Genomic DNA, 114022 nt, shown 5'->3' on the forward strand with positions numbered 1-114022 from the left:
TGCATCAACCGGGTGGCACCCGAGACGCTGTAGGAGACGTGGAACTTCCTGCCGATCAACGTGGCCACCCTCGATGCGGTCCACACCTGGTCTTCCACCCAACCGTGAGCGGCCGGCCCCTCCTCCAGATACGTGGCCAGCTTCTCCAGACACCGCGGGGACAGCCGGCACCGGCTCCCGCTCGGACCGCGGGAGGCCAGAGCCTGCACACCACCGTCCCGCCACAACTGATGCCACTGATAAGCCGACTTCACGCTCACCCGAAGCCGACGTGCAACTTCCGATGGCTTGACCATCTGCTCGAACAGTTCAGCCGCCTGCATCCGTACCGTCTCCCGGCGCTGACGCCCCGCAGGAGTCAGCCCGCCCCCATCCGCATATCTCACACACCACGAATACAGCCACCCACCCACGCCCATCAGCGACTTCGCAAGGATTCACCCCAACGAGCTGAAGTCAGTAACGGCGCAAGGCCGGCTCTCCCTCAGCCAAGTCGTGCCGCACGGAGCCTCGTTCGAGGATGCCGTTCGAGGACGAGCTAGGGTGACCGCTATGCGATGGGGGGATCGTCCGGTATGGGTCCGGTGCACCGCCGTGGTGTACGTGGTGGGATTTCTGGAAGGAGCGGGAGCACACGGATACTTTCTCGCGCAGGGCGGCCTGGACGCCTACAGCTACGCGCCGATGCCCGTCCAACTGGTCTTCCACGCGCTCCTGCTGATCGATCCGCTGGTCGCACTGTTGATCATCCGCGCCCGCCCTGGTGCGCCGCTGCTCGGCGCCGTGGTCATGCTCGCGGACCTGGTCGGCAACTGGCGCGTCGCCTGGAACGCGGTCATGACTGATCCCACCGCGTTTCTCCGTCCCGTAGGGCTGTTGCCGATCACGCTCTTCGGCATCTTCGTCCTGATCACGGCGCTTCCGCTCCGCCGGGCGCTGACGCCCGGCAGACACCTCAACGCCTACGTGCCATCTCCGCCCAAGGCAGGGTGAAGGGCAGTACGTGAACCCGGCCGGGCTCCAGGGCCGGTGGCCCCGGTGCAGGCGCGCCCGGCGGCTGGGTGCTGGGCGGGTCGGCGAGGTCAGCTAGTCAGGCCCGCGTCCCGTGCCAGGAGTGCCGCCTGTACCCGGTTCGTGCAGTCCAGTTTGGCCAGGATCCGGCTCACGTAGGTTTTGACCGTTGCCTCGCTCATGTGGAGTCGCTGCCCGGCGTCCGCGTTGGAGCGGCCCTCGCCCAGGAGGGCCAGCACCGCCAACTCGCGTTCGGTCAGTGTCTCCAGTCGGCGGCGCTGCTCGGCGCGGAGCACGGAACGGCCGGACGCCAGCGAGTCCACGACGTGGCGGGTGGCGCCCGGCGACAGGTACGCCTGACCGGCGGCCGCGGCGCGCACCGCGCGGATGAGTTCCGCGGGTGCCGAGTCCTTGAGCAGAAAGCCCGCGCTGCCCTCGGTCAGGGCGTGCAGCACGTTCTGCTGCGCGCCGAAGGTGGTGAGGATCAGTACGCGGGTGTCGGGGACGGTCCGGCGTAGTTCGGTCAGGGCTGTCAGCCCGTCCATGACCGGCATCTGGATGTCGAGCAGTGCCACATCGACCCGCTGGGCGCGGGCCGACTCGATCGCCTCGCGGCCGTTGGCCGCCTCTGCGATCACGTCGATGTCGTCGGCCGAGGTGAGAATCATCCTGATGCCGGCCCGGATGAGCGGCTCGTCATCGGTGATGAGAACCCTGATCACGTCTCTCCTGCGCTGTCCCGAGCGGTCATGTGGACATCATCCCCGAACAAGCCCACCCGCATGAGCCCCCGGTCACCACGAAGCCGGTCTCCGTCAGTTACTGACCTCGAAAGCCCTCTTCTCGATCAGCCTGCCATCCTTGAAGCAGAACCGGAAAACCGGGTCCCGGTACCAGGCACTGCCGGTCTCGACGGACCGCAGGGCGAGGCAGCTCGCCCCCTTCGGCTGAGGCGGCGCGCCCACATCCAGACCGTCGGCCAGGAACGAGTCACCGTGCGGCAACTTCGCACGGACCTCCGCCTCGGGCTGGCCCACCTTCACCGCGTCGTACCGCTTCGGATCGATCATGGCCTTGCCCGACTCCCCTGCCAGGAAGAGCACGGCGATGACCCCCGCGACCATCATCAGCACCAGGACCACTGCCGCGACCCCGCAACCGATCGCTATGCCGCTTCGCTTCTTGTTCCTGCTCATCGCCCTGACCAGCTCCTTCGGCAGACCGCTCCCGTCGATGACCAGGTCACCCTCGCCCGGAGAGTCCGCCGGATTCTGCCGCCGAAAGTCGTGGGTCGGATCGACGAACGTGGTCGTCGCTCCCCCGGCACCGCGGCTCGGGGCACCGCCCTCCGGCGGGGCGTAGGGCAGCACACCGGCCAGTCGGAAGCCGCCGTCCGCCGTCCGGCCGGTGTGCACCATGCCTCCGACGAGTCGGGTCCGCTCCCCGAGCCCGGTCAAGCCCTGGCCGCCGCTCACCACGCTTCGTTCACCGTCCGCGGTCCCCGGGGCAGCGGCGTTGACAACCTCCACCACCAGGGCATCCGGCTCGTAGCGCAGCTCGATGGCGATCGAGGCACCCGGGGCGTGCTTGTGGGCGTTGGTCAGGCCCTCCTGCACGATGCGGTACGCCGCATGATCGGCCGTCGGGGCGAGCGGGCACGGCTCACCGGAGCGCCGCAGCTCCACGGCCGTACCCGCGCTCCGGGACGCCGCCACCAGGCCCTCGATGCCGGCCACCCCGCGCGACGGCGCCAGGGCGTCCTCCTCCCCCATGGCCTGCAGGGCTTGGGAGCCACTGTCCCGCCGGTGGTTCTCGGTGCCGTCCCGGAGCAGTCCCACCACCTCGCGCAGCTCGTGCATCGCGGCCACCGACGCCTCGCGCAGCACACCTACGGCCTCCCGCTGCCGTCCGGTCAGCTCTCGATCCACCTCCAGTGCGCCGGCGTGCACCGAGATGAGCGTGAGCTGATGCCCGAGGCTGTCGTGCATGTCGTGGGCGATGCGCTGACGCTCCCGCATCCTGGCCTGTCCGGCGATCATCGCGCGTTCGCGCAGCAGCTGGGCGTTGTACTCCCGGAGGATGTCCGCCAGCGTTCGGCGCTGCGACCAGTAGCGACTGATCAGGCCGGGTACGACGAGCACGACCAGCAGGAACGGGGCGGCGAAGGCAAACATGAGCAGCGCGGAGGACGTGGTCTGCAGGAGCCACAGGACGAGGGTGAGGACATACGCGGCGGCAAAGGTGGCGGCCGCCCGGCCGACCCCGCCGATCCGCCGCCCGGCCGACCATGCGGCGACCAGAAGCAGCGGGCCCAGGCCGCCGAACTCGGCCGAGCCGATGGCGGCGACCAGAAGCACCGTCGCGGGCAGGACCCGGCGCAGTGGTGACAGCACCGCAGCGGCCAGGGCCATCGCGACGATCCGTACAGTGCCGCCGGTGCCCAGGAACTCGACGGCCGCTGCCAGCAGCCCGAGCACCAGGCTCAGCAGCGATTCGCCCGCGACGCGCCCAGGAGTCCACATCCCGGGGGCGAACAGCGCCCTGCCCGGAGCGGTCACCCGCTGGGGCGCCGTGCGCAACCATGCCGCCAGCGCACGGCGAGCCGATACCACAGGGCCTGTACGTTCCACACGAGTCACGCGGCCACGTTAGGCAGCCACGGCCGGACAGCGCACCCGCCATTGGTCGCGACGGCCCACGACGAAAGTTGACCGGGCGCAGCCGACCGGCACCGCTGCCGCCCCCGTGACCGCACACGCCCGTGGATCGTCCTCGGCCGCACCGAACGACTTTGCCGGGGCCCTGCCGAAAACCCCGACCGACGCTCACCGCAGAGGGCCCGTCAGCAAGCCGACGGACCGTCCTGAAAGATCGCGAATAGCGCTGGCTGGAGAGTGTCCGGATCGCCCTGGACTGTTGGCCTGGATTGGAGGTGTGAAGCTGGCCCCGCGCTACTAGTGTGCCTGCACCGGAATGGACTTGAAGCGCAGAGCGGCGCTCGGCACGCCGACACCCCGCCGAGGCTCCGAGTATTTCTCCTGGAAGTGGGGCCATGACACACTGAGCCGTTTCCAAGCTGGCGTTGCTGACCGCGAGTTGGACAGTCCTGCGCAAGGGTGAAGCTCCTGGTAGACGGGTTCTCGACCAAGATCACCCGTGCCCGCCAGGAGCTTCGTGTGCTTGCCTATCCATCCTCGATCGATCTGTCCAGCCGCACTCTGCGGTTCCTGACGGGGCAACCGGCCGTGAGGAGGCAGGAGATCGGGACGCGGTGGCGACGTCTCTCCGCTGCACGCCAGGCCCTGCTCGCCCTGGCTCATCTGCGGTGCGGTGACACCTATGCCCAGCTCGCCGCCGGGTTCGGCATCGCAATCGCAACCGTCTTCCGCTACATACGGGAAACCGTCGAGGTCCTGTCCGCCCTCGCCCCGTCCCTGGCCGAGGCGATGAGGACGATCCGGGCGAAGGCGTTCGTCATCCTCGACGGCACCCTGCTGCCGATCGACCGCATCGCCGCCGACACCCCGTACTACTCGGGAAAACACAAACGCCACAGAGTGAACGTCCAGGTCCTCACCGATCCGTTCGGCCGTCTGCTGTGGGCCTCGCCCGCACTGCCCGGCTCGACCCACGACCTCACCGCCGCCAGGCGGCACGGGATCACCGAAGCCCTTGCCGACGCAGGACTCAAATGCTGGGCCGACAAGGCGTACCAAGGCGCCGGCGCGCCCGTCCGGGTTCCGTTCCGAGGCCGCCGTCTCAAGCGATGGAAGCGCCACCACAACACCACCCACGCCAAGAACCGCTGCGTCGGTGAGCAGGCCATGGCCACCCTCAAGGACTGGCGTCTCCTTCGGAAGCTTCGCTGCAGCACGAACCGCATCACCGACGTCGTCAAAGCCGTCCTGGTCCTTCACCACGCATCAGCCTGAGGTTGGAAAACGCTCAGAAGAAGGTTTTGTCCCAGCTGTCCGTTCCGATGGCGCGGATGGCGTTCTCGAAGCCGTTGGCGATCCGCTGAATACCGGCGTCGCCGGAGATGAAGATGTCGTCGTTCTCGGCCAGCAGGACAACGTCTTCGGTATCCCAGGCCGTACCGATCAGCACGAGGGACTGGCCGATGCGCTTCGCGTCGATGCGGACGTTCCGCGGGAGGGCGTGGGTGGCTTCCAGGGTCCTCTCCACCGCGGTCGTGAGCTCGACTTCGCGCTGCCGCCACGTCCACGTCACGGTGAGCTCACCGTAGTCGGTGAGGAACTCCCGGAGGCGAGGCGTGACTTCGTACCCCTCTTCGGCGTATCGACGGCAGGCGTCCTCGATGTCCAGCGGACCGGCCTCAAGTCGCGCCTCCCCTGCGACGAGGTCGTGCAGCCGCCGCACCGCCGGACGGTCAGGGGTGTTGTTCATCCTGTCAGGACCTCTCCTCCGAATCCGGGCACCCATGTCTTGCAGTTGTCGCACATCCCGAATTTCTTTCCCTTTGTGTTGATGGTGACCAGGTCGATGTTCTTCGGGTCCGCGCCGTCCTTGATCGCGTTGGTGAACATCCGTGGTTCGGCGCAGACATTCGCCGGGCGCCCATCTTTGTGGTGCGATTCCTGGGGCAGCGCGTCGTTCACGGCCTTCTCGTGCCCGGTGCCCGGGCCGCTCTCCCCGTAGTAGACCTTACCGGTGGTCCGGTCCTTGCCCGCAGAGTAGGCGCCCGGGGGCTTCTCGTCCTCGCCGAGGTCGTCCATGACCTTTTGCTTCCGCTGTTTCGCCAGGTCCATCAGCTCTTTTTTGAGCGGGTTCACCTGGTTCTGGGCCATGAGGCCGAGGGGGTCGCACCAGGTGTGCGGGTTGTGGACGTAGGCGTCGGGGTTGGGCGCGGGACTGAGGCCGAGCGGGTCGGGGCTGGCGTACCGGGCGGTTTGGGGGTCGTAGTAGCGGTTGAGGTTGTAGTGGAGGCCCGTCTCGGGATCGAAGTACTGGCCGGGGAAGCGCAGCGGTGTCTGGGTGGTGTTGCCGGTGGCCCAGGTGGTGTCACCCCAGAGGGTCGTCGTGGCCCGCCAGGCGATGGTGTCGGTGGCCGTGTCGACGAGTTCGGTCGGGGTGCCGACGAGGTCGGTGACGATCGCGAAGAAGCGGCGGTCGATCTGGTCCTGCGGGGTGTCGGCCGTCGCGGGGGCCGTGATGGTCTCGGTCTGGGCGAGCGGATGGAGCCCTCGGTGGTCCCAGCTCATGGTGTAGGGCCCGGGAAGGTACGGGGCGTGTGTGGTCTGCTCGGCGAGCTTTGAACCGTCCCAGGTGAAGTCGGTCCGCTCTTCGACGGTGACGCCGTCCGCGGCCAGGCGGTGCTTGGCGATCCGGCGGCCGAAGGGGTCGTAGAGGTAGCGCCAGCGTGTTCCGTCGGGCGTGGTGACGTGGGTGAGCCGGTCTTCGGCGTCCCAGGCGTAGTGCCAGCTTGCGGGCTTCTTCGAGAGGCGGGTGACCTGGCGCAGGGTGATGCGGCCTGCGGTGTCGTACTCGTAGCGCACGCGGCCGGCGGTGCTGAGCTGGGTGCCGCTGTACGTGCGGGTGCCGACCGCGCCCTGGGTGGCATGGGTGGCGGGCCAGTCCGCGGCGGTGAGGTTGCCGGCCGGGTCGTAGGCGTAGTTCTCGGTCCAGGTGGCGGCATGGACGGCGGTGACGCGTCCGGCGGCGTCGAGATCGAAGGTACGGGCCCCGCCGAGCTGGTCCTCCACGCCGGTGAGGGCGCCGTCGGCCCGGTAGGTGTAGTCGCGGCGTTGCAGCACCGACTGCTCGGTTCTGAGGATCTGGCCGGTGAGGCGGTGCTCGGCGTCCCAGGCACTGGCCAGGGTGAGACGTCCGCCGAGGCTTCGCTCGTTCTCGCGCCCGGCCGCGTCGTAGGCGAAGTCCAGCCTGCCGCCGGGGGTGGTGAGGGAGGTGCGGCGACCGGCCCGGTCGTAGGTCCAGGCGCTGGTGTGACCGCCGGGGGTGGTGCGTCCGGTGCTCCGGCCGAGGGCATCGAGGGTGTGGGTGAGGGTGAGGCCGTTGACGGTCTCGCTGATCAGGTTGCCCAGGACGTCGACCGTGCGGAGCAGGTCCGCGTCCGGGCCGGCGGCCCGAATCAGGTGCCCGGCGCTGTCGTAGGCGTAGCTCGTGATCGCCCCGTCCGAGGTCTTCGCCACGAGCTGACCGAGTACGTCATAGGAGTACTGGATCCGCTGTCCCAGCGGGTTGGTTCGCGAGACGACCTGGCCGGAGGCGTCCAGTTGGTAGCCGACGGTCCGGCCGTTGAAGTCGCTCTCCGATATGAGCTGGCCGGCGGGGTCGTAGGTGTAGTTCCAGGTCTGGCCAAGGGCGTTGGTGACCTCCACGAGCTGCAGATGAGCGTCGTGGCCGAAGGTGAGACGGGTACCGTCCGGGTCGGTGCGGGCAGCGAGGGTCGCGAAGGGGCCGTACTCGAAGGTGCTGGTCTGCCCGAGGCGGTCGATGTGGGTGAGCAGATTGCCCTCGGCGTCGTACGCCCAGGTCTCGACGGTTCCGTCGGGCGCCGCGTACGACGTCAGCTTGCCTTCGGTACTCCAGGTCAGCCGGGTGATCTCGCCCAGTTGGTCGGTGATGGCGACAACCCGGCCGAAGGCGTCGCGCTCGTACCTGCTGGTGGCTCCGGCCCGATCGGTGACCTCGATGGGCAGGCCGGCCGCGTTGCACCGGAGACGCGTGGAGTGGCCGAGGGCGTCGGTCACAAAGGCCAGATGCCCGGACTCGTCGTAGCCGTAGCGGGTGGTGGCCCCGGTGGGGTCGGTGAGCGAGGTGCGGCGGCCCGCCTCGTCGTAGGTCTGCTGCCAGGTCAGGCCGCCGGGACGGGTGATCAGCGTGGGCAGGCTCGCGTCACCGAAGTAGGCGGCCGTGGCCTGCTCGCCGTCCGGGCGCGTGACGGAGATGAGGCTGCCGGTGTCGTCGTAGGCGAACCTGGTGGTACGGCCGAGGGGGTCGGTCTGGGAGAGCAGGTTGTCGTACTCGTCCCGTTCGAAAGAGGTGGTGTTCCCGAGCGGGTCGGTCTGAGCGACGATCTGGGCGTGTTCGTTGACCTGGTACCGGGTGGTGTGGCCGAGCGCGTTGGTCTCGGAGTGGACCTTGAGGCCGGTGTCCGGATCCTGGTCGCCGTACTCGAAGCGGAACCTGAGCGTGCCGTCGGCGCACCCTTCCTCCACGACCCGGTCGGACTCGTCGTAGGTGTAGAGGTAGCGGGTGCCGGTCCGGTCCGTCCAGGAAAGGATCCGGCCCTGGGCGTCGTTGGCGAAGAGCAGCGGGCGCCCGGAGGAGTTGTGGACGGCGGTCAGGTGCCCGTCGGTGTAGCCGTACCGGGTGAGCAGCAGATCGCGGCCGTCCTCGTCCGCTCCGGCCAGATGCAGCGCGCTGATGCGGCCGGCCTCCACGCTGACCAGGATGCGGTAGCCACCGGAGTGCGTCATGCTCAGCGGTGCGCCGTCGGCGGCGTAGTCGAACTCGACGCGGTGGCCTGTCCGGTCACGTATTCCGGTCAGGAGGGCCGTCTCGCCATCGGGTTGGCGGGTGAATTCCCGGACCAGGCCCGTGGTGATGTCGGTCAGGGTGTAGTCGCCCGTCAGGCTGTCGCCCTCCAGGTCCAGACGAGCGCCGGCCGTTGCCTGGGCGGGCTCGTCGGGCGCCGGGTGCGGGTATGCCTGCGCGGTCCGCTCCGCGCTGAGGTAGACGATGCCCTCGTCGTCGAATTCGAGTCGCTCGTCGAAGGTGCAGACCCAGCGCGGACCCATCCATTGCCCGGCCTGGTAACCGGACTCAAACGACCGCCTGAACAGCGGCGGCAGCGCACCGGGCAGCGACACATCGGTCTGGTCGATGAACATCCGCCCGGTCGCCATGTCAACGGGCTCACCACCGGGGCAGACGGACTCCTGCGGCCGGCCGGCCTCGCGTGGGTTGTCCACCTGATCGCGGCCACGGCCGCGGCCGCCGGCCCGCGTACCGCCCCCGCGACGCCCGCCGCCACCCGTGGTGTGCGGGGCGCGCGGCATGTCCCCCTTGTTGCCCTTGAGGAGCTTGTCGAGCTCCCCGGCATGCTTGGCGTCGTTCTCGGCGTGGTTGGTGGCGACCTTCTTCAGCCGGTCGCCCGCCCCGTGGTACAGGTCCTGGACGGCCTTGCTCGCATCCTTGGCAATGGTCTTGCCGACCTTCTCGGCACCGTCCTCCAGTGCCTTGACGATCCGGTTGCTCATTCGAAGCTCACTCCCGCAGCCTTCGACTCGAAGTCGGCGGCGTGCGACGCCACCGTCCGCGCATGGCCGCGCAGCAGCTCGGCGCGTTTGTGCATCTCCTCCGGGTGGATGGAGAAGCTCTCCCCCGCGCCTCCTCCGCCCCCGCCGCCGCCGGAGACGCCCAGTGCGGATTCGGCGGCCTGGAAGACCATGCCGCTCACCGCCTTGCCGACCACCTCCACCAGCGGATTGATGGCCGCCTCGATGACCTGGCCGATGATGTACTGCTCCAACTGGTCCTCAAGGAACTTGATCAGCTTCTTGCCGGCCGCGATCACCAGCGCCTCGGCCGCCTCCGCGATCCCCAACGTGGCCACCGCGGCAGCCTGATCCGCCACGAACGTGATGGCCAGCACGATGAGTTCGCCGATCGCCTCCACCTTCATCGCCACGATCGTGTCCGCCGCGACATCCAACGCGGTGGCCACCGTGTGACAGGCATTGACCAGCTCCGTCATATGCCCGTCCGACAGCTGCCCCCACTTCGCCAGCAACGCCTCGTACGACGCCCCCTGATACACCTCGGCCAGCTGATGGACCGTCGACGTCGAGTCCTTGTGCGTCTCGTCCAGCTTCTGCGCGAAGTCCCGTACGTGGGAGGCGAATTCACGGACCTTGTCCTCGTTGACGCTCGGCCAGTTCACCCCGATGAACTGAAGGAACGTCACCACCTCGTCCGGCAGCTCGATCGCCATGCTGCTCCCCCCTGATCATTGCTGTGACAGCACATCAGGCGTCATTCAAGAATCCGCAACGGAGGCGCAAAAATGAACCCTAGAGGCGGACATGAATACATCTACGGGAATGGTCTTCCGTGCCACCTGGAACTCTTCGCGGACTCACGATGTCGCGTGAACCGGTGGGTTTCTGGTGCCGCGTCAGGCAACGTGCTGTCCGGGGACATGGCGAAAGTCCGGTGCGGGACACCTTGTCCATGACCATGATGTCGATCATGACTGGATACGTCGATGTTCCTGCCCGGCTCGGCGAGAGTGCGCTGTCTGATGGGCGGTTGCTCGGCTGGGCCGAGTGGGGGCCGTTGGACGGGGTGCCGGTTCTGTTGTGTCCGGGTGCGGCTACGAGCCGGTGGCTCGGGTTCGGCGCAGGCGTCGTCGACGCGCGGGGAGTGCGTCTTGTCTCTGTGGATCGTCCGGGGCTTGGTGTCTCGACGCCCGCCCTCGGGCGGACCTTTTCCGACTTCGCCGGGGATCTGCGTCAACTCTGTGCGCTGCGGGGGCTGGGGCGCCCGTTTGTGGTCGGGAACTCGCAAGGTGCGCCGTTCGCCCTCGCCTGTGCCGCGGAGGGGGTCGCCTCGGCACTGGCTGTCGTCTCGGGTGCGGATGAGGTCGCCGCGCCGGAGTTCGCTTCTGTTCTGGATGCGGACCTGCGTGGTCTCGTCGAGCGGACCGCGTGCGATCCGGCCGGCGCCGAGGAGTTTTTCGCGGGCTTCACTGCGGATGCGATGTGGGACATGGTGATGGCCGGGAGCCCGACGTGCGACCTTGCCGTGTACCGGGATCCTGATTTCGCGGCTGGTTACCGCAGGGCCTTGAACGAGGCATTTGCTCAAGGTGCTGCTGGTTACGCCCGCGACACGGTCCTGGCGATGGGGCGGTGGCCATTCGCCCTCGACGAGATCACCGTTCCGGTCGACATCTGGTACGGCGAACGGGACACCGGCCACTCGCCCGATAACGGAACACTGCTCGCTGCCCGTATGCCCGGTGCACAGCGCCATGTCGTGCCGGAGACCGGCGGCGCCCTGCTGTGGACACATGCCGAGTCGATCCTCACGTCGCTCCTTGCGAAGGCCATCACCCACGGGTAGACGCTCGGTTCATGGCCGTGCCGCGGCGGAAGGCGTGCGCGTGCCGGACAATGATCTCCGTCGAGCCGTGCGGGTGCGGCGATGCCGACGAAGGCAAGGAGGTGTGCGGCGAACGCACCGTCAACTTCCTTGCCTGGCAGAGCCCGCAGTACCAGACCCTCCTCTCCCTGTGGGCCCGTTCCAGGCACCCCGGGGCAGTTCGACGCGGACGGTGAGGCCACCGCCAGGGCGGGGGGTGGCGGTGACCTCGCCGTGGTGGGTCAGGGTGATCGCCCGGACCACGGCAAGTCCCAGTCCGGAGCCGTTGCCGCGGCGCTCCGGTCCGCGCCGGAACGGCTCGAAGAGGGCAGGGATCCGGGCTCGCTTCCGCTGCGCATCCTGCACGGTATCGATCTCACCGTCGAGGCCGGCGAACTCCTTGCCGCCGCCGAAGCCCTGCGCGATGTCGGACTCGGGCATCGGCTCCACCACCACCCCGACCAGCTCTCCGGCGGTGAGAAGCAGCGGGTCGCCATCGCCCGCGCCCTTGTCGGCCACCCCGCGCTACTGCTCGCGGACGAACCCACCGGCGCCCTGGACAGCGTCTCCGGCGCGGCCGTCGTCGACCTGCTGCGCACCCTGAACGGCAACGGCACCACGGTCGTCGTCACCACCCACGACCGCGAACTCACTGCCTCTTTCCCGCGACGCATCGGCATCCATGACGGCCGGATCGACTTCGACGAACAAGGCCCGCAGCCCGCAGGAGGCGCCCTGTGACGTCCACCCTGCGCCGGACCCGACTGCGTCCGACGGACCTGCTGCGTCTCGGCATGATCGGACCGCCAGGGCCTCCCCGTGACCGTGCTCGGCGACCAGGCCGCACAACGCCTCGGCGTGACCGCGCCGGGCGAACGCGTCTGGCTGGGAGGGCAGTCGTACGCCGTCGCCGGAGTCCTGGCTCCGAACGACCTCGCGCCCCCGAGCTCGGCACCACCGCCTTGGTCGGCCGGCCCCAGGCCAAGGCCCACCTGGGCGCGGACGGTACCGCTGCCACGATCTACCTCAGGTCCCACCCCGAACGTGTCCCCGACGTCCAGGCCGTCGCCGCGGCCACCGCCGACCCGGCCAGCCCGAGCATGGTCGCCGTCAGCCGTCCCTCCGACCTGCTCACGGCACGTGGCCCGCCTCCATCCCGCTCTACACGGTCGTGGCCGGACCACTGGTGTCCGTACTGGTGGCCGCCCTCGCCGGGATCTACCCGGCACTGCGCGCGGCCAGGGCCTCCCCGACCGACGCCCTGCGCTCGGCCTGACCGATCGGCCGCGATCCCGGCAGTCGACATACACTGCTGCCGTGGGCCGGTGGCCTTCCGGCAGCACTACACGCCGTAACGGACCACCGATGTCGGCACCACCGTGCGACGTGCCGGGCCCGGCGGCTTGTCCGGAGCCTGCTCGATCCGGTCCAGCAGGAGCCGGGCCGCGCGGCGTCCGACCTCGTCCGCGTCGTACGAGACGACGGTGACCGGCACCTTCAGCATGTCGGCCATCTCGAAGTCGTCGAAGCCCGCGAGCGCGGTGTCGGTGTCCAGGCGCAGCACCGCGCGGTAAGCACCCAGCGTGATGCGGTTGTTGGTACAGAACAGTGCCGTCGGCGCGTCCTCGCGGTCCAGCAGCTCCAAGGCCGCCGCCTCCGCGGTGGGGATGTCGTACGGCCCGCGGCGCACCCACTCCTCACGTGGCGTCAGCCCGGCCTCCTCGTGCGCGGCCCAGTAGCCGCGGAAGCGCTCGGCGCCGGTGAAGAGGGCGGGTGGATTGCCCAAGAAGCCCACGCTCCGGTGGCCTTCGGCCAGCAGCTGAGCGGTGGCCGCCTGAGCACCGCCGAAGTCGTCCACGAGAACCGTGTCGGCATCGATCCCGGAGGGCGGCCGGGACGCGAGGACCACGGGTGTGCCGCCGAGCGCGGCGCTGCTGAGATGGCGGTGGGTGGCCCCGGCCGGAACCACGATCATGCCGTCCACCCGGCGGGAGACCAGGTCCTCCACCAATTCACGTTCGCGCTGGACCTGTTCCCCGGTGTTGCCCAGCACCAGCCGAAGCCCGTGCTGCTCGGCAACCTGCTCGGCGCCGAGTGCGAGCCGGGAGTAGAAGGGGTTGGCGAGATTGGTGACGACCAGGCCGATCATGCCGCTGGGACGGCCGAGGCGCAGATTACGGGCCACCTCGTTGCGGCGGTACCCCAGTTCTCGTACGGCGGCGAGCACCCGCTCCCGCGTCGCCGCGCTGACGTGCTCGTCCTTCAGGACCCGCGACACGGTCATGGCGCTGACTCCCGCACGAGCGGCGACATCCCGCATCGTGGGGATGGCGGATCCGGGCGATCCGGGACTGCCGGACGGGGGCACTGCGCTCGCTCTCTCTTCGAAGCCGACGGCCGCGGGTACCTTCCCCAGCGCGCCCGCGGCCTTCATTCTATGCGGCTGTCAACGGCCGCCGGCCGTGGCGGGCTGCGGCCGCGCCGCCCACCACGCGGCACCCAGCAGTGGCGCGTCGCAGGGGTGCTCCGCGGTACGGAACACCATCTTTCCGCCGAGTCCGGTGTGCGGAACGGCGTCCACTCCCGCCCGCAGCGGGCCCTCGATCAGATCCCAGGACGCGGCGATCGAGCCGCCGACGACCAGCGCCGTGGCCTCGAACCGCGCGAGCCACGGCGCCAGTACCGCCCCCAGCGCCCGGAAGGCGTGGTCCAGCACTGCCCACGCGTGCCGGTCCCCGGCACGGGCCAGCTCGGCGATGGCCCGGACATCGGGGACGACGTCCGGATCGTCCAGCGCCGCACGCGCGTACGCGGCACGGATGCCGCGCCGCGACACGGTCTCCTCAAGCGGCCGCCCGCCGTACGACAGCAGATGCACGCTGCCGTCCGGCGGCACCAGCGGCCCGTCGTTGACGGGTTGTCCCTGGTCGAGGAAGGCGGAGCCGACGCCGCTGCCGAGAGTGATGCACACGGAGCGTGCATGGCCGACGGCCGCCCCGGCGACGGCCTCGCCGATGCCGAAGGCGTCCGCGTCGTTGAGGAAGCGCAGCGTGGCCGGCGCCGGGTGCAGCCGCCGCTTCAGCTCGGCGCCCACATCCACGCCGTACAGCGACTCGAACTTGCCGACCCCCTTGAAGAGCCCGATGCCCGCCTCGTAGTCGAAGGGGCCCGGCATCGCCACACCCCAGCATGCTCCCGGAGGGGCTTCGATCCGCGCGGCGGCCGCGGCGATGCCGCCGAGGATCTCCCCGGCCGAGCCCTGCGCGGGCAGCGGCTCGCGCACCGCCTCGCCCATGAGCTCCCGAGCGGCCTGGTCCACCAGCGCCGCGGTCACGTGGGTGCCGCCGACCTCCAGAACGGGGACGGGCGTGTTCAGCATGCGATCACCCCCTGGCGTGCGGCCGCGGCAAGGCGGGCGGTGGCGGAGCGGCGAGCCGCTCCGGACGGGCCCGGCGGGCTGGAGAGTGCGGTTCATAGTGGGTTTTCCTCGTATGTACAGGATCCGTGGCCGTGCCGCTCAGCACATCGCGCGAAACGTGCCGGTGCGCAGGGCGCCCTCGATGTCCTCCAGGCTGCGGCCCCGAGTTTCGGGCACGCAGCGGAATACGAAGAGGAAGGCGAGCGCGTTGATCGCGGCGTACAGCCAGAAGGTGCCGGAGACGCCGAGCGAGCTGGTGAGGGAGAGGGTGGTGAGACTGACGATGAGGTCGACGAACCACACGGCGAAGGTGGACACGCCCACTGCGACCGCCCGGACCTTCAGCGGGAACATCTCCGGTCCCGCCAGCCAGACCACGACCGAGAGGCTGCCGCCGTTGAAGGCGATGTAGCCGAGGACGCCCAGGACCACGATCCAGCGGGAACCGCCCTGCGGGGTCTGGCCGTTCATGAAGACGGCGGCGAGCGCGGCGAGGCAGACCACGGCGCCGGGCAGCAGCACCAGCAGCAGCCGGCGCCGGCCGATCCGGTCCACGAGCCAGATGCCGAGGGCGACCATGAGGAAGTTGACCACGCCGACGCCGACCGTCGTCAGCATCGCGGCCGAGCGCCCGAAGCCGGAGTCTCCGAGGATCGTCGGGGCGTAGTAGATGATCGCGTTGATGCCGGTGACCTGGGAGGCGACGGCGAGGCCGATGCCCGCGATCAGGGCCGGGCGCATCCAGCGGGCGCGCAGGGCACGCAGGCCCCGTTCACCCGCCTCGGCCGCGGTCTCGGCAAGCCGGCCGAGCTCCGCCTCCACGGCCGAGCTGTCGGGGCGTACGCGGGCGAGGACCGCGCGGGCCGCCTCCGGACCGCGGTGGGTGAAGAGCCAGCGCGGGCTCTCCGGCAGAGCGGACATGCCGATCAGCAGGGCGACGGCGGGCAGCAGGCCCAGGCCGAACATCCAGCGCCAGCTCTCGCTCAGCAGATAGCCGGAGAGATACGCGGCGAGGATGCCGAGAGTGATGGCGAGCTGGAAGGTCACCACGAGGCCGCCGCGCCGGGTGGGCGGGGCGAGCTCGGCCACGTACAAGGGCACGGCCTGCGAGGCCAGCCCGACGGCGAGCCCCAGGATCAGGCGGGCGATGCCCAGTGTCCACACCTCGGGGGCGATGGCCGCGAGGACGGCTCCCGTCGAGAAGATGGCGGCGGCCCAGATGACGGCCTGGCGCCGCCCGAGGCGCTCGGCTATGCGGCTGGAGAGGCAGGCACCGAGGATGGCGCCGACGAGGATGGCACTGGTGACGAGCTCCTTGCCGGCGTCGGCCAGCCCGAAGTCGTCGGCGATGGTGGGCAGGGCACCGGAGATGATGCCGGTGTCGTAGCCGAAGAGCAGGCCCCCGAGGGCACTGACGACGGCGATGGTGACGAGGGAGCGGCCGTGGCTGCGGTCGGTCCCGGTGGCGGGCGATGGTGAGGCGGTGGCAGGGGTGCGGCTCATGGCTGCCTCTTCGTGTTTTCTCTGGTCGGCGGCGGGGCGCCTGGAACGTGACGTTGAGTTATCGTTAACACACGCGGATGCGTGTGACTCCTTCCTCGTCTCCGGCCGGATTCGCCCCGGTCTCAGCTGACCAGGGACTTGATCATGTGCACCGGCCGCTCGCCCAGCGGCCGGATCCGGTAGGCGCCGACCGCGGCGGGCACGGTCAGCGTCTCGGCGAAGACCAGCTCATGGGTCCTGCCGTCGGCTGTCTCGATCACCACGCCGTCGCCGGCGGAGATGTTGAGGATGTGGAAGGTGCCCTCGGTGTCGTCCTCGGCGGGCTGCGCGCCGTCGGCCTCCGGGTCGATGACGAAGCGCCGGACTTCGTAGAACATCTCCGGTAGGGCGCCGATGACCTCCTCGCGCCAGCCCGGACCCTCGCGCAGCGTCCGCGGTTCCTGGATGAGGTCACGGACCACGTCCTCGCCCTGGCGGCGGGTGTCGAGGTTGGCGAAACCGTGCTCGTACGGCAGCGGGCGGGAGTTGCCCTGCGCGTCCTTGCGCAGCCAGTCGTAGAAGCGCAGCGAGTACAGGTACGGGGTGGCGCTGATCTCAAGGACGAGGTTGCCCGTTCCGGAGGCGTGCGGGGTGCCCGCCGGGATCATGTAGAGCCGCCCCTCCTCCGAGGGGTGGCTCTGCACGAAGCGCTCGACATCCGCCTCTTCACCGTGCTCGATGGCCGCCACGATCTGCTTGCGCATCAGATCGATGTCGGCGTCCTGCTGCAGACCGAGGTGGACCCGCGGGTCGTCACCGGATGTGGCCGTGACGTAGTAGGTCTCGTGCTGGGTGTACGGCCAGCCGAAGCGGGTGCGCATGTACTCGGCGCGGGGGTGCAGATGCAGGGAGAGGTTGCCGCCCTCGACCGTGTCGAGGTAGTCGTAGCGAATCGGGAAGGACGTGCCGAACTCCTCGTGCACGGCCGCGCCCAGGAACTCCACCGGGTGCAGCACGCACAGCAGCTGGAACGGCAGCTCCACCTCCGCCTCCGGGCCGTCACCGACCAGTACGCCCGCCTCGGGCGCGATCAGCTCGTAGCCGAGGGCGGTGTTGCCCTTCTGCGGTTCGAAACCCAGCTCGCGCGCCGCCCACTGGCCGCCCCAGGGCGTGGAGTTGAAGTACGGGCGGGAGCGCACCGGGCCGTCGGCGAGTGCCGCGAGCGTCGCGCGCATCGTCGCACCGTCGACGGATGCCGGGGACGCGGGGTGCTGCAGGTCGAGCCAGCGGTCGATGCGGAGGGCGATGGCGTCGCGGTGCGCGTCGGTCATCGGCCAGTCCGCGTAGAAAAGGCGCCGCAGGTCACCGGGCTCGCGGTGGCGGCCGAGGTTCACACCGACCGGCAGCTCCCCCGCGGCGATGGCCGACTCCGCGTACCGCTTCGGCAGGTCCGCGTACCACAGCACGTCGTGCCGGACGAGCGCCGCGCCCGGGCCGAACACGACGAGCAGGCCCTCCGCGGGGCGCTCCACCTGCGGTAGCGCGCGGTAGAGGTCGCCGAGGGAGTTCTGCGCGAGCGGCAGGTAGTACGGGTCCGCGTCAGCGCCGGCGCTGTCGCCGGTGCGGTCGAGGACGGTGTCCCAGTCGGCCTCGTCCTCACGGAGATCCAGCAGCCGGGCCGGTACGTCGCGGTCGGCGAGAGCGGCGGCGAGGGAAGCGGTGGCGGCGATCCAGTCCAGGGCGGCCGGGCCGTCTACGGCGAGAACCGCGGGCCCCGCGGGAAGCGTCTGCGCGGCGGCGGCCCAGCCGCTGACCACCGCCCCCTCGACGGCGGCGTATCGGGGGTTGCGTTCGTAGGAACGGGTCACATCGTGCTCCTGAATCGTCTGCGTTGTGTATGTTAACGATAACAACCGGATGGCCTCCCGTTCAAGGGCCATGACCGTGCGACCCCGGGCGTACCGCGGCAGACCGCACACCCGCCCCCGCGGCCCGCACCGGAAAGCCGCCGCTCGTCCGTACCACTCGTCCGCAGAGTCAGGAAGACGCCGCATGGACCGCCTCACGAACACCGCACGCCCCTACGCCTGGGGCTCCGCCACCGCCATCCCGAAGCTGCTCGGCGTCGAGCCCACGGGCGAGCCGCAGGCCGAACTGTGGATGGGCGCGCACCCGGGAGCGCCGTCCCACATCGACCGGGGTGACGGGCTCGTGGCACTCCACCACCTGATCGAGGCCGACCCGGAGGGCGAGCTCGGGCCGGAGGCGGTGCGGGCCTTCGGCCCCCGGCTGCCGTTCCTGCTCAAGATCCTCGCCGCCGAGGCACCGCTTTCCCTTCAGGTGCATCCGGACCTCCCCCAGGCCCGGGCGGGCTTCGCCGACGAGGAGGAGCGGGCCGTCCCGATCGACGCGCCGCACCGCACCTACAAGGACGCCGGCCACAAGCCCGAACTGCTCTGCGCCCTGACCCCCTTCGACGGTCTGTGCGGCTTCCGGCCGATGCCCGAGGCCGCCGCGCTGCTGGCCGGTCTCGCGGTCGACTCGCTCGGGCCGTACGTCGACACCCTGCGCGCCGGACACGCGCCGGACACGCTGCGAGAGGTCTTCACCGGCATCCTGACCGCCTCGCGAGAGACGACGGCGGCGACCGTGAAACAGGCCGCCGCGGCCGCGGAACGCCTCGGCGCCGCCGACGGTCCGTACCGCGGTCCGTACCGGGACGACTACGCCGCCTATGCGTCCATCGCCCGCCACCACCCCGGCGACCCGGGGGTGATCGCCGCGATGCTGCTCAACTTCGTACAGCTGCGGCCCGGCGAGGCGCTGTACCTGGGCGCCGGCGTGCCGCACGCCTACCTCGCGGGGGTGGGCGTCGAGATCATGGCCAACTCCGACAACGTGCTGCGCTGCGGGCTGACCCCCAAGCATGTCGACGTACCGGAACTGCTCCGCATCGTCCGCTTCGAGCCGAGCGTGCCGGAGGTGCTGCGCCCGGAGCCGGTCGACGGAGAGGAGGCGTACGAGACACCGACCGCCGAGTTCCGGCTGTCGCGGTACGCCGTCGCCGACCGAGCGCGGATCGCCGGTCCCGTCGCCCCGCAGATCCTGTTGTGCACGGAAGGCCGGATCGAACTGCACGCCGTTGCGACGGGCCGTCAACTAACCCTGAAGCAGGGGCAGTCGGTATTCGTCCCGGCAGACGCGGTCGGCATCGGGAGCGTCGGCGCGGGGGTGGAGGTCCGCGGATCGGGCGTGCTCTTCCGGGCGACGGTCTCCGTCTGAGCCGTCGCGTGGAACGGCGACGACCGGGCCTCCTGGGACTCGACGTGCCATGACCGTCCGATCCAGGTCGCCTGGCGATACCGGGATCGTCCGCCGGCTGGGGCGGCGGCGTGACCTGCCGGAACGCCATGGGCCGTAGGGGGCTGCCGCCGTCGGGCCGCGACGGCGGCAGCGCTCTCCGCAGATGTTCAGCCCTTGCGGGGGGAGAAGGTGCCGCCGGCATCGCCGTGGGCGGTGCAGTCCGTGTCGCGGTAGCGGTCGACGAAGGTGCCGGTGAGGTAGGTGAACGCGTCGTACGTCTGGTTCATGGGCAGGTCTTCACCCACCCTGAACCGCAGCTGCACGTGGACGGACTCGCGGGGCTTGAGCGTCTTCGGGCCGGGGATGGTGCCGCCGGCGTTTCCTTCGGCCTGGCGCAGCGTCTTCCAGGCATTCTGCGAGGTGTCCCAGTACTGCAGATCGCCGTACGGGCTCAGGTCGCGCTCGCCCTCGTTGTAGATGTAACTGCCCAGCTTGGCGCTGAGTTCGAACGACTTCAGCTCCTTCGCCGAGGCGTTGGTGAGGGTGGCGGTGTAGGTCGTCCACTGCGTGCCGAGAGTGATCGACTTGGGTATGCCGAACGAGCGGCCCACGAAGGTGTTGTTGTGGTACTCCCCGTAGGCGGTGTCGACGTCGTAGCACGTCGGGATTTCCGCGGCAGGCGCTGCCTGGGAGGCGGGCGCGGCGGCCACCGCCACGGGGAGCAGGGCGGCCGTCGCGGCCGAGGCCGACAGGACGCGGCGCAGCTTCATGAAGATCTCTTTCCAGGTTCTTCGGACCCTTGGAGCCTTTGTTTCCGATGTCTTTGAGCAATAAGGCCGCGGATCCTTGGGTTGTCAGGTTCTTGGAGGAATGGTTGGGCCTACGCGGTGATGTCCGTGGCGCCCGGACCGGCCGCGCCCTTCCGGCGGCGCACGCCGATGACCGCGCCCGCGCCGACCACCATCGCGGCTCCGCCGGCGAGTGCGATCGCCGGGAGCGCGGACGAGGAGCCGGTCGCGGCGAGGTGGGCGCCGCCCATCGGGCCGAGGCCACCGGTGGAAGCGGAACCACCCGTACCGGCTCCGGGCGCGGCACTACGGCTGGGCTCGGCCGTGGCACCCGGCTTGCCCGGCTCGGTGGGCTTGGCGGTCGGGGGCTGCGTCGGCTTCGCGCCCGCGGGGAGGATGGTGAAGTCGTACCAGGCTTCCTTGGCCGAACCGCAGGAACCGTCGGAGTTGCGATAGTCGCCGGCGGCGAGCGCGTACCCGGCGCCGGGCTTGGCGTCCTTGACCACGCGGGTGCGCAGTTGGAGCGTGAGGGTGCTGCGCGGACCGACGGCGAAGGAGCCGAACAGGTCGTCGGGCTCCGCATCGTGGAAGGTCTTCCACCGCCCCGTCTTGGCGTCGCGGTACTCGGTCTCCAGCTCCCAGTACGGCCGGTCGACGTCCTCGGCGGAGGACACGCGCAGGAAGGGCTGGACCTTCGCCAGGGGCTTGCCGGTGGTGTTGGTGAGACTCATGGAGAAGGGGGTCCAGGCCCCGCCCGCAGTCAGCTGGGACGGCAGCCCCTGGACGGCCACGTGCAACTGGTCGGACTCGAACGCGCAGGACCGACCCGCACCGTCGGAATCACCGGCGTCCTTGCCTCCCTCGGTGGCACCACCCGCACCGGCGGTCCCCGCAGTGGTCCCTCCGGCGGTCCCCGCGGCTTTCAGCGGCTTGCCCTGGGCGGCACGGGCGGCCCCGTCGCGGTCGTGGGATGCCAAGCCACCGGCAGCGGATTCGCCCGGACGCCGCGGCGCGTCCGGGTTACCCGTTCCACCTCCGCTCGTTGCGGAATCCGCCGCCCGGTCCGCGGGTGTTGCGGCATCGGAGGAGTCGGGGGAAGCCGGTGTGCGGGGACCGGCCTCGGACACCGGATCCGTGGCGAACGCGGCGGCGGGCGCGGCCAGTACGGCGGCAGGCGCTATCACGGCAGCCACTGCGGCGGCCGTCAGGGTGCGGCGAATCCTCATCCAGCAGACCTCTCGGATCCCAAGTACCGCCAGGGCGGCACAGGTTGACGTCTGTCACGTTCAGGCCATGCATGACGCATGGTGTGCGTGAGTGCACATGCAGAAATGCGTACATGTGCACTCCTTCGCCTCATACATGACCACTCACACTGCAAAAAGGTTGCACGCTCAAGTCACTGAAGTGGCGCCTGGGGGTGGGAGGTATCCCGGGATTTCCGTTGGGGCCCGTCTTCGAAGATCAGCGGGCGGTGGATCGCGGTGGGGGCTACGGCGCCGTGAACACACCGTCCATGAGCGGGAGTTGTTCGCCCCACTGATACCGCGACGCGGCATCGCCATCCGATACGAGAAGGCCGCCACCTCCTACGAAGCGGCGGCCACACTCGCAACTCCTGCTCCGGCGTTCGAGGTGGCCGACGTGCGTGGCCTTACCCGGTTCCGCATGCCGCCCTTCGCCCATGAGTGCCGGGTGGTGTCAGTTGTCCGTGCCGTCGCCGGGGACGGTGCCGTCGGGGCTGGTGTGCCAGTTGGTGACGATGGGCTTGTCGACCTTGACGGCGCCGGTGGTGACGCTTACGGGGTTGGGGTCGGAGTTGCCGATGGCCGCGATGAGGAAGTTGAACTCGATGCCGTTGTCGTCCTTGGTGGTCTTGGGGTTGATTCCGGCGTAGACGGTCTTGGAACCGCTGAGTTCGATCGCCGGGCCGACGGACTGCTCGGCGGGCTGGGCTTCGATGCCCTTGGAGCCGAAGGAGATCGAGGGCAGGGCGCCGGGGATGGTGCAGGTGATGCCGGCCTTGGCGTGGGCCGAGAGCAGGATGTAGCCGCCTGCCTGGGACCTGGAACTCGCGCTGAAGGTGAGGTCGTTGGCCCCGCAGGTCTGTCCGTGGCCCTTCTTGCTGCCCGACGGCGCCGATCCGGTGCCCGAGGAGGAGCCTCCCTTCCCCGCCTTGCCGTTGTCGCTGCCGGAGGTGGCCTTGCCGCTGTCGGAGGAGGTGCCCTGGTCGCTGCCGGAGGTGTCCTTGCCGGTGTCGTTCGACGCGGCGTTGGTGGCCTTGCCGGAGGCTGCGGAGGTGCCGGAACCGCTGCCGTCGGCCGGGCCGCAGGCGGTGACGGTCACCGCGAGTGCCGCACCGGCGGCCGCGGTGAGCGCCACGCGTCGGAGTCGGGCGGTGTAGGTGCGCTTCACGGTTGTTCCTCGTTTCGTTCAGGGACACACAAGGGCCAGGCCACAGGCCCGCTGCCCCGTTCATCGGGCGCCTTCATCCTCCCCCACACCGCTACCGGCCTGCTAACGCGTCACTGACGCCCGCTCAGGCCACCGTTAGAGGAGACTTGTTCGACGCCGAAGTCGTGATCCCCATTAGGGAGTTTCTTTCAGGGCATCTGCTCATTGGTGCGGGTGTGTCGTCGGCTGACGCCCAGTGGGTTCGATCGGGCCGTTGTTGCCGGACGGGAGGCCACAGGCCGCCGACCCGGGGCTCGAGAGGGCTCCCGCCGAACTCATCGGCGGGAGCCCTCCGTCGATCGCACCTGGCGCGCGGGGCGTTGTCCTTACGTGCGGCCCCGCTGGCCGGGTGGGCAGGCTATGCGCGGCTCATGCGCGTCACGGATTCCTGCTGGTTCCCTTGGTGAGCTGGTGGAATCCGCGGTCCAGGGCGGCGTCGGGCAGCAACCGTGAGAGCAGGGCGGCGGTCCGGGCGTCATTGCCGACGCAGTAGCGGGTCCGGGGCTGGGCGGAGGTCAGTGCGCGGAAGACGGTGCGAGCGAAGTCCTCCGGCTGGGTGCCGCTGGACTGCGCTCGTTGTTCGTTCATCCGCAGGAACTCCTCGAAAGGCAGTCGGTAGAGTTCGGCGATGTTGTGGGGAGTCTCGTTCAAGATCTTCTCGCCGGCCTCCCGCACCTTGTGCCATATCGGGGTCGCGATCGCGCCCGGCTTCACGACGGAGACCGAGATCCCGAAGGGCCGCAGTTCGCGCCGGAGCGCGTCGCTCATTCCTTCCTTCGCGAACTGCCCGGTCGCATAGGCGCCGAGGTAGGGCATCGCGACGCTGCCCACCCCCGAGGAGATGTTGACGATGCGACCGCGGCTCCGGCGCAGTTGCGGCAGGAATGCCTGGGCGACGGCGACGGCGCCGACGACATTGGTGTCCAGCTGCTGCCGCAGCGATGCGGGCTGCACGCACTCCAGCGGGGCGGAGACGCAGGTACCGGCGTTGTTGACCAGGCCCCACACGCCGTGTTCGGCCACGGACGCGGCGACTTCGGCGGCAGCGGTGCGGATGCTCTCCTCGTCGGTCACGTCGAGGAGGAGGGGCCGCAGCCGCGCGGAGGACGCGTCGGCGCGCAGCTTCTCACCGTCTTCGGTCTTGCGGACGCCGGCGAAGACCTGGAAGCCGCGCCGTTCCAGTTGGAGCGCGCAGTGTCTGCCGAGTCCGGTGGAGGCTCCGGTGATGACGATGGTGCGTCCGGCGGGGCTCAGAGGCTTGGCCTTCTGGTGGAACACGTGACCTTCTTCCGTGGTGGGGGTGTGGATGCCGATCTGCCGGTCAGTGGCCGGTGTCGGGAATGCCGGGAGTGCCCGGGGCGTCGGACGAGATGGCGGAGCGCAGGGCCTGGAGCGATGCGTCGGCGAAGGCGTGGGCACGCGGGGTGGGGACGATGCCGTCGACGTAGCTGAAGTTCCAGGCGAGCTGGCCGTGGGTGGTGACGGCGGTCGCCACGATGGCTCCGGTGACGGAGATGCCGGCGACGAGTTGGGTGTCGGACATGCGCCAGGGGCCCATGCGGTCGGGGAAGTCATGGCGACCGAGGTTGGAGAGAGTGAGGTTGAGCGGGCCCTGTTCGTCCATGTAGCGCATGAACGCCTCGCCGTCGGCCGAGGTCTTGGGCCCTGCCTGGTCCAGGAGGTTGACCAGGGCCAGGTGTTCCTCGCGCTGCCGGCGGTCGGCCAGGTCCTGGCTGATGGCGCGGGCCATGCCCCACAGGGGCGCGCCGGGCTGGTACCGGACGTGGGTGGGCAGGGTCGCCGCGTAGCTGCCGACCTCGTCGTGGGAGACGGCAAGGTCCAGGTCGGAGCGGAAGTCGAGCGGGGAGCCGATGGAGAAGTGGGTCGGCTGTTGCGCGCCCGTCTCCTGGGCGACGGCGGTCACCATGGCGGCGGCCAGGGCCCCGTGCACGGTGGCATCGTGCCGTCGGCAGGCGCGCACCAGGAGCCGCAGTTCCTCGATGGTGAGGGACCTGTGCACCATCCGGGTGCGCCGCAGGGGGAAGGGGACCGGTTGGCTGGGGGTGATGCGCCGTGGCCGGAGTCGGCTGCGCTGCTCTTCGTCCCGCCGCATGAGGGCGGCGAGGGGGCTGTCCCCTGCCTGGCCCCGGAGGTGGCGCGGCAGCAGGTCTTCGGCGGCGGGCAGTGCCCGACGCGACGTGGTCGCCGGTTCCTGTCCGTCGGTGAGCTGCGCGGCGATGTCGGCCCACTCCCTGAGCAGGGACAGTCCCGTCATGCCGTCGGCTATGCAATGCGATGTCGTCAGGAGCAGGTCGTGGACGTCCTCGGCGCGCTCGGCACCCTCCCGCGTGATCGCCACGGCACGCAGCAGCGGACCGGTGCGCCAGTCGATGCCTTCGGCGAGTTCGTGCTCGTCGACCTCGTGTTCCCAACGCGTGTCGGCGTTGGGGGCGGCGGCCGGCACCTGGACGTACCGTAGCGGGATCGGCTGCCCGGCCAGCGGTCGGAACGCGGCGGCCGCTCCCCCGTCGTCACCGCTGATCGCAACGCGCAGCAGGGGGTGTCGGGCCTGGAGGACCTCCAGGGCACGGCGCAGGAGTGGCAGTTGCAGGTGGCCGTGGAGCCGGGTCCGGAAGACGGCGTTGAGCGGTGAGGTCCGGTCGGCGATCCAGTACCAGCGCTCCAGCGGGCTGAGGGCGCGTCGGACGCGGGGTTGGGGGGAGGGGATGCCGGGGAAGGTGAGGGCCTGGGCGTTCTGCCGGGCGAGTTCCTGATGTGGCGTCAGGCGGAAGTAGTCGTCCCGGGCCTGTCGGGTTGCGGGGGTGTCGGCCTGTTCGAGGTCGCTCATCGACCGGGAGGTCTCGACCATGGCGCGGGTGCGGTCGCGGCGGCGTTCTTCGTAGGTGCGCAGGGCGAGCGGCAGGTCGTCGCGGGCTCCCGGCTCGGCCAGGGTGTGTGCGAGGACCACCGCGTCTTCGATGGCCATCGCCGAGCCCTGGCCGAGGGCGGTCAGCATGGGGTGCGCGGCGTCGCCGAGCAGGGTGACGGGGCCCTCTCCCCAGCGTTCCAGGAAGGCGCGGTCGCGGGAGGGCACGGCGAGGATGTCGGCGGCCGGGGTCGCTTCGATGACGGCCCGCACTTCGTCGGCCCAGCCGTCGTATGCCCGGGTGATGTCGTCCTTGGTGCCGTCCCAGGCGTGGGAGCGCTCGGCGGGCATGTTCTTGGTGCCCCACCAGTAGACGCGGCCGTGGCCGATGTCGATGAGGCCGAAGCGCTGGCCGCTGCCCCAGTAGTGGCGTACGCAGCCCGGGGTGAGCCGGGGGTGCTCGAAGGGGACGACGCCGAGCCAGCAGACGTAACCGCTGTCCTGGGAGGTTTCGGATCCGACGAGTTGGGCGCGGACGGCCGAGTGGAATCCATCGGCACCGATGAGGAGGTCGCCGTGTGCGGCACGGCCGTCGGCGAATCGGACGGTGACCCCGGTGTCGTCGGTCTGGAAGCCGGTGGCGACGGCACCGAGGTGGAGGGGGCAGTCCGCGGTCGCTTCGAGCAGGGCTTCCTGGAGGTCCGAGCGGCTCAGGCAGACGCTGGGGGCGCCCACCTGGTCGCAGACCTCCTTGAAGGGCAGGTCCCTGATGGTCCGGCCGCGCTCGTCCAGGACCAGGAAGGACTCCGCGACCTGGCCGCGCTTGTCCAGGCCGAGGTCGATGCCCAGCGTGCCGAGTGCGGTGTGGGCGTTGCTCATGACCGACAGGCCGGAGCCGGCGGCCCGCAGCTCGGTGGCGCGCTCGTACACCGCCACGTCGATGCCGACCTTCCGGAGGGCGGTGGCGCAGGTCAGGCCGCCGATGCCGGCCCCGATGACGAGGGCCTTGAGGGGCTGTTGGTTGGGCATGGTCAGTTCTCCTGGTGGGGCCGGTCGGGTGAGGTGCGGATCAGGTCCGCGACCGTCTTCGCCACGTGCTGGACGTACGGTTCTTCCATGATCGTGAGGTGGTCGCCGGGTACGTCGACGACGTGCAGCGGGCCGTCGGTCATGTCGCGCCAGCCGTTGGTCGCGTCGGTGTGGCGGCTGCCGGCCGCGCCGTGCATCGCGGTGAGGACGTCGGGCAGGGGTTCCAGGGCGCGGATCAGGGTGAGTTCCTGGTCCGTTGCCCGGGGCCGGTAGGCGAACGTCGCCTGCCAGTTCGCCTGGTAGACGCGGAAGAGCCGGCGGATGACGGCCCCGGAGCTGCCGGCCGGCAGCACCCCGATCTCCGTGGCGAGGCGGGCGATGAAGTCGAACTTCTCCTCCAGCGTGGTCAGTTCGCGCGGGATCTCCTCCAGGGGGGAGTCGCCGCCGCGTTCCAGCCAGAGCAGCTCCCAGAAGAACCAGCCCAGCAGTGCGTCGTCGTCGTGGCGGCGGCGTTCGCCCTGGCTGAGCGCCGTGGTGTCCAGGAGCACCAGGTGGTTCACTTCCTCGCCCGCGGCTCGCAGTTGGCGGGCCATCTCGAACGCGACGAAGCCGCCGAAGGACCAACCGCCGAGGGTGTAGGGGCCGTGCGGCTGTATCTTGCGCAGCGCGGTGAGGTAGTTGTCCGCGATCTCCTCGACGGTGTGCAGCGGCGTGGTGCCGGGGTCCGCCCCGGCCGCCTGGAGGGCGTGGAGCGGCTGGTCGTCCGGGAGGTGCCGGGCGAAGCGCAGGTAGCACAGGACGTTGCCGCCCATGGGGTGGACCATGAACAGCGGCGGGCGGGTGCCGTGCGGGCGGATGGGCACCAGGGGGTCGTAGGTGGCGATCGCGTCGCCCGCGCGCAGTCGCGCCGCGAGTCCGGCCACGGTCGGGGTCGCGATGAACTCGGCCAGCGGGATGTTCACCCCGTAGCGCTGCTCGATCTGGACCACCAGGCGCATCGCGGTGAGCGAGGTGCCGCCCAGGTCGAAGAGGCTGTCGTGGACGCCGAGGGCGGGCCGGTGCAGCAGGTCCGCGAGCATCTGCGCCAGGGTGCTTTCGTAGGCGTCGCGCGGCTCGTCCGTGGTGGCGTCGGTGGTGGGGGCCAGCGGGAGGCGGCGCAGGGCGGCGTCGTCCCGTTTCCCACTGGGGGTCAGCGGGAGGTGCGCGGTCCATTGCAGGTGGGAGGGCACCATGTGGTCCGGCAGGGTGGCGCGCAGGTCCCGGCGGATGTCGGTGAGGTCCGCGCCGGTGTCGTCGTCGCCCACGAGGTAGGCCACGAGGAAGCAGTCGCCGTTGTCGTGCCGCCTGGCCACCACCGCGGCGTCGCGCAGGCCCGGGTAGCGGTCGGCGAGGCCGTTGAGGGCCAGTTCGACCTCGGCCGGTTCGACGCGGTGGCCGCGCACCTTGACCTGGGTGTCGGACCGTCCGGCGTAGGCGATCGTCCCGTCCGCCAGCACCAGGCCGAGGTCGCCGGTGTCGTAGAGCAGGTGGTCGCCGCAGGCGAAGGGGTGCGGGATGAAGCGTTCCTTGGTGAGGTCGCGTCGGCCCTCGTAGCCGTCGGACAGGCAGGCGCCGCCGAGGTAGAGGGTGCCGCGCGCTCCGGCGGGCACCGGGCGCAGCCGGTCGTCCAGCACATGGGCCTCGGCGCCGTCGACGGGGCTGCCGATCGGGGGCAGGGTGGGGAACGCGGCCGGGTCGCCGCTGAGGGTGAAGGCGGTGGCGACGTGGGTTTCGGTCGGTCCGTACTGGTTTTCCAGGACGGCGCCGGGCAGTGCCGCGCACAGTCCGCGGATCTCCCGGGTGATGCGGAGTTGTTCGCCGGAGGAGATCAGCACCCTCAGCGCCCGGGGGGTGATGTCCAGTGCCTGTGAGGTCTCGGCCAGTTGCTGGAGGGCCACGTAGGGCAGGAAGACCCGCTCGATGCCCTCGCGGTCGATGCGCCGCAGCAGACCTGGCATGTCGCGTCGTTCGGCGTCGCCCATCAGGTGCAGGGTGCCGCCGGAGCACAGGGTGGAGAAGATCTCCTGGAAGGAGACGTCGAAGCTGAGCGGCGCGTACTGCAAGGTGGCGCCGCCCGGGACACCGGTGACGGCCCGGATCTGCCAGGCGACCAGGTTGGCCAGGGCGCGGTGCGGCATGGTCACGCCCTTGGGCCGGCCGGTGGAGCCGGAGGTGAACAGCACGTACGCGGTGCTGTCGGCGGGGATGTGGGACGGCAGGTCCACGGCCTGGTCCGGGGCCGGTTCGGTCGTCGACTCGGCGGGCAGCAGCAGCGCGGGGTCGGGGAGCAGGTGGGCATGGGCGGCGTGGGCGATGACGCGGAAGGGCCGGGCCTGTTCGAGCATGTGGGCCAGCCGCTGGGCGGGGTAGCCGACGTCGAGCGGCAGCACGGCCGCGCCGGCTCGCAGCACGCCCAGGATGACGGCGATCGTCCGGGGTGACCGGTCCATGGCGATGCCGATGCGGGCCTGGGGCGGGGCGCCGAGTGCGCGCAGGTGGCGGGCCACCGTGTCGGCTTCCCGGGCCAGTTGGGCGTAGCTCCACCGCTCCTCCCCCATCACCAGGGCCGTCGCGTGCGGGGTGCGGGTGGCCTGATCGGTGAAGCGGTCGACGACGGTGGGGTGGGGCGTGGCCGGGGCGATTACCGGCCGGTCGGCGAGGAAGGCGAAGTCGGGCTCGGCGTGCGGGTCCTGCACCATCGTGCGCAGGATCCGCGCATAGGCGTGGGCGTACAGGCGCACCTGGTCGGCGGAGAGCGTGTCGCCGTCACCGTCGATCCGCAGCCATACGCGTCCGCCGTCGGGTTCGGTGACCGCGTTGACCAGGAGCCGGAAGTTGGTCTCCTCCCAGGTGCGGAAGGACCGCAGGTGGACGTCCGGCAGGTCGAGGACTTCGGCCAGTTGGTGGAAGTGCACGTAGTTGAAGGCGGTGTCCAGGACGAGGCCGCCGTGGTCCTCCTGGATGGCGCTGAGCGGGTAGCGGCGGTGGAGGTGGCTGTCCCGTTCCTGGTGGAAGGCTTCGCGTGCCACGTCCAGCCAGGTGGCCTGTGCGACATCGAGGCGCACGGGCAGGGCGTTGAGGAAGAGCCCTGCGGTGCGTTCGGCGTGGGCGAGTTCGGGCCGACCGTGGGTGAGCAGTCCGGTGGTCAGGTCGTGGGTGCCGGCGAACACGGCGAGTGTCAGGCAGTGTGCCGCAAAGAGCACGGACTTGACCGGCAGGCGCTGTTCGGCGGCGAACTTCCGTAATTTCGCCACGAGTTCGCCGGAGAGGTCGGCGCGGTGCGTGAGCGGTTCGCGGTCGGCGGTGGGCAGGTGCGCGGTGAACGCTTCGATCTGCAGGGGTTCGCAGCCGGCCAGCTTCTCTCGCCAGTACCGCTGCGCCTGCGGGGAGGCCAGGGCCTCGCGCTCGTGCTGCACGAAGGAGGCCGCGGTGGGCGGTTGCGGATCGTCGACGGGGCCGATGCCCATGCCCAGCCCGTGCGCGTAGTCCTGGAGGAGTTCCTGTAGGAGGGTGGCCACGCTTCCGCCGTCGAGGAGCGCGTGGTGGAAGCTGAGAACGAGATCGACGCCGTCGGGCCGGATGTGTGCCCGGAAGAGGTACGGCGGTGCCTGGTCGAAGGCGTAGGCGTGGCGGCGGCGGGCGTCGATGTGTGCGCGGACCTCGGTGTCGGCGGCGGTGCCGTCGAGCGGGCGCAGGTCGACGACGTCCAGGCCGCCGGCCGTCCGGGCGTGGACGATCTGCAACGGTTCGGAGAAGCCGGCCAGGGCGAAGGTCGAGCGCAGGACCGGATGGCGTGCCACCAGTCTGTCGAAGGACCGCCGGAAGACGTCCTCGTCCCACGGGAGTTCGAGGGTGTACCGGAAGACGTCCTTGTAGGTGGCGGAGGTGGCGTGCTGGCGGCTGTGGTAGATCAGGCCGAGTTGGAGGCGGGTGAGCGGCCAGGCGTCCTGGGCGTCTTCCAGGCGGGCGCGGTCCACGCCGGATATGAGGGCGAACGGCGCGAGTCCCTGGTCGCCGGTGGGCCCCGTCCCGTTGTCGACGCGGGTGGCCAGTCCGGCGACCGTGGGGTTGCGGAGGAGGTCGGTCAGGGAGAACCGCAGTCCCTGCGCCTCGGCCTGGGCGCGCACCTTGAGCATGAGGATCGAGTCCCCGCCGAGGGTGAAGTAGTCGTCGTGGACGCCGACGGTCTCCCGGTCCAGCACCCTGGCCCAGATCCCGGCCAGGACGGCCTCGGTGCGGTTGCGCGGCTGCTGACCGGTGGCCGGCGTGTCCTCGGGCAGCGGCAGCGCGCGGCGGTCCGCCTTGCCGTTGGGGGTCAGCGGAACGGCGTCGATCCGCACGAAGGAGGCCGGGACCATGAACGCCGGCAGCGTCCGTGCGAGCAGCTCGCGCAGGTGTACCGGGTCGATGGCGTCATCGGCGACGTAGTAGCCGATGAGCCGGGTGCCGCGGGTGGGGGTGGTGTGGTCGGTGACGAGGGCGTCGCGTACGCCGGGGGCCGCGCGCAGGGCGCTTGCGACCTCGCCCAGCTCCACGCGGTTGCCCCGGATCTTCACCTGGCCGTCGATCCGCCCGAGGTATTCCAGGGTGCCGTCCGCCAGCCATCGCGCGAGGTCACCGGTGCGGTAGATGCGACCACGGGCGGTGAACGGGTCGGGGGTGAACTTCTCGGCGGTCAGTTCCGGGCGGTCCAGATACCCGCGGGCGACGCCGACTCCGCCTATGCACAACTCACCTGCGACGCCCACCGGTTGGGGCAGATCATCGGGGCCCAGCACATACAGCCGGGTGTTGTCGATCGGCCGGCCGATCGGGATCCGCTCGATGCCGCGGGCCGGGTCGCCGGGGCAGTCGTGGTACGACACGTCGACGGTGGCCTCGGTCGGTCCGTACAGGTTCACCAGGCGCGGCCGGCACCCCGCGTCGGATGCGCCGAAGACGTCGTTGAACTGCTCGACGCGCTCGGGCGGCAGGGCCTCGCCGCTGCAGAAGACATACCGCAGCGAGCGCAGGCCCTCGCGTGCCTCCGGTGACGCCTGGAGCAGGTCGAGGAACGGACCGAGCATCGAGGGTACGAAGTGCACGACGGTGACGCGCTGTTCGCGGAGGGTCCGCAGGATCTGCCGTGGATCCTGCTGGCCGCCGGGCGGCAGCAGGGCCACCGCGGCGCCCTCGACGGCCCACCAGAACAGTTCCCACACCGAGACGTCGAACGAGACCGGCGTCTTCTGCAACAGGACGTCGCCGTCGCCGAGCGGATAGCGTCGCTGCATCCAGGCCAGGCGGTTGACGACGCTGTGGTGCTCCACCATCACGCCCTTGGGGCGGCCGGTCGATCCGGAGGTGTAGATGACGTAGGCCAGGTCACGGGAGGTGCCGAGCGGCGGGAGCGGTGCGCCGCTCGAACGCAGCAGTTCCTCGATATGCCGCACCGTCGTCCCCGCGGGCACCGCGGTGGCAGACCGTTCGCCGTCGGTGATCACCACCTTGGCGCGACTGTCCTCAAGCAGGAACCGCACCCGGTCCGCTGGATAGCCGGGGTCCACCGGTACGTAGGCGCCCCCGGACTTCAGTGCGCCGAGGAGCGCCACCAGCAGGCGGGGCCCCCGCTCCATCGTCACCGCGACCCGGTCGCCCGGGCCGACGCCCTCCTCGCGCAGGGACCGGGCGACGCGGTTGGCCCGTTCGTCCAGTTCGGCGTAGGTCAGGTGCTCGCCCGCGGCGTCGATGACGGCCGGCTGACCCGGGCGGCGCCTGGCCTGCTCCTCGAACAGGCCCTGGAGCGTGGCCTCTTCCGCATAGGGCACGGTCGGCCCGTGACTGCGCCCCGAGGTGAGGTCCTCGTATTCGGCGGCGGTCAGCATCGGCAGGTCCGTCACGGGCCGGTCCAGCATGTCCACACCGTGCGTGAGCAGTGTGCTGAGGTGGCCGGCGACCGCGGCGATGGGCAGGTCCTGGTCGAAGACGTCCTGGGCGTAGTCCAGATCGATGCGGAGGTCGGCGGTGTCGGCGAAGGCGGACACCGTGACGCCCAGGGCGTCCTGTTCGTGCGAGGGGGCCATCATGGCCGTCTGCCGCGCCACTCCGGGGAGGGGTGCCGGCCGCGACCAGTGCAGGTAGGAGAGCGTGACGTCGAAGAGTTGGCGGGGTCCTCCGGCGGTCGTGGGCAGTTCGCGCAGGACATCACCGAGGGAGAGCCGTTCGTGGTGCCGGAGGTCGACGATCGACTGCTGGGTGTCGGCGACCAGTTCCCGCACCGTCCGCCCTCCGTGCGCCGGCAGTCGCAGCGGCAGCGTGTTGGCGAACTGGCCCAGGGTGCCCTTGTGGTGGCTCTCCGGCCGGTTGAGGAAGGGGACGCCGAGGACCGCCTCCGGGCTGCGGTGCAGCCGCGTCAGCCAGGTGCCGAACATGGCGGCGACGTAGGCGAACGGCGCGAGTCCGGCGGCCCGGACCTGCTCGACGACGCGGCCGTCGACGACGAACGAGTGGCGGCCGTGGCGGTCCCCGCCCGGGGTGCGGGTGAACAGTGCGGGCTCCACACCGGCGAGGGTTTCCCGATGGAAGGCGCGGTCGCGGTCGCCCGCCGCACCGGCACGGTAGGCCGCCTCCTCCTCGATGAGTGCCAGGTAGGAGGACGACGCGCAGGGGTCGGCGGCGCCCTGTCCGCCGGCGCCCGTGGCCCGCGCATAGTCCTCGGTGATCTCGTGGCTCAGCCGGTTGATGGTCCAGCCGTCGGCGACGATGTGGTGCGCCTTGACGTGCAGATGCGTGACGTCCGGGCCCTCCAGCAGCAGCGTGGCCTCGACCAGCCCGCCGCCCTCGGTGAGCGGCAGTGCCGTCGCCATCGAGCGCCGCATCCACTCGGCACAGGCCGCCTGCGGTTCGAGCTCGTGTGACAGGTCGATCCGGCCGACCCGAATCGCCTCGTCCGCCACCCACTGCAGGGGGCTGCCCGCGTGCTCCGCGAACCGCAGTCGGAACGTCGTATGGCGGTGCAGTACGTGCTCGACGCACCTGGCGAGGACTTCGTGATCGACCGGGCCGCGTAAGCTTTCGTGGAGTACGCAGTTGAACTGCGGCGACTGCGGAGCCTGCGAACCGGCGGCCCAGATGTCCCGTTGATAGGCGGTCAGTGGGCTCTGCGGATGTTGCTGTGGCTGCGCCCGCGGGTCACGGGGGGTCGCGCCGGCAGCGACTGTCCTATTCATGATCCGCATCATGCGCTAGTCGTGACAGGCAATTTGGCAGGCTCCGATACCGATCAGGCGAAGAGGTGTGATTTCACGCCAATCGGTATGAGCTCCCCTATACCCACATACCGGTCCCGACACCTCCGGGATCAGCACAGTGATCACTTCGGTCGGTCGGATCGGAGACCTGCCTCACACCCACCGTCCCACCAGAAGTTGTCCGAAACCGCAACGCAGGAAGGCAGGCAGGCGACTCCACCCATCCACGCGCCGGGCTTCCCAGGCACGGCTTGCTTCTCCCCTCGTCGGACGGGCCTGCCCCTCCCCCTCCCGGGCCGTTGAGAGGAGTTCGCGCATGCGACCCCACCGCCCCGTTGACCAGCCGACGAGCCCTCCGACGAGGAACTCGCGGATGGCCCTGCCATGCGAGACGCGGGCGAGGACGGTGCCGACGAAGAGCGCCCAGGACAATCACCACGCCCAGTAGTTGAGCGTGCTCGGCCCCATCACGCCCCGGTGCGGCCCGGAGCAGGCCGAGCCCGCAGAGCTCAACCACCAACCGGCATCGACGAAGGCGGCTCCTCCCCGCACGACGTGAGCGCCGCGCGGGCGTGCCGTAGGAGCCGTTCGTCGTCGGCGCAGCGGTAGCGGATCCGGCCCGTGCCGCCCGAGTTGTTGTGACGTCGGACGGCGGCGACCTCCTGGCGCAGCAGGGGCACGGCCGCGGTGGCCGCCGGGCCCATCCGCGCCCACGCGCCGGCCACGTCCGGACGGTTGTCGCGATGGGCCGACCAGGCATGCAGCAGCGTGGGCATGGACTCCTCCGCGTCCGCTCCGGCCCGCCACATCGCCACCGCGAGGACGCCCGCGACCCAGCCCCCGTTCTCCTCGGGCGACGCCGCGAGCCGGCGCAGTGGGGGAAGCAGCGGAGCGGCGGCGGGTCCTATCCGGCCGATCACCCCCAGCGCGGAATGCCGCTCCCACCAGTGCTCCGCCGACAGGCTCTCGGACAGGACGGGCAGGACGGCCTCGATCTCGCCCCCGGCCGACCACAGTGCCTCGGCGGCGTCGATGCGATGCCGCGGCCGGCCGTCCACGGTCAGCCGCCGCAGCGCGGGCAGCGCCTCGCGGGCCGCCGCGCCCAGCCGCACCACTGCCTGCAGCGCGGCGCCCAACACGGCTCCGCCCACGTCCTCCGGGGTTCGCAACAGGTGCAGGATCGGCCCCAACGCCTCGGCCGAGCCGCCGGCGACAGCGGCCTTGAGCAGATGTTCCGTGGCAGGGGACGACTCCCCCGCTCCCGCCGACTCCCCCGATTCCCCGGACAGGTTCCCGGTGAGCCGTCCGACCAGCACCGCAGTCAGCGGCGCGGCGGCACGAGGATCCATCCGGCCGATCCAGTCACCGAGCTCCTCCGGTACGTGTCCCCGCCGCAGCACGTCGATGAGCCCCGGCACGGCCCGCGGGTCGCCCTGCGCCGCGAGTGCGCGCAGCGCCGCCCCGTAGGACGTCTCGTCCCACCGCGCCTGGACAGGGAACTGCGGCCCGGCCGCCACCCGTTGGGCCAGCGCCTCGGCCGCCGGGCCGCCGATCGCATACAGCCACTCCAGCTCCGAGGCCGCCCACCGCACGATGCGGGGGTCGGCTTCCTTCATCTGCTCGCCCAGCAGCCGCACCGACTCCTCGTAGGGCCCCCGCCACCCCGTGAGCAGCAGACCGCTCATGTTGATCGCCGCACGCCGCTGCCCCCAGTCCGGGCTGCGCAACTGGTCCTCCAGCAGCGCGAACCGCTCCCGGACCTGGTCGTCCAAGGCATGGTGCAGCTCCTCCAGCAACTCGGTCGCCCAGGGAGCCTGCACCGCATCGCGGTGCGACGCCCTGAGCCGGCGCAGATAGGAGATCATCGTCGATGTCTGCGGGGCGGGCACCGGGTCCTCAGGCGCCAAGCCCTCGGACGCCGGGCCCTCGCCCTGCCTGTCCCGGGCCTCCCGCATCGCGGCGGTGGCGATCTCCACCGTACGCGCGGGCAGCCGATCGGGTGCCCGGCGCGCCAGTTGCGCCAGGACCGCCAACCGCAGCCCGGGATCCGTCGCCGTCGGGCCGCCGTCACCGGTCAGGAGCGCGGCCAGGGCATCTCCCGTCTGCCGGGCCCAAGTCGCGTTGCGGATGCCCAGTTCGCCCAGTGCCGCGACCAGGGCCCGCGCGACACCCGCGTCCGGTTCCACGACGAGCCGCCGGCACAGCGCCGCGAGCACCGCATCGGGATCGTCGTGCAACTGCACCAGTGCACCCGGCAGCGCCCGCCGAAGCCCGGCGTCGGCGTCGTCGAGCAACTCCAGCAGCACCCCGCTGTGCGCCCGCGTCTCCGACTCCGCGCGGGCCAGGATCGCCACCCATGCCGCGTACTCCTCCTCGTCGTCGGACCAGAAGTCGCCCTCTTCCACGTCCCGGCCGTCGCCGTCGACGCTGCGCAGCAGATCGACGATGTCGCCCCGACCCGGCAGGCCGTCCGTCGCCACCAGCTCGAACAGGAAGGGGATGCACGCGACCGTACTGTCGTAGACGTCCCCCTGGTGGTGCACCGCTCCGTACATGCCGTCCAGCGCCACCTCCCGATCAGCCGCGTCCGAGGACGCCAACCCTCGCAGCAGGCCCGGAACATCCGAAGCATCGCCGTATGCATGGCCCATGGACGCCCAGTCGACGTCGTCGATCCCCGTGAACATGACCGCGAGTCTGCCGCACGTCACGGACGGGCCGTTGCGGGGCCGTCGCCAGTGGCTCCGGGCCCCGCAACGGGCGACGTGCTCGCGGACGGCGGCGGGCGGGCAGCGCTCCGCGCAGGCTTGGGCGGTGTCCGACGGGTCCGGTGACTGGGTGGGCATCCATGCCGGTCCACCCGTCGTGGGACGGGGTGATACAGGCCCCGTCCGGCCGATCACGCGGAGAGCGCCGACGCGGCCGACGCGATCGTGGGTGATCCGGCTGCAGTCGTTGTTGTCGTCGGCTGGCTGGCTGGCTGGCTGGCTGGCGTCAGGGTGCACGGAGACACCGAACGGCAGGGCCGTATCCTGAGTCAGGCGATGCAGGAGCTTCCGATACGTCGCAGCCGCCCGTCGCAGGCGGGCGCCGCCCAACTCCGGGTACCAGGTGCCCGGTAAACGATCAGGAGTTGACCGGTGATCAGTCTGGCCGCAGTGGGAGGAGTGGCCCTGGTCGAACTGGGCATGGCCCTGACTCCGGGACCGAACATGATCCACCTCGCCTCTCGCGCGATCACCCAGGGCCGCAGGGCGGGCCTGGTCAGCCTGAGCGGGACTGCCGTGGGATTCCTGTGCTACCTGCTGGCCGCGGCCGCGGGCCTGTCCGCGTTGTTCGCCGCTGTGCCGCTGGCGTTCACGGTGGTCAAGCTCGCCGGGGCCGCCTACCTCGCCTTCCTGGCCTGGACCATGCTCAAGCCCGGTGGCCGCTCGCCCTTCGCCCCGGCCCAGGACCTAGCTCCGGTCTCTGACGTCCGCCTGTTCTCGATGGGGCTCCTGACCAACCTGCTCAACCCCAAGATCGCTCTCATGTACGCCGCGCTTCTTCCCCAGTTCATGGATCCGCAGGCAGGCCCGGACTGGGCGCAACTGCTCCAGCTCGGTGGTGTGCAGATCATCGTGGGGATCTCCGTGAACGCTCTGATCATGCTGGGCGCAGCACGGGTTTCGGGGTTTCTGGCCGCCCGACCCCGCGTGATGACCGCTCAGCGGTTCGCGTCAGGCGGCTTGCTCGGCGTCTTCGCGCTGCGCACCGCCCTGTCCCATACGCCTGTCTCGGCCTGAGCCATGCCCGCGCGCCTGTGACACCGGTCCTGCTGGGGCCGGTCGAACATGGCACGGAGATCGCCGACGCGATCGTGAGTGATCTGGCTGTTCTCATCAGCAGCGCCCGGCGCTAGAACCAGAGCGTCTACCGCTGGGTCGCGTAGCAGGAGGTCATGTTCGGAGCCAGCTGGCGACGGACGTCGCGGTGGCGGTCCCGAGGAAAACGTAGCCGCGCTTGTCGTAGCGAGTCGCGACCGCCCGGGACTGCTTCAAGCGGTTGATCGTCCGCTCGACGGTGTTGCGCCTCTTGTAGCGGTCCTCATCGAAGGCGGGTGGCCGTGCGCCACGTGCGCCCTTGCGCAGGCGGGCTGCCTGGCTGTCGGTCTTCTCCGGGGTGGTGTGGCGGATTCCCCGCCGTCCGCAGGTACTCGCGGATAGAACCGCCGCTGTAAGCCTTGTCGGCCGCAAGACTGTCCGGCTTCTTGCGTGGCCGTCCCAGGCCAGGTCGGCGGCACACCGACTCCGCCGCCGACGCCTCGACCGCCCGACTCGTCGAACACCAGCCACCCGACCGAGTCCCACCACGCCCCACTCCGACCCGGCGACACCACAGCATCGACCCCTTGGTCCGACTGCGCGAATGGGGGCTATTCCAACAACCGCTGCCTGATCAGCGCCATCACCTCCGCGCGACTGTGCTTGCCGTTGTCGGCGGCGTGGAAGTGGTTGCCGATGCGCACCGAGACGGCGATCATGCAGCGGACCTCGACCTCGTCCTCATCGGGACAGAAGGAGGAGAACAGCGAACGCAGGTACTCCATACGGCGGTTGTCCACGCGGCGCAGACGCTCGGCGACGGCGGCGTCGCGGCGGGCCCACTCGCGGATCGCCAGATCGGCGGTGGTGCCCCGCACCGGCCCGTCGGTGGCGGCAGCGACGATGGCGAACAGTCGCTCCAGCCTGGTCCTGGCATCTCCCCCGCCGCTCTCCACCTGCTCGATCACGCTCTCGGCGACCTCGTACTCCCAGGTGTCGAGCATTTCCGTAAGCAGCGCGTCCCGATTGCGGAAGTACCCGTAGAAGCCACCCTTGCTGACGCCGAGTGCCTGCGCCAGCACCTCGATCCGGACCGCTTCCGGGCCTCCTGCAACGAGTGCCCGCAAGCCTTCCTCGATCCACTTGCCGCGTGGCGTGCGCGTCGCGCCCATGGTGTGTGCCTCCTCACGTCCCCGCCAAGTATACGGGGGCGTATAAATGGCTCTATGCTCGATCTATACGCCACCGTATAGATACCTGCATGGAGAGGGGCCTGCTCATGCGACTTCCCCGAACCGCCCACACCGACCGCCCCTGGCGGATCCACGAGATCGCCGGCGACTTCACGGTTGAGGACGTGTGGGCACTGTCCACCCCCGGCGGACCCGACGACCTGGTGTGGCTGGTACGCCAGATCGCCGAAGGAATCCGCGGCGGGGTGAGCGGAGAAGGTGCCGTCTCCCGCGTGCTTTTCGCCGTCCGCTGGAAGCTCGGGGCGCTGCTCGGCTGGGACAAGTCCGGTACCGGCATCGGCACCCGGCTGCCCTCCCTGCACGACCGCTTGCCGAAGGACCTTCGGGAGGGCCCCCAGGGTCCCGACCTCGGCTCGTCCCCGTTCACCTCCCTCTATCTGAGGGACGACGAGTGGGCCGCCGAGATGGGCAACAAGACCGTGCACGCAGTGATGCACATCGCCTGGGTCCCGGACGGGTCCGGCGGCTACCGCGGCCAGATGGCCGTCCTGGTGAAGCCGAACGGGTTTTTCGGAACCCTCTATATGGCCGCGATCAAGCCTTTCCGGTACGTCGGGGTGTACCCGGCACTGATGCGCTCCATCGCCCGCCAGTGGCAGGCGAACGCCGCCAGGCGGGGCGCGCGCTGACGCGATGCCACCGTGGCCTGTTCGGCGGGTCCGCACGGCACTTCCCACTGCATTCGCCACGGCTCCACCGCCAAGCACAGCAGAGTGCGAACACCCTCTGCAGTCCGCACGATCGCCGCTTCGGGTAACGATCCACGGCATCGCCCGAGAGCAAAGGGAACGCCAGCCCCCGCACCACCGGCGTGCGCAAGCTTCGCCATGCCGTTGCGCAGCGCTCGGCCGACTGGTGCCGCATCAGCCAACCCTTGCTCTGCTGAGGCCGGGCTGGTCACGCCTGGGATGATTTTCGCTACGAATCCACCACGAGGGGGTCCAGTGGAGATCATCGAGCACGCGATCAATGCGCACTGCGAGGGTGTGATGGTGGAGCCCCTCGGGGGCAGCACGGTGGGCGTGCTGGTGCTGGCCGGTTCGAGCGGTCGGATCGAAACCGACCGCTGCCGCCTGCTCGCGCGCACCGGGATGACTGCGCTGTCGATCCGGTGGTTCGGCGGCGAAGGCCAACCCGCGGGAATCTGCGAGATTCCACTGGAGACCTTCAGCACCGCAATCGATCTGCTGCGGGCCGAGGGAGCGGAGAGGATAGGCGTGCTCGGGTTGTCCAAGGGCGCCGAAGCCGCCCTGCTCCTCGCCATCCGCGATCCGCGTGTTGACGCGGTGGTCGCGTTGTCGCCCACCTCCGTTGTCTGGGCGAACGTCGGCCCCGGTACCGACGGGAGGACCTACCCCTATCGCTCGTCGTGGACGTGGCGGGAGGAGCCTGTCCCGTTCGTCCCCTACGACGACAGCTGGGCTCCTACGGAAGCGGAAGGGGAGCCCACTGCCTGCCGAACGCTCTACGAACGCAGTCGGCAGACCTTTGACGAGGCGGCCAGGCAGGCCGTGATCCCGATCGAGCAGTCCACCGCTGAGATTCTGCTCGTGGCGGGTGGTGACGATGAAATGTGGCCGTCGTTGGTGTTCGCCCAGGAGTTGGCGTCACGCTGCGCTTCGGCGGGACGCACCGCCAAGGTCATCAGCACGGCCGACGCCGGGCATCGCCCGCGGTTGCCGGGAGAAGGACCGGCCGCCTCGTCCCACCGGTTCCGCTATGGCGGTACTGCCGAGGCCGACGCTGATCTCGGCGCGAAGGCATGGCCTGACATCGTGGGCGTGCTCGCAGGGCCTGTGGCCTTGGGGAGCTGATCAGGCCGGCGACCAGGAAGTCGGCCAGCTCGGCCAGGCTCCAGGTCGAGAAGGGCAGGCCGCGCTCGGCCGACTTGGACTTGGCGTGCTTCTTGATCTCCCGGCGTTCCGGGAGGGTGAACGTCCTCGGCCGGCCGCCCTTCGATGACCTGCGCAGCTCTCGGCTCTGACTCTCGACTCCGGCTCTCGGCTCTGGTTCGGGTGAGGTCTTTGATCCAGATCGCCGAGGCACGCAGGCGAAGAGCGGCGAGGTGGCTTTCCGGGGGCTTGTCGTGGCACAAGCCGACGCACGAGTTGCTTCCTCGTCATAAACCGTCAGTTCAGGGGCCGTTCGGTCCCGCCCTTGGCGCGATGCGATGTTCAAATGTCTGATGTTTGTATATGGTGCTGCCATGAAGCGCATCACTACACCGCGCAGGACGGCGAGTCTGTCCGCACAGCTCGTGGACAGTCTCCGCTCGCACATCGAGGCAGGCGGATGGCCGGTGGGAACGCGGATTCCGCCGGAGCAGGCTCTCATCGAGGAGCTCGGGGTCGGGCGCAGCACGCTGCGGGAGGCGCTCGGGGCGCTCGCGCACCTGGGTCTGCTGGAAGCTCGGATCGGGGACGGCACCTACGTCCGCTCGTCGAGTGAGCTTCAGTCGGTCATGGTGCGGCGAGCAAGTTCCGCGCAGCGGGAGAACGTCCTCGAACTCCGCACCGTCCTTGAGGAGTACGCCTCGGGGGCCGCCGCCCTGCGTCGCGACGAGGACCAACTGCACCAGCTGCGGGAGCTGCTGGCCGACGCCGACACGGCCGCTGCGGGTGGGGACATGTCGTTGGCCGGGAGCGTCGACGCACTGTTCCACCGGGCCGTTGTGAGGGCGAGCAAGAACGACCTGCTGGTCGAGGTGTACGACTACCTCGGTACGGCTCTCACCTCCTCCTTGGGCGGCCTGCCCTGGGACGCGGCCGACGCCGAGGAGCACGCCGGCCTGCACAGGCGGCTCGTCGACGCGATCGAGGCCCAGGACGAGAGCGGCGCCCGCGACGCGGCGGCCGCGATCGTCCAGCTCACCCGCGACCATGAGAAAGAGTGAAGTCCCTCCCCCACTTGAACGGGCCCTCAAGGCCACTAAGGAGAAGACTCATGCCCAGCTCGCAGCCCCCAACTGACGAGTTCAGCGCACGTACCGCTCAGCGCAGCGCGCACCTGTACGCGACAGACCCGCAGTTCTGCGACGCCACACCCCTGAGCGCCGTCACCGAGGCGATCCGGCGGCCGGAACTGCCGCTCGCCGACCTCATCGCCACGGTGATGGAGGGGTACGCGGACCGACCCGCTCTGGGTGAGCGCGCCACCGAGCCGGTCACCGACCCGGATACGGGCCGCACCACGCTGCGCCTCCTGGAGCGGTTCGACACGATCACCTACGGCGAACTGTGGGAACGTGTCGGCGCGGTGGCCTCCGAGTGGCGGCATCACCCCGACCACGCCGTGGGCCCGGGCGACTTCGTCGTGGTTCTCGGTCCCACCAGCGCCGACCACACCGTGGTCGATCTGGCGTGCGTCCGTTCCGGCGCGGTGTGCGTCCCTCTCCAGGCCGGTGCCTCTGCGGGGGAGCTCGTCCCCATCGTCGCGCAGACCGGACCGCGCCTGCTCGCGGTGGACGTCGCCCACCTCGAAGTCGCGCTCCAGGTCGCGGCGCAGGTGCCGACGCTGGGGCGGATCGTCGTGTTCGGCCACCGCCCCGAGGTCACCGCTCACCAGGAGAAGGTGGACTCCGCGTGCGGTCGACTCACGGCGCAAGGCCGGGGAGTCACCCTGGACACGCTGGCGTCCGTCATCGAGCGAGGAAGGACCCTGCCGCCGGTTTCCCGGAGCCCCGAGCGGTCGACGGCCGACGCGCTCAGCACGCTGATCTACACCTCGGGAAGCACGGGCACCCCCAAGGGCGCCATGTACACCGAGCGTCTTGTCAGGCAGTTCTGGGTCGACTTCGTGCCGGACCAGGAGATGCGGCCGGCCATCGTGCTCAACTACATGCCCCTGAGCCACATGGTGGGGCGGGGCGTACTGTTCGGCACACTCGCCAAGGGGGGCACCGCCTACTTCGTGGCGTCGAGCGACTTATCGACCCTCTTGGAGGATCTCTCACTGGTCCGCCCCACTGAGTTCCTCATGGTGCCCCGCATCTGCGACATGCTCTTCCAGCGCTACCAGCGTGAGTTGACCCGCCGGCACGAGGAGGGAGGCGATGCGGCCGAGCAGGCGGACCGCGTGAAGGAGGAACTGCGGGAGAAGGTCCTGGGCGGCCGCCTGCTGTGGGCGGTCAACGCCTCGGCCCCGCTGAGCGCGGAGATGACGGCGTTCGTCGAGAGCTGCCTGCACGTCAGGATGCTCGACGGTTACGGGTCGACGGAAGCCGGACTCGTCTCCCTCGACGGCCGGGTGCTGCGCCCGCCGGTCACCGACCACAAACTGGCGGACGTGCCCGAACTGGGCTACTTCCGTACCGACTCGCCGCACCCCAGGGGCGAACTGCTGATCAAGTCCGACCGACTCGTCGCCGGCTACTTCCAACGGCCGGATGCCACCGCCCAGGTCTTCGACGAGGACGGTTTCTACCGCACGGGCGACATCATGGCCCGTACAGGTCCCGACGAGCTGGTGTACGTCGACCGCCGTTCCCATGTCCTCAAGCTGTCCCAGGGCGAGTTCGTGGCCGCGTCCCGTCTGGAAGCCCTCTTCACCAGCAGTCCGCTGGTCCGGCAGATCTTCGTGTACGGCAACAGTGCCCGGGCCTACCTCCTCGCGGTCGTAGTGCCCACTCAGGAGGCGCTCGACCGCGTCGGCGAGGACCCCCGGCACCTCAGGTCGATGCTGCGCGAGTCCCTGCACCGCCTCGCCACCGATGCGGGCCTCAACTCCTATGAGATCCCACGGGACTTCGTTGTCGAGAGCGAGCCCTTCAGCCAGCACAACGGGTTGCTCTCCGGAATGCGCAAGCTGCTGCGCCCTGCGCTGACGAAGCGCTACGGCGAGCGTCTCGAAGCGCTGTACACCGAGCTGACCGAGCGCGAGACCGACGAACTCCAGGCGCTGCGCCGGGCCGACCCGGCCCGGCCGGTACCGGAAACCGTGCTCCGGGCCGCCCAAGCACTTCTCGGACACCAGCAGGGCGACCTGAAGCCCGGCACACGCTTCCTCGAACTCGGTGGCGACAGCCTGTCCGCGCTGTCGTTCTCCCAGCTGCTGAAGGAGATCTTCCACGTCGACGTCCCGGTCGACGTCGTCATCAACCCGGTCAACACGCTCCAGCGGGTGGCTGATCACATCGAGCAGGCCCTGGCATCGGGACACCGGCGACCGACCGCCGACAGCGTCCACGGACCGAGCGCGACACGGCTCATGGCGAGCGACCTGACGCTGGACGCGTTCCTCGACACACAGACCCTGGCGAGGGACAACACCCCGACCGGTCCACTGCCGAAGGCACGCACCATCCTGCTGACCGGCGCCAACGGCTACCTGGGCCGCTTCCTGTGCCTCGAATGGCTGGAGCGCGTCGCGGAGCGCGGCGGCACACTGGTGTGCGTGGTCCGTGGCAGCACCGCCGAGCTGGCCCGGACACGGCTCGATGCGGCCTTCGACAGCGGCGACCCGGAACTCCTCCAGCGCTACCACGACCTGGCCGGCGAGCACCTGGAGGTGGTCGCCGGCGACATCGGGGAGGCCGACTTCGGGCTCGACAAGGAGACCTGGCAGCGGCTGGCCGACACCGTGGACCTGATCGTTCACCCGGCGGCGCTGGTCAACCATGTCCTGCCCTACGACCAGCTGTTCGGCCCCAACGTGCTGGGGACAGCCGAACTGATCCGGCTCGCGGTCACCTCCCGGATCAAGCAGTTCACCTACCTGTCGACGGTCGCCGTCGCCTTCGGGTCCGAGGCCGCGGCCGACGAGGCGGCGGACATCCGCACGGCCTGCCGGGCGCGCGACCTCGACAGCGGATACGCCGACGGCTACGCGGCCAGCAAGTGGGCGGGCGAGGTACTGCTGCGCGAGGCACACGACACGTTCGGCCTGCCGGTCGCCGTGTTCCGCTCCAACCTGATCCTCGCGCATCCGCGCTACCGGGGACAGCTGAACATCCCGGACGTGTTCACCCGCCTCTTGCTGAGCCTGCTGGCGACAGGAATCGCCCCCGGCAGCTTCTACGCCCCGGGCGCCGGTGACGGCAACGGGCACTACGACGGACTCCCCGTGGACTTCACCGCGCAGGCCGTCACCGCGCTGGGCGACGACACACGGGAGGGGTACCGGACCTTCAACGTCGTCAACCCCCACGAGGACGGAGTTTCGCTCGACACCTTCGTCGACTGGCTGGTGGCGGCCGGACACCCCCTGGCACGCATTCACGATTACGACGAGTGGCTCGACCGCTTCGAGACCACCCTGCGCGCGCTGCCCGACCGCCAGAGGCAGCATTCGCTGCTCCCCCTGCTGCACGCCTTCGCGAGGCCGGCGGAGCCTCTGCCCGGGTCCGCCCTGCCGGCGGAGCAATTCCGCGCGGCAGTGCGGGCAGCCGCCCTCAACAAGGAGAACGACATCCCGCATCTGTCCCAGGACCTGATCACCAAGTACGTGGCGGACCTCCGGTCACAGCACCTGCTGTGACCGACCACGCGGACGATCACCGCACGGAACACCACCTCGGGCACGCCCCACCCAGGACGCTCAAGGGGTCTTCGAACGCCGCGCGGGCCTCGCATCGTTTGGCGAAGGGCATAGAGGCGCCCCGCGCCGGGAACCCCTCACTTCCGGACCTTCCCGAACCCCCACCGACACAAGGAGCAGCCATGGCGGGCCAGTTCCAGGCGATCAGCACCGTCGACTACCACACCGGCGGCGAACCGTTCCGGATCGTCCCCGAACCGCCAGTCGCTATCGAAGGGGCCGTCGTCGCCGAACGCCGCATGTTCGCCATCAGCGACCCCAAGGTGGACAACCTGCGCAAGCTGCTGTGCTTCGAGCCTCGCGGGCACGCCGACATGTACGGCGGCTTCATCACCCCGCCCGACGACGAAGGCGCCGACTTCGGCGTGCTGTTCTGGCACAAGGACGGCTTTTCGACGGCCTGCGGCCACGGCTCCATCGCGCTCGCCGTCTGGGCCGTGCAGACCGGCCGCGTCGCCCCCGACCCCTCCGGCTCCACCACGGTCGTCATCGACGTCCCCTCGGGCCGGGTCACCCTGCGCGTGCACACGGCCGGCGAGCGGATCACCGGCGTCGACTTCGTCAATGTCCCCAGCTACCGGCTTGCCGAACACGTCACCGTCAAGACCGCACGCGGGGACGTCACCGTCGACATCGGCTACGGCGGCGCCATCTACGCCCACCTCAACGCAGCCAGTGTCGGACTGGCCGTCACACCCGAGCACTACCGCGATCTCATCGCGATCGGGCGTGAGGTGAAGTGGGCGCTGAACGACAGCGAGCACGCCCGTCACCCCGTCGACGACCGCCTCAGCGGCATCTACGGCACCATCCTGTACGACGACCTGGGCACCGACGAGGACGGCAATCCGCACCAGCGCAACGTCACCGTCTTCGCCGACGGCCAGGTCGACCGCTCGCCGTGCGGCTCCGGTACCTGTTCACGCGTCGCCGTGCTCGCGGCGACCGGTCACCTGCGGCCGGGCCAGACCCTCGTCCACGACTCGATCGTCGGTTCCCGCTTCCACTCCCGGATCGTGGCGGAGTCGACCAGCGACGGCTATCCCGCAGTCGTTCCAGAGGTCACGGGGACGGCGTACCGCACCAGCGAACAACGCTTCGAGCTCGATCCTGCGGACGAGCTCGGCACCGGCTTCGTGTTGCGGTGACGGTCGCGCCGACCGACGGAGTGCGCGCGTGGACGGCCAGGACGAGGCCGAGAGTGTCGGTGATCAAGTGCCGCTTGCGTCCTTTTGTCTTCTTGCCGGCGCCGATGCCCTGGCTGGCCTCGGGGACGTTTGTCGAGGTCTTCACGCTCTGCGCGTCCACCACGGCCGCGGTCGGCTCAGTGTTGCGGCAAGGGGCTTCGCCCGCCAGGCGGTGAAGACCGGCTCGATCAGAGCTCAGCGCGGCGCGCAGCAGGACCTCCCCCTCTCGCCGCTCGAAGTGCCGCAGGTCGCCCCGGGGGTCGGCCAAGGTGATCCGCTGCCCCTGCAAGTCGGCGATCTGCTCGGCGGGCAGGAACACCTCGCGTCCGCCCACGCGCGCCACCACCCCGGTGACCTGCGGTTAGCCCCGGCCGCGCAGCCGGACGGTGACGTCGGAGAGACGGCCGACCACCTCGCCGTCGCTGCCTACCAGCGGCCGGCGAAGAAGACCAGTCAGATGCGCGACACGCTCCGCATCAACCAACCCAGGCACAACGTGCCCGACCGGAACCCTCGCATCTGCGGCGTTGGTGGCGGTATCGCGGTGGGCGGGCGCGGCCGGTTCCCTCGTGTGGCAATCCTCACAGACCCTTGCTCGATTGCACGATCATGCAACTATTGCGGTGTCCATCGCGTCCCACACGTCATCGACACATCAATTGCCGGATGAACCGACCAGACGGACTGGGCACATGCAAGAACAGCAAGCCGGAGCGACGGACAGCGGCCGGGTACGGCGGCAAGATCAGCAGCCCGCGCACCCCTCTTGGGAAGCGTCGTCGCCCGCCACGGTGTACCGCGCTTCTCCGGCGGGGAGAAGGGGCAGGCGCTCCGGCCGCCGAAGGGGTCCGGCGGCGCTGGCCCTCGGAGCCGTACTCATACTCGCCGCCCTCGGGGTCGTCTGGTGGCTGACCCGGCCGCCCGCACTGCCCACCATTCCCCCTCGGTATCTGGCGACCATTCAGTCCGCCACCAAGACCTGCCCGGAGCTGAGCGTTCCGATGCTCGCCGCGCAGCTCGACGCGGAGAGCCACTGGGATCCGCGGGCGGATTCCGGCCAGGCCCAGGGCATCGCGCAGTTCCATCCGTCGACCTGGGTGGAGTGGGGCAAGGACTACACCGGCGACGGCAAGGCCGACGTGTGGAACCCGGCCGACGCCATCCCGGCCCAGGGCGCCTACATGTGCCACCTGTTCAAGCAGGTCAAGGGCGTCCCCGGAAACCCGACCCAGCTCGCTCTCGCCGCGTACAACGCGGGCCCCGGCGCAGTGCTCAAGGCCCGGGGCATCCCGCAGATCCCCGAGACGCAGAACTACGTCAACCGGATCGAGGCGCTGATCCCGAAGTACACCCAGACCTACGCCAAGCAGATCAGCGCTTCGCCCAGCCCTCCGGGCAACTGACGACCACTACCCCCCTTTGATGTCGCAGCTGAGCCGAGACGATCTTGGTGGGGCAGGTCTGATCGCGGCCTCGGAGCTGTCCTGGACAGCTCCGTTCACCGGTCACAGCCCGGGTCCACCGCGGCGAGTGTGCTGCCGGCGGGCCGTTTGCGCGGCGGTGCCAGGGATAGGGTATTTGCATGGGAGCGCAAGTTGAGGCGTGGGATGCGGCTGGGGCCGAGCGGGCGATCGCGGTGCTGAAGGCGGTGGCCGATCCGACGCGGTACCGGCTGTTGTGGGCGCTGAGCCGGCAGGAGTTCCCGGTCGGCAGCTTGGCGGAGATGGTGGGCGCGCACGTGGCCGCGGTCTCCCAGCACCTGGCGAAGCTCCGCACGGCGGGGCTGGTGGTCACCCGGCGGGAGGGCACGCGGATCTACTACCGGGTGGCCGGCCCGCATGTGCGAGGGCTGCTGGAGGAGGCGTCGCTGGTGGCGTCGGCGGCGCCGTCGGAGGGCGCCGGGCCCGTGAGCGGGCAGGAGGCGATGGCCGCGGTGGCGCAGGAACAGCCGGCGCGGGTGACTGGCCGCCGGGTGCGGGCCCGGCGGCCCGCGACGGCGGAGTAGCGGCCGCGGCAGCGGCTCACAGCGGGATGCCGGCTTCGTCGAGGCGGTACTCCTGGGGATCGGCGTCGTAGGAGTAGAGCTCGGCGTAGCGGCCCCAGTCGGTGGCGGTGTCCAGCTGCTGTTCGATCTGTTCGCTGGTGTAGTGGTGGGCGAGCAGGTCGCGGAAGAAGCCGGCGCGCAGGGTGCGGTTCGGGTTCTGCCGAAGGCTGGTGGTGATCAGTTTGACCAGGGGGATCTCCAGGGCCGCGGGGGCGAAGATCGCCTTGGACTGCTGGACGTCGGCGTCGGCGAAGGCGGTGCCGCGTTCGGTGAGGACGAGGTCGTCCTGGCTGATCTTGGCCAGGCCGAGAAGGTCGAGGGCGTCGACGATGGGCAGGATGTCGTCGATCTCCAGGCCGAGTTCTTCGGCGAGGTCGGCGAGGTCGCAGCGGCCGCCTCGGTGGTCGACCATTTCGGCGAGGCCGGAGAGGGCGTCGACACTGGTGGTGGGCAGCGGGGTGTTGGCGTAGGTGCGCTTTTCGCGTTCCATGGCCTCGGTGCGGCCGGAGAGGCGGGTTTCCTTGGTGCGGCCGGTCATGGTGCGGTAGACGCGGTCGATGAGGTCCTCGAAGGCGGCCGCGTCGCGGTCGCGGGGGCGGTCGAGGGCGACGTCGAACGTTTCGCGGATGGTGCCGGGGCGTGAGCCGAGGACGACGATGCGGTCGGCCATCAGGACGGCCTCTTCGATGTTGTGGGTGACCAGGACGATGGCGCGGGTGGGGAACTGGCCCGATTCCCACAGTTCCAGCAGTTCGCCGCGGAGGTTCTCGGCGGTGAGGACGTCGAGGGCGGAGAAGGGCTCGTCCATCATCAGCACGTCGGGCTCGACGACGAGGGCGCGGGCGAAGCCGACGCGCTGGCGCATGCCGCCGGAGAGTTCCTTGGGGTAGGCGGATTCGAAGCCGTCGAGGCCGATGAGGTCGATGGCTTGGAGGGCGGCCTCGGCGCGTTGCTCGGTGGGGACGCCGCGGGCTTCGAGGCCGATTTCGACGTTCTGCTGGACGGTGAGCCAGGGCAGCAGGGCGAAGGTCTGGAAGACCATGGCGGTGCCGGGGTTGGCGCCGGTCAGCGGGGTGCCGCGGTAGGCCACGGTGCCGCTGCTGGGCGGGATGAGACCGGCCAGGCAGCGCAGCAGGGTGGATTTGCCGGAGCCGGACTTGCCGAGCAGGGCGACGATCTCCCCGGCGCGGACGGTGAGGTCGATGCCCGAGAGGACCGGGAGTTCGCCGTCGGCGCCGGCGTAGGACTTGGTCAGGGCCTCGGCGGACAGCAGGACGGCGCCGTCGGCCGGACGGGTCCGGTGCGTCGGCGGGGTGCCGGCGGTCCGGCGGGTGCGGAGGTTGCGGAGGGCACTGAGGACCATGGGGGCTCCAAAGCTGTCGGGCAGCGGGTCAGGCCGCGTAGCGGGTTTCGGCCAGGCGGTACAGACGGCGCCAGAAGAGGCGGTTGAGGCCGACGACGTACAGGCTCATCACGGCGACGCCGGCGATGAGGTGTGGGAAGTCGCCGTGGGCGGTGGCGCGGGAGATGTAGGCGCCCAGGCCGGTGGCGGTGAGGGTGGTGGCGCCGAAGGGGACGATCTCGGCGACGATCGAGGCGTTCCAGGCGCCGCCCGAGGCGGTGATGCCGCCGGTGACGTACGAGGGGAAGATGCCGGGGAGGATCAGCCGCCGCCAGCGTTGCCAGCCGTGGATGCCCAGGTCGTCCATGGCTTCGCGGAGGTCGGACGGGATGGACATGGCACCGGCGATGGTGTTGAACAGGATGTACCACTGGGCGCCCAGTGCCATCAGCAGGACGCCGCCGACGTCGAGGGACAGGCCGGTCTTGAGGAAGAACCAGACGGCGAGCGGGAAGAGGAAGTTCGCCGGGAAGCTCGCCAGGATCTGGACCAACGGCTGGGCGATGCGCGTCAGTTTCGGGGAGAAGCCGATCCGGACCCCGATGGGGACCCAGACCAGGGTGGCCCCGACAACCACCACGACCACCCGGGCGAGGGTCGCCAGGCCAAGCAGCAGGGGCTCGCCGAAGACGCCGAGCCCGGTGCGGTCGTGCAGGTAACCGAAGAGGTCGATCAGGCCCCAGAGGATCATGCCGCCGGCCACGACGGCGAAGGTGATGTCTCCGGTGCGCTGTCGGCGTCGGTCGGTGAGCAGCGGTCGGTCGTCGGTGCCGAAGATCCGGCCCGCTCGGGCCAGTCCCCGTCCCACGGGCCGCAGCAGGCGTCCGGCCAGTTCGGGCCAGTGGGAGCGGCGCAGGAAGTCCAGGACGTAGGAGCGCTGGACCTCGCTCGCCTCGGACTGCTCGTTCTTGAACTTCTCCACCCAGGCCGTCAGCGGGCGCCAGAAGAGGAAGTTCACGCCGATGACCATGACGGCCATGGCGACGATCGCCCAGCCCACCTTGCCCAGGTCGCCGTCGGCGATGGCGGCACCGGCGTAGGAGCCGACGCCGGGCAGGGCGTAGTCGCGGTTGTTGACGCTGATGGCCTCGGAGGCGACGAGGAAGAACCAGCCGCCGCCGAAGCTCATCATGCCGTTCCAGACCAGCCCGATCGCCCCTGCCGGCAGTTCCACCTTCCAAAAGCGCATCCAGTGGGTGAAGCGGAACGAGCGGGAGAGTTCGTCCAGTTCGCGTGGGAGGGAGGTGAGGGAGTGGTAGAAGCCGAAGGTCATGTTCCACGCCTGTGAGGTGAAGATCGCGAAGATCGAGGCGCACTCCAGGCCCAGCATCGAGCCGGGGAACAGGGCGATGAACCCGGTCACCGCGACGGTGAGGAAGCCCAGCACCGGCACGGACTGGAGGATGTCCAGAGCCGGGATGAGGATCCGCTCCAGGCGGCGGCTGCGGGCAGCGGCGTAGGCGTAGACGAAGGTGAAGACCGTCGAGGCCGCGAGCGCGACGAACATCCGCAGCAGGCTGCGTGCGGCGTCGTAGGGCAGTTGGCCGGGGTCGGTGTCGACGTGGACGTTCTGGCCGGTGGCGAAGCGGACCGTGGTGCCCTGGCCCACCCGCAAGGTGGCGTACAGCAGGACCAGCACGGCGGCGGCGACCACCACGTCCACCCAGCCCATCCGGGACATCCGGCCGGCGACCCGGGAGGGCAGGGAGGCCCGCACGACCTCCGGGCGGGTGGGGAACGACGACATCACATCAACCTCCGACCACACTGTGGCCCCGATGCCGCCCGCACCGCGACCGTGGCGGACATCCGTGACGCGGGTGCGGGGCGGTTTTCCGGCCCGGCGTGGGAGAAATTCAGACAAGGGAAGAACGCCTGCCGCGGGGGCCTGTCACGGCTCGTGCGGCGGGATCGAGGCGAACGGGCAAGGCACTGCGGGCGTGGCCACGGCTGCCGGGTGGACACCGGAAGAAGGCGGCGGACGCGTCAGTGGCTGCCGGTGAGGCAGCGGGGACTGAGGGGGTCTTGACCCATGGCTGCCTCCGTTCCGTGATGCGGTTCCACGGCGCCCGCGGGATGCCGCATCCGAAGTGCGGTGGGGCGTGCGCCGCGAGCAGTCTGCCGGTTATTGCATCCATACGCAAATAAATGCGGCGCCGACATGGCCGCACCCTTGGGGCGAATTACACATACCCGCACATATACAGAGAAGTGCAGGCCAAAGCCCTGCGAGTGCAAGGCGGATGCCCTCGCATCCATCGACCGCCAGGCGCCAGGCTTACTTGCGTCGATGTGCAAATAGGTGCAGACTCTGAGGCGTTTGAAGAAGGCACCTCGTTCGGTGAGGCGTCTGCAACGGACACAGGCCACTGACCCCACGACGTCGAGAGACGCCCAGGGTCAGGACAGGTCTCCCCGGCCCAAGGGGTGACCCCAAGTGGCTTCCCCCACAGGGGATTACGCCGTGCAGTGCCAAAGCTCTGACGAGATGGGGTGAACCGGCCCGGGAGGCCGGTCCGCTCCTTGCCGAGTCGTACGGCGCCCCCGCGCGCCCCGGCCGGGAGGAGGCGAGAGACATGGACCGCGGTCCTCATAGTCCGGGCCACAGTTGGCCCCACCTCCGTCTGCGCTCGCTCCGTCCCGGCATGCGGTAACCGCCCTCTGCGCGCTCCTCGCGCCCCTGCCCCGGTACCCGTGCGGCCTGCCGCCGCCGCGGGTCGTCGGCCTGCGCGCCGAGGGCAACGGGTTGCCCACGCATGCCCAAAACCTCCCCCCTCGGGGGAACGGGAGGCCCTGCCATGACCGAAACCACGCTCACCAATCCGACCGCTCCGGCACCGCGCGCCGCCGTCCTCGACGACGCCCACGTCGGCGACATCCGCGGTGCCCTCGGCACCATCAAGCAAGGCGACACCGCCCCGCGCCACGGCCTGTCCGCGAAGCTCAAGACCCTGCTCGCGATCATCGGTCCCGGCCTGATCGTGATGGTCGGCGACAACGACGCCGGTGCCTTCGGCACCTACACCCAGGCCGGCCAGAACTACGGCACCCGCCTGCTGTGGACCCTGCTGCTGCTCGTCCCGGTCCTCTACGTCAACCAGGAGATGGTGCTCCGACTGGGCGCCGTGACAGGGGTGGGGCACGCCCGGCTCATCCTGGAGCGGTTCGGGAAGTTCTGGGGCGCGTTCTCGGTCATCGACCTGTTCCTGCTCAACGCGCTGACCATCGTCACCGAGTTCATAGGCGTGACCCTCGCCGTCGGCTACCTCGGACTGCCGAAGACCGCCAGCGTGCTGGTCGCCGCCGCGGTGGTGATCGTCGCCGCCTCCACCGGGTCCTTCCGCCGCTTCGAGCGCACCGCGGTCCTGCTGTGCCTGGGGTCGCTGCTGCTGATCCCGATCTACTTCATCGCCCACCCCGCCACCTCACAGATGGCGCACGACTTCGTCGTCCCCGGCCTGCCGGCCCACTCCCAACTCTCCGACGTCATGCTGCTGATCATCGCGATCGTCGGCACCACCGTCGCGCCCTGGCAGCTCTTCTTCCAGCAGTCCTACGTCATCGACAAGCGCATCACCCCGCGCTTCATGCGCTACGAGAAGGCCGACCTGTGGATCGGCATCGTCATCGTGGTCATCGGCGCGGCGGCGATGATGGGCTTCACCGCGGTCGCGTTCGCCGGTACCGGCGGCTTCGGGAAGTTCGACGACGCGGCGGGCGTCGCACACGGCCTGGAGGCGTACGCGGGCAAGACCGCCGGCGTGCTCTTCGCCATCGCGCTGCTCGACGCCTCGATCATCGGCGCCTCGGCGGTGTCACTGTCCACCGCCTACGCGCTCGGCGACGTCCTGGGCCTCAAGCACTCCCTGCACCGCGGCATCAAGGGCGCCAAGGGCTTCTACGCCGTCTTCGCCGGCCTCATCCTCACCGCCGCGATCATCGTGATCATCCCCGGCTCCCCACTGGGCCTGCTCACCGAAGGCGTCCAGACCCTCGCCGGCGTCCTGCTGCCCTCCGCCTCGGTCTTCCTGCTCCTGCTGTGCAACGACCGTGCCGTACTGGGCCCGTGGGTCAACGGCAAGGCCATGAACGCCTTCACCTCCTTCGTGGTCGCCGTCCTGGTCACCCTCTCCGTCATCCTGACCGCCGCCGTCCTCTTCCCCGACCTCACCTCCGCCGCGATCCTGGAGATCATGGCGATCTGCGGCGTCGCCGGCCTACTGGCCCTCGGCTACGCGGAACTGCGTCGTCGACGCAAGGGCTGGAGCCGCAGCGGCCGCCCGATCGACCGCACGGGCAAGGAAACCTGGCGGATGCCCCCGCTGGACCAACTGCCGGCCCCCGTCCTGTCCACCGGCCGCAAGATCGGCCTGACCGCCCTGCGCACCTACCTGCTGGTCGCAATGGTCCTGGTGATCGTCCGCATCGTCCAACTCGCCATGGGCGCCTGACCGCCCACCCGATCAGGTGGCGGCGGGACCTCCCCGCCCGCCGCCACCAACGCCCCGTACGAAGGAGGGAGGGCCCATGCGCCTGCTCTCGTACCTCACCGGCACCCGGCCCACCACGCCACTCCGACGCCCCCGCGACGCCACCAGCCACCGCGCCGGCCCTTACGCCACCGGCCACATCTGCCCGCGGGTCCGTTTGACCCTGCACGACGGCACTGAGCGGGACTACCTCCTCGACGGCCCGAGCAGCTGCCCGCGGCCCCGGGGCCCGCACGCCACGTACGAACAGCGCGTACACCTCGCCTACGTCCTCGCCCGCCAGGGCCACGACACCTGCTGGCTCGCCCGTTTCGCCGACCTGCCGCTGCCCGCCGCCGAGCGCGTCACCGAGGCCGCCGCCAGGGCCGACCGCACCTGATACGGCCAAGTGCGCCGCACGGGGCCATCGGGTCCGGACCGGCGCGCAAGCCCGCACACCGCCGACGTGTTCGTCCACCCGCGGCCAGTCCGCCCGGATTGCCGCGCCACTCTACGGAGGTGACTCCCCCATGTCCGTCTTCAGCGCTGTCCACATCCGCCGCACCGCCACCGCCATTCACGGTCGGAACGCCGGCCGCAGCATCCTCGGCGCGCTCGCCATCGCGGCCCGCCGCATCGCCGACAGCCCCCTCGACAGCACCGTCCTGCACACGGTCCCCGGCCCGGCGCACGTGCCCGAGTCCACCACCGAGGAGCGCCCCGCCCGCCCGCACGCCCGCTGGCACGCCGTCCCGGACTCCCAGGGCCGTCGGCGCCTCGAAGCGCACTGGCACATAACTCCCTGACTCCCCGCACGGAAAGCAGCGGTCCGGCAGGCGTTTCCCGCCGGACCGCTTTGGCGCATCCGCGAGCGGCGCCCTCATCCCCTGCGCCTGACTGCACATCAGCTGACGGGACACCCAGGACACCGATTCGGCCACGTCGCCGGGCGGATACACCCCACCGAACAAGTGCCGGCCCCAGTTGGTAGGACCTTCACCGACCCCCGGATGAACAAGGCCGCATGGCGAGCGCCCGACAGCCGACCCCGTTTGACCTTGACACGGTGACAAGGTCTTCACTGCTTCCCAAGGAGGTGGTCCGATGACCATGACGAGACAGGACACGGATGCGATACGAGCGCTCCAGGGACTGGAGGACAGCAGTTCGTCCGTGCGACTGCAGGCTGCTCTGGCGGTCGGTACGGCGCCTGACCCGCGCTTCGTCGACAAGCTCATCGAGCGATGCGCGATCGAGCCGGAGTTCTTCGTCCGCGACATGCTGACCTGGGCCCTCGTCCGCCACCCGGTGTCCCTGACGCTCCCCCGACTGGTCCGTGAAGTCCGCTCGGGGCGTGCGCAGGCACGGAGCCAGGCGCTGCACACACTGTCCAAGATCGGGGACCGGCAGGCGTGGCCGGCGATCACACGGGCACTGTTGTCCGACGCCGACAACGAGGTGGCGCGGAGCGCCTGGCGGGCCGCGGTCGCACTCGTGCCGGAAGGTCAGGAGTCCCCCCTGGCCACGGCGCTGGCAACGCAGCTCGGGCGCGGTGAGCGGGAAACACAGCTGAGTCTCAGCCAGGCGCTGGTCGCGCTGGGTGAAGTGATCGTGCCGGTTCTGCACGCCGCGACGACGGCTGATGACCCGGGCGTGCGTGCGCACGCGCTCGCCACACAACGGCTGCTGCGCGACGCGAACGCCGGATTCGAATTGGCGATCGAGGAGGCCAAGCGCATCGTGGCCCTCGCCAGGGCCCCTCAGGACGGACAATAAGAACTGTGCTGATCGGTGAGGTGGCGAGACGGTCCGGGGTCAGTGCCCGCATGCTCCGGCATTACGAATCGCTCGGTCTGGTGCGGCCATCGGGCCGTACGGACTCCGGTTATCGGGAGTACTCCGCGAAGGACATCCGGCGGATCTTCCACATCGAGAGCCTGCGGTCGCTGGGTCTGTCGCTGCGCGAGATCGGGCGCGCGCTCGACGATCCCGGTTTCACGCCCTCGGCACTCGTCGGCGACCTCATCCGTCAGACACGCGACCGCATCGCGGCCGAGAACGAGCTGCTCACGCGGCTGCGCCGGATCGACGCCGCGGACCCCACCGGCTGGGAGGACGTCCTCCAGGTCGTTGCGCTCCTCCAGGCACTGGGGTCTCAGAGCGCCGACACCCGCCAGCGCGCGGCCCTCTCCTCGGCCGACGGAGTTGCGGTGCCGGTGGAGGCCCTGGTCGAGGCGGCACTGAGCGAGACGGAGCCGAACGTCGCCGGCGCCCTTCGATGGGCGCTGGCGCAGTCGGGCGACGGCGGCCCGGCACTGCTGGCGAAGGGCCTCGGCTCACCGGTGGCCGCGGTGCGGAGACGCGCCGTCCAGTCCCTCGCCGAGATGCCCGGTGGTGAGGCAACTGCGCACCTGCGGGACGCTCTCATGGACCCCGACGTCGGGGTCCGCGGGTATGCGGCTCTGGCGCTCGGGACACGTGGAGTGGCCGAAGCGGTCCCGACGCTCATCGACATGATCGTGGCGGGAAGGAACGACACCGATGCCGCCGACGCACTGAGCAAGCTGGCGAACGACACCGCGACGACCGATCAGATCGCGACCAGGCTCGTCGACCGCCTCGCCCACGACGCCACTGAAACGCCTGCACGCGGACGGCTGACCCAAGCACTGGCGGGCATTCCGGGGACGACGGCGTCATGTGCCCTCGTGGAGCTGTCGCATGACGAGGACCGGACTGTTGCGCTGACTGCCGCATACCTTCTTCAGCTCCGCGACGCACGGTGATGGATCTCTCCCCCTCCGCCCCGCACGAGGCCCGCGGGACGGAGGGGTCCCGGCCCTGTCGCCGTCCCCCGAAAGGGCCAGCGGACTCACTGATCGTTTCAGAATGCGGTGGGTAGCCGCCTCAAGCAGATGATGGCGCAGGCGAGTTGGCGGAGTCCCCGATGGAGGTCTGCGCGTATCTCGTAGCGGATGCGCAGGCGCTTGAACTGGTGCAGCCACGCAAAGGTTCTCTCTACCCCCCACCGGCCCAGAGAAGTCCCACGGGCTCTCTCCGCGCCTCCCGCGAACCAGCTTTGCGCTGGTCAGTGTGATGACGGAGGTGCTGCCCGCTACATGTTGATCATGTGGCCCGCGAGGCCGTGGACCGCTTCCTGGATCGCCTCGCCGAGGGTGGGGTGGCCGTGGACGTTGCGGGCCACCTCGTGGACGGTGAGGTCCCATTTCTGTGCGAGGGTCAGTTCCGGGAGGAGTTCGGTCGCTTCGGGGCCGATGAGGTGGGCGCCGATGATCTCCCCGTGCCGGGCATCGCTGATGATCTTGGCGAAGCCCGCGGTGTCGCCGATGCCGTGGGCCTTGGCGTTGGCGGTGAACGGGAACTTGGCCACCCGGACGTCGTAGCCCTGGTCGCGGGCCTGTGCCTCGGTCCAGCCGAAGCTGGCGATCTGCGGCTGGCAGAACGTCACCCGCGGGATCATCACGTAGTCGAGTTCCATGGTCTCCGCGCCTGCGATGGTCTCCGCGGCCACGATGCCCATCGCCTCGGCGGCGTGCGCCAGCATCAGTTTGGCGGTGACGTCGCCGATGGCGAAGATGTGCGGCACGCTCGTCCGGCACCGGCCGTCGATGTCGATGGCGCCGCGCTCGGTCAGTCTGACGCCGGTGTTCTCCAGTCCGAAGCCGGTGGTCCGCGGCTGGAAGCCGATGGCCTGGAGGACCTGGTCGGTCTCCAGGGTCTGGCGTTGGCCGCCGGTGGTGACCGTGACGCGCACCCGCTCCCCGGAGTCGTCGATCCCCTCGACGCGGGTGGAGGGCAGTACGTTGATGCCCAACTTGCGGTAGCGGCGGGCGAGTTCGGCGGAGACCTCGACGTCCTCCAGCGGTACGACGCGGTCCAGGAACTCCACGAGGGTGACTTCGACGCCGTAGTTGTGGAGGACGTAGGCGAACTCGACGCCGATGGCGCCCGCCCCGGCGATGACGATGCTGCGCGGCAGTTCGTCGGAGAGGATCTGCTCTTCGTAGGTCACCACCCGGCGGCTGAGTGAGGTGCCGGGCAGCAGGCGGGTGACCGAGCCGGTGGCGATGATCGCTTGGCCGAAGGAGAGGGTCTCGGTCCGGCCGTCGCCCAGGGTGACGTGGAGGGTGTGCGGGTCGATGAAGGCTCCGACGCCCTCGAACTGCTCGATCTTGTTCTTCTTCATCAGGAAGTGCACGCCCTTGGCGCGGCCGTCGGCCACCTTGCGGCTGCGCAGGTACGCCTCCCGGTAGTCGAAGGTGACCTGCCCGTCGACGTGCATCCCGAAGGTCTTCGCCTCCCGGCCCACGATGTGGGCGATCTCGGCGTTGCGGAGCAGGGCCTTCGAGGGGACGCAGCCGATGTTCAGGCAGACGCCGCCCCAGTACTTGGCCTCGACGATGGCCGTGCGCAGGCCGAGCTGGGCGGCCCGGATGGCCGCGACGTACCCTCCCGGGCCGGCGCCCAGGACCACCACGTCGAAGTGCGTGCTCATACCGTGCGCCCGCGTCGTTCGCCCCCGGAGGCGCCGGGCGTGCACCGTCCCGTGATTCGCTCGCTCATGCTCGGCAGCCTAAGCGGGGGTGGTCGAGGCCGCAGCGCGTCGCGGTCCAGGTGGGGGGCGGCCCGGTGCTCCACGGGAAGGGTGCGAGCGGTCGCGGACCGCATCCGCGGGGCCGGGCCGCCCCGACCCCTCGGGCGGTGCGGTAGTTGGCGGCCGGCTCGGCCCCCGCGGCCGGGAGGCCACCGTGGTGTGCCGGGCGCGCAGCAGGTCAGCCGTACTCGACGGTGCGGGTCATCCGCGGTCGTCCGCCGGCGCCGCGCGGAGGGCTGCGGCGTGGTCGCGGAGGAAGTCGTCCAGGGAGCGGGCCGGTCGGCCCAGCAGGCGCGGGACGGTGTCGGCGACGGTCGCGGCCTCGCCTGCCGCGTACATGCCGTACAGCTCGACCAGGCCGTCGACCTGCCATGCGGGCATGCCTGCGGCGAGCATCCCGGCGCGGGCCTGGTCGGGGGTCAGGTCGCGGTAGGCGACGTCGTGTCCGAGTGCGGCGCCGATCCGGGCGGCGATCCGGGCGTGGGTGAGCGCCTCGGGCCCGGTCACCTCCAGGACGGTCTTGGCGTTGCCGTCGCCGGTGAGCACCGCGGCGGCGGTCTCGGCGACGTCGCGGGCGTCCACGTAGGAGACTGCGGTGTCGCCGGCGGGGAGGGCCAGGGTCCCGGACCGCAGGGATTCCGCCATGCCCAGGTAGTTCTGCCAGAAGCCGTTGGGGGCGAGTGCGGTCCAGTCGAGGCCGGTGGCGTTGAGCTGGTCGAGGCCGGCGGCGTGCGCGGCGAAGAACCGGACCGGGGTGACGTCGGGGCGTCCGAGGCCGACGGCCGCGTGGAGGACCACCCTGGGGCGGCCGGTCCGTACGGCGGCGTCGATGACGTTGCGCTGCTGCTGTTCGGCGTCCGGGTGGACGGGGGTCAGCAGGTAGACCGCGTCCACGCCGGTGAGGGCCGGGGTCAGCGACGCGGGGTCGCCCAGGTCGGCGGTGACCGGTTCCACGCCGGCGTCCCATTCGGCGGGCAGGTTCCGGGGGTTCCGCACCAGTGCGCGGACCGGTATGCCGCGGTGCCGGAGCGCGCTCACCAGCGGTCGGCCGACGGTGCCGGTCGCACCCGTCACGAGAATCATCAAGTCCCCTGAGGTGGTTGAGGTGTTCAGGCCGAGTGGTGGCCTGTTTTCGGCCAAGTATCGGATGCGGTCTGGGCGTGCGGCGAGGTTTTTGATCAACAAGCGCGTGTTGTTGTCGATCCACCAGCGCCACTTGTCGCCGAACTGCCGGTTCCCCGGGCCGGCGCCATAGGATCCGGTCGCATGGAACCCGAGTTGCGCCATCTGCGGGCGTTCGTCGCGGTGGCCGAGCACCGCAGCTTCACGCGCGCCGCCCAGGACCTCTACGTCGCACAGCAGGCCCTCAGCCAGCAGGTCAAGGCGTTGGAGGAGATCCTCGGCGTGCAGCTGCTGGCCCGGTCCTCGCGGCGGGTGGACCTCACCTTGGCGGGTAGTGCGTATCTGGCCGACTGCAAGCGGCTGTTGGCCGCCTCGACGCGCGCCACCCGGCACGTGCGGGCGGTGGCCGCCGGGGAGGCGGGCCGGCTGCGGCTGGCGTACTCGCTCAGCGCGGCGTACGAGACACTGCCCGAGCTGACGGACCGGCTGACCCGGCAGCATCCGGGGCTGAAGCTGGAGACCCGGGAGATCTTCGCCGGCGACGCCTGCCGCGCGCTGCGGGACGACCGCTGCGATATCGCGCTGGTCCCGGCCACGAGCCAGCCGAAGGGGCTGACCCGCCGCGCGGTCCGGCGGGAGCCGCTGCGGGTCGCGGTGTGCGACGGCCATCCGCTGGCCGGCGCCCGGACGGTTTCCCTCGGCCGGCTGCGCGGGGAGACCTTCCAGCTCTGGCCGCGCGACATGTCCCCCGGCTACTACGACGCGGTGCTCGACGCCTGCCAGGGTGCGGGCTTCGAGCCGGTCCTCGACGGCACCGCGTCCGGCACCAATGCCTGGGCCGGGATAGCCGCCGGCCGCGGCATCAACCTCGTGGTGGCGTCGCTGGCCCGTCAGCTCCCCCGCGACATCACCCTGGTGCCGCTCACACCGCCGGGCCCTTCGCTCACCATCGAGGCCGTCTGGCGCACCGATCACCGGCATCCGGCCACCACGCACCTACTGGACGTCTGCACCGACCTCTACGAGGCGGAGGACCGGCCCACCACCGGGTAATGCCCTCGGGTGCCGGATACGGCGCAGGGCCCGGCGACCGCAGTCGCCGGGCCCTGGCCCGTTGCCGTTTGCGGCGGGTGCGTCAGTTCACCGTGTCGTGGCTGAGCTCGATGTCGCACTCGGCCTGCCCGGAGGCGGTCAGCCGCAGCGGGGCGGCGGCCGGCGGATAGCCGCTGGCGATCAGCGTGTAGTCGCCGCTGTCGAGGTCGGTGAAGACGTACTCGCCGTCGTGGCCGCTGGTGGCGCTGCCCACGACGTTGCCCGCCGGGTCCAGCAGGGTCACCCGGGCGTCGTCGACCGCGCCGCCGTTGGCGGTGCGGACGGTGCCGCGGACCTGGGCGCCCAGCGTCAGCCGGATCTCGTACCAGTTGCGGGAGCCGGCGGCCACCTCCACCTGGAGAGCGGACGGACGGTGGCGCTCCGCGCTGACCGCCAGGGTGTAGCTGCCCGGGGTCAGTTCGTTGAAGCCGAAGCCGCCGTCCTGGCCGACGACGCCGGAGGCCACGACCTCACCGCGGACGTCGGTGGCCACGACCAGCGCACCGGGCACCGGGTCGTCGTTCTTCTCCTCGCGGACCTCGCCGGACAGTCCGGCCGCGCCGCTGAGCGTCAGGTCGAAGGAGACCGGTTCGGCCCCCACGACGACGGTCAGCGCCTGCGGCTTGCGGGCGCCCGCGGAGCCGATCAGCACGTAGGTGCCGGGGCCGGTGGTCGGCAGCGCGTAGCCGCCGTCGGCGTCGGTGGTGGTGCGGCCGAGCTGCCGTCCGCCGACGCTGATCAGGGTGACCGCGGCCTGCGCCACCGGGTGACCGCCGCTGTCGCGCACGGTGCCGCGGATCAGTGGGCCGGACGCGTCCGCCACGGGGTCCGGGACGCTCTCGGCGGCCACGGCGACGGGGGCGACCGCCTCCGGGGCCGGTGCGGTCTCCGCCGCCGGCGGGACCTCGCCGTTGGCCTCGGCCTCGGCCTGGGCCCGCGCCTGGAGTCCGGAGATCTGCCGCAGCGGCACCTCCTTGATGAACCACATCAGCACGAAGGCCAGCGCGACGACGATGGCGCCCATCAGGAAGACGGTGTGCATGGAGTCGGCGAAGCCGCGCTTGAACGGCTCGGCCAGTCGCGGGTCGAGGTGCTGGATGAACGAGGAGTCGCTCAGCACGCCCGATGAGCCGCCGCTGACGGGGTGCTTGAGCATGTCCAGCACCGGCTTGTTGGCCGGGTCGTGCAGCACCGCGGGGTCCTTCAGCGCGCTCTGGAAGCGCGCGGTGGACGCGGCGCTCTTGAACGCGTCGCCGATCTTGTCACCGACCGTACTGAACAGCACCGAGAGGAAGATCGCGGTACCGGCCGTGGCACCCATCTGCCGGAAGAACGTGGACGAGGCGGTGGCCACACCCATGTCCTGCGGCGGCACCGCGTTCTGCACGGCCAGCACCAGGGTCTGCATGCAGCCACCCAGGCCGAGGCCGAAGACCAGCATGTAGACCATGGTCTCCCACAGCGGGGTGTCCCACTGGACCCGGAAGTGGAAGAGCAGCATCGCGGCGACCATCAGCACGGTGCCGACGAGCGGGAAGACCTTGTAGCGGCCGGTCTTGGCGGTGACCTGACCGGAGACGATGGAGGCGATGAACATGCCCGCCATCAGCGGCAGCATCTCCAGGCCCGACTTGGTGGGGCTGGCGCCCTTCACGATCTGGAGGTACTGCGGGATCATCAGCATCCCGCCGAACATGCCCATACCGATCAGCACGGACAGCACGCTGGTCTTGCTGAAGGTGCCGTTGCGGAACAGCCGCATCGGGATCAGCGCGTCGTCGCCGATCCAGCGCTCCACGAAGACCCAGGCGATGATCCCGACGACGCCGATGACGTAGCAGGAGATCGACTTCGTCGAGGTCCAGCCCCACTCCCGGCCCTGCTCGGCGACGAGCAGCAGCGGGACGACACCGATGGTGATGGTGAGCGCGCCCCACCAGTCGATCCGACGGCTGCGGCGGGTGTGCGGGATGTTGAGGACCTTGGCGACGACGAACAGCGCGATGATGCCGATCGGCACGTTGACCAGGAAGACCCAGCGCCAGCCGGTGATGCCGAGCAGGCTGGCCTGGCCGGCCAGCGCGCCGCCGATCAGCGGACCGGCGACGCTGGAGGTGGCGAACGTACCGAGCATGTAGCCCTGGTACCGGGCGCGCTCCCGGGGCGGGACGATGTCACCGATGATCGCCAGTGCCAGCGACATCAGACCACCGGCGCCCAGGCCCTGGACGGCGCGGAACGCGGCGAGCTCGGTCATCGAGGTGGAGAAGGTGCAGAGCACCGAGCCCATCACGAAGATGGTGATCGCGGCCAGGTAGTAGGGCTTGCGGCCGTGGAGGTCGGACAGCTTGCCGTACAGCGGGGTGGCGATCGTGGAGGTGATCAGGTAGGCCGTGGTCGCCCAGGCCTGCTCGCTGAGTCCGTGCAGATCGTCGGCGATGGTCCGGATGGAGGTGCTGACGATCGTCTGGTCGAGGGCGGCAAGGAACATCCCCAGCATCAGACCGCTGAGGATGGTGAGGATCTGGCGGTGGGTGAGTACCCCCGCCCCCGGTATCGCCTTGGCTTGCGCCCCCGGCGGAGAGGTGGCTGTGCTCATGTACGTATCTCTCCCTGCTCCACGGTGGCACCCTGGTCTCCGCCGGGGCCCGGCCGTGCGTGTTGACGTTCTGCAAAGTCCTTGTTGAGCCGGCTCATCAGCCGGATCAGGTCGGCCCGGTCCTGCGGCGACCAGGGTTCGAGGATCCCGGCCAGCTCGGCGTCGCGCTGACGCCGGTAGTCCTCGAAGCGGGCCCGCCCCGCCTCGGTGGCGGTCAGCAGCGAACCGCGCCGGTCCTCCGGGTCCGGGCGGCGCGCGACCAGGCCGCGTTCGACCAGCGAGCGCACCTGCCGGCTGACGGTGGACAGGTCCAGGAAGGCGTCGGCGGCCAGGTCGGTCGCCCGCTGGTCCCCTCCGCACACCAGCCTGGCCAGCAGTACGCGGTCGGCGGCGCCGGCGTCGTGCTTGACGCGTTGTTTCCAAGCTGCGATCAGCCGGGTGAAGCGGACCATCTCTGTCCCCAGCCCCGCGGCTGCTTCGTCCAGGCTCGATGTAGCGGTGATCTCCGAGACCCCGGCCCCATCGCAGGCATGGACCGTGCCGTTGCTCATCGTCGTGATCCCTCGCACTGAATGCGTGCATGCGTGATTGCGTGATCCAGCCGGTCCACTGGATACATTGCTTGTATCCAGCAAGCATAGCGGCTGCGCGAGGGTGCCGCCGACCACGGGGCGATTCACCGCAGCACGGGGCAGCGCCGGAGCATCAGCCGTGCGCCCCCGGCACCACCACCGCTCCCCCGGGGCGAAAACCTGCCAAGGTGGTAGATATGCCGGAAATGCACCATCGACCCTCGATCAGAAGGGAGATCCCATGTCGTCGAAGCGTCGCCGCAAGAAGAAGTCACGCCGCAACCACGCGGCCAATCACGGCAAGCGCCCGCAGTGCTGAACCAGGCCGCGGCCGGGCCCATCCGACCGTGATCCACCGGACGGGACCGGGCCGGGGCAGGGCGCCCCGGATTGCCGCCGGGTCAGACAGGGGGCCCTGCCGCCGCCGAACGTAGGCGTGGCCCCGGCGGCCGGGCAGCGCGGCGGCGAGCACCGCGAGCGCCTACTCGTCCCGCTCGCCGCCGCCGTCGACGGTGTTCGCCCCGCCTTCGCGGACCATCAGGAAAGCGTCGCGCTCGGCCCCTTCGGTGGGCATCCGGCGGCGGATGGTCCGGACTCCCAGGGCGCGGGGGGGGCGTCGGGGTCAGTGCGCGATGCCGTCGATCAGCTCGCGGGCGCCCTGGCGCAGCAGCGCCACGGCCACGGAGGTGCCCAGCGTCTCGGGGGTCAGCGGGCCGGCCCACTCGTGCGCCTGCAGGACGGTCTTGCCTTCGGGCGTGAAGACGCTGGCCCGCAGGGAGAGCTCGCCGCTCCGGTCGGTGGTGGCGAACCCGGCGATCGGGCTGTTGCAGTGGCCCTGGAGGACGTGCAGCAGCATCCGTTCCGCCATGGTCTCCCGATGCGTCGCGGGGTCGCCGAGGCCACTGACGGCGTCGATGGTGACGGTGTCGTCCTCGCGGCACTGGAGGGCCAGGACGCCCGCGCCGATGGGCGGGCACATCACGTCCACCGAGAGGATCTCGGTGATCGCGTCGGTGCGGCCGATCCGCTCCAGCCCGGAGACGGCCAGCAGCAGGGCGTCGGCCTCGCCGGCGGCCAGCTTCTCCATGCGGCGGTTGGCGTTGCCGCGCATCGGCACGTACTCCAGGTGCGGGTGCGAGGCGGAGAGCTGGGCGATCCGGCGTACCGAGGAGGTGCCGATCCTGGTGCCGGCGGGCAGCTCGTCGAGGGTGAGCCCGGCGGGGTGGATCAGGGCGTCACGGACGTCGTCGCGCTTGAGGAAGGCGGCGAACGCCGTCCCGGCCGGCAGCGGGCGGTCGCCGGGGATGTCCTTGACGCAGTGCACCGCGAGGTCCGCCTCGCCGGCCAGGAGGGCGGCGTCGACCTCCTTGGTGAACGCCCCCTTCCCCTCCACCTGGGACAGCGCCCCCATCCACCGGTCGCCGGTCGTCTTGACGGGGACGACCTCGGTGGTGATGCCGGGGTGCAGTGCGGCCAGTTCGGCGCGGACACGCTCCACCTGGGCCAGGGCCATCGGGGAGTCACGGGACACGATGCGAATGAGTTCTGGGGCGGACATGGCGCCGATGATAGACCGTCAAATACGGACAGTTACCGACAGTCCGTCGGAGTTCGCGTGCGTCGCGTCACGTCGGCTCGGGCCGTGGACCGGCGGCCGGAGGACCGGTGATCGGAGCGCCTGGTGCGGCTCTCCCCCGGTCCGGCTCCCGCGGTAGCGTCCGGGCATGTCCCGATCAAGCGACCAGGCCGGAGCGGACCACCCGTCCCCTCCCGCCAGCACGCCACCCGTCACCGCCGGCCCCGTGACCGCCGACGACCTCGCTCGCGCCGTACGCCTCTCGGTGCGGCTCCTGCAGACCGCGCCCGCCTCGGCCTGGGAGGGCCGGGCGGCCGGTTCGCTGGAGTGGGACTGCTGGGAGACCGTCGAGCACCTGAGTGACGACCTGTTCGCCTATGCGGCCCAACTGGGGCCCAGCACACCGCCGTTGGACCGCGAGGTGCCGTTCTTCTGGCACCGCCGCCGCCCCGGCGGCCCGGCCAACGCGGTGCACGCCGACCGCGCCGCCGGGCCTGCCGGGCTCCTCCAGACCCTGGAGGCGTGCGGCGCCCTCCTGGTCGCCATGGTGCGGACCACGCCCCCGCAGGTGCGCGCCCATCACGTCTTCGGCGTCTCGGATCCGGAGGGCTTCGCGGCGATGGGGATCGTCGAGACGGTGGTCCACACCCACGATCTGGCCTCGGGACTGGGGCTCGACTGGGATCCGCCGGCCGAGGTGTGCGCGCGGGTCCTGACCCGGCTCTTCCCGGATGTCCCGACCGGGGCGGCTCCCTGGCCGACGCTGCTCTGGGCCACCGGGCGTACCGCGCTCCCCGGGCACCCGCGCCGCACGGAATGGCGCTGGGACGGCACCGTGCGCTCGTGACGGCCGAGGCGCGCGGGTGGTTCGGCCACCGGGATCGGTGCGGTCGGGGTCGGGCCCGGGCCGGCGAGGGGCCGGCCCGGGCTCCCGGCCCCCGCCGGCGCGCGGACCTGCGGCGCGGCGCGACGCGCCTAGGCGTGCTTCGACGAGACGAGGTGGGCGAAGGCCACCACGTTGGCCACGTAGTCCTTGGCCTTCCGGTCGTACGAGCCACCGCAGGTGATCAGGCGGAGCTGGGCGTCCGGGGTGTCGGCGTAGACCTTGTCGTTGGGGAAGGTCGCCTTGCTGAAGGTCTCCACGGAGTCGATCTTGAACTTGGCGACGATGCCGTCCTCGCGGGTGATCTCCACGGTGGCACCGGGCTTGAGGGTCTCCAGTTGCAGGAAGACCGCCGGGCCGGTCTTGGTGTCCACGTGGCCCGCGACGATCGCGGCGCCGCGCTCTCCCGGCGACGCGCCGTCCTGGTACCAGCCGACGAGGTTCTTGTCGGCGGCCGGGGGCGGGTTGAGCTGTCCGGTGGGGGCGAGGGTCAGTGACGTGAAGGGCGCGTCCACGGCGATCTCCGGGATCGTCAGCCGCTTCGGGGCGGAGCGGGGCAGCACCAGGTCGGCGGCGGGTGCGGGTGCGGGTGTGGCGGCTCCGCGCTTGGCGGGGGCGGCGACCGCGGGACGGGACTTCGGTTTGGCGTCCGCCGTGGTGTCCACGGAGTTGTAGACGAGGAAGGCACCCAGCAGAAATGCTCCCGCGGCCCAGATCAGGCCGCGGCCCACGGGGCGGACTGCGGGGGCTGCCTTGGGCGGATCGGGTTTCGGATTCGGCTGGGGCGACTGCTGGGCGGTCATGAGGGGCCTTTCGTGAGCGGGCGGGGCGCGGTGCGGAGGGGCCGCGCGGCGTCGTCAGCGGGCCCGCGGGTCCGCGCGGACCTGCGGAGCGGCGACGACTGTGCAATCGCCGCGGCCACCGTCCGGTGGGGACGGTGGCCGCGACTGCACATCGACCTCCGGAGGTGGCAGCCTTATCAGGCCGCAGTGCCCGACGTGTTGCGGCGACGCAGCATGTAGGCACCGGCGCCCAGACCACCGAGCATCAGGACGGAGCCGGCGGCCAGGCCACCGCCGGACATCGCCATGCCGCCGCCACCGGTGTGGACACCGCCGTGCGGGCGCCGTCCCCAGCCGCGGTCGCCGTAGCCACCGCGGCCGTTGTCCCGGTCGCCGTAGCCACCACGTCCGTTGTCCCGGTCGCCGTAGCCACCACGTCCGTTGTCCCGGCCGCCACCGCCACCACGCCCGTTGTCCCGGTCGCCGTAGCCACCACGTCCGTTGTCCCGGCCGCCACCGCCACCACGTCCGTTGTCCCGGTCGCCGTAGCCACCACGTCCGTGGTCCCGGTCGCCGTAGCCACCACGTCCGTGGTCGCGGTCGCCGTAGCCGCCGCGGCCGTTGTCCCGGCCGCCACCACCGTTGTCCCGGCCGCCACCACCGTTGTCCCGGCCGCCACCGCCACCGTGGCCGTGGTCGCGGTTGCCGCGGCCGTGGTCGTCGCCGTAGTTGCTGCTGGTGTCCCAGTCACCGGTCACGGCCGTGGCCAGCGCGCCACCACCGGTGTGCACGCCGCCGTGCGGCTTGCGGTGGCCCCAGCCCCAGCCGCGGCCGTTGTCGCGGTCGCCGTAGCCGCCGCGGCCGTTGTCCCGGTCGCCGTAGCCACCACGTCCGTTGTCCCGGTCGCCGTAGCCACCACGTCCGTTGTCCCGGTCGCCGCGGCCACCGCGGCCGTTGTCCCGGTCGCCACGGCCGCCGCGGCCGTTGTCCCGGTCGCCACGGCCGCCGCGGCCGTTGTCCCGGTCGCCACGGCCGTTGTCCCGGCCGCCGCGTCCGTGGTCGTCACCGCTGACCGAGGTCCCGGTGCCCGGGGCGGAGCCCTCGGCCAGACCCATGGCAGTCGCGGCGGGTGCAGTGATCGTGAGCGCCGCCATGACGGCGGCGGATGCGAACAGAGTGCGGGCAGTGCGCATGGAGTCATGTTCCTTTCGGCGCGACTGCGAAGGCTGACACTTCGTCGGCACATCGGATCGCAGTAGCGACGTGATCACCGTCAGTCGGAATCCGGCTCGGCACCACCGGAGAACGTCGCATTCGGGGGACAACGTCGGCTCTTCGGGTGGCTGAGGGCGACGTATTCACCCGTTGGACGGCGCGTGGCTCCGGCGTGTCGTCATCAAGGTGGGCTAGAGGGGGTCTAGAGGGGGCCGTCAGTGGCTCCCGGGACCCGTGACAGAGCACATTGCGGGGCCGCCCGGACGTCCGGTCCGGGTTCCCGCCGCGGTCCCGGTCGCGCGGCGGAGGTACCGGCGCGTCCCAGGCACCGCGGCGCCAGTCACCGGTGGGACCGGACCGGTCGCGGTCGCGGAGAAGGGGTGCTGACTGTGACGCAGACACGGACGCCGGCCCGGACACGGTCCACCGGGACTCCGTGCGCCCGGCAGCGGGTGCTCTGACGTCACGTCAATTGGCCGTGCACACCGTAGTGTCCGGGAGGTGAAAGGCGGACCGTCGGGCGGCGGGGCGGTGCGGTGGGGAACGGAGGGAGGAGGATGGTCATCGGAGGCCCGGACAGGACCGCGATCCTGCTCGACGTCGGCGGAGTCCTCTCGCCGGATCACCTGCCGGCGGCCGCGGCCGACTGGGGCGGGCGGCTCGGAATCCCCCAACACGCCTTCCTGGCAGCACTGTTCGCCGGGAACGACGACCGGGTGCTGATCGGCCGGACCGGCCAGGAAGCCTGGTGGCGCCTCGTCCGCCGGCGACTGGGGATCGACCACGGTCTGATGGCGGAGATCCGGCGGGATCTGGCTGCCAGGCAACGCTGGGACGCCGACCTGCTGGCCGGGGTACGGGCGCTGCGCGGCCGGGCCAGGACCGTCCTGGTGAGCAATGCCTGGCCGGAGCTGCGCCCCGCGCTCGCCGCCGCCGGAGTGCTGGACGCCGTCGACGGCACCGTGCTGTCCTGCGAGGTCGGCCTCGCCAAGCCCGACCCCCGGATCTACGCGCTCGCGCTGCGGCGGGCGGGTGCGGCGGACCCGGCACGTGCCCTGTTCGTCGACGACACCGCGGGCCATGTGGGCGCCGCGCGGGCACTGGGCATGGCCGGTCATCTGCACACGGACACCGGGGGCACACTCGCCCGGATCGGGGATTTCGTACGGAGGGCGGGCTGCGGCGGGTGAGGGGCGGCCGCGCGGGTCAGCCGGTGCCGGCCCGCAGCGCCTCCTGGACGATGGCCTCCAGGCGGGCGTGGTGGGCGCCGCGCCAGTAGACCCGTCCGCACGCGGTGCACTGCGCGAAGACGTCGTAGGTGCGCTGCGTGCCGTGTTGGAGCTGCTCCTGGACCGCGTCCTTGTCGGCGGCGGCCAAGCGGCCGTTGCACGCCGTGCAGCGGGTCCAGGGGGCGAGGGTGGGCGCGAACCTGCCGAGTACGTCGCGGAGTTGGTCGTCCGGCCGGTCGCTGTAGATGTACGCCCCGGCCCAGAGCTCCCGGCGCTGCAGCAGTCCCCGGTCCCGGGAGAGCAGCACCCGCCGGTCCTTGGCGGAGAGCGCGGCCAGCGCCGCGTCGCCCGGGTCCTCGTTGGTGTACGCCGCGTCGACGCCGAGCAGGCGCAGCCGGCGGGCCAGCGTGCCCAGGTGCACGTCGAGCAGGAACCGCAGCGGAGCGCCGGGGACGCGCTGCGGCCGCTCGACGGCGCGTACCTCGATGTGCTCGCCCTGCCGCGGGATGTGCGAGACGGCTGCCGGTGCGCCGTCCACTACCAGCCGCCCGACCTCGGTGAGCGGGACGCCCAGCGATTCGACGATGTGGCCGAGCGTCGAAGCGCCGTCGGTCACCAGCGGCGTGCGGCCTGCGCTCCGTTCCGCTCCGACGAAAAGGTGCAGCTCAGGGGCGAAACTGAGGGCGATCTCGGGTCCGTTCACGTCGCCCAGCATGGCACCGGACAGCCCGTGCCAGCCAGCGGATTCCGCGGCGCGGGCGACCGGGGGCGGTATCCGCCGGTGTCGTATCGGGCCCCTGCGGCGCTACATACGGACCGTAGCGGTCAGGCGGGCGGATTGTGCACCGCGGCACAGGACCGGTCCGGCCGCCGCCCCTAGCCTCACCTGCACATCAGCAACATCAGCGACACCAACGAGGGGCGGCACCGGTGAACTGGCTCATCCACGACTACCGCGAGAAGGACCTCGCCGAAGTGGTCCACCTGATCGACTCCACGGCCGAGCTCGGGCAGGAGTCCGTCTTCTCGCTCGCCGAGTGCATCAGCGCCCTGACCTCGCGGCAGCCCGCCGTGGTCGCCGTCCACCAGGGCACTCCCATCGGGGCGGCGCTCGCCTGCGTCGCGGGCGAGCGGGGCTGGGTGATGCGGATCGCGATCTCCTCGGCCTGGCGCGGCCGGGGACTGGCCAGTGCGCTGCTGGTCGAGTTGGAGCGGCGCCTGATCGCCGCCAGGGTGAGCCGGATCGCGTACGTGCTCCCCGAGGAGGACCTGCTCGGGGAGGGGCTGCTCAACGCGGGCTACACCCGGCAGCCCGCGGTCGCGTACTTCGAGAAGGTCGAACCGCACCACGGGCCCGCGGCCGGCCTCCTGGACGACCTGGGCGGGCGGTTCCTGCCCACCGACCTGTGGGCCAGAGTCGCCGGTATGGAGGCGGAGAAGGACCTGATCGAACGGCGGGTGGTGCTGCCGCTGGCGGAGCCGGAGCGGGCCGCCCGGCACGGGGTGCGGCCGCCGCGGGCGATCGCCCTGTTCGGGCCGCCGGGGACCGGGAAGACCACGTTCGCCCGCGGGATCGCCGCCCGGCTGGGCTGGCCGTTCGTCGAGCTGTTGCCGTCCCGGTTGGCGGACGAGGGCAATCTGGCGGCGGCACTGCGCAGCGCGTTCGCCAGGATCGCCGAGTTGGAGCGGGTGCTGGTGTTCATCGACGAGGTGGAGGAGATCGCGCCGGTGCGCGGCGAACCGGCGCAGCCGGGTGGTCTGCACGGGGTGACCAATGAGCTGCTCAAGCTGATCCCCGGCTTCCGGGAGCAGGACGAGCGGCTGCTGGTCTGTGCGACCAACTCCATCCGCTCGCTCGACCCGGCGTTCCTGCGCCCGGGGCGCTTCGACTACCTGATTCCCATCGGGACGCCCGACCGGGCCGCCCGGGCGGCGATCTGGTCCCGGTACACCGACGGGCGGCCCGACGTCGACGTTCCGGCACTGGTCGCGGCCAGTGAGCTGTTCACCCCGGCGGACATCGAGCACGCCGCCCGGGTGGCCGCCCAGGCGTCGTTCGAGCGGGATCTGGAGGCGATCAGCGGCGGGACGGGTGCCCCGGGCCGGCTCGGCCCGAGCACCGAGGACTACCTCGCCGCGATCGGGCAGTGCCGGCCGACCGTCACGCCCGCGATGATCGACGAGTTCAGCGCCGACATCACCGCCCACGCCCGCTGCTGAGGACCCCGGGATCGCGGCGGCCGCCGCCGGGCGCCGCGATCCCTCATTGTGCGCCCTCTCGACGACGCCGTCGCACTGCGCCTGGAGGAGGTCCGTCCGCGCCGTCTCCTCCGTTGGAACGACGATGCCGCGCCGCCGGCTGCCTACGGTGAGGAGTGCAGCCGGACCGCAGGGCGGTGCGGCACTGCGCCAAGTGTTGTGGAACGCCGACACAGTTGCGAGTCGAGAGAGGCGGGACGGCATGCCGGAGAATCCGCAGGCCCCGCAGTCCGGGCAGACCCCTCGGGCCTCCGAGGTCACACAGGACCCAGCGGGGTCACCGGGGTCGCAGGGGTCGCAGGGCTCCGAAATATCCGCATCGCGGCATGCTCCGCCGGCCGAACCCCCGCACGCTCCGGAGGCCGATGCGGCCATCGACCTGGCCGCCTACGGCGAGGACTTCATCGCCGACCCGTACCCGTACTACGCCAAGCTGCGGGCCCAGGGCCCCGTCCACCGCGTGCGCACCCCGTACGGCCAGGAGGCGTGGTTGGTCGTCGGCCATGAGGCGGTCCGGGCCGCGCTCGCCGATCCGCGCCTGGGGAAGGACTGGAGCAGCGCCAACCTGCAACGCGTCGCCGGCGACGAGACGCCGCTGTTCACCAACATGCTGGACGCGGATCCGCCGCACCACACCCGGCTGCGGAAGCTGGTGGCCAAGGAGTTCACCAGTCGCCGCGTCGAGGCGCTCCGCCCCCGTGTGCAGCGCATCACCGACGAACTCCTCGACGCCATGCTGGCCGCGCCGGACGGTCGGGCCGACCTCATCGAGGCGCTGGCCTTCCCGCTGCCGATGACGGTCATCTGCGAACTGCTGGGCGTGCCGTCCATGGACCGCGACGCCTTCCGTGCCTGGTCCCACGAGCTCGTCTCACCGACCAGCCCGGAAGCGGCGCAGCAGGCCGTCCAGGAGATGTCCGCCTACCTCACCACCCTCGTCGAGGCGCTCCGCCGCGAACCCGGCGACGGGTTGCTCAGCGACCTGGTCCGCACCAGCGACGAGGACGGCGATCGGCTCTCCCACGAGGAGGTGATCGGCACGGCCTTCCTCCTGCTGGTCGCCGGCCACGAGACCACGGTCAACCTGATCTCCAACGGTGTCCGGGCCCTGCTGGAGCATCCCGCCCAACTGGCCGCCGTGCGGGCCGACGACGGCCTGGTGGACAACACCGTGGAGGAGATGCTGCGGTACGACGGCCCGGTGGAGACCGCCACCTGGCGTTGCGCGGCCGAGCCGGTGGAGCTCGGCGGCACCGTGATCCCCACCGGCTCCGCCGTGCTGATCTCACTGGCCTCGGCCTCCCGCGATCCCGAACGGTTCGCCGGCGCCGACGACTTCGACATCACGCGCGATCCGCGCGGTCATGCCGCCTTCGGCCACGGCATCCACTTCTGTCTCGGCGCACCGCTGGCCCGTCTGGAGGGCCGGATCGCCCTCCGCTCCCTACTGGACCGCTGCCCGGGCCTCGCCCTGGACAGCGCCGCGGACGCCCCGGCCTGGCGCCCCGGTCTCCTCATGCGCGCCATGGACCGGCTGCCGATCCACTGGGGCGGGTAGCGGGGCTGATGCCTGTCCGGCGGCTCAGGGTCGGACCGGACCTCGACGCACTGTCTGCGGGGAGGGCCGGGACGCGGCCGGCCCGCCCGCCCTGGTCGCGGGGCGGGCCGCGGCCGGGCGGCCGTCCGCGGTCCGCTGCCCGTCGGGCCGCCGCGGGGCCCTGCACCGACCGTCCGGTGCGGGGCCGCCCACCACCTTGTGCGACAGTGTCCCGATGCAGACCATCGGGTTGATCGGCGGCATGAGCTGGGAGTCCACGGCGGAGTACTACCGCCTGCTGAACGAGCTGACACGGGAGCGGCTGGGCGGGCTGCACTCGGCCAAGTGCGTCCTCTACTCAGTGGACTTCGCGGAGATCGAACGGCTCCAGGTCCAAGGGCGCTGGGACGAGGCCGGCGCGGTCCTGGCCGAGGCCGCCGGGGCCCTGGAGGCGGCGGGCGCGGAGCTGCTGCTGATCTGCACCAACACCATGCACAAGGTCGCCGACCAGGTGTCGTCCGCGGTCGGCGTCCCGCTCCTGCACCTGGCCGACACCACAGCGGAGGCCGTACGCGGCAAGGGACTTCGCCGCGTCGGGCTGCTCGGTACCGCGTTCACGATGGAGCAGGACTTCTACCGCGGCCGCCTCGTGGACCACGGCCTCGACGTGGTGGTCCCGAACGCCGCGGGCCGCGAGACCGTGCACCGGGTGATCTATGAGGAGCTGTGCGTGGGCGTCGTCAAGGAGGAGTCCCGCGCCGCCTACATCGCCGTCATCGACGAGTTGATCGCCGCCGGTGCGGAGGGCATCGTGCTCGGCTGCACCGAGATCGAACTGCTCGTTCGCCCACAGGACAGCCCGGTCCCCGTCTTTCCCACGACCCGACTGCACGCCGAGGCCGCGGTCGCCCGCGCACTGGCCGCGCCCTGAGCGCCCCGTACCCTGCCGCCCGCGGCACCGCGCGCCCCCTGTGGGCGCGTGCGTCGCCGCGCCTCCGTCGCAGTCCGGTCGCGTTGTGACGGCGGGTACGCTGACGTGGTGTCTCACACCGAGTTGGAACGCCTGGCCAGGATCCGGATACAAGTCACCGGAGAAAGCCTCGAACGCGCCCTGGCCGTGCTGCGCGGAGACACCACCGACCCCCGTACCGGCCTCGACCTCGACGCCGAAGCCGAAGCCTCCTCCACTTCCGCCGCCGATCCCGACCGGGAAGCGGAACCCCCGCATCAGCCCCCGCCCCCTCGACGCCGGCACCTGCGCAGCCTGTGACAACTCCGGGTCAGCGCAACGGCGTTACCGCCTGGCGAAGCGATGCCCCCGCCCCCGCCTCCCGCAGCGGCCCGCCCGGCTTCCCCCACCCGCTTCCGCTCCCCCGTGCACCGCACCTCGCCTGCCGCCCTACGGGGGCAACCGCCTGCTAAGCCTTGATCCACCGAGCTGGTTTGAGAGTGATCTTCTGATCGGTTTCTGCGTCGGCTTCGGGCCGGTGGCTGGGTGTGGGCAGGTGGTATCTGCTGGTCTGCCCAGCTTTTCCACGTTGTGGTTCCGGTCTGGCCGTTGCGGGCCGGGATGGGCAGGGGGTGTTCGTATCAGCCGCCCGGGCCGTGGGCGGTGTCGAAGAGGTGCGTCCAGGCGTGTTGCCAGGGCCAGTTGTGCGGCAGGTGCAGGGTGATACGCCGTGCGGAGCGGGCGATGCGGGCCGGGATGTGGACCAGGTGGGCGCGGAGGGTGGCGGTGGTGGCCTTGGCGTGGAAGGCGGAGGCCAGCGCACCGGCCGCGCGGAGCAGGTTGTAGGTCGTCGCCCACAGGGTCAGCCAGGCCGCGTTACCGTGGAAGTGCCCGGAGGGAAGGTGGGCCAGGGCGGAGGCTTTGCTGTCCGCGATGACCTGCTCGACGACTGCGTGGTGACGGTGTTCCCGCTCTGCCTGGAGCGTTGTGGCGGGGGTGTCGGTGAAGAACGGGTGGTAACGCCAGACGGGGAACAGTTCGCCCTGCTCACCCACGACCGCAGGCTTGGCGAGGTCGCGGACCCGGCGCACGATCAGGCGGGCGGTGACCTGCTCGCTCTTCTTGCGGCCTGTGAACGCGGGGTAGGCGGGTATCTCGGCGACTTCGGCGTCCGAGATGAGCTTTCCGGTCTCGGGGTCGGGCACGGCGGTCGGGTAGCTGATGTGCTGCCATGCCTGGTGGGGGATGGCGTGGACGGCCCGTTTGATGGAGGGGTTCATGCCGGTGGTGGCCGAGAAATACGCTCCGGCCCGGCGGCAGGCGGCGATCACACCGGCGTTGTAGAACTGCGAGTCCGCCCGCAGGATGCGAGTGCCAGTGCAGCCCGCCTCCCGGGCGGTGGCCAGGGCCTCGCTGACGAATTTCGGGGCGCCGCGGGAGTCGGCCGCCTTGCCGCGGCGCATCCGGACTGCGGCGATCACCGGCCGGGACTGTGGGGTGCAGAGGGTGGCGAGCAGGGGGTGCAGGGTGCGGACGCCTTTGAACCGACCGTACTCCGCCCCCTGTTTGGCCCGGCCGTAGACCCGTTTGTGGGTGGAGTCGACGTCGATGAACACCGTCTCACCCGAGCCGGGCAGCAGCGGGGCGCACGTGGCCAGTTCAGCTAGGAACCTGCGGTGCACAGCATGGAGTTGAAGAGCACGACCGTGGGTGAACGCGCGCAGGAACGTGCCCAGCGTGGAGGGGGCACGGCCTCCTGTGAACACAGCAGGCATCGCACCATGACGCAGGATGTCCAGGTCGTCGATGCTGTCCGCACCGGCGGCCATGCCGCCCACGATGCTGGTGACGTTGGCGTCCGCCGCCGCTCCCGCGCCGTTCCTGGCCCCGGTCAGCTTCACCTCCTGGGCCACGAGGCGCGGAAGCCCGCACTGCTCGGCCAGCCGCATCACCGGCACCAGCCCGGCATGGGCGATCAGATTCGGCTCGTCGAATACGGCACGGACCGCAGGAGCGGCGTGGGAAGATCGCATCTCGCGGATGTTCTCCCGAACTGTGGAAGTGGAACCCTAGACAGTCCCATCATCCCAGGTAAGGAGGCATCCGCGTCCTCATGTCCCGGCTTTGGGTGGGCAGTTGACCGATGGATCAAGTCTGAGCAACGTCTCTCTTGGCTGGCTCCACCACGGCGGGTTCAGCTCTGGAGGAAGTCCAGGAGGTCCTGGTTGAACTTCTCCTTCTCGCCGGGGACGGAGGCGATGCCGTGGGAGGCGCCTTCGTAGACCTTGAGGACGGCGTTCGGGATGAGCTGTGCGGCCTTGCGGGCGGTGGCGTCGATCGGCACGATCTGGTCGTCGTCGCCGTGGACGATGAGGGTGGGGATGTCGAACTTCTTGAGGTCCTCGGTGAAGTCCGTCTCGGCGAAGGCACTCACGCAGTCCACGCCGGCCTTGATGCTCTGGTGCATGGCCATGAGCCAGTACGCGTCCAGATTGCCCTGCGTGACCTGATTGCCTTGGCGGTTGGCACCGAAGAACGCCGGTGCGAAGTCCTTCCAGAACTGCGAACGTTCCGCGAGGATGCCGCTCTTGATGGTCTCGAACACTTCGGCCGGTACGCCTTCAGGGTTGCGCTCCGTTTTGATCATCAGGGGCGGGATCGCCGAGAGCAGGAGTGCCTTGCTGATCCGGTCGGTGCCGTGGCGTCCGATGTAGCGGGCCAACTCGCCGCCGCCCATGGAGTGGCCGACCAGGGCGACGTCTCGCAGGTCGAGCCCTGTGATCAGGTCGTTCAGGTCGTCGGCGAAGGTGTCGAAGTCGTACCCGCCCCAGGGCTGAGCGGACCGTCCGTGGCCCCGGCGGTCGTGGGCGATACCGCGGAAGCCGTGGTCGGCGACCAGCTTCACCTGGTCCTCCCAGGCGTCCGCGTTCAGCGGCCAGCCATGGATGAAGACGACCGGGCGTCCGCTGCCCCAGTCCTTGTAATGGATCTCAACGCCGTCACGCGTGGTCACAGTGGGCATGCCGCTCCTCCTGGTCGGGCGCACCGGCTGGCCGGCTGCCTCCGTCTGTGTGTCGTATGGGGCCCAGATGCCGGCGGATGGCGCAGGACGGGGCGACACCGGAACGTGCGCGAAGCCTCCGGCACTCCCCAGGGTCATCCTGTGAGCCACCCCCCAGAGGTCCGCAACACGGACACCCGAGCCTGCGTTTCGCGTACCGGCTCGGGTGTCCGTGTTGGGCATGACGTGGGCTTCTGGAGTAGGGCGACCCGGGCCGGGAGGGGTACCCGGCGCGGGTGCCGGTCTGCGGCTCAGCCCTGCGGCAGCGGCAGCGGGACGAGCGGAATGATCGACGCCAGCTCGATGACGCCGGCCTTGACCGCGGGGAGGTCGTCCAGGATCTCCTTGGCGGCGTCGGTGGTCTCGGCGTTCACGAGCAGGACGGCACCGCGCCGATCGGTGCGGTGGTAGCCGCGATCGATGACGCCGGCGTCGACAAGTTCCTTGACGTGGGCCAGCTCGGCTCCGACGACCTTGGCGATGTCGTCCTCGGTGGTGTGCGGGGTGGTGGCGAAGACGGCGAGTACGGAGGTCTTGGGGGGCTGGGACATGGTGGAGAGCTTCCTTCGGGTATGTGGCAGGGAAGGTGCCGGTTGTTCAGTTGGTGGGCGTGTTCAGTTGGTCGCCGAGAGGATGATCCTGGTCCTCTTGGAGCAGGCAGGTTCAGATGGCGGTGCGGCCGCCGTCGACGGGGAGGGTCGCGCCGGTGACGTAGCTGGCCTTGGGTGAGGCGAGGAAGGCGACGACCTCGGCGATCTCGGCGGGCTCGGCGCTGCGCTTCATCACGGTGGTCTGGGCGAGCGCGTCGAGCCGCTCGGGGGTCGCGATCGGGGTGTGGACCGGGCCGGGGGCAACGGTGTTGAAGCGGACCCCTTGCCCGCCGTACTCGGCGGTCCAGGCCCGCGTCAGTGACTCCAGCGCGGCCTTGGTCGCGCCGTACGCGGCGCTGGCGGCCAGGCCGATGCTGGCGGCGATGCTGCCGATATTGACCACGCTGCCCGATCCCTTGGCCGCCATCGCCGGGGCGAAAGCCGCCACGAGGAAGAACGGCGCGCGGACGTTGCTGGCGAACATCGCGTCGTAGTCGGAGACCTTCATCTCCTCGGTCGGTGTCGGGCGGGCTTGCCCGGCGTTGTTGACCAGGATGTCGATCTCGCCGACCTCGGCGGCAAGCCGGTCGATGTCGGCGGGGTCCTCAAGGTCCGCCGCGACGAATCGAGCCTGGCCGCCGGCGGCGGTGATCTCGTTGACCGTCTCGGCGCCGCGCTGGGCGTTGCGGCCGGTCACGACGACGGATATTCCGTCGGCGGCGAGCCGCTCGGCGATCGCCCGGCCGATGCCGGACGTGGCCCCGGTGACCAGGGCGGTAGGGGGCGTCGGGTCGGGGTTCGCGCGCTCCGCAGACATGGGGTGCACCTTTCCGAGTCGTTATCCAGACCGGTCTGTCTGGTGAGGTCTGCAATCTAGACAGACCTGTCTGGATGTGTCAACGCAACGCTCAGTCGATGGAAGGCAGACAGACCTGTCTGCTACTGTTTGGGTATGTCCAAGAAGGCGCCCTCACCGCAGGAACGCAGCGCGGCAGCGCGGGAACGGCTGCTGGCCGCCGCCGACGAGCTGTTCTACGCCGAGGGTGTGCAGACGGTCGGGATCGACCGGGTCATCGAGCACGCCGGAGTCGCGAAGGCAACGCTGTACAGCGCATTCGGCAGCAAGGACGGCTTGGTCCGGGCCTATCTCCAGGCGAAGCAAGCCGCGACCGCCGAGCGCATGGCGCGCGAGCTCGAAGCGCGTTACGACACCCCGAGGGAACGCCTGGTCGGCGCGTTCGAGGTGCGAGGTCTGTGGTTCACCGAGCCGGGGTTCCGTGGCTGCCCGTTCGTCAACGCGAGTGCCGGCGGCCCACCCGGCGGTGTCATCGAAGAGGCCGCGCTGGCCTACCGCACCTGGCTGCATGGGATGTTCTTGGACCTCGCCGAGCAGGCAGGCGCCAAAGATGCCAAGTCACTCGTCCAGCAACTGGTGGTGCTCCACGACGGCGCCGGGATCAGCGCCTGGATGGACTGCGACCCCAGCGCCGCCACGACAGCCGCCCGCACCATGGCCGCCGTTGTGGTTGACGCCGCGATCCCAGACTGAACCAGCCCACGTAGACCACGATCGCCTCCCTCGATCCAGGCGACGAGCGTCGCAAATGAGCTGTGACCGGCTCGCCGCCGGTCGGTGAACTCTCGGTCGTTGTGGGACAGGAGGTGATCGCCTGCCCAGCCAGTTGCGGCAACCTGGCCCACTCTGCCAGGCGCACCATCGGCACCAGCCCCGCATCCGCATCAAGTTCGGTTCGTCGAACACTACGGAGACCGCCGAAGCAGCACGAGAAGACTGCATCTCGCAGATGCTCTCTCGAACTGTGGATGCGGAACCGTCACGAGTTCCATCGTCCCAGCTCAGAGAGCATTCGTGTCTTCATGTCCAGGCCCTGAGCCGGCCACCGACCAGTGGATCGAGGCTAAGCCACCGCCGGGCGCGATCGCACCAGCCTCCGCGCCATGCCGGCGCCCGCCAGGACCGCGGCGCAGTGCAGCACCCCGGCGACCGCAAGGTTCTCCGGCACCAGCGCGTCCGCCGGTGCGGCCGGCGCCGCGAACACCGTCAGCAGCAGCTTCCAGGCGCTCCACGTGAACAGCGACCCCGAACCGAGCCAACCGAGCGCCAAGGGGATCCGGCGGGGCAGCCGCGCCGGACGGGCCCGCTCCAGCGTCCGGACGGCGGCGGACCCGACCAGCGCCCAGAACGCTCCCAGGCTCGTCAGCAGGTATCCGTCGGTGTTCCACCGGGCGGGATGGTCGATCCCCCAGCTGCCGCCGAGGGCCCAGTACAGCCAGACCGCCCCGACCACCGCGCCCACGGCGGCCGGCCACACCACGCCGGTGCGGACGGCAGCGTCCCCGACCCGTCCGGCGAACAGCTCCGGTCGGCGACGCCGGGCGTAGGCGGGCAGCGCGACCGCCAGCCCCACCCCCGTGCCCACGAAGCTGCACTGGATCAGCACGGCCTCCCAGCCAGGCATCGCCGGCCCACCGCCGCCGCCCGGCCCGCGCCGGGCGACCGCAGCACTGCGCTCAGTACGGAGTACGGCAGCACCGACACCAGGAATCCCGCGCCCGTCCAGGCACAGAACGCCAGCGGCCGACCCGGGATGCGCATCCCCCCACGGCCGCACCAGGGCGAGCGCCAGGACGATCCCGAGGGCCGCCATGCCGATCGTCACCAGGTTGAGCAGAACCCATCCGAGGCGGGAACCATCCGCTTCCGCCACTCGACGGAGCCCGCATGCGACCGGCGCCCGTGCGATATGCCTACCGCTGGGCCGTGGGGCGCCCAGGGGGTGCGGAGGAGGGGCGCGGTGGATCAGCGCGTCATGGCACCAGCCGCCTCGCCAGGAGCGGGGTCCGGGGTGCCTGGTGCCCTCCGCTGGCCACCATGCGGACCTCTCCCCGGTCGCTGATCTCTGCGCGCACGATCCCCGATTCGTCCTCGTAGATCGGATACCCGCCCGCTCCCGCCTGGTCGGTACGCCGGACGATCACCACGTCGTCCTCCACCGCGGGGGCCTGAAATACCAGCTCATAGCGTTCCGGGTAATCCATCGGGGCCTCCCGATACTGCTCTGCGGGTTCTGCCGCCCAAGGCGCCGCCCCCGCGGCCGCTGCACGGGCCGCACGCCCCGGTCCTTCCATCCTCGCCCACGCCGCAGCGCCACGCCTCAGCACGTCATCACAACGCCTCACCACGTGTCATTGAATTCTTGACGGATTACGGCGGTGACGGCGCACGTCACACCACGCTCCTCCCCCCATCACAGAAATTCGGGATCAAGGTAGGCCCGTGGGTTGATGTCTCGTGCGATGACCGAAGCGAAAATCGAAGCGATGAAACACCGATGAGCGACCTCCACCGACCTCCACCGACCTCCACCTGCGATCTGCACCTGTCCTCTGTCATTTGCCTTGCAGGCCCGAACTCCCGGAGCGACCATGCCCATTGACCATCCCTCACGCCGTCGGCCGCGACTGGCCGTCACCGCCGCTACCGCCGCGTTATCCCTCCTCGCCCTCCCCACGACCGCCACCGCCTCCGCCCTCGCCTCCCCCGCTCCGTCACCGGCCACAGTCGCCGGCGCACCGGCCGCAACCTCGACGGGCCCCACCCACCACACCGGGCTCGACCGCCAGGCCCTGACGAAGTCCCTCCAGGCATTCCACGACGCGGGCATGTACGGCGCCTACTCGGCCGTGCGGGACGGCTCCGACGCCTGGCAAGGCGCCGCCGGGGTCGCCGACACCGACACCGGGCGCCCCACGACGCCGCAGATGGAGCACCGCATCGGCAGCATCACCAAGACCTTCACCGCGGTCGCCGTGCTCCAGGAAGTCGGCAAGGGCCGCATCGGCCTCGACACGCCGATCGGCCACTATCTGCCCGATCTCGTAACGGGCGAGCGCGGCCGCGCCATCACCGTCCGGATGCTGCTCAATCACACCAGCGGCATCGGTGAATACTCCGGAGCGATCTTCAACACCGCGGACAGCTTCGAGGAAAATCGCCACCACCAGTTCGCCCCGGAGGAACTGGCCCGTCTCGGAATCGCGGCACCCCCACTCGGCAAACCAGGCCAAGGCTGCCACTACTCCAACACCAATTACGTCCTGGCCGGCCTCCTCCTGCGCAAGGTCACCGGCCAGTCCCCCGAGTCCTACATCACCGCACACGTCATTCGTAAAGCCGGCCTGCGGCACACCTACTTCCCGCAGTCGCCCACCATCTCCGGCCCGCACGCGAAGATGTACGAAGCCGCGTACGGAGGCTTCAACCCGCCGCGCGACTTCAGCGTCTACAACATGTCCTGGGCCGCCACGGCCGGCTCCCTCGTATCGACGATGTCCGACCTCAACCGCTTCTACCGCGCCCTGCTGGGCGGCGAGTTGCTCGCCCCGGCGGAGCTGCGCCAGATGAAGACGACCGTGCCGATCGAGGGCTCGTTCATGCGCTACGGCCTCGGTCTGCTGCAGACCACCTCCGCCTGCGGCGACTTCTGGGGCCACAACGGCCTGGTACTCGGCGCGATGACCTGGTCCCTCTCCAGCGCGGACGGCCGCCGCCAGCTGTCCCTCGGCTTCAACCTCACCCGCTACCAGAAGCTCGATGCCAACAACCAACCCATCACGGGCCCGATCGACAACGCCATGAACGCCTTCATCGAACAGGCCGCCTGCGGCACCGCAGCCAAATCCGGCACCGGCACCGGCTCCGGACGCGCCCTTACCGCGACCCCGCCCGGCCACCTGGCCTTCGCCCCGCGACACCAGGCCCGATAGGTCTGCACCCGACCCGCGAGCGCGGATGCACGCCAGGCCGCGCACACCCAGGACCGGACATGAACGACGAACCCATCGCCCCCATGGACCAGCTGCTCGCCGAGCGAGCCTGCGAGCGTCTGATCATCGACTTCGTGCACCGCCTCGATCTCGGAGACCCTGGTTCCGTGGCCGAACTCTTCACGGCCGACGGCATCTGGGAGTGGCCGTACGGCAACCGCCGCATCACGGGCCGCGAGGCGCTGCGCGAGTACTTCGGCTCCCGTCCGGCGGACCGCCTGTCGCGCCGCCTGATGACGAACGTCCTGGTCAGCGTCATCTCCGCCACGACGGCAACCGCCACTTCCTACCTCACCACCTACCGCGTCGACGGCTTCGTGGACGGCATAGTCCCGACGCAGCACCCCACCAACGTGGGCCACTACGAGGACACCTTTCGCAAGGTCGACGGCACATGGCTACTCGCGACCAGGACCACCCACCTGGCCTTCGGTGCCGACACCCGACGCGTCACGCCTCCGAGCATCGGCTGAGAAGGAAGCCGAACAGAGGGGAGAGAGAAGAGAAGAGCCCCGCTCCCGTGCATTGCCACGGGAGCGGGGCGGGTCCGAGAAGCGCCAGCAGCTCGGATAGTGACGAGGACTACCGTACGGGCGACCACTGACAACGCCGCTCCGTACCGGCACACACCGGCAACGCACAGCGGCAATCGCGCCCGCCCACCGCCGTACGCCTGGCCAGCCCCGCGGCCCCTCGCGGCACTCCCCCGCCCGCGTCCCAAGCCCCGGCCCACACCGGCCCCGCACAAGAAACACCACCCGATCCGGGGAATGCACTCCGGCAGCGGGCACGCCGACGGATCGGCAGGGGCCCTCATCCGGCGGCGTCATCGGTGTCCGGCGGGCGTACGGGCGCGACATGGTGCTGCTGTGAGGTCATCCGGCAGCGGGCCGACGCTCCGCGGGCGGCAGGAGGAGGACCTCCAGGGCGCGGGCGCAGGACCGGGCCTGGGCGAGGAACCAGTCCGTGCGGTCCGGCGTGACGAACTCCGGTGTGCCGCGGACGGCCAGTGCGAAGCGGGCGGACTCGGCGCGGTCGAGGACGGGCACGGCAAGTGTGCGGACGCCGTTCGCCGACTCGCCGTCGTTGACGGCATGCGCGGCTGCGCGCACCCGGGCCAACTCGGCTGCCAGCTGGGCTGGTTCCACGATGGTGCGGTCGGTGAAGGCGTGCAGTGGCGGGAGTGATTCCAGGCCGCTCTCGCCGGGGCGCGGCCAGGCCAGCAGCACTTTGCCGAGCGCGGTGGAATGCAGCGGCCGGCGCAGCCCCACCTTGGGCGTTACCGAGCCGCCGGCGACGATCACCGCGTAGGGGCCGCTGCGCAGGGCCAGGTCGACCGTGGTGCCGGTGCGTTGGGCCAGATCGGCGAGCTCGGGGGCGGCGAGGTGCAGCCCGCGCTGATGGTAGGAGAGGCGGCCCAGTTCGGTGACGGCCGGGCCGAGCCGGTAGCGGGCGGTGCGGGGGTCCTGCTCCAGGAATCCGGCGCCCAGCAGGGTGCGGGCGAGCCGGTGGGCCGTGGAAGTGGCCAGTCCCAGGCGGCGCGCGAGTTCGGAAGCGCTCAGGTCCGGGGCGTTGTCGTGGAAACAGTGCAGCACGTCCAGGGCACGCCGGACCGCCTGGGCGCCGGTGGGCGCCGGTGCCTGGGTCATGGGGCTCCTCACTCCTCCCGTCGCCCCGGCGACTGCCGGGGGGTATCGCAGGGGGCACCGGTGCAAGGCCCTCCACGCTCACCATCGATCCCACATTACGGCACATGGAGGCGGCCGAAGCGGTGTGTGAAGGCGGCGGAAGCGTCCGGGAAGGCGGTGATCGGCAATGTTCGCAGGGGTTCAAGTCAGGCTGTGCAATGCCGCGTTCACACTCGGTCCCATATGGTGGGAAGCAAGTTGTCCGGGTGGTCGGTGTCGTGCCAGGCTGCGGTCAGCCGCCGGGCAGTCCGGCGCCGAGCCGGACGAAGGGAGCCGTGCGATGCGTGTCTCCACCACTCCCGGTCTGTTCACCGCGCGCCGTCACATAGACCTGGGCCGCGTCTTCAGCGCTTCCTGTCGCTGACCGCTCTCTCCGACGGCCCGCGCGACGCAGCTCGCCAAGAAGCCCATGCACCGCATGCACCACATGTGCCGCATGCCGCACGCCACGACGGCGTAAGCCGCGCACACGTGTCGTACCAGGCGTCTCACCGCGCACACCACGTCACACGCCCTGCCATAGGCGCCGTCACAGGCACCGTCACCCGCCCCGTCGTGCGTCCCGTCACACGACTCGTCTCGTGACGGCCGTACGCGTCGGCGCCCGTCCCGGTCCCGGTACGCGTGTCAGGTGAGCCGAACCAGGCACCAACTCCCCCAGGCGCCTCCCCCACCTCATCGATATCTCCAGCGGTCTGCCCATTCCCGCCCGTCCCCGCGCGGGCCCCTCTCCCCCTCCCTGGAAGCCCCATGACGACGCATCCTCAGCTGCCGGACACCCTGTGGTTCACCCGTTGTCCGGTGCCCACCGCCACCGGGATCGCCGCCGACCGGAACTGGCTCGCCGACGAGTTCGCGCCCGACGGCATCGCCGTGCGGTCCCTCCAGGACGCGGCCCCCGACATCGACACCGCGGCCCGGCAGACCCACTACACGCACGCCCTGCCGGGACTGTTCCGCGAGGGCGGCAACGTGCCCGCGCTGTGGGCCCGTTCGGGCGGCGAGCCGACCCGGCTGATCGGCCTGACCTGGATAGAGGAGCGCCAGTCGGTCCTGGTCGCGCCGGGATCCGGCATCCGCGGCGCCGCCGCCCTGCGCGGTCGACGCCTGGCGGTTCCCCGGCATCCGATCCCCATCGACTTCTGGCGGGCCATGGCGCTGCGCGGCTTCGAGGGCGCGCTCGCCTCCGCCGGGCTCGCGCTGGCGGACGCCGTCCTCGTCGACGTACCCGCCGACGGGCACACCGGCCAGTGGGCCGCCGGACTCGACGCCCTGCGGCGCGGTGCCGTGGACGCCGTCTACGTCAAGGGAGCGCTGGCCGTGGAGGCGGCCCGGCGCGCCGGGGCGGAGGTCGCCGTCGAACTGGACGCGCTGCCCGACCGCAGGCACCGGGTCAACAACGGCACCCCGCGCCCGATCACCGTGCACCAGCGCCTGTTGGACGAGCACCCGGACCTCGTCGAGCGGTTCCTCGCGGTGCTGCTGCGGGCCGCCGACTGGGCCGCGGACCGGCCGGCGGAGGTCGCACGCATCCTGGGCGCCGAGACCGGCGCCGGCGCGGAGGGTGTGCACGGCGCCTACCGGCCCGGCACCCACCGCACCCTCCACCCCGATCTGTCCCCCGAGCGGCTCGACCTGCTCGCCCGGCAGGAGGCGGCCCTCCGAGCCCACGGCTTCCTGCCGGAGCCCGTGGACATACGTGCCTGGGCCGATCCCGAGCCGCTCCGGCGCGCCCGCCACCGGCTCGCCGCCGCTGCGGCCGGTACCCGCCACACCCCGGAATCCGTCTCCCGGCCGGGCCGTTACGGCACGCCCACCACCCTCCCGTCCGGTTCGGACAGGTAAGGACCCACCATGCGCATCTCCCGCATCTCCCGCATCCCTCGAAGTACCGTCATTCCCCGCACTCCCCGCCGCGTCGCCGTGACGCTCGCGGCCGTCGCCGTGCTCACCGCCCTCACCGGATGCGGCGCCTCCGAGTCCGGCGGCGGATCCGGGCGGGCCGGGATCACCGTCCGCATCCCCGACCCCGGCAACTCCGGTGTGCTGGCGCGCGGCAAGAAGGACGGCTCCCTGGCCAGGGCCCTGGCGAAGGTCGATGCCACGGTCGTCTGGACCGGCAGCGCCGGCCCCTTCGCCCCCGCCGCCCAGGCACTCAACGCCGACCAACTGGACATCGCCACCGGCTCGATCACTTCCGGCCTCACCTCGCTGGCCCAGAACCCCGGTTTCGCGTTCTTCACCGCCACCGCGCCCGACCCGGTGGGCGAGGGCATCCTGGTCAGGAACGGTTCCGGGATCGACTCGGTGAAGGATCTGGTCGGCAGGAAAGTCGCCGTCAACCAAGGCGGCACCGGCGAATACCTGCTCCTCAAGGCCCTCGCCAAGGCGGGCGTCCCGGCGGACAAGGTGGAGCGGGTCGCCCTGCGCCCGGACCAGACGGCCGCGGTGTTCAACACCGGCAAGGTGGACGCCTGGGCCGTGTGGTCGACGTACTCCGTGGCCGAACTCGGCCGCGGCGGCGCGCACTTCGTCGCGGACGGACGGGCCGTCGGCTCCGACAACTACAGCCTGACCGCGGTCCGTTCGGCCTTCGCCGACCGGCATCCGGAGGTCGTCACCGCGCTGTACCGGTATCTGCACGACGGCAGCGTGAAGGAGAAGCGGGACCCGGCCGGGTTCCTGAACGTCACCACCGACGCCGGTCCGCAGGCCCTGACCGGCGCTGCCAGGCGCGTCCAGATCGCGTTCACCCGGCAGGGCGGCACGGTCGAGCCGATCACCGACGCCGACGTCAGGCGGTTCAAGGACGTCGCCCGGTTCTATGCCGAGCAGAAGGTGACCCGGGCCGAGGTGGACATCGCCGCCCACGTCATCGACGTGCGCAAACTCGCCGCGGGGAAGGCGTCGTGAGCGCGGCCACGGAAGGGCTGGTCGCGCCCCGCGCCACCGTGCGGCGGCCGCGCCCCCGCGCCCACACCCTGACCGTGCGCGCCCTGGGTCCACTGGTGCTGCTGGTGTCGTGGTGGGTGGCGTCCGCCACCGGTGCGCTCACCCCCGACGTCCTGGCGTCGCCGGCCGGCGTGCTGCGCGCGGTCGGTGAGCTGTGGGGCAACGGACAACTGCCCGACGCGCTCACCACCTCCCTCACCCGCTCCGGCCTGGGACTGCTCATCGGGCTCACCGCCGGCCTCGTACTGGGCATCACCACCGGCTTCACCCGGCTCGGTGACGAACTCCTCGACTCCTCGCTCCAGACCCTGCGCAGCGTCCCGTTCCTGTCGCTGGTGCCGCTGTTCATGGTGTGGTTCGGGATCAACGAGATCGCCAAGGTCCTGCTGATCGCGGTCGCCACCACCTTCCCGATGTACGTCGCCACGTCGAGCGGGGTCCGCAACGCCGATCGCAAACTGGTCGAGGCGATGCGCAGCTTCGGCATGAGTCGGCTCGGCATCGTCCGCGAGGTGGTGCTCCCCGGCGCCCTGCCGTCGCTGCTCGCGGGGCTGCGCCTGTCCATGACGCTCAGTGTGATCGCGCTGATCGCCGCCGAGGAGATCAACGCCACCGCCGGCATCGGCTATCTGATGGCCCAGGCACAGAGCTACGCCCGCACCGACGTCCTGGCGGTCTGCATCCTGGTGTACGGGGTGTTCGGGCTGCTCGCCGACGGGATCGTCCGGCTGCTGGAACGGTTCCTGATGCCCTGGCGAAAGGGGGCGGAGCGATGAGCGACGCCGTACGGACGTCCGTCCCCGCAGCCGCCGCGATCCGCGCGCCGTCGGTCGGCGGCGTCGCCGTGCACGTCCGCGGTCTGCGCCGGGTGTTCGGACCGCGGGCCGTGCTCGACGGGCTCGAACTCACCATTGGGCGCGGGGAGTTCGTAGCATTGCTGGGTGCCAGCGGCAGCGGGAAGACCACGCTGCTGCGCATCCTCGGCGCACTGGACGGCGCCGACGCCGGCGAGGTCCTGGTGCCGGAGGCGCGCACCATCGTCTTCCAGGAGCCCCGCCTCGTCCCCTCCAAGCGGGTGCTGGCCAACGTGACCATCGCGCTCCCCCGCGGCCAGGCGGAACGCGGCCGTCGGGCACTGTCCGAGGTCGGCCTCGAAGGGCATGCCGATGCCTGGCCGGCGACCCTGTCCGGCGGCGAGGCCCAACGGGTCGCGCTCGCCCGGGCGCTGGTCCGCGAGCCCGAACTCCTGCTGTTGGACGAGCCGTTCGCCGCCCTCGACGCGCTCACCCGACTGCGGATGCAGGACCTGGTGGGCGAACTGTGCCGGAACCACCGCCCGGCCGTACTGCTCGTCACCCACGACGTCGACGAGGCCGTGCGCCTGGCGGACCGCATCTGCGTGCTGCGCGACGGGCAGCTCGTCACCGACGAACCCGTCGCCGTGGACCGCCCCCGCGACCCCGGCGATCCCGCGTTCGCCGCCCTGCGCCGACGCCTGCTGACCGACCTCGGCGTCCACCCGCCCGGGACCGCCCCCGGCCCCGACCACCCCACCTCGCCCGCCCCACTCGTCTGACCCACCTCACCCGTCCCATCCGCCCATCCACCCCATCCGAAACGAGCGTGATCCGCATGACCATCACCATCGGCGTGCACAACAGCAATCCGACCCTGTACTACCTCTCCCGGCTCGACTACGCGGCCGAGGAACTGGCCGCCGTCGGCGAGACGGCCGCCTTCCACACGTACGACAACGGCGTGCGCACCGGCGAACTCCTCACCCAGGGCGTCATCGACTTCGGCGGGACCGGCTCCACCCCGCCGATCACCGCCCAGGCGGCCGGCCGCGACATCGTCTACACCGCCGTCTCCGCGCCCCGTCCCGACCACGGCGCGCTCCTGGTCACCGAGGACGGTCCGGTCCGCACCGTCGCCGACCTCAAGGGCGGCACCGTCCACCTGGCCATCGGCTCCTGGCAGACCCACCTGGTCGCCAAGGCCCTCGACGACGCCGGACTCTCCTACGCCACCGACATCACCGCCGTGCGCGGCGACGAGCACAGCGAACGGCTGCTGCGCTCCGGCGGGATCACCGCCTGGGTCGCCCAGGGCGCACGACTTGCCGCCGCGCGCCGGAGCGGCGGCCTGCGGGTTCTGGTGCCCACCGCCGACGTGCTCACCGACCGCTCGGTGTACTTCACCCGCCGGGACCTCGCCGAGCAGCGGCCGGAGGTCGTGGCGGCCCTGACCCGGGCCCTGCACCGCGCCGATGCCTGGGCCGCGGAGCACCCCGGGGAGGCCGCCGAGATCGCCGCCGCGCACCAGGGCGGCACCGCCGACGACTGGGAGACCGCACTGCGCGCCCTGCCGTGGCGGACCGAGGAGGTGAGCGGGGCGTTCCTCGCCGAACAGCAGCGGGCCGCCGACGTCTTCGTCCGCACCGGCTTCATCGAGCACCCGGTGACCGTCGCCCACGCCGTCGCCGCACGGTCCTGAGGAGCGCCCCGACCATGCCCTCCGAAGTCCTCTGGTACCTCATCCCGCGCGAAGGCGCCTACCCCTGGGAGCCGGCCGGGCGGCGCCCCGTCGACCTCCGCTACCTCCAACAGCTCGCCGGTACCGTCGAACGGCTCGGCTTCACCGGCGCGCTGCTGGCCACCGACCTCTACGACGTGTGGCCGCTGGGCAGCGCACTGTCCGCCGCCACCAGCACCCACTTCAAACCGCTCCTGGCGGTCCACCCCGGGCTGATCTCCCCGACCCTGCTCGCCAAGATGGCGCTCAGCTTCGACAACCTCTTCGGCGGACGGCTGCGCTTCAACGTCGTCAACGGTTCGACGCGGACCCTGCGCGAGTACGGGCTCCGGGTCGAGCACGACGAGCGCTACGCCCTCAGCGCCGAGTACTGGTCGATCGTGAAGCGGCTGACCGCCGGCGAGGTCTTCGACCACAAGGGCCGCTTCTACGAACTGACGGATGCGGGCGCCTCGTTCCGCGACCTCAAGCCGGTCCAGAACCCGCACGTCCCGCTCTGGTTCGGCGGCTCCTCGGCTCCCGGCATCGAGATGGCCGCCGAGCATGTCGACGTCTACCTCACCTGGGGCGAACCGCCGCACCTGCTCAGGGAGAAGCTCGACCGGGTCCGCGAGCGCGCCGCCGCCCACGGGCGCACGCTGCGTATCGGACTGCGGCTGCACCTGATCGTCCGCGACACCGAGGACGAGGCGTGGGCCGCCGCGGACCGGCTCCTCGACGTCACCAGCGAGGCCACCTACGCCCGCCAGCTCGATTCCCGTACGGGCGAGGACGGCGTGGGCTGGCAGCGCCAGTTCCGTCAGCACGGCGGCAAGGTCCCGGCCCGCGCCCGGGAGTTGGAGACCCATCCCAACCTGTGGCCGGGCATGAGCCTGTTCCGCCCCGGGCCCGGCACCGCCGTGGTCGGCTCCACCGCTCAGGTCGTCGAGCGGTTGCAGGAGTTCGAGGCGCTCGGTGTGGACACCTTCATCCTGTCCGGCAACCCCCTGCTGGAGGAGGCGTACCGGGTGGCGGAGACGGTGCTGCCGGCCCTGGGGATCCGCCGCCCCACCCCTCCGTAGCGGAGCGGCGGGGCAAGCCCTGCCGGGCCGCGGCCCGGGGGTCGGCAGGCGCCGGTCCCCCGGGCCGACGGGGCACCGCGCCCTGCCGCAGCAAGCCGGGACCTACGCGCGCCCGGTCGGATGCTGGTGCAGGTACTGGAGGCGGGTCTGGGCCGTGTACACATGGCGGGGGTCGAGCGCGGGCAGCTGCCGCAGCAGGTTGATCAGCTCAGGGCCGTTCTCGATCGCCTGCTCGGTGTCGGTGATCTGGTTCCAGCAGTAGTGCGCCCCGCGCGCCGCGTTGAGGACTTCGGCGGAGTCGGGCGGCTGATGGGCCAGCCGGGTCCGGGCAGCCGCCACCCACAGCTGTGTGGCGAGCGGCCAGCGACCCGCGATACGGGCGAGGTCGGCCCGGATTTCGGCCCACTGCGTGGCTTCCGGCGAGTTGTACCCGTACCGCTGCAGTGCCTGCTGTTCCCATGACGCCGCCATCTCCGCGGCCTGGTCGTGCCGCCCGGCCTGCGCCGCCTGCCAGATGAGCGGCCTGGGGTCCGGGGCGCTGGTCGGCGCGGCGGACGGGGCGGGCGGCTGCTGGACGGGAGGGGCCGCGGCCGGCGCCGGGGCGGGCGCCACGGGCGGGAGTTGTTGCGGGAGTGCGGATTGCGCCGGCGGGGTCGGCTGTGCCGCAGGGGCCGCGTGCGGGTGCGGCGCGGGCTGTGCCTGCGGGGACTCCGGGGGCGCGTTCCGGTGGTCCGGGGCGGCAGGGAGGGCCGGGCCGCTGAGGGACACCGCGGCGGGAACGGGCGCCGGGCTCTGGACGGGCGTGGGAACGACGGCAGGAGCGGGCGGGAGCGGCGCCGGCTGCCCCGCCTGCACGGGGAACGGTCCCGGCACGGCGGACGCGGGGAACGGCCCCGGGGCGACAGGCACAGGGAACGGACCCTGCGCGGCGGGCTGCTGCTCTCGGAACTGGTCGTCGAAGAAGGGCTGGGCCTCGTACGTGACGGCCGTCGGCAGCGGCGGGAAGTGATCGAGGTCCGCCGGGGCCGGTGCGGGCTCGGGCTCCCTGCGCCGGAGAGCGGGCAGGAGGGCACGGTCGCCGGAGAGTAGACGCTTGATCGGTGCTTTTGGCTGGGTTTCTGCGGTGTCGTGCGGGTAAGAGGGGGCGAGTCGCGGTGTGTTCGGCAGGACGAGCGTGCCGGGCGGTATCGCGGCGGCGGCCACGGCCAGGGCGTGCAGCCGGGCGTTCGAGGGCCGGTCGGGATGGGAGCGCAGCAAGTCGATCAGGTGCTGGGTGTAGACGCTGATGCCGTCGGCCGTACCGGAGAGGCCGGGGGGTGTCACCACGCCGTAGACCTCGGCGTTCACCTCCGGCAGGCCGCCGAGTTCGTGGAGCACGGCCCAGGCGCCCTTGTCGGCGGCCAGGTCGACCAGGACGGTCGAGGGGCCGCGCCGCTGGCGCAGCTCGTTTCGCACCCATTCCCAGGGCAGCGCCGTGTAGCGGGTGGTGGCGGCGGTCGATCCGGCGGAGGCGAGGTGGAGCCGATGGTTCTTGCGGTCCACGGTCAACTGCCCGGCGAGATAAACGAGCAGGGGCCCGGAGGCCGCGGCGGCCGCGCGCAACCTGATGAGCAGGGTGTTCTGGTCACGTGCGCCGTCGAGGTGGACGAGGTCGGCCGGCAGGGTGCTGCCGAGCAGCGCGGGCACGGGAACGGCGGTCAGCGCGGCCAGATTGGCGCTGGGTATCACCTGGACGGTGCGTCGGTGCGTGGCCCTGGCCCCCGCGATCAGCAGCACGTGGCCGCGCTGTTCCTCCCCGCTGGTCTGCATAGATGCACCCTACTCATGCGGCGGCCCGGACGACGGATCGGCTGTCGGTTATTTGCCGGTCCGGGGCGCGCCCGGCCGCGCCGCACCGCGTCGTGCCACGTCGCAGCGCGGGGAACGGCGTCGCGTCGTACGGCGCTCGGCAGGCCGGGCGCTATGGAGGCGGCCCCGGAGGCCGACGTTCCGGTCGGCCGGTGGGGCGGTTGTGACAACAGCGACACAAGAGGCCCGAGCCGCCTGCGCGCCGCCTCACTCGCGATCCCCCGGAACCGGCCATTGCTGCCGGACCGGCCCAAATCACCAACGCAGTAACGCGTTTGACCGGCCACTCACCCCCGCACCGGCCGATGCACAAAGATGAGGGCATGCTCACGCGGGTCGTGGACGTTCTGGCTGGTGTCGCGCTCACGGCCGTCGAGGTGGCGGCCCTGGTCGCGTTCTGGTTCTGCGAGAGCCTCAAGCTGTGGGCCGCCCAGGGACAGCAGCCCCGGCCCGGCTCGGCGGTGCGGCTCTGGCTGGTGCTGACGGCGGGCCCTGCCGGTGCGGCGCTGGTCGGCCTTCTCGCCTTCCGGGTCGGCCTCCCGGCGACCGGCCTGACGCAGGCACTGATCACCGCCGCACTCGTCGGCATCCTGCTACTGGGCCTCGGAACGGAGACCTCCCGCTGGGTCACCCGTTCCTTCGCACGCCACCTCGGCAAGCGCCGGAACGCCCACGCCGGACGCGATGCGCGTGGGCACGATACGGACGGACGCGATACGTACGGACGCGACTCGGGCAAGGACGGCTCCGACGGGTAGGCGCGGTCGGGGGCTGAACGCCGGATCGGCCGAACGCCGGAGGGCATCCACCGCTTCCCGCCGCTCGGCCGGCACCCGCGTAGCAGCCCGTCCCGCGCGGCCCGGCACCGGGGCTCGGTGCACCGCGCCGGAGGCATGGACGAAGATAGGTGCATAGCGAATACGTACGCGAGAGGTCCGCCATGCCCCACATCACCGTCGACTACTCCGCACAGCTGGCCGGCGTCTTCGACCGGCGGGCATTCGTGCGGGAGCTGCACCCGATGGTGCGCGAGGAGACCGGCTCCGCGGGGGTCTGCAAGACGTTCTTCCGCCCGGCCGCGGACACCTGCATCGGCGACCAGGATGCGGGGAAAGTGGCTTTTGTGCATGTGGAGGTGGGGCTGCTGCCGGGGCGTGCGGAGGAGCTGAAGGCCCGGCTGTCCGAGGACGTACTTGCCCTGCTCGGCAAACACCTGCCCGGGGACGACGCGCACGAGGTGGTGTCCTCGGTCGAGGTGCGGGACCTGGCCGGCTCGTACCGCTTGCACCACTCCCCGTAGGGGGCGCGGCCGAGGGCGGGAGAGCCACTGGCCTGGCGCCATGTCCGGGGATTCAGCGGTGGCACGCTTCTACGATCGGCTCGCGGCCGACTATCACCTCGTCTATACCGACTGGGACGCCGGCACGGCCCGGCAGGGGCGGGCCCTCGACGCCGTGATCCGGGCCGAGCTCGGCCCGGACGACGCCTCGGTGCTGGACTGCTCGTGCGGTATCGGTACGCAGGCGATCGGGTTGGGCCTGTGCGGCCACCGGGTCACGGGCACGGACCTCAGCACAACGGCCGCCGCCCGCGCGGTGCGCGAGGCGGCTCGCCGAGGTGTCCCGCTGGCCGCCGCGGCAGCGGACATGCGGCGACTCCCCTTTCCCGAGGGCCGGTTCGACGTCGTCGTGAGCGCGGACAACTCCCTTCCCCACCTGCTCCGTCCGCAGGACGTGCGCACGGCCCTGGCGGAGATGCGGCGGGTGCTGCGCAGCGGAGGGCTGCTGATGGTCAGCACCCGCCCCTACGACGAGATCCTGAAGACCCGACCGGTCTCGACCCCGCCGCAAGTCCATCAGTCACCCCACGGGCGGAGCGTCACGTTCCAACTGTGGGACTGGCATGCGGACGGCGAGCACTACGACCTGGAGCACTTCCAACTCGTCCCGGACGGCGGGGACTGGAACGTCCAGGTGCGGCGGACCACCTATTGGGCCCTCACCCGCGAGCAGTTGACCCAGTACGTCGTCGCGGCGGGGTTCACCGAGCCGAGCTGGACGACCACCGAGAACAGCGGCTTCTTCCAACCTCTCCTCACCGCACGCGCCGCCTGACCGTCGAGCCCGGAGGTTTCCCCCCTGCCGGCAGTCGGGCGCCGTCCACGCGCAGCGCGGTGAGCGCGGCGTCCGAGGCGGTGGCCAGCGGGCTGGCGGCGTGGGCGTGCGGGACGGTGCACGCGCGCAGCCAGGCACGCAGGAGGGTGCGGGGCCAGGCGGCCGTGGGGGCCGGGTTCACCGGGTCCGGGCATGGTCGACGGCGGCGGTGGCCAGGCCGGTGATGAGCGGGTGGGCGCGGGTGCCGTCGCCGTCCAGTTCGGGCTGGAAGAGGGTGGCCAGGAAGAAGGGGTGGTCGGGTAGTTCGGCGATCCGGACGTCGCCGGAGTCATCGGTGCCGGTGAAGGCCAGCCCGTGCGCGCGCAGCAGGTCCAGGTGGCGGGGGTTGGGGGCGTAGTTGCAGTGGTAGCGGGCCGGCGTGCGCTCGGTGCCGAGCAGGCGTGCCGCCCGGGACCCGGGGGTGACGTCGACGGTTCCCTCGTGACCGACCAGTGAGCAGGCCAGCGGGACGACCACGGCGTCCTCGTCGGCGAGGCCCGGGGTGTTCTCGGCGTGGCCGGCGCCGGGCAGTCCGCAGACGTTGCGGGCGAACTCCAACAGGGCGTGTTGGAAGCCGCCGCAGGTGCCCAGGAAGGGGATCCCGGACTCGCGGGCCCTGCGGATCGCGGCCAGAATGCCGGCCTCACTGCGGTAGGGGCTGCCGGGGAGCACCCAGATCGCGTCGAATCCCGTCAGGTCCTCGGCCGCGTCGACGGACGGGATCCAGTAGGCGTCCATGTCCAGTCCGTCGCGCACGCGCAGTGCGTCGAGGAGGGCGGGGATGCGGGCGTGCGAGCGGACGGCTTCGGAGCGGTCGCCGACCAGGGCGATGCGCGCGACGGGTGCACCGTGTGCGGTGTGGTTCATGACAGTCATCCTGCTGCGCAGGCAGGATCAGGTCCAACGATGATTCATGCATTGCGGATAAGTGATCCTGATCGGGGTGCGATACTGATTCCCATGGACCCGCATCTGCTGCGCACCTTCGTCGCGGTCCTCGACCACCGCTCGTTCTCCGGCGCCGCCGTGGCGCTCGGCTACACCCAGTCCGCGGTCTCCCAGCACATCGCCGCGCTCGAAGCCGACTTGGGCACCCGGCTGGTCGAGCGCCGACCGGTCGCTCCCACACCGGCCGGCACGCGCCTGCTGGAGCACGCCCCCGCCCTCCTGCTCCGCCTGGACGCCGCCCGTGCCGACGTCGCCCGCCTGCACCAGGCCCGGCCCACCCGGCTGACCGTCGCCTGCGCACCGGCGGCCCTCGGCCCCATGGTGGCCCGGGCCCTCGCCGATCTGCGCGCCGCGATCCACGCACTGGACCTGGAGGTACGGGTGGTGGGCCGGGACGCGGTGGTCGCGGACGTGGTCACCGGACGTGCCGACCTCGGGTTCGTGGACGGTCCGGCCGCCCCCAGCGACCCGCTGCCGCTGCCGGACCTCGGGCCCACCACCACCCTCGCGGCAGCCGAAGAAACCCTGGCGGTGCTGTTTCCGCACGGCCATCCGCTGGCGGGGCGCCGCGCGGTGCGGCTGACCGATCTGACCCAGGCACAGTGGATCGACGCCCCCGACACCGCGGTCCCCCTCGACCGGTTGCGTGCCGTCTGCCGCACCGAGGGCTTCCGTCCGCGGATCCGCCACCGCGGTACCGACCTGCACGGCCTGGCCGCGCTGACCGCCGCCGGACACGGGCTGACCGCGCTTCCGCTGCCGGTGGCGGCCGCCCTCCCCGGTATCGCCGCCGTACCGGTCGACGAGCCCCGCCTGGTCCACCGCACCGAGCTCATCCACCCCGTCAACCCCACGGCTCCCGCGGGGCAGTTGGCAGATCTGATCACCGGCCGACCGGCGGCCGGCGGGTAACCAGTCACGGCACACCGGGGCACCGCGGCCCGCCACCGCCGACCGGGGAACGGCAGCGAACCGCCGGGACCGCCCCGTAGCGGCCTGGCCGGTCATGAACCCCGTCGATGCGGTCGAGATCGATGACGATCGAGGATCCACGGATCGCCAGGGCCGGTCGTCGTCTCGCCAGGTGGCGGAGGAAGCCCCGCACGACGGCCTGGGTACGCCCCAACACGACCAATTGCAGGGCCTGTTGCGGCAGGTTCGCATTAACGCCTTGCGTGCGGCGCAGGCCGGAGGCGACCGGGCCGGCGCGCTACCGCACACCGTGGGCGTACGCGTCGCACGCCTGAGCGCCTGCGGGGCCAGACCGCCAGGCGCCTGTCCCGGAACCGCCGGCGCACCCACGGGCCCCCGGCCAAGGCACCGTTCGACGAACGGCACCGACCCGCATCCGCCCTGGCCGGAGGGCTTCCAGACAGCTGACCACGCACTGCCCGGCACGCGTCGCGCAGACAAGAACCTCCCCACCGGGACACGGTGCGACTTCCGCCAGATCACCCCGGCAAGGCCGTCCCCTCTCCCGCCGCACGGTCGTTGGGCGTATGGTGACTGGAATCTCATTCCCCCGTGAGGTTAGGAAACACATGACTGACTCCGTTCTCCACCAGACGATCCAGAATCTCGAAGGCGTACTGCCGGAGCTCGAAGAGCAGGAACGGCACCTGCGCAACCAACTCGACGCCGTGGTGCAGCAGGCGACCTCCGCCCGCAGTGCCCTGGAGCACCTCCGTGTGCTGACCGGCGCCGCACTCCCCGACAGGCAGCCGGTGGCCGCCGGTTCGGCCGCACCGGCCGACGGGCATGCCACCGCCGGCCAGGAAGAATCCGGCGACACCCGGACCGCGGATGCCACCGAGGCGACCCCGGCACCGGTCGCCGCCGAGCCGGAGGCGGATGCGGAGCCTGCCGCCGAGGCGGACGCTTCGGCGTCCGTCGTCCCCCAACCGCGGACCGCGACGTCGCCGCGTACCAAGCGCCGCACGGCGAAGAAGCCTGCGGCCAAGAAGGCCCCGGCGGCCAGGCCCAAGGCGAAGAAGGCGGCCACCAAGCGGGTCGCGGCCGCCAAGCCGTCGGCAGTCAAGGAGCCGGCCGTCAAGGAGCCGGCGGCCAAGGAGAAGGAGTCCGGCAGCCTGTTGGACGCCGCACTGGACGTGTTGAAGAACTCGGGCGCGCCGATGCGTCCGCGGGACATCAATGCGGCGCTGGGCCGGGAAGCCACCCCGGGACAGATCGAGTCCGTGCGCAACACCCTGGACCGGGCAGTGAAGAAGACGGACCTGGTCACCCGGCCGGGACGCGGCACCTACGCGGCGGCCTGACCCTTCCGCGACGGTGTGACTGCGGGCCCGCCCACCAGCGGGCCCGCACGGCCGTTCACCCCGGCCACCCAACTCCCCTCCGCCCTCCCCCAACTCCTTATCTGACAAGGCAGTTGGCACACTCCTTGAGAGAACGTTCCCGGACCGCCAGGGAAGCTGCCGGCCCGGCCGTCGATCGTCACCCTCGCCCTCGCCCTCGCCCTCGCCCTCGCCCTCGCCCTGGGAAGACTCCCCCGCTCCCTGAGCAAAGGTTGTACGAGCCAAGGGGTACGGTGTGGAAATGACGAACGTGCACGGTGAATCATTCGACCTCCCCACACCGGACGGCACCGCCGACGCCTACTTCGCCCACCCCGACGACGGCGCTCCGCACCCCGGAATCCTGCTCTACATGGACGCCTTCGGCCTGCGCCCGGGGTTGGAGGAGATGGCCAGGCGGCTGGCCGGGCACGGCTACGCGGTGCTGGTGCCCAACGTCCTCTACCGCTCCGGACGCGCGCCCCTGGTGGAGCTGCCCGAACGCATCAACCCCGCCGAGCGGCCCGAGCTCTTCGGCCAACTCATGCCCCTGATCCTGTCGCTCACCCCCGAGAAGGCGATGCGGGACGCCGGTGTCTACCTCGACTGGCTGGCCGCCTCGCCGCTGGTCGCGGACGGCCCCGTGGGCACCGCCGGCTACTGCCTGGGCGGCGTCCTCGCGCTCCGTACCGCAGCGGCCTTCCCCGACCGGGTCGCGGCCGTGGGTTCCTTCCACGCCGGCAGCCTCGTCACCGACGCGGCCGACAGTCCGCACCTGCTCCTCGACCGCATCACGGCGGAGCTGTACTTCGGCCACGCCGACCAGGACCACTCGATGTCGACCGAGAAGATCAAGGAATTGGAGCGGGCGCTGGACGCCGCGGGGACCCGGTACCGCAGTGAGCTGTACGAGGGCGCGCACCACGGGTACACCCAGGCCGACACCGCCGCGTACAACCCCGAGGCGACCGAGCGTCACTGGCGGGCGCTGGTGGACCTCTTCGGGCGGACGCTCTGAGGCAGGGGGCTACCGGGCTCCAGGGGGCTACCGGGCTCGGTGACCGGGCGAGCCATCCCGGCCACCGGGCCGTCCGGGACACCGACTTGGCGCTTCCGTGGGCGGTGCCGTCGGGATTCAGCAGCCGGTTCCGGTCGGGGTGAACCGCAGGCGGGCGTGGGCGTCCGTGCCGAGTGCCTGGTGGTAGGTCGCGGAGGTGACGCGGTACCAGACGGCGTCCTTCTTCGGGTTGCCGTTGACGTCGTCCAGCCGCACGCACCAGCGCTCCGGCCGGATCACCCGGCGGTAGGTCTCGGTGCCCCTGGCGGTCTTCCGGCAGTCCTGGTAGTGCTCGGTGGAGTACCAGGTCTTCTTGGTGCGGCCGCTCCGCTTGGTGTGCTTGACCTGCCTGGTGGCGGGCGTGCAGGTGGTGACCAGGTGCGGGCGGGTGCCCGTGGTCGTCTGCTTGACGAGGTGGCGGACGCCGGCCCGCAGCCCGAAGACGCCGTCCTGGTGCGGCGGAGCGCCCTGGCCGCTGGTTCCGGTGCCGCGGCCGTCGTTGCCCGGGTGGCCCGCGGCACCGTTCGCGCCGGAACCGCACGCCCCCAGACCGGCCATGAGGAGCGCCACCAGTCCCGTGCGTACCAGTCGGTGCGTGTTGCGCATGTCTCCCTCTGCGTTCGGTGGGCTGCCCCGGCCCGGGCGCCCGGATCGTGGTGGCACCCGCGGTCGCCGGACGGTCCTCCGGCAGCCGGGCACCACTCGCGCTGCGGCAGCGGTCAGGGTATCCGAGCCCCTGTTCCGGGCCGTGGCCGGGGCGTTGGCGGACGCCGCCCGGTGGTCGGTGTCACCGTCTGAGCACCTTGCGGGAGAGGACGTTGCCCAGCAGCTGCGCCGCCTGCACCAATACGATGAGGATAACGACGGTCACCACCATCACCCGGGTGTCGAACCGCAGATAGCCGTGGGTGATGGCGAGGTTGCCGACTCCCCCGCCGCCGACCGTGCCCGCGATCACCGAGAAGTCGATGAGGGCGACCAGCATGAACGTCATGCCGAGGATCAGCGGTCCCAGTGCCTCCGGGACCAGCACCGTCAGCAGGATCCGAACCGGCCCGGTGCCCATGGCGCGGGCCGCCTCGATGACGCCGGGCTCGACGGCGAGCAGATTGCTCTCCACGATGCGGGCCACCCCGAACGTCGCGATGACCGTCATCGGGAAGATCACCGCGTCGGTGCCCACCGCGGTCCCGATCAACTCCCGCGTCATCGGGGAGAGAACGACGATCGCGATCAGTGCGGGCACCGGACGGACGACGTTGACCACCGTGCTGAGGACGACGAAAACGGCGCGTTGCTGGAGGATGCCGCCCTTCCGGGTGGCGTAGAGGGCCAGTCCGACGACCAGGCCGAGCAGGCCGGCGAGGGCGAGGGTGGCCAGCACCATGTACAGCGTTTCGCCGGTGGCGTCGACGATCTTGGGCCAGAGCAGGCTCCAGTCCTGCTGGATCATGCGCCCACCTCCGCCAGTACCGAGGCGGCGACGGCCTCGTCCACACCGTGCTTACGCAGCGCCGCGGGGAGCAGGTCGAGGAGCGGCGACGCCTGCACGGCACTGCGGACGAACGCCCGGGTGGTGGGGTGTTGCGGCGCGGCGAAGACCTCGCGGACCGGCCCCGTCTCCACGACCCGTCCGCCGTCCATGACCGCCATCCGGTCGCAGACCGCCCGGACCACCTCCATCTCGTGGGTGATCAGCACGATCGTCACGCCCAGTTCGTCGTTGACCCGTCGCAGGAGTGCCAGCACCTCCTGCGTGGTCTGCGGGTCGAGCGCCGAGGTCGCCTCGTCGCAGAGCAGTACCCGGGGCTCGGTCGCCAGTGCGCGGGCGATGCCGACGCGCTGCCGCTGGCCGCCGGAGAGCTGTTCGGGGTAGCGCCGGGCCTGATCGGCGAGGCCGACGAAGCGCAGGGCCTCCTCGGCCCGTTCGCGGGACCGGGCCCGGGAGGCTCCGGCCTGGCGCAGGGGGTAGGCGACGTTGCCCAGGACGGTACGGGAGCGGAAGAGGTTGAACTGTTGGAAGACCATGCCGATGTTCCGGCGGGCGGCGCGGAGTTCGCGGGCGCCGAGGGCGATGAGGTCCTGCCCGGCCACCGTGACGGTGCCTGAGGTGGGGGTCTCCAGCAGGTTGATCAGGCGCAGCAGCGTGGACTTGCCGGCGCCGCTGTGGCCGACGACGCCGAAGACGGTGCCGGGTTCTACGGCGAGCGTCACCCGGTCGACGGCGACCGTGCCGCCGGTGAACTCCTTGCTGATGTCGTGGAGTTCGATGACGTGGCGGGGTGCCGCAGGGTGCTCTGGGCTGGTCACGACGCCCTCTTCAACTGCCGTTCGACGCGGGCCAGTTCCGCGGCGAGTTCGGCCGCGGAGAGGTCGAGGTGGACGGCGGTGCCGTTGGACGTCCGCCGGGCCTCGTCCTGTACCGCCTTGCCGGCGTAGAGCTTGACGACCTTGGCGTAGTCCGGGTTGTCCCGGTCCTTGGCACGGGCCGCGATGACGTTGATGTACGGGCGGATGTCCGGGCTGTGCGGGTCGTCCTTGAACAGTGCGCTCTGCGCGCGGATGCCGGACAGTGTGGCGACTCCGTCGTTGATGACCGCAGCGTCCACGTCGGCCAGCAGCCGGGGGGTCTGTTGGGCGTTGACGGGGGTGAGGCGCAGGTGGTGGGGGTTGGCGGCGATGTCGTCCGCGGTGGCATAGAGCCCGGTGCCCTTCTTCAGCTCGATCAGTCGGGCCCGGGCCAGCAGCCGCAGGGCGCGGCCTTCGTTGGCCGGGTCGTTGGGGTGGGCGATGCGGGCGCCGTCCGGGAGGTCGGCGAGTCGTTCGGCCTTCTTGGAGTACAGGCCCATGGGGACGACGGTGGTGGGGGCCAGCGGCACGATGTCGGTGCCGTTCTCGGTGTTGGACTGGGCGAGGAACACCAGGTGTTGGAAGGCGTTCAGCTCGATGTCGCCGGCGGCGAGCGCCTTGTTGGGCAGGGAGTAGTCGTCGAAGGGCACCACCTCGACGTCGAGGCCCTCCTTCTTGGCCTCCTTGGCGAGCACGTCCCATTCGGTGGAGTCCCCGCTGACGCCGACCCGGATGCGGTGGGCCTGGGAGCCGGCGGAGCCGCAGCCCGCCACGACGAGGGTGAGGGCGGTCGCGGCGGCGGCCGCGAGGAGCGCACGGCGGCGCGGTGCGGCGGGGCGTCTCGGGCCGGAGCGCCGTGCGGCGGTGTGCGGGGTGGTGTGGTGCATCGTTGGCATTCCCTGGGGTGGTGGGTGTGGGGCGCCGGGCTCTTGTGGAGTGACGGCATCCCGGGCCGGGTGGACGTGGGGCCGGGCCGGTTGCGGCAGTCCGGCGGAGGGGCGGGCGATCACGGCACGGCCGGGACCGGGCGTGGTCGGGTCGTGGTGTCCGCTGCGGTGGTCGGCGTCGCGCGGCACGGACCGCGCGGCGTACCGCGGGCAGCGACCGCGGAATCCGCAGCCGGCGGCCCGTCGGGGGGGGCTCGGTGGAACGTCGGCGAGCAGGATCGGTTCCCGACGCTATCCCACCGAGCGGGCCCCGCCAGGCAGTTGCGTGAACCCCTCGATGCAGCCTTGATAAATGCCCTGACCTGGGACTTTGAAAAGGACTGGACCGGCCCGCGGTGCCTGTGTGCCGCGGTCGTGCGGCGCCCGTCCACCAAGGGGGAACGCGGTGTGGACCGGGCCGGCTTGCGCGCTCCCGGTGTCCACGGCTCTCCGCGGCCCGGAAGAACCCGGCCGACTACGGTTCGACCGGGCTCTGGGACGAACAGCCCGCCACGGCGGGCCGGTTGACGCGGCCGGAGGGCCGGCGCACGTGGGTGCGCCGGAGCGGGGCAGCCCCCACCCCGCCGCGGGACGGTGTCGTCAGCTCCAGAGCTTCCACGTGACGACGCGGGGCGTGTTGGCCGGCCGGTCGGCGGGGTACGTCAACGTGACCCGGGTGAAGTGCCGTTGCCCGGAGTGACCGGTCCGGGGCTGCGGGTTGTCCAGGCGCACCCGGACCGGGTAGCCGCGGAAGTGGCCCACCGCGCAGTAGGGCCGGCAGTCGTTGACCCTGTCCGTGCCCTGGGCCACCGCGGACCGGGACTGCCACTGCGACCAGCGCAGCGACGTGAGGACGTTGTTGCCGTCGCCGCAGGCGAGCATGAAGGTGCCGGGTCGCTGCTGTGCGTGCCCGACGCAGTCGACGACCGCCACGCGGTTGCCGGTGGACGGCGCGGGGTCGGCGGAGGGGGATGCGGATGCCGGCATGGTGGCCGTCGCCAATGCCGCGCCGGCACAGACCATGAGTGCTGCCGTTGCCCTGTGAACTCTCATATCCGCTCCTCAGCCGCTTCGCACGGGTGGACACCTCGGACATCGGCTGCGACGCAGGGTGCGGTTCCCTTCACGGCCCGAACACGTCCCCGCGGGGCTGTCGCTGCCTCTCTGCGGAGAGGCTACGACCGCCGCACCCGGCGGCGCCACCCGGGTCGGCGCGGACCTGCGGACGTTCCGCAGCGTATCCCGAGGACCACGGAACGTGCCTGCCGCCGGGGGCGTGCCACCGCGTCAGGACGCCGCTTTGTGCGCCCGCCACTCCGGCGCGAGCACGGACCAGATCTCCATGTCGTGCCGCTCCCCGCGGTACAGGTAGTTCTCCCGCAGCACGCCTTCCTTCGTCATGCCGAGTCGGCGGGCCACCGCGATGCTGGGCGCGTTCGCCGACGCGACCCACCATTCGACGCGGTGGATCCCCCGCGCCTCGACCGCCCAGTCGACGACCGCCCGCACGGCCCGGGTCACCAGCCCCTTGCCGGCCGCCGACGGCTCCAGCCAGCAGCCCGCCTCGGCGACGCCCTGCTGGGTGTCCATCGTGCGCAGGAGGATCGCCCCGACCAGCTCGCCGTCCGTCCGGATGCCGTAGATCCGCCCGGTGTCGGAGGCGGTCTTCTCGGCGTACGACTGGAGGTAGGCGCGGCTCGACGCCAGGTCGGTGATGACGTCCGGGAGTCCGTTGTACCGGCCGATGAACTCCCGGCCGCGGTCGATGTGGGCCAGGAACTCATCGGCCTGCCACGGTTCCAGCGGCCGCAGCTCCGCGCCGTCCGCACCCAGGGATATCGCGAACACCGTCACCTCCACGGCCGAAGCCGGTTGCCGTTCCCATGGCGCGCTCGGCGCCACTCGCGCCGGGATCCTCTCACGGGTGCGGTCCTGGTCGTCCCGGGGTGGTGGGCCGCCGCGCGGCCGCCTCTCAGGCGGGTTGGTCGACTGCGGCCAACAGGCGTTCCACCGAGGCGAGTTCGACGCACAGGGCCAGGCCCTCCACCGCGTCGCGGAGCTCGTCCGGGCCGGGGTAGCTGGGGGCGAGGCGGATGTTGCGGTCGCGGGGGTCCTTGCCGTAGGGGAAGGTGGCTCCGGCGGGCGTCAGGGCGATACCGGCCGACCCGGCCAGTTCCACCACGCGGGCCGCACAGCCGTCCAGGACGTCCAGGCTCACGAAGTATCCGCCCCGGGGGCGGGTCCAGGAGGCCACTCCGGTGTCGCCGAGCCGCTTCTCCAGTACGGCGTCGACCAGCTCGAACTTGGGTTGCAGCACCGCGGCGTGGCGTGCCATGTGGGCGTGCACGGCGGGTGTGTCGGGCAGGAAGCGGGCGTGCCGCAGCTGGTTGACCTTGTCCGGTCCGATCGTGCGCTTGGCGAGGTGGCCGAGGAGCCAGGCGACGTTGGCCCGCGAGGACCCGAAGAAGGCGACGCCGCTGCCGGCCGTGGTGATCTTCGAGGTCGATCCGAAGACGAACACCCGGTCGGGATGGCCGTGTTCCGCGCTCAGGCCGAGCACGTCCGCCAGCGGTTCGTCCGTCCCGGCCACGTGGTGCACGGCGTAGGCGTTGTCCCAGAAGATCCGGAAGTCGGGGGCGGCGGTCTCCATCGCGGCCAGGCGGCGCACGGTCTCGGCGGAGAAGGTGACGGCCGTGGGGTTGCTGTACTTGGGGACGCACCATATGCCCTTGACCCGCTCGTCGGCGACGAGGCGTTCGACCTCGTCCATGTCCGGGCCGGTCTCCGTCATCGGCACGGGGATCATGTCGATGCCGAGCTTCTCGCAGAGCGCGAAGTGCCGGTCGTAGCCGGGCACCGGGCACAACATGGCCGTCCGGCCCTCCCGCGGCCAGGGAGCGGCCGCACCCGCCACACCGAACAGCACGGCGTCCACCATGCACTCGTACATCAACTCCAGACTGGAGTTGCCGAAGGCGACCAGCTGCTCCGCCGGCACCTGGAGCGGCCCGGCGAACGTCGCCCGCAGTTCGGGCAGGCCGTGCAGACCGCCGTAGTTGCGGCAGTCGGTGCCGTCCTGCGCGGTGTGGTCGCCGAGGCCCGGCAGACCCAGCAAGGGCTGCGCCAGTGCCAGCTGCTCGGCGGCGGGCTTGCCGCGGGTCAGGTCCAGGCGCAGGCCCCGGCCCGCGAGCCGGTGATGCTCGTCGCGGAGCGCGGTGAGCCGGTCGGAGAGTTCGGCGGGCGTGAGCGCGGTCAGATCCATTCCTCGTCCTTCGTCGGGCCTGCCCCCGGCTGCTGCCTGGCGCGGGGCAGCGCCAACGGTAGCCGGGTCGGATCAGGACCACCTGCCCATTTCCGCCCGGCCGATGCCTGGCAGATGTCTGGGAGATGCCTCACAGGTGCCTGCCGGGCGCCTACCGGGTGTCTGGCGGCGTGCGGGCGCGACGCGGCCGGCCCGGCCCGGTCAGCCCTGCGCCGCCGGATGCGGCGGGGCGGAGGTGAGGGCGGTGCGCAGGGCCGCCGACCAGTGTGCGGTGGTGCGGCGGGCCAGTTCACTGCCGGGTGCGTAGGCTTCGAAGAAGTGCCAGGCACCGGGGACGTCCTTGGTCTCGACGGGGACGCCGGCCTCCGCCAGGCGGCGCGCGTAGTCGAGTCCCTCGTCGCGCAGCGGGTCGAGTCCGCAGGTGAGGACGTAGGCGGGCGGGAGGCCGGCGAGGTCGGTGGCGCGGGCGGGGGCCGCGTAGGCGGGGGTGTGCGGGTCGCGGTCGGGGCCGAGGTAGGTGTCCCACATGTGCCCGATGCCCGTGCCGTTGATGATCCGGCGGTCGGTGATGCGTTGCGCGGACGCCGTGCGGCGGCGGTCGTCCAGGCAGGGGATGAGGAGGCCCTGCCACACGATGCGGGGGCCCTGGCGGTCGCGGGCCATGAGGCAGACGGCGGCGCTGAGGTTGCCGCCCGCGGATGCCCCGGTGACGGCGATCCGGTCGGCGTCCAGGCCGAGTTCGCCGGCGTTGGCGGCCATCCACTCCAAGGCGGCGTAGCAGTCCTCGACGCCTGCGGGGTAGCGGTGTTCGGGGGCCAGTCGGTAGTGGACGTTGACCACGACCGCACCGGCCGCGACGCACGCTTCGCGCGCCATGGGGCTGGGCCCGTCCAGTTCCCCGTAGACGAAGCCGCCACCGTGGAGGTAGAGCACGCCCGGCAGTACGCCCTCCGCGCCGGCGGGCCGGAGCACCTGCACGTCGAGGGTGTTGCCGTCCGGTCCGGGCAGTGCGAGGTGCCGGATCGTGACGCGGGTGTCGTGCGCGGGCATCTGCGGAGCCATGAGCTGCTTGAAGTGGGCGCGGAGGGCGGCGACATCGGTGTAGGGATTCTCCGGCCGCTCGGGCAACGCGGCCAATATGTCGGCCAGTTCGGGGTGGACGGTGAGGTGCGGCGTGGTGGTGCGGGCGTTCATGCGGTATCGGTCCCCGTTCTTCGGCAAGGCGATGGCCGCTCCCGCAACCATCTCATTGATATGGTCTCAACGGAAAGGAAGGTATGGTCTCAATGAGACCGTGTCAAGGGACTGGGGCAGGCAGTGGGGACGACGGCGGAGTACAGCCCGGCGAGGTACGTCGTACTGGGCCTGATCGCCAGGCACGGCCCGATGACGCCTTACGAGCTCAAGGCACGGGTCGAGGACGACATCCAGCCCTTCTGGCCGATCCTCCATGCGCAGCTCTACCGGATTCCGCCCGAGTTGGCGCAGGCCGGTCTGCTGCGGGAGGAGACCGAGACCACCGGGCGCCGCCGCCGGATCTTCCACCTCACCGCCGCCGGCCGTGCCGCACTGGCACGCTGGCTGGCCGACCCGGACACCCCCGAGGCCGAGACCCGCGACCCGGCACAGCTCAAACTCTTCTTCGCCGACCTCGGCGAACCGTCGGACATCGTCGCGCTCGCCACCGGCCAGGCTGCGCGACACCGCGAATGGCTCGCGCACTACACGTCGCTGCGCGCCGCACTCGATCCCACGGAGGATTCACGGCAGCGTTCCCGGGCCCGATTGCTGCGGCTCGGCGTATTGCACGAACGGGCCCACGCGGAGTTCTGGGAATCGGTGGCCGCCGACCCGGGCCTCCTGGACGACGACCCCCTTTCCTGACAGCCCTCCGCGTGAAACTCCCGGCGTCACCGGTGGGCCCGAAATCGGAATTGGCGTCACCGGCGGCCCGGATAGCGGAATCACGACGAGCCGGCACCCCCGCACCACGCATTCCGCCGCTGAACAACACCCCGGATTTCGTCCGCCGCGAATCCCCGGCACCGCACGGCGGCCCGCCGCCCGCAGCCGCCCCGGGGAGCAACTACCCCTGGTGACAACCCAGTCGCCGCCAGAAACAGGGGAAAGCAGGACCTTCTCAGCAGGTCGAACAGGGGTAGCATCTTATATAGCGGACGACTCATAGGCGACCCATGCCGTCGCCGCATTCCGGGAGTTGACCCGAGGCGGACGCATGATCCGCTGTCGATTTCTCTCCGCCCCGCGATCCAGTGTGCGGCGGATCGAGCCAGGTCGAGCCATAGCTCCGCTTCCGGCCTCCAGATGGAGATCACCATGAACACCGCGGCAGGAAACCAAGGCACGACGGGAACACACACCGAGCACGAAAACCACCCATGGACCATTTCCGTGGCGGACCACCCGCAACGCGTCGACAGTGACCAGTACAAGGCGAGCCGGGCGCTGATGCTCAAGCTCGTCGACACGACCACCGACTGGACGTTCGCACCGGCGCCGTACCAGGACCACCACGGCGGCGGGGTGTGGGTCAAGGACACGAACGGCTGGCTGTGCCTGTTCCTGCCGCTCGGCATCGAGTGGTCGGCGCAGTTCTGCGCGGACCCGGCAAAGGTGGACCAGGTCCGCCTCTGCGCGGCGCGCGTGATCGCGGCGTTCCCCGACACCCTGCCTGGCTATGTCGAGTTCGGCTACGAAGCCGGCGAACAGCTCCTGAACACCCCGATACAGACCGCCGAGCAGGTGTCCGACTGGACCGATTCGATATTCAACGCCTCGGTGCCGCTACCTGCCGGTATCCACTCCGGAGTGCTCCCGACGGCGGCCGGCTACCACCACTACCCGAAGCCGATCGTGGACATCGACCACTTCCGTTTCGACGACTTCAACCTGTTCGTCGAGGACGACAACGGCCTCTCGGTCGCGGTCGTACCGGTCGCCCCGCGCGGCTCCGGCGACGGCCGGGTACGCGTCCTGGCCGCCCACCCCAGCTCGCCGTACGCCAGTCACCTCGTGCCGCCCAGCGGCGGCCGGCGCGCCGAGACGACCGGCCACACCGAAGCCCTGGCCGTCGAGGCCGAGGGGGCCATCCTGGCCCCCGACGACAAGCTGGCCCAGCAGGCGTTCCGCCGGCAGCAACCCCAACTCGCCTAGAGCCGGTCGTCGCACTCACCGTCTGCCTGGAGGCACGCCATGCCCATCGCGTCATACGGCGTACTGGCCGGCCGCGCCGTGGACCGGCGCCGCGAGGGCGCCGTCGGCACCCCGCACTACCAGATCCACCTCACCGACGACGCCGGCACCGACTACCGCGCCGCGGTGAACGTCCTGTCCCAACAGAGCCCGCCCGACCTGCGCTACCTGGCCGACGACGACTTCCGCCACCCGCTGACCCAGCTGCTGCCGGCCGCCGGCAGCGGCTGGACGGCGTTGGAATCACACGCGGGTACGGCCAGTCTCGACTACATCCGGGCCAACATGTTCCTCCCGTCCGCGATGCGGATCCTGCCACCGGACCTGCCCGGCGTGGACAACGACCTGGCCGACCTCCTGGACCACTACGTCCAACGCGCCATCGCCGATCCCACCATGGCGGTGTACGTGTTCGGCCAGCGGTTCGGCCCCGAATCGTCCGTCCGCGACCCGGTGTTCCACTTCCGGCCGGACAACGGGGTCCACGACATCCACATGAACCAAGGCAACTCCGGTCGGTTCCAGGTCGACGACGGTGTCTGGCAGGACGGCGGACTGCTGTTCGAGGTGCCGGCCGAGTCCCGCTGGTTCGCGGTGTTCCTGGCCTTCCAGTCCCAGTCCTGGCACACCGACGACACCACCGGCCACACCATCGAGACCGAGGCCCTGGTGCCCGGCGACACACCGCTGCGCATCGTGGCCGCACTCGTCCACTCCGGCGGCGCGGCGCCGAGCACCGAGTCCGTCACGCTGCTCAACACCTCGCCCGGCCCCGTCGACCTGGCCGGTTGGCAACTCGCCGACCAGCAGGGCCACCGGCTGCCGCTGCCCGCGCAGACGGTCGCGCCGGGGACGACCCTGGCCGTCGCCGGCGGCGACGGGTTCCACCTCGGTGGCCACGGCGGCGCCATCACCCTGCTCGACCCGACCGGACTCAGCGTCCACGGGGTCGCCTACACCGCGGAGCAGAGCCGCCGGGAGGGCTGGACGATCGCCTTCTGACCGTTCCGCACCCGTGGGTCCGCCCCGGCCACACCGGCCGGGGCGGACCCACGGACCTACGCCGCCCCACCCGGGTCGCTCAGGCGGCGACGGTGGAGGCGGTGGAGGCGGCCACGCTCGCCAGGGCCTTGATGCAGAACTGCAGGAGCCCCGCGTTCACGTCCTTGATGATGTTCTCCATCTCGTTCCACGACGGCTGGAACTCCGTGCCCCACTCGATGGTGTAGGCGAGCACCCGCTCCTTGGACGGATCGACGAAATGCCGGCCGAACACGTAGTCGTCACTGGTCCCGGACGTCGGATACAGGTCGAAGGCCGACTTGGCGGTGTACGTCCGGCCGCGCACGCCCAGCACCCCGTCCTGGAAGTCCCGGGCGAGTGCGGTCTCCTGATCGAAGTCGATCTTGGGGATGAACTCGCGGTACCCGGTGTCCCCCGCATCGCCCCGCAGACCGTCGAAGGCGTGGTTGAGGAAGTTCATCGACGGGTCGGTGGACTGGTCCTGGTCGTCGCCCCAGACATACAGCATGTCCTCCGAGTAGCTGTGCACGTCGATGAACCACCGGGTCCGCGGGTGGGCGTCCAGCAGCCACCGGACGTTGCGCGTCTCGGGCTCGGAGAACGGCGCGGGACCGTGGTACAGCTGCGGGTCGCACGGATCGGTCGACACCCGCACGCCCGAGGTCGGCGAGAAGGCCGTCGCGGCGTCGAAGAGGAAGTCGTAGTTGCGGTTGATGTCGACGCCCACGCAGTCACCCTCGCCGTTCCCGTAGGCGGGGTTGCGGTTCTTCCGCCACATCGGTTCGACGGTCTGGCTGTAGTTCCGGCCGTCCGGGTTGACCAGCGGGAAGAGCACGATCTCCAGGCCCTCCAGGAGCGCCTTCACGTCGGCCGCGGGGTACGCCTTGCCGCCGTAGACCAGCCCGGAATGCGTGGTGTACGCCCGCAGCAGGTCGGCGGCGAAGTAGACGAGGATCTCGCAACTGCCCCATTCCCGGGCGTGCACGCCCCCGATGAGCATCACACAGTCCCGGGTGCCGGCCGGTGCCGCGCCCAGGCGCAGGGCGTGGCAGTCGACGCCCCCGACCGACCGCTCGGGAAGGGCGATCAACTCGCTCAGCGCCGGGTAGGCCCGCGCGAGGTTCACCAACGCGGAATCGACCTCGGTGGTGTTGAGGTACGGCATCTCAGCCTCCTGGCCCTTCTTCCTTCACCATCTTGCCGAGTCCGTACGGCACTTCGTCCGGATCGGCGAACCGGTCGCCGTGTCCGACCTCCGCCTGCCGGGCCCGCCCGGTCTCGGTCGCGTCCCTGAGGACGTCCACGGAGACGCCCGCGCGCTCCAGACGGCCGGCCCGCCCGCGCGGCACGTACGCCTCGATGGTCATCTCGTTCCCGGGTCCCGGGGTCTCCCGGGGCCGCCCGCCGACGTCCAGCGGCTCCTCCCGCAGCAGGGTCCGCAACGTCTCGGCGTCGGCGGCGGTCACCCGCACGTGCAGGATGTTCTCGCGCTCCGACATGTCAGCCTCTTCGTGGTGTCGAGCCGCGGTGATGTCCGGCGACTCGTCTCGTGGTGTCCGGCGCCTCGGAGTGTCCCGGGTGTCCGGTGTCCTGGGGTGTCCGGCACCCTGTGGTGCCCGCGGCCGACCCGTCGGCGCGCGCCCCCGGCACCTCCGCGGAACGCCCCACGCTCAAGGACCGACGGCCGCACCGCCCTCACCGATCAACCCACGGTGGACCGTCGGTCCATGGCGTACCGGCTGCGGAACGGACGGCCGGCACGCATCCCAGCTGCTGCCCGCCAGCATGACCGGTGCGGCGTCACCGCGGCGTGACCGGGGCGTCATGCCCACGGACGCGCGGGCCCGCCGGAGCACCGGGTCGCGGCCGAGCGCAGATCGGCGACGAGACCGAGCAGCCGGGCCGTCGGGCGCAGCCCCAGCTCGGCCTGGAGCAGGGACCGGTAGCGCTGGAACTCACGGAGGGCCTCGGACTGGTTGCCCTCGGCGAGGTGCGCCTTGATCAGGATGGCCCGGGCGGTCTCGCGCAGCGGCTCGGCGCGCACCGCGGCACCGGCGGCCCACACGGCGTGACCGAAGTGCTGGGCGCTGATGAAGCGGGTGGCGAGCGCTTCGAGGGCGTGCATCCGCAGTTGCCGCCATTCCTCGGCCTCGCGCAGCGCCCACTCGTCGCACCAGCCCGGCAGCAGGTCCTGGGACAGCGCGTCGATCTCCGAGGCGCCCAGGCCCAGGGAGACGGCCGTTCCGGGGGAAGCCATCGCGGAATCGACCAGCAGGTGCGCGAGCGGCCTGAGTTCCCGGAAGTCGACTCCCACGCCGCTTGCGAGGGCGAGGTCCACGGGGCCCACGTCGAGGATCCGGCAGCCGGCGCCGCGCAGGCGGTTGAGCGCCGACCGCAGGGACGCGTAGGCGCGGCACTCGGACACGTCCGGCCACAGGTTCTCCGCGACGACGCTCCGCGGCACCGGCCCGGAGTGCAGCGCGACGAAGGCGAGCAGCCGCTCCGATCCCGCCGGGATCCGCGCCGGGTCGTCGCCGGTGACCAGCCGGAATCCGCCGAGCAACGCGATGCGGGCGTCGGCGCTCCGGGGTGCGGGTGGGGCGTACTGCGCTTCCCCCGTCCCGGGCGGACACACCGCCGGGATTCGGCGCACCGCGCCGAGCTCCGTCCCGATGCTGTGGCTCATCGCCTCCGCATCCCCTGATGGCCGACCGGACACTCCCACAGAGATGCGAGGTCATATGAGGGGGGTCATATGACCCCGCATCCCTTCCTCCATCGTGCGTCGTGCATACGGCCGATGTCGAATGCTCCGGGGGCACCTCACAGGGAAGTGGCACCGGAGATCAGCCTGTTGAACCCGAGGAAGTCGAACGGGCAATATTTGCCACTTCAAGCAGAGATCCGGTCTCCCCGTAAAGGCCGGAAAGTCGGATCCCGCGGCGGCCCGGAAGCGTATCGGCGCCACCGTCCTCGACCACTTCGCGGCGCGCCGCTCCAGATGCCTCGGCCGCACCACGGCGAGAAAATGAAAGCGCCCCCTGCGCACGACCAGGGGCGCCGGTGCCGCCCCGACGGCACACCCTCCCAAGGCGCCGCGACGCCTCCCCCACCACCACGGTGCGATGCGCCATGCCGTCATCCGCCGGAAACGAAAGAGGCACCTCGACAACCGCCAAGGAATGAACCGACCATGACCGTCAAAGGGATCGACGTTTCGTCAGCCCAGCCGGAGAAATACCAGACATCCGGCAGCGATTTCGTGTTCATAAAAATCACCGAAGGCACCACCTACACCAACCCGAAGTGGGTGGCCCAGCGAAAGACCGGGCGCGACGCGGGACT

At 71.0% G+C, this 114022-nt stretch carries 95 protein-coding genes, 3 pseudogenes and 1 riboswitch (1 of these 99 cut by a window edge); of the genes and pseudogenes, 44 read left to right on the forward strand and 54 right to left on the reverse strand.

Features of this window, described 5'->3' with window-relative positions; translation table 11 throughout:
• Positions 1 to 323 (reverse strand): helix-turn-helix domain-containing protein (locus CG747_RS34570; RefSeq protein WP_257980936.1); only part of this gene is annotated, 323 nt, incomplete at its 3' end.
• Positions 324 to 606: 283 nt separating this feature from the next.
• Between CG747_RS34570 and CG747_RS34575 the strand changes: the two genes are divergently transcribed.
• Positions 607 to 993, forward strand: coding sequence for a hypothetical protein (locus CG747_RS34575; RefSeq protein ID WP_146022199.1), 387 nt, complete (start codon positions 607 to 609; stop codon positions 991 to 993).
• An 89-nt stretch (positions 994 to 1082) separates the two neighbouring features.
• Here CG747_RS34575 and CG747_RS34580 read toward each other — a convergent pair whose 3' ends face one another.
• Together CG747_RS34580 and CG747_RS34585 are read right to left on the reverse strand one after the other, a co-directional pair.
• On the reverse strand, positions 1083 to 1733 hold the full coding sequence (locus CG747_RS34580) for a response regulator transcription factor (protein WP_100605840.1): 651 nt from the start codon (positions 1731 to 1733) through the stop codon (positions 1083 to 1085).
• A gap of 93 nt (positions 1734 to 1826) precedes the next feature.
• Positions 1827 to 3533 (reverse strand): sensor histidine kinase, encoded by a 1707-nt coding sequence (locus tag CG747_RS34585; RefSeq protein WP_100605938.1) that lies wholly within the window; start codon positions 3531 to 3533, stop codon positions 1827 to 1829.
• A gap of 654 nt (positions 3534 to 4187) precedes the next feature.
• On the opposite strand from CG747_RS34585, the gene CG747_RS34590 reads away from it, so the two are divergent.
• Positions 4188 to 4943 (forward strand): transposase family protein, encoded by a 756-nt coding sequence (locus CG747_RS34590; protein WP_100605841.1) that lies wholly within the window; start codon positions 4188 to 4190, stop codon positions 4941 to 4943.
• Between the two features lie 13 nt (positions 4944 to 4956).
• Here CG747_RS34590 and CG747_RS34595 read toward each other — a convergent pair whose 3' ends face one another.
• The 3 genes from CG747_RS34595 to CG747_RS34605 are packed head-to-tail and all read right to left on the reverse strand — an operon-like array spanning position 4957 to position 9988.
• The gene (locus CG747_RS34595) at positions 4957 to 5418 is read right to left on the reverse strand and encodes an SUKH-3 domain-containing protein (RefSeq protein ID WP_180985821.1); all 462 of its coding nucleotides are present in this window, start codon (positions 5416 to 5418) and stop codon (positions 4957 to 4959) included.
• Entirely contained in the window at positions 5415 to 9254 is a 3840-nt protein-coding gene (locus CG747_RS34600) for an RHS repeat-associated core domain-containing protein (protein ID WP_100605843.1), read from the reverse strand. The genes CG747_RS34595 and CG747_RS34600 overlap by 4 nt, the downstream gene beginning before the upstream one ends.
• Entirely contained in the window at positions 9251 to 9988 is a 738-nt protein-coding gene (locus CG747_RS34605) for a WXG100 family type VII secretion target (RefSeq protein ID WP_100605844.1), read from the reverse strand. The genes CG747_RS34600 and CG747_RS34605 overlap by 4 nt, the downstream gene beginning before the upstream one ends.
• Positions 9989 to 10245: 257 nt before the next feature.
• Between CG747_RS34605 and CG747_RS34610 the strand changes: the two genes are divergently transcribed.
• Complete coding sequence (locus tag CG747_RS34610) at positions 10246 to 11121, forward strand: alpha/beta fold hydrolase (RefSeq protein ID WP_100605939.1); 876 nt, start codon at positions 10246 to 10248, stop codon at positions 11119 to 11121.
• 120 nt (positions 11122 to 11241) lie between these two features.
• Here the strand turns inward: CG747_RS34610 and CG747_RS49985 are convergent, their stop codons facing one another.
• Positions 11242 to 11580 (reverse strand): sensor histidine kinase KdpD, encoded by a 339-nt coding sequence (locus CG747_RS49985; protein WP_100605845.1) that lies wholly within the window; start codon positions 11578 to 11580, stop codon positions 11242 to 11244.
• On the opposite strand from CG747_RS49985, the pseudogene CG747_RS34620 reads away from it, so the two are divergent.
• Positions 11545 to 11880 (forward strand): annotated as a pseudogene (locus tag CG747_RS34620) (ATP-binding cassette domain-containing protein); the annotation flags it as partial. The gene CG747_RS49985 and the pseudogene CG747_RS34620 overlap by 36 nt on opposite strands.
• A gap of 601 nt (positions 11881 to 12481) precedes the next feature.
• Here the strand turns inward: CG747_RS34620 and CG747_RS34625 are convergent.
• The 4 genes from CG747_RS34625 to CG747_RS34640 form a co-directional block, all read right to left on the reverse strand.
• The gene (locus tag CG747_RS34625; protein ID WP_219621569.1) at positions 12482 to 13459 is read right to left on the reverse strand and encodes a LacI family DNA-binding transcriptional regulator; all 978 of its coding nucleotides are present in this window, start codon (positions 13457 to 13459) and stop codon (positions 12482 to 12484) included.
• Between the two features lie 126 nt (positions 13460 to 13585).
• Complete coding sequence (locus CG747_RS34630; protein ID WP_100605847.1) at positions 13586 to 14518, reverse strand: ROK family protein; 933 nt, start codon at positions 14516 to 14518, stop codon at positions 13586 to 13588.
• Positions 14519 to 14656: 138 nt separating this feature from the next.
• Positions 14657 to 16060: a sugar porter family MFS transporter gene (locus tag CG747_RS34635; RefSeq protein ID WP_100605848.1), complete on the reverse strand. Its 1404-nt coding sequence runs from the start codon at positions 16058 to 16060 to the stop codon at positions 14657 to 14659.
• A gap of 122 nt (positions 16061 to 16182) precedes the next feature.
• Positions 16183 to 17907 carry a class I mannose-6-phosphate isomerase gene (locus CG747_RS34640; protein WP_180985822.1) on the reverse strand — a complete coding sequence of 575 codons (1725 nt, stop codon included), beginning with the start codon at positions 17905 to 17907 and terminating at the stop codon, positions 16183 to 16185.
• A 184-nt stretch (positions 17908 to 18091) separates the two neighbouring features.
• Here CG747_RS34640 and manA point away from each other — a divergent pair, with 184 nt between their 5' ends.
• Positions 18092 to 19321 carry a mannose-6-phosphate isomerase, class I gene (manA, locus tag CG747_RS34645; RefSeq protein WP_100605849.1) on the forward strand — a complete coding sequence of 410 codons (1230 nt, stop codon included), beginning with the start codon at positions 18092 to 18094 and terminating at the stop codon, positions 19319 to 19321.
• Between the two features lie 188 nt (positions 19322 to 19509).
• On the opposite strand, the gene CG747_RS34650 is transcribed toward manA, so the two are convergent.
• The 8 genes from CG747_RS34650 to CG747_RS34680 all read right to left on the reverse strand — a co-directional run bounded on the left by CG747_RS34650 (position 19510) and on the right by CG747_RS34680 (position 36434).
• A complete protein-coding gene (locus CG747_RS34650; protein WP_100605850.1) occupies positions 19510 to 20112 on the reverse strand; it encodes a hypothetical protein in 603 nt (200 codons plus the stop codon).
• Between the two features lie 110 nt (positions 20113 to 20222).
• Entirely contained in the window at positions 20223 to 21107 is an 885-nt protein-coding gene (locus CG747_RS34655; protein ID WP_257980939.1) for an LPXTG cell wall anchor domain-containing protein, read from the reverse strand.
• Positions 21108 to 21831: 724 nt separating this feature from the next.
• Entirely contained in the window at positions 21832 to 22545 is a 714-nt protein-coding gene (locus tag CG747_RS34660) for a hypothetical protein (protein ID WP_100605852.1), read from the reverse strand.
• Between the two features lie 417 nt (positions 22546 to 22962).
• The gene (locus CG747_RS34665; protein WP_100605853.1) at positions 22963 to 23862 is read right to left on the reverse strand and encodes an SDR family NAD(P)-dependent oxidoreductase; all 900 of its coding nucleotides are present in this window, start codon (positions 23860 to 23862) and stop codon (positions 22963 to 22965) included.
• Between the two features lie 43 nt (positions 23863 to 23905).
• Entirely contained in the window at positions 23906 to 26479 is a 2574-nt protein-coding gene (locus CG747_RS50785) for an FAD-dependent monooxygenase (RefSeq protein WP_100605854.1), read from the reverse strand.
• Between the two features lie 2 nt (positions 26480 to 26481).
• A complete protein-coding gene (locus tag CG747_RS34675) occupies positions 26482 to 33726 on the reverse strand; it encodes a non-ribosomal peptide synthetase (protein ID WP_100605942.1) in 7245 nt (2414 codons plus the stop codon).
• Positions 33727 to 33900: 174 nt separating this feature from the next.
• Positions 33901 to 34179: a BCCT family transporter gene (locus CG747_RS50790; RefSeq protein WP_308303827.1), complete on the reverse strand. Its 279-nt coding sequence runs from the start codon at positions 34177 to 34179 to the stop codon at positions 33901 to 33903.
• A 77-nt stretch (positions 34180 to 34256) separates the two neighbouring features.
• Entirely contained in the window at positions 34257 to 36434 is a 2178-nt protein-coding gene (locus CG747_RS34680; RefSeq protein WP_146022200.1) for a PBS lyase, read from the reverse strand.
• A gap of 453 nt (positions 36435 to 36887) precedes the next feature.
• On the opposite strand from CG747_RS34680, the gene CG747_RS34685 reads away from it, so the two are divergent.
• Positions 36888 to 37532: a LysE family translocator gene (locus CG747_RS34685; protein ID WP_100605856.1), complete on the forward strand. Its 645-nt coding sequence runs from the start codon at positions 36888 to 36890 to the stop codon at positions 37530 to 37532.
• Between the two features lie 629 nt (positions 37533 to 38161).
• Here the strand turns inward: CG747_RS34685 and CG747_RS34695 are convergent.
• Positions 38162 to 38722: a TetR/AcrR family transcriptional regulator gene (locus CG747_RS34695; RefSeq protein WP_100605858.1), complete on the reverse strand. Its 561-nt coding sequence runs from the start codon at positions 38720 to 38722 to the stop codon at positions 38162 to 38164.
• Between the two features lie 107 nt (positions 38723 to 38829).
• Between CG747_RS34695 and CG747_RS34700 the strand changes: the two genes are divergently transcribed.
• Entirely contained in the window at positions 38830 to 39432 is a 603-nt protein-coding gene (locus CG747_RS34700; protein ID WP_100605859.1) for a DUF2867 domain-containing protein, read from the forward strand.
• Between the two features lie 315 nt (positions 39433 to 39747).
• Complete coding sequence (locus CG747_RS34705; RefSeq protein WP_100605860.1) at positions 39748 to 40617, forward strand: acyl-CoA thioester hydrolase/BAAT C-terminal domain-containing protein; 870 nt, start codon at positions 39748 to 39750, stop codon at positions 40615 to 40617.
• A gap of 3 nt (positions 40618 to 40620) precedes the next feature.
• Here CG747_RS34705 and CG747_RS50795 read toward each other — a convergent pair.
• A pseudogene (locus tag CG747_RS50795) lies at positions 40621 to 40759 on the reverse strand (IS630 family transposase); the annotation flags it as partial.
• Between the two features lie 250 nt (positions 40760 to 41009).
• Here CG747_RS50795 and CG747_RS34710 point away from each other — a divergent pair.
• From CG747_RS34710 to CG747_RS34720, 3 genes are all read left to right on the forward strand, one after another.
• Complete coding sequence (locus tag CG747_RS34710) at positions 41010 to 41696, forward strand: FadR/GntR family transcriptional regulator (RefSeq protein ID WP_100605861.1); 687 nt, start codon at positions 41010 to 41012, stop codon at positions 41694 to 41696.
• 50 nt (positions 41697 to 41746) lie between these two features.
• Positions 41747 to 45277 carry a carboxylic acid reductase gene (gene car / locus CG747_RS34715; protein ID WP_100605862.1) on the forward strand — a complete coding sequence of 1177 codons (3531 nt, stop codon included), beginning with the start codon at positions 41747 to 41749 and terminating at the stop codon, positions 45275 to 45277.
• Positions 45278 to 45459: 182 nt separating this feature from the next.
• Positions 45460 to 46485 carry a proline racemase family protein gene (locus CG747_RS34720; RefSeq protein WP_100605863.1) on the forward strand — a complete coding sequence of 342 codons (1026 nt, stop codon included), beginning with the start codon at positions 45460 to 45462 and terminating at the stop codon, positions 46483 to 46485.
• Here the strand turns inward: CG747_RS34720 and CG747_RS51090 are convergent.
• Entirely contained in the window at positions 46400 to 46870 is a 471-nt protein-coding gene (locus CG747_RS51090; protein ID WP_374701857.1) for a transposase, read from the reverse strand. The genes CG747_RS34720 and CG747_RS51090 overlap by 86 nt on opposite strands.
• A 346-nt stretch (positions 46871 to 47216) precedes the next feature.
• Between CG747_RS51090 and CG747_RS34735 the strand changes: the two genes are divergently transcribed.
• Together CG747_RS34735 and CG747_RS34740 are read left to right on the forward strand one after the other, a co-directional pair.
• On the forward strand, positions 47217 to 47927 hold the full coding sequence (locus tag CG747_RS34735) for a lytic transglycosylase domain-containing protein (RefSeq protein ID WP_257980940.1): 711 nt from the start codon (positions 47217 to 47219) through the stop codon (positions 47925 to 47927).
• Positions 47928 to 48106: 179 nt separating this feature from the next.
• Positions 48107 to 48529 carry a metalloregulator ArsR/SmtB family transcription factor gene (locus CG747_RS34740; RefSeq protein ID WP_100605864.1) on the forward strand — a complete coding sequence of 141 codons (423 nt, stop codon included), beginning with the start codon at positions 48107 to 48109 and terminating at the stop codon, positions 48527 to 48529.
• A gap of 16 nt (positions 48530 to 48545) precedes the next feature.
• Here the strand turns inward: CG747_RS34740 and CG747_RS34745 are convergent, their stop codons facing one another.
• Together CG747_RS34745 and CG747_RS34750 are read right to left on the reverse strand one after the other, a co-directional pair.
• Positions 48546 to 49931 (reverse strand): nitrate/sulfonate/bicarbonate ABC transporter ATP-binding protein, encoded by a 1386-nt coding sequence (locus CG747_RS34745; protein ID WP_100605865.1) that lies wholly within the window; start codon positions 49929 to 49931, stop codon positions 48546 to 48548.
• Positions 49932 to 49959: 28 nt separating this feature from the next.
• Positions 49960 to 51717 carry an ABC transporter permease subunit gene (locus CG747_RS34750; protein ID WP_100605866.1) on the reverse strand — a complete coding sequence of 586 codons (1758 nt, stop codon included), beginning with the start codon at positions 51715 to 51717 and terminating at the stop codon, positions 49960 to 49962.
• A 579-nt stretch (positions 51718 to 52296) separates the two neighbouring features.
• Positions 52297 to 52470: riboswitch (M-box (ykoK) riboswitch) on the forward strand.
• A 298-nt stretch (positions 52471 to 52768) separates the two neighbouring features.
• Between CG747_RS34750 and CG747_RS34755 the strand changes: the two genes are divergently transcribed.
• The 5 genes from CG747_RS34755 to CG747_RS34775 all read left to right on the forward strand — a co-directional run bounded on the left by CG747_RS34755 (position 52769) and on the right by CG747_RS34775 (position 57225).
• Positions 52769 to 54421, forward strand: a complete 1653-nt coding sequence (locus tag CG747_RS34755; RefSeq protein ID WP_100605867.1) for an NRAMP family divalent metal transporter — start codon at positions 52769 to 52771, stop codon at positions 54419 to 54421.
• A gap of 76 nt (positions 54422 to 54497) precedes the next feature.
• On the forward strand, positions 54498 to 54839 hold the full coding sequence (locus CG747_RS34760; protein ID WP_257980941.1) for a hypothetical protein: 342 nt from the start codon (positions 54498 to 54500) through the stop codon (positions 54837 to 54839).
• A gap of 130 nt (positions 54840 to 54969) precedes the next feature.
• Positions 54970 to 55245 carry a hypothetical protein gene (locus CG747_RS34765; protein ID WP_100605868.1) on the forward strand — a complete coding sequence of 92 codons (276 nt, stop codon included), beginning with the start codon at positions 54970 to 54972 and terminating at the stop codon, positions 55243 to 55245.
• Between the two features lie 298 nt (positions 55246 to 55543).
• Positions 55544 to 56215, forward strand: coding sequence for a HEAT repeat domain-containing protein (locus tag CG747_RS34770; RefSeq protein ID WP_100605869.1), 672 nt, complete (start codon positions 55544 to 55546; stop codon positions 56213 to 56215).
• A gap of 5 nt (positions 56216 to 56220) precedes the next feature.
• Positions 56221 to 57225 (forward strand): MerR family transcriptional regulator, encoded by a 1005-nt coding sequence (locus CG747_RS34775; protein WP_100605870.1) that lies wholly within the window; start codon positions 56221 to 56223, stop codon positions 57223 to 57225.
• Between the two features lie 98 nt (positions 57226 to 57323).
• On the opposite strand, the pseudogene CG747_RS34780 reads toward CG747_RS34775, so the two are convergent.
• From CG747_RS34780 to CG747_RS34790, 3 genes and pseudogenes are all read right to left on the reverse strand, one after another.
• Positions 57324 to 57491 (reverse strand): annotated as a pseudogene (locus CG747_RS34780) (transposase); the annotation flags it as partial.
• 63 nt (positions 57492 to 57554) lie between these two features.
• Positions 57555 to 58955 (reverse strand): dihydrolipoyl dehydrogenase, encoded by a 1401-nt coding sequence (gene lpdA, locus CG747_RS34785; RefSeq protein ID WP_100605871.1) that lies wholly within the window; start codon positions 58953 to 58955, stop codon positions 57555 to 57557.
• Between the two features lie 300 nt (positions 58956 to 59255).
• Positions 59256 to 60137: an SDR family oxidoreductase gene (locus CG747_RS34790; protein WP_180985824.1), complete on the reverse strand. Its 882-nt coding sequence runs from the start codon at positions 60135 to 60137 to the stop codon at positions 59256 to 59258.
• A 183-nt stretch (positions 60138 to 60320) separates the two neighbouring features.
• On the opposite strand from CG747_RS34790, the gene CG747_RS34795 reads away from it, so the two are divergent.
• Positions 60321 to 61229 carry a LysR family transcriptional regulator gene (locus tag CG747_RS34795; protein ID WP_100605873.1) on the forward strand — a complete coding sequence of 303 codons (909 nt, stop codon included), beginning with the start codon at positions 60321 to 60323 and terminating at the stop codon, positions 61227 to 61229.
• Positions 61230 to 61311: 82 nt separating this feature from the next.
• On the opposite strand, the gene CG747_RS34800 is transcribed toward CG747_RS34795, so the two are convergent.
• The 3 genes from CG747_RS34800 to hemC form a co-directional block, all read right to left on the reverse strand.
• Positions 61312 to 63867, reverse strand: a complete 2556-nt coding sequence (locus CG747_RS34800) for an MFS transporter (protein WP_100605874.1) — start codon at positions 63865 to 63867, stop codon at positions 61312 to 61314.
• The gene (locus tag CG747_RS34805; RefSeq protein WP_100605875.1) at positions 63864 to 64418 is read right to left on the reverse strand and encodes a MarR family winged helix-turn-helix transcriptional regulator; all 555 of its coding nucleotides are present in this window, start codon (positions 64416 to 64418) and stop codon (positions 63864 to 63866) included. Before CG747_RS34805 ends, CG747_RS34800 begins: the two co-directional genes overlap by 4 nt.
• Before the next feature lie 643 nt (positions 64419 to 65061).
• On the reverse strand, positions 65062 to 65997 hold the full coding sequence (gene hemC / locus CG747_RS34815) for a hydroxymethylbilane synthase (protein ID WP_100605877.1): 936 nt from the start codon (positions 65995 to 65997) through the stop codon (positions 65062 to 65064).
• A gap of 166 nt (positions 65998 to 66163) precedes the next feature.
• On the opposite strand from hemC, the gene CG747_RS34820 reads away from it, so the two are divergent.
• Positions 66164 to 66862 (forward strand): hypothetical protein, encoded by a 699-nt coding sequence (locus CG747_RS34820; RefSeq protein WP_257980942.1) that lies wholly within the window; start codon positions 66164 to 66166, stop codon positions 66860 to 66862.
• Between the two features lie 128 nt (positions 66863 to 66990).
• On the opposite strand, the gene CG747_RS34825 is transcribed toward CG747_RS34820, so the two are convergent.
• A complete protein-coding gene (locus CG747_RS34825; RefSeq protein ID WP_100605878.1) occupies positions 66991 to 67701 on the reverse strand; it encodes a class F sortase in 711 nt (236 codons plus the stop codon).
• 176 nt (positions 67702 to 67877) lie between these two features.
• Positions 67878 to 68873: a cell wall anchor protein gene (locus tag CG747_RS34830; protein ID WP_100605879.1), complete on the reverse strand. Its 996-nt coding sequence runs from the start codon at positions 68871 to 68873 to the stop codon at positions 67878 to 67880.
• Positions 68874 to 69452: 579 nt separating this feature from the next.
• Between CG747_RS34830 and CG747_RS34835 the strand changes: the two genes are divergently transcribed.
• Positions 69453 to 70085, forward strand: coding sequence for an HAD-IA family hydrolase (locus CG747_RS34835; protein WP_100605880.1), 633 nt, complete (start codon positions 69453 to 69455; stop codon positions 70083 to 70085).
• A gap of 16 nt (positions 70086 to 70101) precedes the next feature.
• Here CG747_RS34835 and CG747_RS34840 read toward each other — a convergent pair whose 3' ends face one another.
• The gene (locus tag CG747_RS34840) at positions 70102 to 70827 is read right to left on the reverse strand and encodes a Mut7-C RNAse domain-containing protein (RefSeq protein WP_100605946.1); all 726 of its coding nucleotides are present in this window, start codon (positions 70825 to 70827) and stop codon (positions 70102 to 70104) included.
• Positions 70828 to 71054: 227 nt separating this feature from the next.
• Here CG747_RS34840 and CG747_RS34845 point away from each other — a divergent pair, with 227 nt between their 5' ends.
• The 4 genes from CG747_RS34845 to CG747_RS34860 all read left to right on the forward strand — a co-directional run bounded on the left by CG747_RS34845 (position 71055) and on the right by CG747_RS34860 (position 75190).
• Positions 71055 to 72344, forward strand: coding sequence for an ATP-binding protein (locus tag CG747_RS34845; protein ID WP_100605881.1), 1290 nt, complete (start codon positions 71055 to 71057; stop codon positions 72342 to 72344).
• Between the two features lie 241 nt (positions 72345 to 72585).
• Positions 72586 to 73941, forward strand: coding sequence for a cytochrome P450 (locus CG747_RS34850; protein ID WP_100605882.1), 1356 nt, complete (start codon positions 72586 to 72588; stop codon positions 73939 to 73941).
• Positions 73942 to 74155: 214 nt separating this feature from the next.
• A complete protein-coding gene (locus CG747_RS34855; RefSeq protein WP_100605883.1) occupies positions 74156 to 74851 on the forward strand; it encodes an aspartate/glutamate racemase family protein in 696 nt (231 codons plus the stop codon).
• Between the two features lie 108 nt (positions 74852 to 74959).
• Positions 74960 to 75190 (forward strand): hypothetical protein, encoded by a 231-nt coding sequence (locus tag CG747_RS34860; protein ID WP_146022201.1) that lies wholly within the window; start codon positions 74960 to 74962, stop codon positions 75188 to 75190.
• 320 nt (positions 75191 to 75510) lie between these two features.
• On the opposite strand, the gene CG747_RS34865 is transcribed toward CG747_RS34860, so the two are convergent.
• The 4 genes from CG747_RS34865 to CG747_RS34880 all read right to left on the reverse strand — a co-directional run bounded on the left by CG747_RS34865 (position 75511) and on the right by CG747_RS34880 (position 79337).
• Positions 75511 to 76902, reverse strand: coding sequence for an IS1380 family transposase (locus CG747_RS34865; RefSeq protein WP_100605885.1), 1392 nt, complete (start codon positions 76900 to 76902; stop codon positions 75511 to 75513).
• Positions 76903 to 77063: 161 nt separating this feature from the next.
• A complete protein-coding gene (locus CG747_RS34870; RefSeq protein ID WP_100605886.1) occupies positions 77064 to 77891 on the reverse strand; it encodes an alpha/beta fold hydrolase in 828 nt (275 codons plus the stop codon).
• A 290-nt stretch (positions 77892 to 78181) separates the two neighbouring features.
• A complete protein-coding gene (locus CG747_RS34875; protein WP_100605887.1) occupies positions 78182 to 78481 on the reverse strand; it encodes a YciI family protein in 300 nt (99 codons plus the stop codon).
• A 112-nt stretch (positions 78482 to 78593) separates the two neighbouring features.
• A complete protein-coding gene (locus CG747_RS34880; protein ID WP_100605888.1) occupies positions 78594 to 79337 on the reverse strand; it encodes an SDR family NAD(P)-dependent oxidoreductase in 744 nt (247 codons plus the stop codon).
• Positions 79338 to 79472: 135 nt separating this feature from the next.
• Between CG747_RS34880 and CG747_RS34885 the strand changes: the two genes are divergently transcribed.
• Complete coding sequence (locus CG747_RS34885; RefSeq protein ID WP_100605889.1) at positions 79473 to 80069, forward strand: TetR/AcrR family transcriptional regulator; 597 nt, start codon at positions 79473 to 79475, stop codon at positions 80067 to 80069.
• A gap of 370 nt (positions 80070 to 80439) precedes the next feature.
• On the opposite strand, the gene CG747_RS34890 is transcribed toward CG747_RS34885, so the two are convergent.
• Together CG747_RS34890 and CG747_RS34895 are read right to left on the reverse strand one after the other, a co-directional pair.
• A complete protein-coding gene (locus CG747_RS34890) occupies positions 80440 to 81000 on the reverse strand; it encodes a hypothetical protein (protein WP_100605890.1) in 561 nt (186 codons plus the stop codon).
• Between the two features lie 349 nt (positions 81001 to 81349).
• A complete protein-coding gene (locus tag CG747_RS34895; protein WP_100605891.1) occupies positions 81350 to 81580 on the reverse strand; it encodes a DUF6296 family protein in 231 nt (76 codons plus the stop codon).
• 387 nt (positions 81581 to 81967) lie between these two features.
• On the opposite strand from CG747_RS34895, the gene CG747_RS34900 reads away from it, so the two are divergent.
• On the forward strand, positions 81968 to 83308 hold the full coding sequence (locus CG747_RS34900; RefSeq protein WP_100605892.1) for a serine hydrolase: 1341 nt from the start codon (positions 81968 to 81970) through the stop codon (positions 83306 to 83308).
• 59 nt (positions 83309 to 83367) lie between these two features.
• A complete protein-coding gene (locus CG747_RS34905; RefSeq protein ID WP_100605893.1) occupies positions 83368 to 83841 on the forward strand; it encodes a nuclear transport factor 2 family protein in 474 nt (157 codons plus the stop codon).
• 402 nt (positions 83842 to 84243) lie between these two features.
• Here CG747_RS34905 and CG747_RS34910 read toward each other — a convergent pair whose 3' ends face one another.
• Complete coding sequence (locus tag CG747_RS34910; RefSeq protein ID WP_100605894.1) at positions 84244 to 85017, reverse strand: IclR family transcriptional regulator; 774 nt, start codon at positions 85015 to 85017, stop codon at positions 84244 to 84246.
• Positions 85018 to 85806: 789 nt separating this feature from the next.
• Between CG747_RS34910 and CG747_RS34915 the strand changes: the two genes are divergently transcribed.
• Genes CG747_RS34915 through CG747_RS34940 form a run of 6 tightly spaced genes read left to right on the forward strand, consistent with a single transcriptional unit; the run spans position 85807 to position 91604 of the window.
• Entirely contained in the window at positions 85807 to 86901 is a 1095-nt protein-coding gene (locus tag CG747_RS34915; RefSeq protein ID WP_100605895.1) for an ABC transporter substrate-binding protein, read from the forward strand.
• Between the two features lie 9 nt (positions 86902 to 86910).
• Positions 86911 to 87969, forward strand: a complete 1059-nt coding sequence (locus CG747_RS34920) for an NrtA/SsuA/CpmA family ABC transporter substrate-binding protein (RefSeq protein WP_100605896.1) — start codon at positions 86911 to 86913, stop codon at positions 87967 to 87969.
• Positions 87966 to 88784: an ABC transporter permease gene (locus CG747_RS34925; RefSeq protein ID WP_100605897.1), complete on the forward strand. Its 819-nt coding sequence runs from the start codon at positions 87966 to 87968 to the stop codon at positions 88782 to 88784. Before CG747_RS34920 ends, CG747_RS34925 begins: the two co-directional genes overlap by 4 nt.
• Positions 88781 to 89584 carry an ABC transporter ATP-binding protein gene (locus CG747_RS34930; protein ID WP_100605898.1) on the forward strand — a complete coding sequence of 268 codons (804 nt, stop codon included), beginning with the start codon at positions 88781 to 88783 and terminating at the stop codon, positions 89582 to 89584. Before CG747_RS34925 ends, CG747_RS34930 begins: the two co-directional genes overlap by 4 nt.
• 56 nt (positions 89585 to 89640) lie before the next feature.
• A complete protein-coding gene (locus CG747_RS34935; RefSeq protein ID WP_100605899.1) occupies positions 89641 to 90504 on the forward strand; it encodes an ABC transporter substrate-binding protein in 864 nt (287 codons plus the stop codon).
• A gap of 14 nt (positions 90505 to 90518) precedes the next feature.
• Entirely contained in the window at positions 90519 to 91604 is a 1086-nt protein-coding gene (locus tag CG747_RS34940) for an LLM class flavin-dependent oxidoreductase (protein WP_100605900.1), read from the forward strand.
• A 102-nt stretch (positions 91605 to 91706) separates the two neighbouring features.
• On the opposite strand, the gene CG747_RS34945 is transcribed toward CG747_RS34940, so the two are convergent.
• Positions 91707 to 93413 (reverse strand): hypothetical protein, encoded by a 1707-nt coding sequence (locus tag CG747_RS34945; protein WP_100605901.1) that lies wholly within the window; start codon positions 93411 to 93413, stop codon positions 91707 to 91709.
• A gap of 362 nt (positions 93414 to 93775) precedes the next feature.
• On the opposite strand from CG747_RS34945, the gene CG747_RS34950 reads away from it, so the two are divergent.
• The 3 genes from CG747_RS34950 (at position 93776) to CG747_RS34960 (ending at position 95566) form a co-directional block, all read left to right on the forward strand.
• Complete coding sequence (locus CG747_RS34950; RefSeq protein WP_100605902.1) at positions 93776 to 94210, forward strand: DUF6234 family protein; 435 nt, start codon at positions 93776 to 93778, stop codon at positions 94208 to 94210.
• A 182-nt stretch (positions 94211 to 94392) separates the two neighbouring features.
• A complete protein-coding gene (locus tag CG747_RS34955; RefSeq protein ID WP_100605903.1) occupies positions 94393 to 94752 on the forward strand; it encodes a 5-carboxymethyl-2-hydroxymuconate Delta-isomerase in 360 nt (119 codons plus the stop codon).
• Between the two features lie 40 nt (positions 94753 to 94792).
• Positions 94793 to 95566: a class I SAM-dependent methyltransferase gene (locus CG747_RS34960; RefSeq protein ID WP_100605904.1), complete on the forward strand. Its 774-nt coding sequence runs from the start codon at positions 94793 to 94795 to the stop codon at positions 95564 to 95566.
• On the opposite strand, the gene CG747_RS34965 is transcribed toward CG747_RS34960, so the two are convergent.
• Both CG747_RS34965 and CG747_RS34970 read right to left on the reverse strand, forming a co-directional pair.
• Complete coding sequence (locus CG747_RS34965) at positions 95547 to 95747, reverse strand: hypothetical protein (protein WP_100605905.1); 201 nt, start codon at positions 95745 to 95747, stop codon at positions 95547 to 95549. The genes CG747_RS34960 and CG747_RS34965 overlap by 20 nt on opposite strands.
• Positions 95744 to 96472 carry a hypothetical protein gene (locus CG747_RS34970; protein WP_100605906.1) on the reverse strand — a complete coding sequence of 243 codons (729 nt, stop codon included), beginning with the start codon at positions 96470 to 96472 and terminating at the stop codon, positions 95744 to 95746. Before CG747_RS34970 ends, CG747_RS34965 begins: the two co-directional genes overlap by 4 nt.
• Before the next feature lie 93 nt (positions 96473 to 96565).
• On the opposite strand from CG747_RS34970, the gene CG747_RS34975 reads away from it, so the two are divergent.
• From CG747_RS34975 to CG747_RS34985, 3 genes are all read left to right on the forward strand, one after another.
• Complete coding sequence (locus CG747_RS34975) at positions 96566 to 97465, forward strand: LysR family transcriptional regulator (RefSeq protein WP_100605907.1); 900 nt, start codon at positions 96566 to 96568, stop codon at positions 97463 to 97465.
• A 629-nt stretch (positions 97466 to 98094) separates the two neighbouring features.
• Positions 98095 to 98829, forward strand: a complete 735-nt coding sequence (locus CG747_RS34980; RefSeq protein ID WP_100605908.1) for a hypothetical protein — start codon at positions 98095 to 98097, stop codon at positions 98827 to 98829.
• Positions 98830 to 99109: 280 nt separating this feature from the next.
• On the forward strand, positions 99110 to 99865 hold the full coding sequence (locus CG747_RS34985; RefSeq protein ID WP_100605909.1) for a dienelactone hydrolase family protein: 756 nt from the start codon (positions 99110 to 99112) through the stop codon (positions 99863 to 99865).
• Positions 99866 to 99982: 117 nt separating this feature from the next.
• On the opposite strand, the gene CG747_RS34990 is transcribed toward CG747_RS34985, so the two are convergent.
• The 8 genes from CG747_RS34990 to CG747_RS35025 form a co-directional block, all read right to left on the reverse strand.
• Positions 99983 to 100510 carry a hypothetical protein gene (locus CG747_RS34990; RefSeq protein WP_100605910.1) on the reverse strand — a complete coding sequence of 176 codons (528 nt, stop codon included), beginning with the start codon at positions 100508 to 100510 and terminating at the stop codon, positions 99983 to 99985.
• Between the two features lie 181 nt (positions 100511 to 100691).
• Entirely contained in the window at positions 100692 to 101357 is a 666-nt protein-coding gene (locus tag CG747_RS34995; RefSeq protein WP_219621572.1) for a methionine ABC transporter permease, read from the reverse strand.
• Complete coding sequence (locus CG747_RS35000; RefSeq protein ID WP_180985825.1) at positions 101354 to 102214, reverse strand: ATP-binding cassette domain-containing protein; 861 nt, start codon at positions 102212 to 102214, stop codon at positions 101354 to 101356. Before CG747_RS35000 ends, CG747_RS34995 begins: the two co-directional genes overlap by 4 nt.
• The gene (locus tag CG747_RS35005) at positions 102211 to 103140 is read right to left on the reverse strand and encodes a MetQ/NlpA family ABC transporter substrate-binding protein (RefSeq protein WP_100605911.1); all 930 of its coding nucleotides are present in this window, start codon (positions 103138 to 103140) and stop codon (positions 102211 to 102213) included. The genes CG747_RS35000 and CG747_RS35005 overlap by 4 nt, the downstream gene beginning before the upstream one ends.
• A 639-nt stretch (positions 103141 to 103779) precedes the next feature.
• Complete coding sequence (locus CG747_RS35010; protein WP_257980943.1) at positions 103780 to 104232, reverse strand: hypothetical protein; 453 nt, start codon at positions 104230 to 104232, stop codon at positions 103780 to 103782.
• 234 nt (positions 104233 to 104466) lie between these two features.
• Complete coding sequence (locus tag CG747_RS35015; protein ID WP_100605913.1) at positions 104467 to 105027, reverse strand: GNAT family N-acetyltransferase; 561 nt, start codon at positions 105025 to 105027, stop codon at positions 104467 to 104469.
• Between the two features lie 124 nt (positions 105028 to 105151).
• Positions 105152 to 106441: an aminotransferase class I/II-fold pyridoxal phosphate-dependent enzyme gene (locus CG747_RS35020; protein ID WP_100605914.1), complete on the reverse strand. Its 1290-nt coding sequence runs from the start codon at positions 106439 to 106441 to the stop codon at positions 105152 to 105154.
• A 201-nt stretch (positions 106442 to 106642) separates the two neighbouring features.
• On the reverse strand, positions 106643 to 107635 hold the full coding sequence (locus tag CG747_RS35025; RefSeq protein WP_100605949.1) for an alpha/beta hydrolase: 993 nt from the start codon (positions 107633 to 107635) through the stop codon (positions 106643 to 106645).
• Between the two features lie 123 nt (positions 107636 to 107758).
• On the opposite strand from CG747_RS35025, the gene CG747_RS35030 reads away from it, so the two are divergent.
• From CG747_RS35030 to CG747_RS35040, 3 genes are all read left to right on the forward strand, one after another.
• Positions 107759 to 108325 carry a PadR family transcriptional regulator gene (locus tag CG747_RS35030; RefSeq protein ID WP_100605915.1) on the forward strand — a complete coding sequence of 189 codons (567 nt, stop codon included), beginning with the start codon at positions 107759 to 107761 and terminating at the stop codon, positions 108323 to 108325.
• 453 nt (positions 108326 to 108778) lie between these two features.
• On the forward strand, positions 108779 to 109615 hold the full coding sequence (locus CG747_RS35035) for a DUF6424 family protein (protein ID WP_180985826.1): 837 nt from the start codon (positions 108779 to 108781) through the stop codon (positions 109613 to 109615).
• A 39-nt stretch (positions 109616 to 109654) separates the two neighbouring features.
• On the forward strand, positions 109655 to 110656 hold the full coding sequence (locus CG747_RS35040) for a DUF2278 family protein (RefSeq protein WP_100605917.1): 1002 nt from the start codon (positions 109655 to 109657) through the stop codon (positions 110654 to 110656).
• A gap of 79 nt (positions 110657 to 110735) precedes the next feature.
• Here the strand turns inward: CG747_RS35040 and CG747_RS35045 are convergent, their stop codons facing one another.
• The 3 genes from CG747_RS35045 to CG747_RS35055 all read right to left on the reverse strand — a co-directional run bounded on the left by CG747_RS35045 (position 110736) and on the right by CG747_RS35055 (position 113363).
• Positions 110736 to 111842 carry a M14 family metallopeptidase gene (locus CG747_RS35045; RefSeq protein WP_100605918.1) on the reverse strand — a complete coding sequence of 369 codons (1107 nt, stop codon included), beginning with the start codon at positions 111840 to 111842 and terminating at the stop codon, positions 110736 to 110738.
• Position 111843: 1 nt separating this feature from the next.
• Positions 111844 to 112176: a hypothetical protein gene (locus tag CG747_RS35050; protein ID WP_100605919.1), complete on the reverse strand. Its 333-nt coding sequence runs from the start codon at positions 112174 to 112176 to the stop codon at positions 111844 to 111846.
• A gap of 323 nt (positions 112177 to 112499) precedes the next feature.
• A complete protein-coding gene (locus tag CG747_RS35055) occupies positions 112500 to 113363 on the reverse strand; it encodes a BTAD domain-containing putative transcriptional regulator (RefSeq protein ID WP_100605920.1) in 864 nt (287 codons plus the stop codon).
• Between the two features lie 507 nt (positions 113364 to 113870).
• Between CG747_RS35055 and CG747_RS35060 the strand changes: the two genes are divergently transcribed.
• Positions 113871 to 114022 carry the 5' end (the start) of a glycoside hydrolase family 25 protein gene (locus CG747_RS35060; protein WP_100605921.1) on the forward strand. It continues 412 nt past the right edge of the window, so only the first 152 of its 564 coding nucleotides appear in the window; the start codon lies at positions 113871 to 113873; the stop codon falls past the right edge of the window.

This window comes from Streptomyces sp. CB02959, assembly GCF_002803155.1.
Classification (GTDB): Bacteria; Actinomycetota; Actinomycetes; order Streptomycetales; family Streptomycetaceae; genus Streptomyces.

Bases quoted from the DNA above. Each gene is read 5' to 3' on its own strand.
- CG747_RS34585 (WP_100605938.1), bottom strand. From the start codon at position 3,533: ATGTGGACTCCTGGGCGCGTCGCGGGCGAATCGCTGCTGAGCCTGGTG.
- CG747_RS34595 (WP_180985821.1), bottom strand. From the start codon at position 5,418: ATGAACAACACCCCTGACCGTCCGGCGGTGCGGCGGCTGCACGACCTC.
- CG747_RS34600 (WP_100605843.1), bottom strand. From the start codon at position 9,254: ATGAGCAACCGGATCGTCAAGGCACTGGAGGACGGTGCCGAGAAGGTC.
- CG747_RS34605 (WP_100605844.1), bottom strand. From the start codon at position 9,988: ATGGCGATCGAGCTGCCGGACGAGGTGGTGACGTTCCTTCAGTTCATC.
- CG747_RS34610 (WP_100605939.1), top strand. From the start codon at position 10,246: ATGACTGGATACGTCGATGTTCCTGCCCGGCTCGGCGAGAGTGCGCTG.
- CG747_RS49985 (WP_100605845.1), bottom strand. From the start codon at position 11,580: ATGCCCGAGTCCGACATCGCGCAGGGCTTCGGCGGCGGCAAGGAGTTC.
- CG747_RS34625 (WP_219621569.1), bottom strand. From the start codon at position 13,459: ATGCGGGATGTCGCCGCTCGTGCGGGAGTCAGCGCCATGACCGTGTCG.
- CG747_RS34630 (WP_100605847.1), bottom strand. From the start codon at position 14,518: ATGCTGAACACGCCCGTCCCCGTTCTGGAGGTCGGCGGCACCCACGTG.
- CG747_RS34635 (WP_100605848.1), bottom strand. From the start codon at position 16,060: ATGAGCCGCACCCCTGCCACCGCCTCACCATCGCCCGCCACCGGGACC.
- manA (WP_100605849.1), top strand. From the start codon at position 18,092: ATGGACCGCCTCACGAACACCGCACGCCCCTACGCCTGGGGCTCCGCC.
- CG747_RS34650 (WP_100605850.1), bottom strand. From the start codon at position 20,112: ATGAAGCTGCGCCGCGTCCTGTCGGCCTCGGCCGCGACGGCCGCCCTG.
- CG747_RS50785 (WP_100605854.1), bottom strand. From the start codon at position 26,479: ATGCCCAACCAACAGCCCCTCAAGGCCCTCGTCATCGGGGCCGGCATC.
- CG747_RS34675 (WP_100605942.1), bottom strand. From the start codon at position 33,726: ATGAATAGGACAGTCGCTGCCGGCGCGACCCCCCGTGACCCGCGGGCG.
- CG747_RS34680 (WP_146022200.1), bottom strand. From the start codon at position 36,434: ATGTTCACGGGGATCGACGACGTCGACTGGGCGTCCATGGGCCATGCA.
- CG747_RS34695 (WP_100605858.1), bottom strand. From the start codon at position 38,722: ATGGGCGCGACGCGCACGCCACGCGGCAAGTGGATCGAGGAAGGCTTG.
- CG747_RS34700 (WP_100605859.1), top strand. From the start codon at position 38,830: ATGCGACTTCCCCGAACCGCCCACACCGACCGCCCCTGGCGGATCCAC.
- CG747_RS34710 (WP_100605861.1), top strand. From the start codon at position 41,010: ATGAAGCGCATCACTACACCGCGCAGGACGGCGAGTCTGTCCGCACAG.
- car (WP_100605862.1), top strand. From the start codon at position 41,747: ATGCCCAGCTCGCAGCCCCCAACTGACGAGTTCAGCGCACGTACCGCT.
- CG747_RS34720 (WP_100605863.1), top strand. From the start codon at position 45,460: ATGGCGGGCCAGTTCCAGGCGATCAGCACCGTCGACTACCACACCGGC.
- CG747_RS34735 (WP_257980940.1), top strand. From the start codon at position 47,217: ATGCAAGAACAGCAAGCCGGAGCGACGGACAGCGGCCGGGTACGGCGG.
- CG747_RS34740 (WP_100605864.1), top strand. From the start codon at position 48,107: ATGGGAGCGCAAGTTGAGGCGTGGGATGCGGCTGGGGCCGAGCGGGCG.
- CG747_RS34745 (WP_100605865.1), bottom strand. From the start codon at position 49,931: ATGGTCCTCAGTGCCCTCCGCAACCTCCGCACCCGCCGGACCGCCGGC.
- CG747_RS34750 (WP_100605866.1), bottom strand. From the start codon at position 51,717: ATGTCGTCGTTCCCCACCCGCCCGGAGGTCGTGCGGGCCTCCCTGCCC.
- CG747_RS34755 (WP_100605867.1), top strand. From the start codon at position 52,769: ATGACCGAAACCACGCTCACCAATCCGACCGCTCCGGCACCGCGCGCC.
- CG747_RS34760 (WP_257980941.1), top strand. From the start codon at position 54,498: ATGCGCCTGCTCTCGTACCTCACCGGCACCCGGCCCACCACGCCACTC.
- CG747_RS34765 (WP_100605868.1), top strand. From the start codon at position 54,970: ATGTCCGTCTTCAGCGCTGTCCACATCCGCCGCACCGCCACCGCCATT.
- CG747_RS34770 (WP_100605869.1), top strand. From the start codon at position 55,544: ATGACCATGACGAGACAGGACACGGATGCGATACGAGCGCTCCAGGGA.
- lpdA (WP_100605871.1), bottom strand. From the start codon at position 58,955: ATGAGCACGCACTTCGACGTGGTGGTCCTGGGCGCCGGCCCGGGAGGG.
- CG747_RS34790 (WP_180985824.1), bottom strand. From the start codon at position 60,137: ATGATTCTCGTGACGGGTGCGACCGGCACCGTCGGCCGACCGCTGGTG.
- CG747_RS34795 (WP_100605873.1), top strand. From the start codon at position 60,321: ATGGAACCCGAGTTGCGCCATCTGCGGGCGTTCGTCGCGGTGGCCGAG.
- CG747_RS34800 (WP_100605874.1), bottom strand. From the start codon at position 63,867: ATGAGCACAGCCACCTCTCCGCCGGGGGCGCAAGCCAAGGCGATACCG.
- CG747_RS34805 (WP_100605875.1), bottom strand. From the start codon at position 64,418: ATGAGCAACGGCACGGTCCATGCCTGCGATGGGGCCGGGGTCTCGGAG.
- hemC (WP_100605877.1), bottom strand. From the start codon at position 65,997: ATGTCCGCCCCAGAACTCATTCGCATCGTGTCCCGTGACTCCCCGATG.
- CG747_RS34820 (WP_257980942.1), top strand. From the start codon at position 66,164: ATGTCCCGATCAAGCGACCAGGCCGGAGCGGACCACCCGTCCCCTCCC.
- CG747_RS34825 (WP_100605878.1), bottom strand. From the start codon at position 67,701: ATGACCGCCCAGCAGTCGCCCCAGCCGAATCCGAAACCCGATCCGCCC.
- CG747_RS34830 (WP_100605879.1), bottom strand. From the start codon at position 68,873: ATGCGCACTGCCCGCACTCTGTTCGCATCCGCCGCCGTCATGGCGGCG.
- CG747_RS34835 (WP_100605880.1), top strand. From the start codon at position 69,453: ATGGTCATCGGAGGCCCGGACAGGACCGCGATCCTGCTCGACGTCGGC.
- CG747_RS34850 (WP_100605882.1), top strand. From the start codon at position 72,586: ATGCCGGAGAATCCGCAGGCCCCGCAGTCCGGGCAGACCCCTCGGGCC.
- CG747_RS34855 (WP_100605883.1), top strand. From the start codon at position 74,156: ATGCAGACCATCGGGTTGATCGGCGGCATGAGCTGGGAGTCCACGGCG.
- CG747_RS34865 (WP_100605885.1), bottom strand. From the start codon at position 76,902: ATGCGATCTTCCCACGCCGCTCCTGCGGTCCGTGCCGTATTCGACGAG.
- CG747_RS34870 (WP_100605886.1), bottom strand. From the start codon at position 77,891: ATGCCCACTGTGACCACGCGTGACGGCGTTGAGATCCATTACAAGGAC.
- CG747_RS34875 (WP_100605887.1), bottom strand. From the start codon at position 78,481: ATGTCCCAGCCCCCCAAGACCTCCGTACTCGCCGTCTTCGCCACCACC.
- CG747_RS34880 (WP_100605888.1), bottom strand. From the start codon at position 79,337: ATGTCTGCGGAGCGCGCGAACCCCGACCCGACGCCCCCTACCGCCCTG.
- CG747_RS34885 (WP_100605889.1), top strand. From the start codon at position 79,473: ATGTCCAAGAAGGCGCCCTCACCGCAGGAACGCAGCGCGGCAGCGCGG.
- CG747_RS34890 (WP_100605890.1), bottom strand. From the start codon at position 81,000: ATGCCTGGCTGGGAGGCCGTGCTGATCCAGTGCAGCTTCGTGGGCACG.
- CG747_RS34895 (WP_100605891.1), bottom strand. From the start codon at position 81,580: ATGGATTACCCGGAACGCTATGAGCTGGTATTTCAGGCCCCCGCGGTG.
- CG747_RS34900 (WP_100605892.1), top strand. From the start codon at position 81,968: ATGCCCATTGACCATCCCTCACGCCGTCGGCCGCGACTGGCCGTCACC.
- CG747_RS34905 (WP_100605893.1), top strand. From the start codon at position 83,368: ATGAACGACGAACCCATCGCCCCCATGGACCAGCTGCTCGCCGAGCGA.
- CG747_RS34910 (WP_100605894.1), bottom strand. From the start codon at position 85,017: ATGACCCAGGCACCGGCGCCCACCGGCGCCCAGGCGGTCCGGCGTGCC.
- CG747_RS34915 (WP_100605895.1), top strand. From the start codon at position 85,807: ATGACGACGCATCCTCAGCTGCCGGACACCCTGTGGTTCACCCGTTGT.
- CG747_RS34920 (WP_100605896.1), top strand. From the start codon at position 86,911: ATGCGCATCTCCCGCATCTCCCGCATCCCTCGAAGTACCGTCATTCCC.
- CG747_RS34930 (WP_100605898.1), top strand. From the start codon at position 88,781: ATGAGCGACGCCGTACGGACGTCCGTCCCCGCAGCCGCCGCGATCCGC.
- CG747_RS34935 (WP_100605899.1), top strand. From the start codon at position 89,641: ATGACCATCACCATCGGCGTGCACAACAGCAATCCGACCCTGTACTAC.
- CG747_RS34940 (WP_100605900.1), top strand. From the start codon at position 90,519: ATGCCCTCCGAAGTCCTCTGGTACCTCATCCCGCGCGAAGGCGCCTAC.
- CG747_RS34945 (WP_100605901.1), bottom strand. From the start codon at position 93,413: ATGCAGACCAGCGGGGAGGAACAGCGCGGCCACGTGCTGCTGATCGCG.
- CG747_RS34950 (WP_100605902.1), top strand. From the start codon at position 93,776: ATGCTCACGCGGGTCGTGGACGTTCTGGCTGGTGTCGCGCTCACGGCC.
- CG747_RS34955 (WP_100605903.1), top strand. From the start codon at position 94,393: ATGCCCCACATCACCGTCGACTACTCCGCACAGCTGGCCGGCGTCTTC.
- CG747_RS34960 (WP_100605904.1), top strand. From the start codon at position 94,793: ATGTCCGGGGATTCAGCGGTGGCACGCTTCTACGATCGGCTCGCGGCC.
- CG747_RS34970 (WP_100605906.1), bottom strand. From the start codon at position 96,472: ATGAACCACACCGCACACGGTGCACCCGTCGCGCGCATCGCCCTGGTC.
- CG747_RS34975 (WP_100605907.1), top strand. From the start codon at position 96,566: ATGGACCCGCATCTGCTGCGCACCTTCGTCGCGGTCCTCGACCACCGC.
- CG747_RS34980 (WP_100605908.1), top strand. From the start codon at position 98,095: ATGACTGACTCCGTTCTCCACCAGACGATCCAGAATCTCGAAGGCGTA.
- CG747_RS34985 (WP_100605909.1), top strand. From the start codon at position 99,110: ATGACGAACGTGCACGGTGAATCATTCGACCTCCCCACACCGGACGGC.
- CG747_RS34990 (WP_100605910.1), bottom strand. From the start codon at position 100,510: ATGCGCAACACGCACCGACTGGTACGCACGGGACTGGTGGCGCTCCTC.
- CG747_RS34995 (WP_219621572.1), bottom strand. From the start codon at position 101,357: ATGATCCAGCAGGACTGGAGCCTGCTCTGGCCCAAGATCGTCGACGCC.
- CG747_RS35005 (WP_100605911.1), bottom strand. From the start codon at position 103,140: ATGCACCACACCACCCCGCACACCGCCGCACGGCGCTCCGGCCCGAGA.
- CG747_RS35010 (WP_257980943.1), bottom strand. From the start codon at position 104,232: ATGAGAGTTCACAGGGCAACGGCAGCACTCATGGTCTGTGCCGGCGCG.
- CG747_RS35020 (WP_100605914.1), bottom strand. From the start codon at position 106,441: ATGGATCTGACCGCGCTCACGCCCGCCGAACTCTCCGACCGGCTCACC.
- CG747_RS35025 (WP_100605949.1), bottom strand. From the start codon at position 107,635: ATGAACGCCCGCACCACCACGCCGCACCTCACCGTCCACCCCGAACTG.
- CG747_RS35035 (WP_180985826.1), top strand. From the start codon at position 108,779: ATGAACACCGCGGCAGGAAACCAAGGCACGACGGGAACACACACCGAG.
- CG747_RS35040 (WP_100605917.1), top strand. From the start codon at position 109,655: ATGCCCATCGCGTCATACGGCGTACTGGCCGGCCGCGCCGTGGACCGG.
- CG747_RS35045 (WP_100605918.1), bottom strand. From the start codon at position 111,842: ATGCCGTACCTCAACACCACCGAGGTCGATTCCGCGTTGGTGAACCTC.
- CG747_RS35050 (WP_100605919.1), bottom strand. From the start codon at position 112,176: ATGTCGGAGCGCGAGAACATCCTGCACGTGCGGGTGACCGCCGCCGAC.
- CG747_RS35055 (WP_100605920.1), bottom strand. From the start codon at position 113,363: ATGAGCCACAGCATCGGGACGGAGCTCGGCGCGGTGCGCCGAATCCCG.